Annotated in this window: 95 protein-coding genes, 1 tRNA gene and 2 pseudogenes (1 of these 98 running past the window's edge); 68 read left to right on the plus strand and 30 right to left on the minus strand. The window is 67.4% G+C overall.

Going from position 1 to position 115,343, the window contains the following annotated elements; translation table 11 throughout:
- Positions 1-144 precede the first annotated feature (144 nt).
- Complete coding sequence (gene trpS / locus DID96_RS05740; RefSeq protein ID WP_124598295.1) at positions 145-1,161, minus strand: tryptophan--tRNA ligase; 1,017 nt, start codon at positions 1,159-1,161, stop codon at positions 145-147.
- A 404-nt stretch (positions 1,162-1,565) separates the two neighbouring features.
- On the opposite strand from trpS, the gene DID96_RS05745 reads away from it, so the two are divergent.
- The 3 genes from DID96_RS05745 (at position 1,566) to DID96_RS05755 (ending at position 4,560) form a co-directional block, all read left to right on the plus strand.
- Entirely contained in the window at positions 1,566-2,324 is a 759-nt protein-coding gene (locus tag DID96_RS05745) for a dimethylarginine dimethylaminohydrolase family protein (RefSeq protein ID WP_124598296.1), read from the plus strand.
- A 99-nt stretch (positions 2,325-2,423) separates the two neighbouring features.
- Positions 2,424-2,888, plus strand: a complete 465-nt coding sequence (locus DID96_RS05750) for an Lrp/AsnC family transcriptional regulator (RefSeq protein ID WP_124598297.1) — start codon at positions 2,424-2,426, stop codon at positions 2,886-2,888.
- Between the two features lie 139 nt (positions 2,889-3,027).
- Positions 3,028-4,560, plus strand: coding sequence for an amino acid permease (locus tag DID96_RS05755; protein ID WP_124598298.1), 1,533 nt, complete (start codon positions 3,028-3,030; stop codon positions 4,558-4,560).
- 67 nt (positions 4,561-4,627) lie between these two features.
- Here DID96_RS05755 and DID96_RS05760 read toward each other — a convergent pair whose 3' ends face one another.
- Positions 4,628-5,542, minus strand: a complete 915-nt coding sequence (locus DID96_RS05760) for a LysR family transcriptional regulator (protein WP_124598299.1) — start codon at positions 5,540-5,542, stop codon at positions 4,628-4,630.
- 207 nt (positions 5,543-5,749) lie between these two features.
- On the opposite strand from DID96_RS05760, the gene DID96_RS05765 reads away from it, so the two are divergent.
- On the plus strand, positions 5,750-7,123 hold the full coding sequence (locus tag DID96_RS05765; protein WP_124598300.1) for an MFS transporter: 1,374 nt from the start codon (positions 5,750-5,752) through the stop codon (positions 7,121-7,123).
- Positions 7,124-7,167: 44 nt separating this feature from the next.
- The gene (locus DID96_RS05770) at positions 7,168-7,566 is read left to right on the plus strand and encodes a DUF4440 domain-containing protein (protein WP_124598301.1); all 399 of its coding nucleotides are present in this window, start codon (positions 7,168-7,170) and stop codon (positions 7,564-7,566) included.
- Positions 7,567-7,657: 91 nt separating this feature from the next.
- On the opposite strand, the gene DID96_RS05775 is transcribed toward DID96_RS05770, so the two are convergent.
- Positions 7,658-8,383, minus strand: a complete 726-nt coding sequence (locus DID96_RS05775; RefSeq protein ID WP_124598302.1) for a glutathione S-transferase — start codon at positions 8,381-8,383, stop codon at positions 7,658-7,660.
- 210 nt (positions 8,384-8,593) lie between these two features.
- Here DID96_RS05775 and DID96_RS05780 point away from each other — a divergent pair, with 210 nt between their 5' ends.
- From DID96_RS05780 to DID96_RS05865, 18 genes are all read left to right on the plus strand, one after another.
- Positions 8,594-12,049, plus strand: a complete 3,456-nt coding sequence (locus DID96_RS05780; RefSeq protein WP_124598303.1) for an adenylate/guanylate cyclase domain-containing protein — start codon at positions 8,594-8,596, stop codon at positions 12,047-12,049.
- A gap of 170 nt (positions 12,050-12,219) precedes the next feature.
- A complete protein-coding gene (leuC, locus tag DID96_RS05785; protein ID WP_124598304.1) occupies positions 12,220-13,629 on the plus strand; it encodes a 3-isopropylmalate dehydratase large subunit in 1,410 nt (469 codons plus the stop codon).
- Positions 13,630-13,639: 10 nt separating this feature from the next.
- Positions 13,640-14,290: a 3-isopropylmalate dehydratase small subunit gene (gene leuD / locus DID96_RS05790; RefSeq protein WP_124598305.1), complete on the plus strand. Its 651-nt coding sequence runs from the start codon at positions 13,640-13,642 to the stop codon at positions 14,288-14,290.
- Between the two features lie 93 nt (positions 14,291-14,383).
- On the plus strand, positions 14,384-15,451 hold the full coding sequence (gene leuB / locus DID96_RS05795) for a 3-isopropylmalate dehydrogenase (protein WP_124598306.1): 1,068 nt from the start codon (positions 14,384-14,386) through the stop codon (positions 15,449-15,451).
- Between the two features lie 116 nt (positions 15,452-15,567).
- Positions 15,568-15,687 carry a hypothetical protein gene (locus DID96_RS05800; protein WP_039319027.1) on the plus strand — a complete coding sequence of 40 codons (120 nt, stop codon included), beginning with the start codon at positions 15,568-15,570 and terminating at the stop codon, positions 15,685-15,687.
- A gap of 81 nt (positions 15,688-15,768) precedes the next feature.
- The gene (gene asd, locus DID96_RS05805; protein WP_124598307.1) at positions 15,769-16,890 is read left to right on the plus strand and encodes an aspartate-semialdehyde dehydrogenase; all 1,122 of its coding nucleotides are present in this window, start codon (positions 15,769-15,771) and stop codon (positions 16,888-16,890) included.
- Positions 16,891-17,518: 628 nt separating this feature from the next.
- A complete protein-coding gene (locus tag DID96_RS05810) occupies positions 17,519-19,675 on the plus strand; it encodes a FimV/HubP family polar landmark protein (protein ID WP_124598308.1) in 2,157 nt (718 codons plus the stop codon).
- The gene (gene truA, locus DID96_RS05815) at positions 19,675-20,487 is read left to right on the plus strand and encodes a tRNA pseudouridine(38-40) synthase TruA (RefSeq protein WP_124598309.1); all 813 of its coding nucleotides are present in this window, start codon (positions 19,675-19,677) and stop codon (positions 20,485-20,487) included. Before DID96_RS05810 ends, truA begins: the two co-directional genes overlap by 1 nt.
- Positions 20,484-21,188, plus strand: coding sequence for a phosphoribosylanthranilate isomerase (locus DID96_RS05820; protein WP_124598310.1), 705 nt, complete (start codon positions 20,484-20,486; stop codon positions 21,186-21,188). Before truA ends, DID96_RS05820 begins: the two co-directional genes overlap by 4 nt.
- Positions 21,189-21,243: 55 nt before the next feature.
- Positions 21,244-22,437 (plus strand): tryptophan synthase subunit beta, encoded by a 1,194-nt coding sequence (gene trpB, locus DID96_RS05825; RefSeq protein WP_124598311.1) that lies wholly within the window; start codon positions 21,244-21,246, stop codon positions 22,435-22,437.
- Positions 22,438-22,446: 9 nt separating this feature from the next.
- Positions 22,447-23,298 (plus strand): site-specific DNA-methyltransferase, encoded by an 852-nt coding sequence (locus DID96_RS05830; protein WP_124598312.1) that lies wholly within the window; start codon positions 22,447-22,449, stop codon positions 23,296-23,298.
- Positions 23,299-23,338: 40 nt separating this feature from the next.
- Entirely contained in the window at positions 23,339-24,154 is an 816-nt protein-coding gene (gene trpA, locus DID96_RS05835; RefSeq protein WP_124598313.1) for a tryptophan synthase subunit alpha, read from the plus strand.
- A 64-nt stretch (positions 24,155-24,218) separates the two neighbouring features.
- Positions 24,219-25,091: an acetyl-CoA carboxylase, carboxyltransferase subunit beta gene (accD, locus tag DID96_RS05840; protein ID WP_124598314.1), complete on the plus strand. Its 873-nt coding sequence runs from the start codon at positions 24,219-24,221 to the stop codon at positions 25,089-25,091.
- A 116-nt stretch (positions 25,092-25,207) separates the two neighbouring features.
- Positions 25,208-26,518 carry a bifunctional tetrahydrofolate synthase/dihydrofolate synthase gene (gene folC, locus DID96_RS05845; RefSeq protein ID WP_124598315.1) on the plus strand — a complete coding sequence of 437 codons (1,311 nt, stop codon included), beginning with the start codon at positions 25,208-25,210 and terminating at the stop codon, positions 26,516-26,518.
- A 29-nt stretch (positions 26,519-26,547) separates the two neighbouring features.
- A complete protein-coding gene (locus tag DID96_RS05850) occupies positions 26,548-27,426 on the plus strand; it encodes an SPOR domain-containing protein (protein WP_124598316.1) in 879 nt (292 codons plus the stop codon).
- 6 nt (positions 27,427-27,432) lie between these two features.
- The gene (locus DID96_RS05855; protein WP_124598317.1) at positions 27,433-27,927 is read left to right on the plus strand and encodes a CvpA family protein; all 495 of its coding nucleotides are present in this window, start codon (positions 27,433-27,435) and stop codon (positions 27,925-27,927) included.
- A gap of 52 nt (positions 27,928-27,979) precedes the next feature.
- On the plus strand, positions 27,980-29,512 hold the full coding sequence (purF, locus tag DID96_RS05860) for an amidophosphoribosyltransferase (RefSeq protein WP_124598318.1): 1,533 nt from the start codon (positions 27,980-27,982) through the stop codon (positions 29,510-29,512).
- Between the two features lie 235 nt (positions 29,513-29,747).
- Positions 29,748-30,938 (plus strand): O-succinylhomoserine sulfhydrylase, encoded by a 1,191-nt coding sequence (locus DID96_RS05865; protein ID WP_124598319.1) that lies wholly within the window; start codon positions 29,748-29,750, stop codon positions 30,936-30,938.
- Between the two features lie 67 nt (positions 30,939-31,005).
- Here the strand turns inward: DID96_RS05865 and DID96_RS05870 are convergent, their stop codons facing one another.
- From DID96_RS05870 to DID96_RS05880, 3 genes are read right to left on the minus strand one after another with little or no spacing between them, the layout of a single operon-like run.
- The gene (locus tag DID96_RS05870) at positions 31,006-31,959 is read right to left on the minus strand and encodes an NAD-dependent epimerase/dehydratase family protein (RefSeq protein WP_124598320.1); all 954 of its coding nucleotides are present in this window, start codon (positions 31,957-31,959) and stop codon (positions 31,006-31,008) included.
- The gene (gene gmd / locus DID96_RS05875) at positions 31,946-32,989 is read right to left on the minus strand and encodes a GDP-mannose 4,6-dehydratase (RefSeq protein ID WP_124598321.1); all 1,044 of its coding nucleotides are present in this window, start codon (positions 32,987-32,989) and stop codon (positions 31,946-31,948) included. Before gmd ends, DID96_RS05870 begins: the two co-directional genes overlap by 14 nt.
- A gap of 31 nt (positions 32,990-33,020) precedes the next feature.
- Positions 33,021-34,082 carry an acyltransferase gene (locus DID96_RS05880; RefSeq protein ID WP_124598322.1) on the minus strand — a complete coding sequence of 354 codons (1,062 nt, stop codon included), beginning with the start codon at positions 34,080-34,082 and terminating at the stop codon, positions 33,021-33,023.
- 494 nt (positions 34,083-34,576) lie between these two features.
- Here DID96_RS05880 and DID96_RS05890 point away from each other — a divergent pair, with 494 nt between their 5' ends.
- From DID96_RS05890 to DID96_RS05900, 3 genes are all read left to right on the plus strand, one after another.
- Entirely contained in the window at positions 34,577-36,763 is a 2,187-nt protein-coding gene (locus DID96_RS05890) for a hypothetical protein (RefSeq protein WP_185732188.1), read from the plus strand.
- 79 nt (positions 36,764-36,842) lie between these two features.
- The gene (locus DID96_RS05895; protein ID WP_124598325.1) at positions 36,843-38,309 is read left to right on the plus strand and encodes a flippase; all 1,467 of its coding nucleotides are present in this window, start codon (positions 36,843-36,845) and stop codon (positions 38,307-38,309) included.
- Positions 38,306-40,762: a glycosyltransferase family 4 protein gene (locus DID96_RS05900; RefSeq protein WP_185732180.1), complete on the plus strand. Its 2,457-nt coding sequence runs from the start codon at positions 38,306-38,308 to the stop codon at positions 40,760-40,762. Before DID96_RS05895 ends, DID96_RS05900 begins: the two co-directional genes overlap by 4 nt.
- 197 nt (positions 40,763-40,959) lie before the next feature.
- Here the strand turns inward: DID96_RS05900 and DID96_RS05905 are convergent, their stop codons facing one another.
- Positions 40,960-42,150 carry an acyltransferase gene (locus DID96_RS05905; protein ID WP_124598327.1) on the minus strand — a complete coding sequence of 397 codons (1,191 nt, stop codon included), beginning with the start codon at positions 42,148-42,150 and terminating at the stop codon, positions 40,960-40,962.
- 212 nt (positions 42,151-42,362) lie between these two features.
- Here DID96_RS05905 and DID96_RS38205 point away from each other — a divergent pair, with 212 nt between their 5' ends.
- Complete coding sequence (locus DID96_RS38205) at positions 42,363-42,506, plus strand: hypothetical protein (RefSeq protein WP_185732181.1); 144 nt, start codon at positions 42,363-42,365, stop codon at positions 42,504-42,506.
- A 235-nt stretch (positions 42,507-42,741) separates the two neighbouring features.
- Positions 42,742-43,629, plus strand: a complete 888-nt coding sequence (galU, locus tag DID96_RS05910; protein WP_124598328.1) for a UTP--glucose-1-phosphate uridylyltransferase GalU — start codon at positions 42,742-42,744, stop codon at positions 43,627-43,629.
- A 91-nt stretch (positions 43,630-43,720) separates the two neighbouring features.
- On the opposite strand, the gene DID96_RS05915 is transcribed toward galU, so the two are convergent.
- Positions 43,721-44,716, minus strand: coding sequence for a dienelactone hydrolase family protein (locus DID96_RS05915; protein ID WP_124598329.1), 996 nt, complete (start codon positions 44,714-44,716; stop codon positions 43,721-43,723).
- A gap of 120 nt (positions 44,717-44,836) precedes the next feature.
- Positions 44,837-45,955: an acyltransferase gene (locus tag DID96_RS05920; protein WP_124598330.1), complete on the minus strand. Its 1,119-nt coding sequence runs from the start codon at positions 45,953-45,955 to the stop codon at positions 44,837-44,839.
- A gap of 257 nt (positions 45,956-46,212) precedes the next feature.
- Between DID96_RS05920 and DID96_RS05930 the strand changes: the two genes are divergently transcribed.
- A complete protein-coding gene (locus DID96_RS05930) occupies positions 46,213-46,659 on the plus strand; it encodes an HU family DNA-binding protein (protein WP_124598332.1) in 447 nt (148 codons plus the stop codon).
- Between the two features lie 175 nt (positions 46,660-46,834).
- On the opposite strand, the gene DID96_RS05935 is transcribed toward DID96_RS05930, so the two are convergent.
- The 3 genes from DID96_RS05935 to DID96_RS05945 all read right to left on the minus strand — a co-directional run bounded on the left by DID96_RS05935 (position 46,835) and on the right by DID96_RS05945 (position 49,117).
- Positions 46,835-47,383 (minus strand): GNAT family N-acetyltransferase, encoded by a 549-nt coding sequence (locus DID96_RS05935; protein ID WP_124598333.1) that lies wholly within the window; start codon positions 47,381-47,383, stop codon positions 46,835-46,837.
- 88 nt (positions 47,384-47,471) lie between these two features.
- Positions 47,472-48,101, minus strand: a complete 630-nt coding sequence (locus tag DID96_RS05940; RefSeq protein ID WP_124598334.1) for a helix-turn-helix domain-containing protein — start codon at positions 48,099-48,101, stop codon at positions 47,472-47,474.
- Between the two features lie 113 nt (positions 48,102-48,214).
- A complete protein-coding gene (locus tag DID96_RS05945) occupies positions 48,215-49,117 on the minus strand; it encodes a sigma-70 family RNA polymerase sigma factor (RefSeq protein ID WP_124598335.1) in 903 nt (300 codons plus the stop codon).
- Positions 49,118-49,182: 65 nt separating this feature from the next.
- On the opposite strand from DID96_RS05945, the pseudogene DID96_RS05950 reads away from it, so the two are divergent.
- Positions 49,183-49,524, plus strand: a pseudogene (locus DID96_RS05950) (ATP-dependent Clp protease proteolytic subunit); the annotation flags it as partial.
- A 161-nt stretch (positions 49,525-49,685) separates the two neighbouring features.
- On the opposite strand, the gene DID96_RS05955 reads toward DID96_RS05950, so the two are convergent.
- Together DID96_RS05955 and DID96_RS05960 are read right to left on the minus strand one after the other, a co-directional pair.
- Positions 49,686-50,858, minus strand: a complete 1,173-nt coding sequence (locus DID96_RS05955) for a porin (protein ID WP_124598336.1) — start codon at positions 50,856-50,858, stop codon at positions 49,686-49,688.
- A 451-nt stretch (positions 50,859-51,309) separates the two neighbouring features.
- Positions 51,310-52,245 carry a YihY/virulence factor BrkB family protein gene (locus DID96_RS05960; RefSeq protein ID WP_124598337.1) on the minus strand — a complete coding sequence of 312 codons (936 nt, stop codon included), beginning with the start codon at positions 52,243-52,245 and terminating at the stop codon, positions 51,310-51,312.
- 139 nt (positions 52,246-52,384) lie between these two features.
- On the opposite strand from DID96_RS05960, the gene fdnG reads away from it, so the two are divergent.
- The 7 genes from fdnG (at position 52,385) to DID96_RS06000 (ending at position 61,550) form a co-directional block, all read left to right on the plus strand.
- On the plus strand, positions 52,385-55,456 hold the full coding sequence (gene fdnG / locus DID96_RS05970; protein ID WP_148094499.1) for a formate dehydrogenase-N subunit alpha: 3,072 nt from the start codon (positions 52,385-52,387) through the stop codon (positions 55,454-55,456).
- Positions 55,457-55,466: 10 nt separating this feature from the next.
- A complete protein-coding gene (gene fdxH, locus DID96_RS05975; protein WP_124598340.1) occupies positions 55,467-56,381 on the plus strand; it encodes a formate dehydrogenase subunit beta in 915 nt (304 codons plus the stop codon).
- Positions 56,378-57,004, plus strand: coding sequence for a formate dehydrogenase subunit gamma (locus DID96_RS05980; RefSeq protein ID WP_124598341.1), 627 nt, complete (start codon positions 56,378-56,380; stop codon positions 57,002-57,004). Before fdxH ends, DID96_RS05980 begins: the two co-directional genes overlap by 4 nt.
- A 105-nt stretch (positions 57,005-57,109) precedes the next feature.
- A complete protein-coding gene (gene fdhE, locus DID96_RS05985) occupies positions 57,110-58,042 on the plus strand; it encodes a formate dehydrogenase accessory protein FdhE (protein ID WP_185732182.1) in 933 nt (310 codons plus the stop codon).
- Between the two features lie 31 nt (positions 58,043-58,073).
- Positions 58,074-59,513, plus strand: coding sequence for an L-seryl-tRNA(Sec) selenium transferase (gene selA, locus DID96_RS05990; RefSeq protein WP_124598343.1), 1,440 nt, complete (start codon positions 58,074-58,076; stop codon positions 59,511-59,513).
- Positions 59,510-61,435: a selenocysteine-specific translation elongation factor gene (gene selB / locus DID96_RS05995; RefSeq protein ID WP_124598344.1), complete on the plus strand. Its 1,926-nt coding sequence runs from the start codon at positions 59,510-59,512 to the stop codon at positions 61,433-61,435. The genes selA and selB overlap by 4 nt, the downstream gene beginning before the upstream one ends.
- 19 nt (positions 61,436-61,454) lie before the next feature.
- Positions 61,455-61,550, plus strand: a tRNA-Sec gene (locus DID96_RS06000).
- Positions 61,551-61,594: 44 nt separating this feature from the next.
- Here DID96_RS06000 and DID96_RS06005 read toward each other — a convergent pair.
- The gene (locus tag DID96_RS06005) at positions 61,595-62,683 is read right to left on the minus strand and encodes an aldose epimerase family protein (RefSeq protein WP_124598345.1); all 1,089 of its coding nucleotides are present in this window, start codon (positions 62,681-62,683) and stop codon (positions 61,595-61,597) included.
- A 27-nt stretch (positions 62,684-62,710) separates the two neighbouring features.
- Entirely contained in the window at positions 62,711-63,904 is a 1,194-nt protein-coding gene (locus tag DID96_RS06010; protein WP_124598346.1) for a DNA-binding transcriptional regulator, read from the minus strand.
- Positions 63,905-64,169: 265 nt separating this feature from the next.
- Between DID96_RS06010 and xylA the strand changes: the two genes are divergently transcribed.
- From xylA to DID96_RS06060, 10 genes are all read left to right on the plus strand, one after another.
- A complete protein-coding gene (gene xylA / locus DID96_RS06015; protein WP_124598347.1) occupies positions 64,170-65,492 on the plus strand; it encodes a xylose isomerase in 1,323 nt (440 codons plus the stop codon).
- A gap of 4 nt (positions 65,493-65,496) precedes the next feature.
- Positions 65,497-66,975, plus strand: a complete 1,479-nt coding sequence (gene xylB / locus DID96_RS06020; protein ID WP_124598348.1) for a xylulokinase — start codon at positions 65,497-65,499, stop codon at positions 66,973-66,975.
- Positions 66,976-67,101: 126 nt separating this feature from the next.
- Positions 67,102-68,130, plus strand: a complete 1,029-nt coding sequence (xylF, locus tag DID96_RS06025) for a D-xylose ABC transporter substrate-binding protein (protein WP_124598349.1) — start codon at positions 67,102-67,104, stop codon at positions 68,128-68,130.
- 60 nt (positions 68,131-68,190) lie between these two features.
- Positions 68,191-69,750 carry a D-xylose ABC transporter ATP-binding protein gene (gene xylG / locus DID96_RS06030; RefSeq protein ID WP_124598350.1) on the plus strand — a complete coding sequence of 520 codons (1,560 nt, stop codon included), beginning with the start codon at positions 68,191-68,193 and terminating at the stop codon, positions 69,748-69,750.
- Positions 69,747-70,958 carry a sugar ABC transporter permease gene (locus tag DID96_RS06035; protein WP_124598351.1) on the plus strand — a complete coding sequence of 404 codons (1,212 nt, stop codon included), beginning with the start codon at positions 69,747-69,749 and terminating at the stop codon, positions 70,956-70,958. Before xylG ends, DID96_RS06035 begins: the two co-directional genes overlap by 4 nt.
- 209 nt (positions 70,959-71,167) lie before the next feature.
- A complete protein-coding gene (locus DID96_RS06040) occupies positions 71,168-72,130 on the plus strand; it encodes an ABC transporter substrate-binding protein (protein ID WP_124598352.1) in 963 nt (320 codons plus the stop codon).
- Positions 72,131-72,192: 62 nt separating this feature from the next.
- Positions 72,193-73,707, plus strand: a complete 1,515-nt coding sequence (locus DID96_RS06045) for a sugar ABC transporter ATP-binding protein (protein ID WP_124598353.1) — start codon at positions 72,193-72,195, stop codon at positions 73,705-73,707.
- Positions 73,704-74,744, plus strand: a complete 1,041-nt coding sequence (locus DID96_RS06050; protein WP_124598354.1) for an ABC transporter permease — start codon at positions 73,704-73,706, stop codon at positions 74,742-74,744. Before DID96_RS06045 ends, DID96_RS06050 begins: the two co-directional genes overlap by 4 nt.
- Positions 74,741-75,844 (plus strand): galactofuranose ABC transporter, permease protein YjfF, encoded by a 1,104-nt coding sequence (yjfF, locus tag DID96_RS06055; RefSeq protein WP_124598355.1) that lies wholly within the window; start codon positions 74,741-74,743, stop codon positions 75,842-75,844. Before DID96_RS06050 ends, yjfF begins: the two co-directional genes overlap by 4 nt.
- A gap of 18 nt (positions 75,845-75,862) precedes the next feature.
- Entirely contained in the window at positions 75,863-76,150 is a 288-nt protein-coding gene (locus DID96_RS06060) for a hypothetical protein (RefSeq protein ID WP_124598356.1), read from the plus strand.
- A gap of 72 nt (positions 76,151-76,222) precedes the next feature.
- On the opposite strand, the gene DID96_RS06065 is transcribed toward DID96_RS06060, so the two are convergent.
- Positions 76,223-78,328: a TonB-dependent siderophore receptor gene (locus tag DID96_RS06065; RefSeq protein WP_124598357.1), complete on the minus strand. Its 2,106-nt coding sequence runs from the start codon at positions 78,326-78,328 to the stop codon at positions 76,223-76,225.
- 235 nt (positions 78,329-78,563) lie between these two features.
- On the opposite strand from DID96_RS06065, the gene DID96_RS06070 reads away from it, so the two are divergent.
- Entirely contained in the window at positions 78,564-80,132 is a 1,569-nt protein-coding gene (locus DID96_RS06070) for a methyl-accepting chemotaxis protein (RefSeq protein ID WP_124598358.1), read from the plus strand.
- A gap of 452 nt (positions 80,133-80,584) precedes the next feature.
- A complete protein-coding gene (locus DID96_RS06080; RefSeq protein ID WP_124598360.1) occupies positions 80,585-81,607 on the plus strand; it encodes an SGNH/GDSL hydrolase family protein in 1,023 nt (340 codons plus the stop codon).
- Positions 81,608-81,631: 24 nt separating this feature from the next.
- Here the strand turns inward: DID96_RS06080 and DID96_RS06085 are convergent, their stop codons facing one another.
- A complete protein-coding gene (locus DID96_RS06085; RefSeq protein WP_124598361.1) occupies positions 81,632-83,020 on the minus strand; it encodes a nucleobase:cation symporter-2 family protein in 1,389 nt (462 codons plus the stop codon).
- Positions 83,021-83,299: 279 nt separating this feature from the next.
- On the opposite strand from DID96_RS06085, the gene DID96_RS06090 reads away from it, so the two are divergent.
- On the plus strand, positions 83,300-84,457 hold the full coding sequence (locus tag DID96_RS06090; RefSeq protein ID WP_124598362.1) for an iron-containing alcohol dehydrogenase: 1,158 nt from the start codon (positions 83,300-83,302) through the stop codon (positions 84,455-84,457).
- A 39-nt stretch (positions 84,458-84,496) separates the two neighbouring features.
- On the opposite strand, the gene DID96_RS06095 is transcribed toward DID96_RS06090, so the two are convergent.
- Both DID96_RS06095 and DID96_RS06100 read right to left on the minus strand, forming a co-directional pair.
- A complete protein-coding gene (locus DID96_RS06095) occupies positions 84,497-85,495 on the minus strand; it encodes a sulfonate ABC transporter substrate-binding protein (protein WP_124598363.1) in 999 nt (332 codons plus the stop codon).
- Positions 85,496-85,764: 269 nt separating this feature from the next.
- A complete protein-coding gene (locus DID96_RS06100; RefSeq protein WP_124598364.1) occupies positions 85,765-86,172 on the minus strand; it encodes a DUF427 domain-containing protein in 408 nt (135 codons plus the stop codon).
- Between the two features lie 275 nt (positions 86,173-86,447).
- Here DID96_RS06100 and DID96_RS06105 point away from each other — a divergent pair, with 275 nt between their 5' ends.
- From DID96_RS06105 to DID96_RS06165, 13 genes are all read left to right on the plus strand, one after another.
- A complete protein-coding gene (locus tag DID96_RS06105) occupies positions 86,448-88,109 on the plus strand; it encodes an ABC transporter substrate-binding protein (protein WP_260463811.1) in 1,662 nt (553 codons plus the stop codon).
- Positions 88,110-88,746: 637 nt separating this feature from the next.
- Positions 88,747-88,929, plus strand: coding sequence for a Flp family type IVb pilin (locus DID96_RS06110; protein WP_124598365.1), 183 nt, complete (start codon positions 88,747-88,749; stop codon positions 88,927-88,929).
- 89 nt (positions 88,930-89,018) lie between these two features.
- Positions 89,019-89,534 (plus strand): prepilin peptidase, encoded by a 516-nt coding sequence (locus tag DID96_RS06115; RefSeq protein WP_124598366.1) that lies wholly within the window; start codon positions 89,019-89,021, stop codon positions 89,532-89,534.
- Between the two features lie 18 nt (positions 89,535-89,552).
- Positions 89,553-90,566 carry a Flp pilus assembly protein CpaB gene (gene cpaB / locus DID96_RS06120; protein ID WP_124598367.1) on the plus strand — a complete coding sequence of 338 codons (1,014 nt, stop codon included), beginning with the start codon at positions 89,553-89,555 and terminating at the stop codon, positions 90,564-90,566.
- Between the two features lie 50 nt (positions 90,567-90,616).
- Positions 90,617-91,999 carry a type II and III secretion system protein family protein gene (locus DID96_RS06125; protein WP_124598368.1) on the plus strand — a complete coding sequence of 461 codons (1,383 nt, stop codon included), beginning with the start codon at positions 90,617-90,619 and terminating at the stop codon, positions 91,997-91,999.
- Between the two features lie 16 nt (positions 92,000-92,015).
- Positions 92,016-92,408, plus strand: a complete 393-nt coding sequence (locus tag DID96_RS06130) for a CpaD family pilus assembly lipoprotein (protein ID WP_124598369.1) — start codon at positions 92,016-92,018, stop codon at positions 92,406-92,408.
- A gap of 53 nt (positions 92,409-92,461) precedes the next feature.
- Positions 92,462-93,688 carry an AAA family ATPase gene (locus tag DID96_RS06135; RefSeq protein ID WP_124598370.1) on the plus strand — a complete coding sequence of 409 codons (1,227 nt, stop codon included), beginning with the start codon at positions 92,462-92,464 and terminating at the stop codon, positions 93,686-93,688.
- A complete protein-coding gene (locus tag DID96_RS06140; RefSeq protein WP_124598371.1) occupies positions 93,685-95,091 on the plus strand; it encodes a CpaF family protein in 1,407 nt (468 codons plus the stop codon). The genes DID96_RS06135 and DID96_RS06140 overlap by 4 nt, the downstream gene beginning before the upstream one ends.
- A complete protein-coding gene (locus tag DID96_RS06145; RefSeq protein ID WP_124598372.1) occupies positions 95,088-96,065 on the plus strand; it encodes a type II secretion system F family protein in 978 nt (325 codons plus the stop codon). The genes DID96_RS06140 and DID96_RS06145 overlap by 4 nt, the downstream gene beginning before the upstream one ends.
- On the plus strand, positions 96,062-97,006 hold the full coding sequence (locus DID96_RS06150) for a type II secretion system F family protein (protein WP_124598373.1): 945 nt from the start codon (positions 96,062-96,064) through the stop codon (positions 97,004-97,006). The genes DID96_RS06145 and DID96_RS06150 overlap by 4 nt, the downstream gene beginning before the upstream one ends.
- Positions 97,003-97,806: a tetratricopeptide repeat protein gene (locus tag DID96_RS06155; protein WP_124598374.1), complete on the plus strand. Its 804-nt coding sequence runs from the start codon at positions 97,003-97,005 to the stop codon at positions 97,804-97,806. Before DID96_RS06150 ends, DID96_RS06155 begins: the two co-directional genes overlap by 4 nt.
- Positions 97,803-98,231: a TadE/TadG family type IV pilus assembly protein gene (locus DID96_RS06160; protein WP_124598375.1), complete on the plus strand. Its 429-nt coding sequence runs from the start codon at positions 97,803-97,805 to the stop codon at positions 98,229-98,231. Before DID96_RS06155 ends, DID96_RS06160 begins: the two co-directional genes overlap by 4 nt.
- A gap of 8 nt (positions 98,232-98,239) precedes the next feature.
- Positions 98,240-99,337: a pilus assembly protein TadG-related protein gene (locus tag DID96_RS06165; protein ID WP_124598376.1), complete on the plus strand. Its 1,098-nt coding sequence runs from the start codon at positions 98,240-98,242 to the stop codon at positions 99,335-99,337.
- On the opposite strand, the gene DID96_RS06170 is transcribed toward DID96_RS06165, so the two are convergent.
- Together DID96_RS06170 and DID96_RS06175 are read right to left on the minus strand one after the other, a co-directional pair.
- Entirely contained in the window at positions 99,332-100,594 is a 1,263-nt protein-coding gene (locus DID96_RS06170; RefSeq protein WP_124598377.1) for a glycosyltransferase family 87 protein, read from the minus strand. The genes DID96_RS06165 and DID96_RS06170 overlap by 6 nt on opposite strands.
- 9 nt (positions 100,595-100,603) lie before the next feature.
- A complete protein-coding gene (locus DID96_RS06175; protein ID WP_124598378.1) occupies positions 100,604-101,704 on the minus strand; it encodes a glycosyltransferase family 2 protein in 1,101 nt (366 codons plus the stop codon).
- Between the two features lie 277 nt (positions 101,705-101,981).
- Between DID96_RS06175 and DID96_RS06180 the strand changes: the two genes are divergently transcribed.
- Positions 101,982-102,122 carry a hypothetical protein gene (locus tag DID96_RS06180; RefSeq protein ID WP_221624574.1) on the plus strand — a complete coding sequence of 47 codons (141 nt, stop codon included), beginning with the start codon at positions 101,982-101,984 and terminating at the stop codon, positions 102,120-102,122.
- Between the two features lie 7 nt (positions 102,123-102,129).
- Here DID96_RS06180 and DID96_RS06185 read toward each other — a convergent pair whose 3' ends face one another.
- Complete coding sequence (locus DID96_RS06185) at positions 102,130-103,008, minus strand: LysR family transcriptional regulator (RefSeq protein WP_124598379.1); 879 nt, start codon at positions 103,006-103,008, stop codon at positions 102,130-102,132.
- Between the two features lie 100 nt (positions 103,009-103,108).
- On the opposite strand from DID96_RS06185, the gene DID96_RS06190 reads away from it, so the two are divergent.
- Entirely contained in the window at positions 103,109-104,689 is a 1,581-nt protein-coding gene (locus DID96_RS06190) for an MFS transporter (protein WP_124598380.1), read from the plus strand.
- A gap of 143 nt (positions 104,690-104,832) precedes the next feature.
- On the opposite strand, the gene DID96_RS06195 is transcribed toward DID96_RS06190, so the two are convergent.
- On the minus strand, positions 104,833-106,008 hold the full coding sequence (locus tag DID96_RS06195; RefSeq protein WP_124598381.1) for a LysR family transcriptional regulator: 1,176 nt from the start codon (positions 106,006-106,008) through the stop codon (positions 104,833-104,835).
- Positions 106,009-106,075: 67 nt separating this feature from the next.
- A pseudogene (locus DID96_RS06200) lies at positions 106,076-106,186 on the minus strand (Asp/Glu/hydantoin racemase); the annotation flags it as partial.
- A 1,204-nt stretch (positions 106,187-107,390) separates the two neighbouring features.
- Here DID96_RS06200 and DID96_RS06205 point away from each other — a divergent pair.
- Positions 107,391-107,723: a hypothetical protein gene (locus DID96_RS06205; RefSeq protein ID WP_124598382.1), complete on the plus strand. Its 333-nt coding sequence runs from the start codon at positions 107,391-107,393 to the stop codon at positions 107,721-107,723.
- A 150-nt stretch (positions 107,724-107,873) separates the two neighbouring features.
- Here the strand turns inward: DID96_RS06205 and mmsB are convergent, their stop codons facing one another.
- From mmsB to DID96_RS06220, 3 genes are all read right to left on the minus strand, one after another.
- Positions 107,874-108,770 (minus strand): 3-hydroxyisobutyrate dehydrogenase, encoded by an 897-nt coding sequence (gene mmsB, locus DID96_RS06210; protein WP_124598383.1) that lies wholly within the window; start codon positions 108,768-108,770, stop codon positions 107,874-107,876.
- Between the two features lie 113 nt (positions 108,771-108,883).
- Positions 108,884-110,410 (minus strand): CoA-acylating methylmalonate-semialdehyde dehydrogenase, encoded by a 1,527-nt coding sequence (locus DID96_RS06215; RefSeq protein WP_124598384.1) that lies wholly within the window; start codon positions 110,408-110,410, stop codon positions 108,884-108,886.
- Positions 110,411-110,505: 95 nt separating this feature from the next.
- On the minus strand, positions 110,506-111,825 hold the full coding sequence (locus DID96_RS06220; RefSeq protein ID WP_124598385.1) for an MFS transporter: 1,320 nt from the start codon (positions 111,823-111,825) through the stop codon (positions 110,506-110,508).
- A gap of 162 nt (positions 111,826-111,987) precedes the next feature.
- Here DID96_RS06220 and DID96_RS06225 point away from each other — a divergent pair, with 162 nt between their 5' ends.
- A complete protein-coding gene (locus DID96_RS06225) occupies positions 111,988-112,947 on the plus strand; it encodes a LysR family transcriptional regulator (RefSeq protein WP_124598386.1) in 960 nt (319 codons plus the stop codon).
- A 62-nt stretch (positions 112,948-113,009) separates the two neighbouring features.
- Here DID96_RS06225 and DID96_RS06230 read toward each other — a convergent pair whose 3' ends face one another.
- Both DID96_RS06230 and DID96_RS06235 read right to left on the minus strand, forming a co-directional pair.
- Positions 113,010-113,276, minus strand: coding sequence for a hypothetical protein (locus DID96_RS06230; protein ID WP_124598387.1), 267 nt, complete (start codon positions 113,274-113,276; stop codon positions 113,010-113,012).
- Positions 113,251-114,015, minus strand: coding sequence for a DNA/RNA non-specific endonuclease (locus DID96_RS06235; RefSeq protein WP_124598514.1), 765 nt, complete (start codon positions 114,013-114,015; stop codon positions 113,251-113,253). The genes DID96_RS06230 and DID96_RS06235 overlap by 26 nt, the downstream gene beginning before the upstream one ends.
- 529 nt (positions 114,016-114,544) lie before the next feature.
- On the opposite strand from DID96_RS06235, the gene DID96_RS06240 reads away from it, so the two are divergent.
- Positions 114,545-115,343: the beginning of an EAL domain-containing protein gene (locus tag DID96_RS06240; protein ID WP_124598388.1), read on the plus strand. 1,826 nt of this gene lie beyond the right edge of the window; the window shows 799 of its 2,625 coding nt (coding positions 1-799); the start codon lies at positions 114,545-114,547; the stop codon falls past the right edge of the window.

A 115,343-nucleotide genomic window follows, 5' to 3' on the forward strand; every position in this document is an offset into this window, starting at 1 on the left:
CTTCCGCTCGTTGGGCCTTCCGTCGCTGGGTCCATCGCCGATCAACTGATCCGAACCGCCGTGTACGGACCCGTACGCACGGTGGTGCGGGAGGGGTCGGGCCGCGAGGCCTGCCCCTATCCCAATTTGCATCTGCAGCCGCTTTCAGCGTTCGAAGTAGGTGAGGCCCAGCGCGCTTTTCACGTCGGACAGGGTTGCTCCAGCCACTTCCCGCGCGCGCATCGTGCCGCGGCGCAGGATGGCCATTACCTCGGCCCGGTCTGCATCGAATTCGCGACGGCGCGCGCGGATGGGCTCGATCAGCGCCTGCAGCCGCTCGTTCAGTACCCGCTTGACTACGCTGTCGCCGAGCCCGCCGCGACGGTAATGGGCCTTGAGTTCAGCCACTTTCTGCACGTCGGGCTCGAACGCGTCCAGGAACGTGAACACGACATTGCCCTCGACCTGACCGGGGTCGCTCACCCGCAGGTGGTTGGGATCGGTGTACATGTCGTTGACCGCCTTCGTGATCTCGTCCGGGGTCGCGCCGAGCGTGATCGCGTTCCCCAGCGATTTGCTCATCTTGGCCTTGCCGTCGATGCCGGGCAGCCGCGTTACCGCCGACAGCACGGCTTCGCATTCGACCAGCACCTGCTGGTCGACCGTATTGTTGAAGCGGCGCACCAGTTCGTTGGTCTGCTCGATCATCGGCAACTGATCGTCGCCGACGGGCACGTGCGTCGCCTTGAACGCGGTGATGTCGGCTGCCTGGCTGACCGGGTAGGTGAGGAAGCCGGCGGGGATGTCGCGCTCGAATCCGCGCAGGCGGATTTCTTCCTTGATGGTCGGATTGCGCTCGAGGCGCGCGACCGTCACGAGATTGAGCAGGTACTGCGACAGCTCCGCGAGTTCGGGCACCTGCGACTGGATGACGATCGTCGACGTCGCCGGATCGATCCCGACGGCGAGATAGTCGAGCGCGACTTCGATCACGTTGTCGGTGACTTTCTGGTGGCGGCCCATGTTGTCGGTCAGGGCCTGCGTATCCGCGAGCAGCAGGAACTGCTGCGCTTCGTGCTGCATCCGCACCCGCGCGCGCAGCGAGCCGATGTAGTGGCCGAGGTGCAGCGGGCCGGTCGTGCGGTCGCCGGTCAGGATGGTGGGTCGATTCGTGTGGGTCATGGTCTGGAGTCCTGTAATGTCGACAGTTCGAGACACCACCAGCCATGAGCGCGTAGAAACGACAATGCCGCCTTGACTGGCGGCATCACGTTTTCGATGTGCGTGGAGAAACGGGCCGCCTGGGTCAGGCGCGCCACCAACGATGCTGGTTCAGCGAAATCCGTTTCGTATCCATCGGGCGAGTATAGCGCAACCCCGGATCCCGCCGCCGGCGGCCGCCCTGAGCGACGTCGCACGAGCTTCTGCCGAATCGGCTGTGGGCGACGCGCAATTCGACGCAATCGGCTGTGAGCGCAGCCGAATTCGACGCAGTTGGCCTATTTTGACTTCCGATAATGGTCTGGAACCCCGGGGCGGCGTTACGGCACTTCGCGCAAGCCGCCTCGATGACCATGGAGAATCCGATGAATTTCACGCAAGCGTTCGTTCGCCGTCCCGCGCCGTCATGCGGCGCCGGCCTGACCACCGCGCAGCTCGGCGCACCCGATTACGACAAGACCCTGACGCAGTTCCACGGCTACTGCGAAACGCTGCGCAAGCTCGGCCTGGCGCTCACCGAACTGCCGCCGCTCGACGCGTTCCCGGATTCGCACTTCGTCGAGGACGTCGCGGTCGTCACCCCGGAGTTCGCGGTGATCACGCGTCCCGGCGCGCCGGCGCGGCGCGGTGAAATCGCGCATATCGAAACGCCGCTCGCCGCGCATCGCGAACTGCTGCCGATGCGCGCGGGCCGTCTCGACGGCGGCGACGTGATGCTCGTCGGCAAGCGTTTCTACATCGGCCTGACGGGCCGCACCGACGCCGACGGCATCGCGGCGTTCGAATCGCTCGTGTCGCCGTACGGATACTCGGTCGTCGCGGTGCCGGTGGGCGACGGGCTGCACCTGAAGTCGGTCGTCAACTACGTCGGCGACGACACGCTGCTCGTGAACGAAGCGCTGGCCGGCCATCCGGCGTTCGCCGGGTTCCGCCGGATCGAGGTCGCGGCGGCCGATGAATATGCGTGCAATACGCTGCGCGTGAACGATGCGCTGATCACGCCGGCCGGCTATCCGCGCGTGCACGCGGTCATCGAGCCGCTCGGCCTGCCGCTCTATGTGATCGACTCGAGCGAGTTCCGCAAAATGGACGGCGGGCTCACTTGCCTGTCGCTGCGGTTCTAGCCGATTGGCGCAGGGTCCGGTTCGGTCGGATAATGTGGCGCGCGTGCGCAGCGGAAAGCGCTGCGCGCGCGGCCGATGACACGACTGGAGCGAACGCGGATGCCCGACAAGAAGATGCAGCTCGACAAGATCGATCTCCGGATCATCGACATCCTGAAGAACGACGGGCGGATCTCGTACCGGAAGCTGTCGGAGCTCGTGAACCTGACGCCGCGGCCGTGCCAGGCGCGCGTCGAACGGCTCGAAGCGCTCGGGATCATCGAAGGGTACCGCGCGGTGATCAACACGCCGCGCGACACCAAGCCGATCGTCGTGCTCGCGCAGATCGTGCTCGCCGATCACGGCCGTTCGCAGGTGCCGTTCGAGGAGGAAATGCGCGCGAATCCGGCGGTGCTCGACTGCTGGCTGGTGAGCGGCACGTTCGATTTCCTCGTGCGGCTCGCGTGCGAGGACCTCGACGAGTACCGCCGGATCGCGAACGTATGGCTCGAGAGCCCGCGCTTCCGGATCGAGAAGATCGTGACGACGGCTGAGTTGCAGGTGATCAAGCGCAGCGTCGCGTGACGCGCGGACGCGCGTCGATCGCGTCGATCGTTACACCGGCTGGCGCCTGAACGAGCACGTGCGCAACGCGGGAAACCGGGCCATTTGCTTTGCATACCGAATCAAATCGATTTGATCGAATTTTTCCAGGGTGAACACTATGGATGCTTTGCAAGCGACAGCGCGGCCGGTTGCCGCGTCGACGACGACGCTCAAGCGCCGACTGCAGGGCCGTCATGTCGCGATGATCGCGATCGGCGGCTCGATCGGCACCGGGCTGTTCGTCGCGTCCGGCGCGTCGGTCGCGCAGGCGGGGCCCGGCGGCGCGATCGCCGCGTATATTGCGATCGGGCTGATGGTTTACTTCGTCGTGACGGGGCTCGGTGAAATGGCCGCGCTGATGCCCGTATCGGGCTCGTTCGCGATCTACGGCGAGAAGTACGTCGACGAAGGCTTCGGCGTCGCGCTCGGCTGGACCTACTGGTACAGCTGGGCCGTGACGATCGCGATCGAGCTCGTGGCCGGACAGATCGTGATGCGCTACTGGTTTCCCGGCGTGCCCGGCATCTGGTGGGGCGCCGCGTTCCTGGTGCTGATCTTCCTGCTGAACACGCTGTCCGTGCGCGGCTTCGGCGAATCGGAGTACTGGTTTTCGCTGATCAAGGTCGTCACGGTGATCGCGTTCATCGCCGCCGGGCTGCTGATCGCGACTGGCGCGATCGGCAGCGGGCATGTGGCGGGCTGGCACAATTTCACGATCGGGGACGCGCCGTTCGTCGGCGGCGTGCACGCGATGATGAGCGTCGCGCTGATCGCCGGGTTTTCGTTCCTCGGCACCGAGCTGGTCGGGATCACGGCCGGCGAATCGGAGAACCCGCGCACGACGATCCCGCGCGCGGTGAAGCAGATCTTCTGGCGGATCCTGCTGTTCTACGTACTCGCGATCTTCGTGATCGGGCTGCTGATTCCGTACACCGATCCGAACCTGCTGAAGAGCGACGTGACGGATATCGGCGTGAGCCCGTTCACGCTCGTATTCCGCCATGCCGGGTTTCCGCTGGCCGCCGACGCGATGAATCTCGTGATCCTGACCGCCGTGCTGTCCGCCGGCAACTCCGGCACGTATGCGGCGACACGGATGCTGTACAACCTCGCGAACGAAGGCCGGGCGCCGGCGATGTTCGCGACGCTGTCGCCGGGCGGTGTGCCGCGCAATGCGCTGTACGCGACGATGGCGGTCGGCGGGCTGTGCTTCCTGACGTCGCTGACCAACAACCAGGGAATCTATCTGTGGCTGTTGAACACGGTGGGTATCACGGGTTTCATCGCGTGGCTCGGCATCGCGGTCAGCCACTACCGGTTCCGCAAGGGCTTCCTGAAGCAGGGCTATCGGCTCGAGCAACTGCCGTATCGCGCGAAGTGGTTTCCGCTCGGGCCGCTGTTCGCAGTCGCGATATGCATCGTGATCTCGCTCGGGCAGGACTATCAGGCGTTCGTCGCGCCGAAGATCGACTGGATGGAGGTGCTGTCGATCTACGTGTGGATTCCGCTGTTCGTCGCGATCTGGCTCGGCTACCGGCGTGTCCGCAAGAGCCGCCTCGTGCGCTACGACGAGATGGATATCGGTCCATGGCTGAACCGGTCCGTCGAAGCGGTCGATGCGGTGACGGGCGCGCACGGCCGGCCGCATTGACCTGACGCGGCTGCGCGCGGCGGCGCCGGGTGGCGCCGGGTGGCGCCGGCCGGTGCAGCGGCGGTAGTCAGCGCGGCTCCTTCAGATACGCCTTCATGAAGTCGACCCACGCGCGCACTTTCTGCGGCACGTGTGAGGTCGATACATACAACGCGTACACGCTCTGCCGCGGAAACCGGTAGCCGGGCAGCGCATCGACGAGCACGCCGCTCGCGAGGTCGTCGCGCACGAGCCATTCGGGCAGCAGCGCGACACCGCTGCCTTGCCGCGCGAGTTCGCGCAGCACCGATGCGTTGTCGACGACGACACGCGGTTTCGCAGCCGGGCGGTAAAGGTGCGTGTCGCCGGCGCGGTCGACGAGCGTCCATTCGGCGATCCGCTCGAGCCGGCTGTGGCCGAGCTGCGGCAGGCGCGCCAGCGCGTCGGGCGATGCCGCATGCGGCACGCGGGCGCGCGCGGGCAGATCCGGCGCCATCACGGGGCGCACCTCGTAGGTGCCGAGGCGCACGCCGCGATAGGGCAGGTGCGCGAACTGCTCGTCACGCCCGAGCCGGATCGCGACGTCGAACCGGTCGCGCACGAGGTCGGCCTGCGACGTATGCGTTTCGAGCCGCACCCGCAGCGCGGGGTGCTGCTCGATGAACGCGTGCAGCGCGGGCGCGACGACTCGCGACGCATATTCGACCGTCGACGTCACGCGCAGCACGCCTTGCATCCCGCCGTGCTCGCCGCGCACTTCGTCGATCGCGCCTTCGGCTTCGTCGAGCACGCGCAGGCAGCGCTGGTAGAAGCGCTCGCCCGCATCGGTCAGCTCGACGCGCCGTGTCGTCCGCGTGAGCAACGTGACGCCGAGCTCGGCTTCGAGCTGCTTGATGTTGAAGCTGACGGCCGCGCGCGCCTGGTTCAGCGCGGTCGCGGCGGCCGTGAACGAGCCCGCTTCGACCACGGCGCGGAATACGGCGAAACGATCGAGGCTCACCATGATTGTGTCGATCATCCTTCGGAAAAAACGGCGTACCGGACGAAGCGTACCGGGAATGCGCGCGGGCGTGGGGTTTGCGGCGATCGGCATCCGAGATACATGCTGCCCGGATTGTCAAAATTTTTCGACAGGACCATCCGTGTTGCCGGGCTTATCCGCGCGGGTGGCGAGCCTTACACTGCGGCGTTTCGTCCGATTGCCGCCGCCATGTCCGACCGTTCCAGAATCGCCGCCGTCTATCTGCTCGGCTTCTCGATCGATCTTGCGAACATGTTCATGCTCAATGCCGCGTATCCGGCGTTGCAGCGCGAACTGCACGCATCGGTCGCGCAGCTCGCATGGGTCGGCAACATGTACGTGCTCGGCCTGACGGTCGTGATCCCGCTCGGCACCTGGCTCGCGCGCCGGTGCGGCGAGCGCCGCGTGCTGGCGGCGTCGCTGCTGCTGTTCGCGCTCGGCAGCGCGGGCGTCGGCGCGTCGCGGTCGATCGGCGCGCTGCTCGCGTGGCGGCTTGCGCAGGGGCTCGGCGGCGGCCTGCTGATTCCGGTCGGGCAGACGCTCGCCTATCGCGCGTACCCACCGCAGGCGCGCGCGCACCTGACGTCGGTCGTGATGATGGTGGCGCTGCTCGTGCCCGCGCTGTCGCCCGCGATCGGCGGCGCGATCGTCGACCGCGCGTCATGGCGCGCGATCTTCTTCGGCATGCTGCCGCTCGCGGCGGCGACCTGCGCGCTTGCGCTCGCGTGGCTGCCGCGCGACGGCGCGCGCGATCGGCCGGCGCCGCTCGATTGGCCGGGCCTCGGCCTGAGCGCCACCGCGCTCGTCGCGCTGCTGCTCGGCCTGACCGTTGCCGGGCGGCCCGGCGCCGGCCCGGCCGCGCTCGCGATGCTGGCGATCGCGCTCGTGGCGGGTGGCGGCTACGTCGCGCGCGCTCGTCGGGTTGCGTCGCCGTTACTCGATCTGCGCCTGCTCGCGCAGCCACTGTTGCGGATCGGGGTCGTCGTCTACCTGTGCGTGCCGGGCGTGTTCACGGGCGTCAATCTGGTCGCCGCACTCTACCTGCAGAACGAACTGGGGTTGAGCGCCGCGCATGCCGGCGCACTGATGGTGCCGTGGGCGCTCGCGTCGTTCGTCGCGATTGCGACGACACGCCGGTGCTTTCCGCGCTGGGGCGCGAAGCCGCTGTTCGCGTGCGGGATCGTGCTGGAATGCGCGGGCATCATGCTGCTCGCGACGCCGTGGGCCGCGCTCGAGGCCGCGCGTATCGCGGCATTCGCGACGATGGGGCTCGGCGCCAGCCTGTGCACGAGCACGTCGCAGAGCGCGGCGTTCGTCGACATGCCGGCCGATCGCATGGGCGACGCGAGCGCGCTGTGGAACATCAACCGGCAACTGAGCTTCTGTCTCGGCGTGGCCGTGCTCGGCAGCGCGCTCAACGGACTGCTGGCGCTCGATGCGGGCCGCTCGGCGCTGATGCCGTACCGGCAATGTTTCGCGCTCGCGGTGCTGCTGACGTTGCTGCCGCTGTGGCTTGTCGCGCGGCTTCCGCCGCATCGGTCTGCGCATCGGCCCGCGCATTGATCAGTCGTCGCGCCTGCCATTTCCCAACGAACCTGAGGACTCCAATGAATTCATCGAATCCTTTTTTCGACGAAGTGGTCGACGCGCATGTCGACATCGCGCACTGGCTGTCGGGCCGCGCCGATCCGGAGCGGCTTGCGGCGCTGCTTGCGCGCTTCTCGCCGCGCTTCTCGATGATCGCGCTGCCGGGCACGGCGCTCGATTACGCGGGCGTCGATGCGCTGTTTTCTCGCGGGCACGGCGCGCGCCCGGGATTGCGGATCGAGATCGACGAACTGCGCGAGATCCGTGGTTCGCACGATGGTGCGGTGATCGGCTATCGCGAAACGCAGACGGACGGTGAAGGGCGGCGCACGGTGCGGCGCTCGACTGCGGTGTTCGAGCGCGATGCGGCCGGCCGGATCGTCTGGCGGCATCTGCACGAAACGCCGGTCGCGGGCTGAGCGGGCAGCGTCGGGCTGGACGATTGGCCGGCAAGCCCGCGCGCGACGGTGTGCGGAACCCACGCATCGCGCGCTGCCGGTCGCGCCGATGCTATTTATCCAGGTCAGCGTAGTGGCGGAAGATCCCCATGTCGTTGAACGAGATGCGGCGCCCGGACGCAAGATAGCGCGCGACCGGCGGATGCTGCGCGACCCTGTCGTGCAGGCCGACCAGCGCCGCATGCTTGCGCTCGACGCGGGCCATCGCTTTCGGGAACGCGTAGCGCAGGCCTTCGATCAACTGGAACATCGACAGATCCGCGTAGCTGAGTGCGTCGCCCGCGAGGTAGCCGCTCTCGTGCGGATTCTGTTCGAGCACCCGGCTGAAATAGCCGAGGAACTTCGGCAGGCGCTGCTCGCGGAAATCCTGCGCACGCGCGGCGGCCTCCGGCATCTGCTCCTCGTAATACAGGCCGCTCGAGATCGGGTGATGCGTGTCATGAATCTCGGTGACGAAATCGCTCACCGTCAGCTGCAGCTGATGGACCCATAGCCGCCCGGCCTCGTCCACGGGCGCGAGGCCGTGCCGCGCGCCGAGGAACAGCAGGATGTTCGCGGTCTGTCCGATGATCCGGTCGCCGGCCTTGAGGAACGGCGGCGCGAACGGCACGCATTCCGTCGACGTGCTGTCCATCAGGCGCATCATCGCCGGCACGCCCATGCCGCGCCCGGAGCGGCGCGCGACGTCCACGTATTCCGCTTCGGCGGCTTCGAGCGTGAGCCGCACGAATTCGCCGCGGCCCTGGATCTCGGGCCAGTAGTACAGCTCGTAGTGCATGCTTCCTCCGCTTCCGTGCAGAAATCGATGATGATGGCGTCGTCTGGCTGCGGGTAGCGCAGCGGTGCGGGCCCGTTTGCGATGATAGTCGTCGCGCGATCGATTTCAATGACGGTACGCGCTGCCGCAATGCCACCCACCCGGACCTTGCCGCAGGCGGGCGCCGCGCGTAATGTTTAAGCGCTGGCCCTCGGCAGGAGAAGAGGTGGTATGTATTGCGCAAACTGCGGATTCGACAATCTCGCCGGGGCCAGATTCTGTGAAGCGTGCGGGGCCATGCTGTCGCGCGCGTGTCCGCGCTGCGGTCACGAGGCGAGCCCGTCCGCCAGATTCTGCAATGCGTGCGGCGCGTCGCTGACCGATGCGCGTGCCGAACCTGCGCCGCGCGCGCGGCCCGTTGCCGAACCCGCTATCGCACCGATCCATTACACGCCGCAGCATCTCGCCGAGCGCATCCTCGCCGAGCATGCGGCGATGGAAGCGCGGGGCGAAACCGCCGGCGAGCGCAAGACCGTCACCGCTTTGTTCGCGGACATGGCCGGCTCCACCGCGCTGATCCACGATCTGGACCCGGAAGAGGCGCATCGCCTGATCGAGCCCGTGGTCGCGCTGATGATGGAGGCTGTCCACTACTACGAAGGCTACGTGGCGAAGTCGCTCGGCGACGGCATCCTCGCGCTGTTCGGCGCGCCGATCGCCCACGAGGACCACCCGCAGCGCGCGCTGTTCGCGGCGCTGCGGATGCAGGACGCGATGCGCCGCCACGGCGACCGGATTCGTCTGGAAAAAGGTATCCCGCTGCAGATCCGCGTTGGCGTGCACACCGGCGAAGTCGTCGTGCGCTCGATCCGCACGGACGACCTGCACACCGACTACGACCCGGTCGGGCACACGATCCACATCGCATCGCGGATGGAAGGGATCGCGACGCCCACGTCGATCCTCGTCAGCGAGGCGACGCACAAGCTGGCGGAGGGCTACTTCGAGTTCAAGTCGCTCGGGGCGACGCAGGTCAAGGGCATTCCCGAGCCGCTGTCGGTGTACGAGGTGCTGGGTCCCGGCGCACTGCGCACGCGGTTGCAACTGTCCGCGCATCGCGGCCTCGCGCGGTTCGTCGGCCGCGACGCCGAACTGGAGCACCTGCACGGCGCGCTGGAAGCCGCGGAGGCGGGCCACGGGCGGGTGGTCGCGGTGGTCGGCGAGGCCGGAGTCGGCAAGTCGCGGCTGTTCCATGAGTTCAAGGCGAGTTCGCAGCGCGGCTGTCTCGTGCTTGAAACCTTCTCGGTGTCGCACGGCAAGGCGTTCGCCTATCTGCCGCTGATCGAGCTGCTGAAGAACTATTTCCAGATCACCGCGCAGGACGACGAACGGCACTGCCGCGAGAAAGTGATGGGCAAGGCGCTGACGCTCGAGCGCGGTTTCGAGGAGCTCGTGCCGTACCTGCTGTATCTGCTCGGTGCGAGCGAGCCCGGCTCGGCGCTCGCGGAGATGGACCCCCGGGTCCGGCGGGACCGCACCTTCGACGCGATCATCCGGCTGCTGACGCGCGAGAGCCGCGACCAGCCGATCGAGCTGCTGTTCGAGGATCTGCAATGGCTCGATCGCGAGACCGACGCGTTCCTCGCGTACCTGATCGAACAGGTGCCGGACACGCGGATCCTGCTGCTCGTGAACTACCGGCCCGAATACCGGCCCGGCTGGCAATCCGCGGATCATTGCACACTGCTGCGGCTCGAACCGCTGGGCCCGGCCGAGGCGCAGGGGATGCTCGCCGCGCTGCTCGGCGACGACCCGGGGCTCGGCCCCATCAAGCAACTGATCCTCGAGAAGACGGAGGGCAACCCGTTCTTCATGGAGGAAGTGGTGCAAACGCTCGTCGAGGCGCAGTCGCTGCTTGGCGAACCGGGCCGCTACCGGATCGTGCGGACGCCGGCCGCGCTGCACATCCCGACGACCGTGGAAGGCGTGCTGGCCGCCCGTATCGACCGGCTCCCGTTGCCGGAGAAGGAGCTGCTGCAGACGCTTGCGGTGATCGGCAAGGAGTTTCCGTTCAGCCTGATCCGGTGCATCTGCGGCGACCATGTCGCGCGCACGGACGACGATCTGCGCCAGTTGCTGGCTCATCTGGAAGCCGCGGAATTCATCTATGCGCGGCCCGCGTTCCCGGAGGTGGATTACTCGTTCAAGCACGCGCTGACGCAGGAAGTTGCCGGCCATTCGCTGCTCACCGAGCGGCGCAGCGCGCTGCACGAGCGCACCGCGCAGGCGATCGAGGCGCTGTTTCCGACGCGGATCGCCGATTACTGCAGCGAGCTCGCGCATCACTACAGCCTGAGCGGCAACCTGCCGAAGGCCGTCGAGTATCTGCATCGCGCGGCTCAGCAGGCGCTTCGCCACGCGGCGCATCCGGATGCGATGCATCATCTCGGCGCCGCACTGGAGTTGCTGAAGCGCCTGCCGGACACGCCTGCGCGCGCGCAGCGCGAGCTGACGCTGCTGCTCGCGCTGGGCCCGGTGCTGATGGACGTGCGAGGCTACGGCGCCCCCGAGGTCGCGGCGACCTATTCGCGTGCGCTGGCGCTGTGCGAGCAGGCCGGCGAGATGTCGCAGCGCTTCGCGGCCCAGTTGGGATTGAGGATCCACTTCATGACGCGCGCGGAGTATGCGACCGCGCGCGAACTCGGCACGCAGATGCTGCGCACGGCGCGAAGCGCGAAGGATCCGGCCCTGCTGCTGGAGGCGCACGGCGCACTCGGCGCGTGTCTCTTTCTGCAGGGGGACTTCGATCGCGGCCGCACCCACCTGGAACAGGCGCTTGCGATCTACGACCCCGAACGGCATCAGGCCCACGTGTTCGCGCACGGCGTCGATCCCGGCATCCGGGCGCTGAACTTCCTCGCGCTGATCCTGTGGCTGCAGGGATACCCCGACCAGGCGCGCAGGCGGATCCTGGAAGCGCTGGCGCTCGCACAGAAGCTTGCCTATGGTCCGACGCTCGCGTTCTCGCTCGCTTACGCGGCCGAACTGGATCAGCTTCGGCATGAGGTCGAGCCGATGCGCGAGCATGCAGACGCGGTTTTCACCGTCGCGACCGAACTGGGGCTGCCGTACTGGCTCGTGTGGGCCACGATCTTCCGCGGCTGGATCCTGACCGAACGGGGTGGTTTGCAGGAAGGGATCGCGCAGATGCGCGAAGGCCTCGCGGCGGGGCGTGCGGCCGGCGGCGTGGATCAGCGCTCGTATTTCCTGGCGCTCGCTGCCGACCGCTGCCAGCGCGCAGGCGACACCGAGGCCGGTCTCGCGCTGCTCGACGAGGCGATGGCGATCGTCGCCGGCACCGGCGAGCGTTGTTTCGAAGCGGAGTTGCACCGGCTCATGGGGAACGCCGCGCTCGGTTCGCCGGAAGGTGGCGAATGCGCACCGGCCTGCAGGGACGAAGCCGAAGCGTGTTTTCTGAAGGCGATCGCCGTGGCGCGCGAGCAAGGCGCGCGCTCGCTGGAACTGCGTGCGGTGTCGAGCCTCGCGCGCCTGTGGCAGCGCGAGGGCAGGGTCGCCGAGGCCCGGCAAGCGCTGTCGGACGTATACGACGGGTTCGTCGAGGGCTTCGATACCGCCGATTTGCGGGATGCCAGGGCGTTGCTCGATGCGCTCGCGCCCAGTGTGTGAACGGGGCACGCGTCGCGATTGCCGGGTAATGCCGATACAGGTATTGGCACTACCAGCCAAACCACTGTTTTTAATGGGTTTTTTCGTGTTCCTGCCGCGCCGGAGCGCGATCTGCATGGCATAATCGACCGCACCCGCAAGGCTTGAAGTCACAACGACCCCGCATACCCATGGCCCAGACTCTCTACGACAAACTGTGGAATTCCCACGTCGTCCACACTGAGGACGACGGCACGACGCTGCTCTACATCGACCGTCAGCTGCTGCACGAAGTCACGAGCCCGCAGGCGTTCGAAGGGCTGAAGATCGCACAGCGCCCGGTGTGGCGCATCAGTGCGAACCTCGCCGTGTCGGACCACAATGTGCCGACGACGGACCGCAGCCACGGCATCGCCGATCCGGTCTCGAAGCTGCAGGTCGATACGCTCGACGCGAACTGCGACAGCTTCGGCATCACCCAGTTCAAGATGAACGACGTGCGCCAGGGCATCGTCCACATCATCGGCCCCGAGCAGGGCGCGACGCTGCCGGGCATGACGATCGTCTGCGGCGATTCGCACACGTCGACGCACGGCGCGTTCGGCGCGCTCGCGCACGGCATCGGCACGTCGGAAGTCGAGCACGTGCTCGCGACGCAAACGCTGCTGCAGAAAAAGAGCAAGAACATGCTCGTGAAGGTCGAGGGGCAACTGCCGCGCGGCTGCACCGCGAAGGACATCGTGCTCGCGATCATCGGCAAGATCGGCACCGCGGGCGGCACGGGCTACGCGATCGAATTCGGCGGCTCGACGATCCGCGCGCTGACGATGGAAGGCCGGATGACGGTTTGCAACATGGCGATCGAAGCGGGCGCGCGCGCCGGCATGGTCGCCGTCGACGACACGACGATCGACTACCTGAAGGGCCGTCCGTTCGTGCCGACCGGCGCGGAATGGGATCAGGCCGTCGAATACTGGCGCCAGTTCACGTCGGACGACGGCGCGCAGTTCGATAGCGTGGTCGAGCTGAATGCGGCCGACATCGTGCCGCAGGTCACGTGGGGCACGTCGCCGGAAATGGTCACGTCGATCGACGGCCGCGTGCCCGATCCCGAGCGCGAGAAGGATCCGGTCAAGCGCGATGCGATGGAGCGTGCGCTCGCCTACATGGCGCTCGAGCCGAACACGCCGATCGAGGCGATCAAGGTCGACAAGATCTTCATCGGCTCGTGCACGAACGCGCGCATCGAGGACATTCGCGCAGCCGCGTACGTCGTGAAGAAGCTCGGCCGCCGCGTCGCGTCGAACGTGCGCCTCGCGATGATCGTGCCGGGCTCGGGCCTCGTGAAGGCGCAGGCCGAGCACGAAGGGCTCGACAAGGTGTTCACGGATGCGGGCTTCGAATGGCGCGAGCCGGGCTGCTCGATGTGCCTCGCGATGAACGCCGACCGTCTCGAGCCGGGCGAGCGCTGCGCATCGACGTCGAACCGCAACTTCGAAGGCCGGCAGGGTCAGGGCGGCCGCACGCACCTCGTCAGCCCGGCGATGGCGGCGGCGGCGGCGATCGAAGGCCATTTCGTCGACATTCGCAAGCTGGGGTAACGGACGGATCATGGAAAAATTCATTGTGCATACCGGCGTCGTGGCGCCGCTCGATCGCGAGAACGTCGACACGGACGCGATCATCCCGAAGCAGTTCCTGAAGTCGATCAAGCGCACGGGCTTCGGCCCGAACGCGTTCGACGAATGGCGTTACCTCGATCACGGCGAGCCGGGCCAGGACAACTCGAAGCGTCCGCTGAACCCCGATTTCGTGCTGAACCAGCCGCGCTACCAGGGCGCGTCGCTGCTGCTCGCACGCAAGAACTTCGGCTGCGGCAGCTCGCGCGAGCACGCACCGTGGGCGCTGCAGCAGTACGGCTTTCGCGCGATCATCGCGCCGAGCTTCGCCGACATCTTCTACAACAACTGCTTCAAGAACGGCTTGTTGCCGATCGTGCTGACCGAGCAGCAGGTCGATCACCTGTTCAACGAGACGTACGCGTTCAACGGCTACCAGCTGACGGTCGATCTCGACGCGCAGGTCGTGCGCGCGCCGGACGGCCGCGAATATGCGTTCGAAGTTGCCGCGTTCCGCAAGTACTGCCTGCTGAACGGCTTCGACGACATCGGCCTCACGCTGCGTCACGCGGACAAGATTCGCCAGTTCGAAGCCGAGCGCCTCGCGAAGCAGCCGTGGCTCAACAACAAGCTGATCGGCTGACACCGCCCGCGATGCGGACGTGCGCGTGAGCGCGCGCGTCCGCCGTTCGGCGCCGTTCGGCATTCACACACATTACCCAGTCAGGAATAACGCATGAAGATTGCAGTGCTGCCCGGCGACGGCATCGGTCCGGAAATCGTCAAGGAAGCGGTGAAGGTGCTGAACGCACTCGACGAGAAGTTCGAACTCGAGGAAGCGCCGGTCGGCGGCGCGGGCTACGAGGCGAGCGGTCATCCGCTGCCGGACGCGACGCTGAAGCTCGCGAAGGAAGCGGACGCGATCCTGTTCGGCTCGGTCGGCGACTGGAAGTACGACTCGCTCGAGCGCGCGCTGCGTCCCGAGCAAGCGATCCTCGGGCTGCGCAAGCATCTCGAGCTGTTCGCGAATTTCCGCCCGGCAATCTGCTACCCGCAACTCGTGGATGCGTCGCCGCTGAAGCCGGAACTGGTCGCGGGCCTCGACATCCTGATCGTGCGCGAACTGAACGGCGACATCTACTTCGGCCAGCCGCGCGGCGTGCGCGCAGCGCCGGACGGCCCGTTCGAGGGCGCGCGCGAGGGCTTCGACACGATGCGCTATTCGGAGCCGGAAGTGCGCCGCATCGCGCACGTTGCGTTCCAGGCTGCGCGCAAGCGCGCGAAGAAGCTGCTGTCGGTCGACAAGTCGAACGTGCTCGAAACGTCGCAATTCTGGCGCGATATCATGATCGACGTGTCGAAGGAGTATGCGGACGTCGAGCTGTCGCACATGTACGTCGACAACGCGGCGATGCAGCTCGCGAAGGCGCCGAAGCAGTTCGACGTGATCGTCACCGGCAACATGTTCGGCGACATCCTGTCGGATGAGGCATCGATGCTGACGGGCTCGATCGGCATGTTGCCGTCCGCGTCGCTCGACAAGAACAACAAGGGCTTGTACGAGCCGTCGCACGGTTCCGCGCCGGATATCGCCGGCAAGGGCATTGCGAACCCGCTCGCGACGATCCTGTCGGCCGCGATGCTGCTGCGCTACTCGCTGAACCGCGCGGAGCAGGCCGATCGCATCGAGCGCGCAGTGAAAAAGGTGCTCGAAGCGGGTTATCGCACGGGCGACATCGCGACGCCGGGCTGCCAGCAGGTCGGCACGGTTGCGATGGGCGATGCGGTGGTCGCGGCGCTGTAAGCGGCGCGGCAATCGCGTAGAAACGTAGAAAGGGCGCGAACGGCGCCGGGAAAAATCGGACCGTTCGCGCGCGGTAGGCCGTTGTGCGGCCAACCGGCTTTGTGTAGACTCGACGGATGGCGCTGATTTCCCTGATCTCCCCGGTCTTGAAACTCCACGGCAACACTGCCCGTGCGGGTACGCGCGCCATCGTCATCACGAAAACCATTACCACGAAAACGATCATTAAACGCTGATCGTCCGTCGTGCCCGCCTGTTTCCCCGCCGGTCACGCTGGGGACGGAAATCGCGGGGAAGCTCCATTCAAAGGGTGAGTCATGAACGTAGGTCTCGTAGGTTGGCGCGGCATGGTCGGCAGCGTCCTGATGCAGCGCATGCAGGAAGAGGGCGATTTCGACCTGATCGAACCGGTGTTTTTCAGCACCAGCAACTCGGGTGGCAAGGCGCCGTCGTTCGCGAAAAACGAGACTACGCTCAAGGACGCGACCAACGTCGACGAGCTGAAGAAGTGCGACGTGATCATCACCTGCCAGGGTGGCGACTACACGAACGACGTGTTCCCGAAGCTGCGCGCGGCCGGCTGGAACGGCTACTGGATCGACGCGGCGTCGTCGCTGCGGATGAGCGATGACGCGGTCATCATCCTCGATCCGGTCAACCTCGACGTGATCAAGGACGCGCTCGTCAAGGGCACGAAGAACTTCATCGGCGGCAACTGCACGGTCAGCCTGATGCTGATGGCGCTCGGCGGCCTGTTCCGCGAGAACCTCGTCGACTGGATGACGGCGATGACCTACCAGGCCGCATCGGGCGCGGGCGCGCAGAACATGCGCGAGCTGCTGTCGCAGATGGGCGCGCTGAACGGCGCGGTGCAGGAACAGCTCGCCGATCCGGCATCGGCGATCCTCGACATCGACCGCCGCGTGCTGGCCACGATGAACAGCGATGCGATGCCGACGAGCCACTTCGGCGTGCCGCTCGCGGGCTCGCTGATTCCGTGGATCGACAAGGATCTCGGCAACGGGATGTCGAAGGAAGAGTGGAAGGGCGGCGCGGAAACCAACAAGATCCTCGGCAAGCCGGCAATGGGCGAGCCGGGTTCGATCCCGGTCGACGGCCTGTGCGTGCGGATCGGCGCGATGCGCTGCCACTCGCAGGCACTGACGATCAAGCTGAACAAGGACGTGCCGCTCGACGAGATCAACGGCATCCTCGCGTCGGCGAACGACTGGGTGAAGGTCGTGCCGAACGAGCGCGAAGCGTCGATGCGCGACCTGTCGCCGGCGAAGATCACAGGCACGCTGACGGTGCCGGTCGGCCGTCTGCGCAAGCTCGCGATGGGCGGCGAGTACCTGTCGGCGTTCACCGTCGGCGACCAGCTGCTGTGGGGCGCGGCCGAGCCGCTGCGCCGCATGCTGCGCATCCTGCTCGACAAGTGATGATGTAACGCGCGTTCGGCGCGTTCGATGCGATCGCAGACACGCCTGCACGCCCTTGACGGGGCGGCAGGCGTTTTTCATTCATTCGGGCCGCGGGATCGTCCGCTGTCGGCAGTGTGGTAGCGCGGGCGCGGCGGCATCGCGCAACGATCCCGCGCCCGAAATGCGAAGGCCCCGGACCGCTTGCGCAGCCGGGGCCTTCTTGCATCGATTCCTTTGGCACGAGGAGAGGATGCGACCCGAATTGTAAATGACGTCATTCGTTCCGCGTAGCGAATCAATGTCGGGATTTGTATCGATTGATGATGATTTGTTTATAACGTTCGGGCGGGGCATGCGGCGCCGGATGAGGCTGTCGGAGACGCGGCGCTTCGCTTCGCCGGTTGGCTGGCGCGCCGGCAGACCGTTCGCGATGCCGCCGATCGCGCGTCGTGCATCCCCGGCTGTGGGCGGCCAGGGGCGAATTCGGCCCGAAGCCGATCGCGTGAAGTAAACTACGCGGTTACGACGCGCAGACAACCCGGAAGCGTCGCGTTCAACGCGGCGCTTTTGCATTTCTGCGGCGACTTTTTCTGACGCTTCCCAACGAGAACCCGAGCCGCGCGCCCGCGCGGCGATAGAGCCAACGATGTTCCGAATTTCCTTGTTCCCGCGTCAATCCCGGCTGGCGCATGCGGTGCGCAGCGCACTGGCGGTTCTTGCGCTCGGCACCGCCGCGTCCGCGTGGGCGTTCGGCGCCAGCGACGCCGCCGCCACCGAGGCGGGATCCGCGGCGCCGCTCACCATCACGGTTCAGTCCGGCCAGTCCCTCAACGACCTCGCGATCGCGGTGACGCAGTCGCATGACCCTGGCGTGCTCGCGCGGGCAGGGCGCGCGCTGTTCGACGCGAATCCGCAGGCGTTCATGAAACGCGATCCGAGCCGCCTGAAACTCGGCGCGACACTGACGGTGCCGGCGCTCGATGCGACGGGCGCGGCGGTTGGCGCATCGGGTGCGGCCGCTTCGGCAACGGCGGCGTCCTCCGCAGCGCATGCGGCGTCGGCACCGGCGACGTCCTCGGCAGCACATGCCGCTTCGGCGCCGCATCCGGCGCCGAACGCGCAGGCGGTACCGTCGGCATCTGCCGCGCATGCGGCGCAGGCTGGCGAAGCGCATGCGTCGGCTGCGACGGGCGTGGCCGGTGCGTCGTCTGCTGCCGGCGTGTCCGGTTCGCATGGCGCGTCGGAAGCCGGCGCTCAGTCGGCGGCGTCGCCGGCCGGCGCGAGCGGGCCGCATGTGTGGAGCGGTGCGATCGAGGCCGCGCCTTCGTCCGCCAGCGAGGCGGCGACGCCGTCGACGCACGGTGGCGCGCCGGGCCTGGCCGCGCCCTCGAGCGCGGCGCCGGCCGCAGGCACGTCGCAGCCGCGGCCGTCCAGCCTGCAGCAATTGCTCGCGCTGAAGAACCGCGTGCTGATGGAGTTGCAGAAGCACGGAATCGGCAAGCCGGCCGCGACCGATCGCGCTGCCGCCGACGCGGGCCGTACGTTGGCACCGGCGCCGGTCACGCAGGCTCCGGCCGCGAACGCGACCGGTGCGTTCGACGCATCATCGGCAGCCAGTGCCGCCGCCGCAACCGGCGAGGCCGCGAGTGCGGCGCAGCCGGAGACGCCGTCCGCGCGTCCCGCCGCGCCTGTTGCAGCGCCGTCGACGACGGGTGCCGCCTCGCAGGTCGATTGGCGTGCGGTTTCCGCTGGCGGTGCAGCCGCAGTGGTGCTGATCGCAGGCTTCATGTGGCGCAAGCGCCGGAAGGCCCGGCGCGACGCCGTTGCGGCCACCACGGCTGCAACGGGCGCATCCGGCGCATCCGGCGCATCCGACGCGGACAACGTGACGCCGTACGCCGCGCCGGAATTGCCGATCCAGCCGGAAACGCCGGTGTCGCGCGACGCGGCGGCGGATGTGTATCTGGCGGCCGCGGCGGCCGCGGCCGCGGAGGCTGCGGAAACGCACGAAACGCACGAAACGCACGAAACGCCACTCGAAGCGCACGACACGCGAGAAGCGGAGGCCTCGGCGCCGGCTGTCGAGACGCAGCGAGACGATCGCGCGGCACATGAGGCGGTGCCGGGCTCGGCGGATGCCGCGGCTAGCCAGCCGGTCGACGCCCCGGTGACGCCGGCTGCACCGGCTGAGTCGTCGACGCCAGTTGCGCAACCTGCGCCGTCCGTGCCGTCTGCGGCCGACTCGCAGCAGGCGATGATGCAAAGCGCGATCACTGCGCTGAACAGCCTCGACATGCCGCTGCCGCCGCGCACGCCGGGCGTGTCCCCTGCGCCGACCCATGATGCGCCGGGATCGGACGAGCTTCCTGTTGGCGCAGCGTTCGCAACTAACGGTCAAGCCGCACCGCGCCCGCCAATTGATGCGCCGTATCCGACCCCGCAAAGCCAGGCCGACCACGAGGACGACCTCGAATGGGACGCGGATGTCGCGCCGTCCGGTCATGTCGGCGCGGCCCCGGCGGCGGCGCCGACGCTTGCGCCGCTCGGCGGCGCGCAATTCGGTGCGCTGAAGCTCGATTTCGATCTCGACCTGCCGGCCGCGTCGGGCGCGGTTCTCCCGGCGCTGACGCCGGAAGAGCTCGTGCGCATCGCGCGCAACAAGCTCGATCTCGCGCACGAGTACGTCGAACTGGGCGACCTGTCCGGCGCGCGGACGCTGCTGGAGGAAGTCGTCGACGCGAACGATGCCGCCACGCGCGACGATGCGCGCGCGCTGCTGGCGAAACTGGCGGACGAAGCGTAATGCGGATCGCGCTGGGCATCCAATACGACGGCGCGGCGTTCTGCGGCTGGCAGTCGCAGCCGCACGGCAAGACCGTGCAGGACGCGCTCGAGCGCGCGCTGGCCGAATTCGGCCAGACGCCGCTGCACACGACGGTGGCGGGGCGGACCGACACCGGCGTGCACGGGCTCGGGCAGGTCGTGCATTTCGATACCGACCTGGACCGCACGGATTTCTCGTGGGTCCGCGGCACCAATGCCTTCCTGCCGTCGACGGTCGCGGTGCAGTGGGCGAAGCCGATGCCGGACGCGTTCCATGCGCGCTTCTCGGCGTTCGAGCGAACCTATTACTACGCGCTGTACGTGCATCCGGTGCGCTCGCCGATGCTGGCCGGGCGATCGGGCTGGATCCACACGCCGCTCGACGACGACGCGATGCGCGAAGCCGCTGCGCTTCTGATCGGCGAGCACGACTTCTCGGCATTCCGTTCGTCGGAATGCCAGTCGAAGACGCCGGTCAAGCACCTGTACCAGATCGACATCCGGCGCGCGGGACACTTCATCCATTTCCGGTTCCGCGCGAACGCGTTCCTGCACCACATGGTGCGCAACCTGATGGGCTGCCTCGTCGCGGTCGGGCGCGGCCGCTATCCGGCGGAATGGCTCGCGGACGTGCTGGCCGGTCGCGACCGCAACCGCGCAGCTCCCACCTTCATGGCAGACGGGCTGTATCTTGCCCATGTCGGCTATCCTGCGGAATTCGCCGTCCCGCCCGCGCAGCTCGGCAGCGTGCCGTGGAGCGGCGTCTGGGCTGATCTGGATCCACAAACATGATCGACAACGCGCTTTCTCCCGATCCCGCCGCCACACCGGCCGGCCTGCCGCCGCGCACGCGCATCAAGCTGTGCGGCCTGTCGCGCGCCGAGGACGTGCTGCATGCGGCGGCGCTCGGCGCCGACGCGATCGGCCTCGTGTTCTATCCGAAGAGCCCGCGCGCGGTGACGATCGCGCAAGCGGCCGAGCTTGCACGTCTCGCGCCGCCGTTCGTGTCGGTCGTCGGCCTGTTCGTGAACGCGACCGAAGCCGAGATCGAGGCCGTCGTGCGCGACGTGCCGCTCACGCTGCTGCAATTCCACGGCGACGAGACCCCCGAGCATTGCGACGCACTGGGCCGCGCGGCACGGCTGCCGTGGCTGCGCGCGGTGCGCGTCGGCCCCTCGACGCAATCGGCCGATTTGGTAGAATCGGGTCTTCATTATTCGAAAGCGCGCGGCCTCCTGTTCGACACCCTCGTGCCGGACTACGGCGGCAGCGGCAAGGTCTTCGATTGGTCACTTATTCCCGCAGAGCTCGCGCATCGGGCCGTTTTGAGTGGTGGCTTGAACGCGCAAAACGTCGGTGATGCGATCCGTCAGCTGCGCCCGTTTGCGGTCGATGTCTCCAGCGGCATCGAAGTAGAGGGCGCCAAGGGCGTGAAGGATCACGCCCGGATGGCGGCGTTCGTGCGCGCGGTGCGCGAAGCGGACGCCAAGTGATGCAAGCCGGTGCGGCCCCGACAGCGGGGCGCGCCGACCGATCGAGAGTGACACCATGTACAACCTTCCTGATGATCGCGGCCACTTCGGCCCGTATGGCGGCACGTTCGTCGCCGAGACGCTGATTCACGCGCTGGACGAGCTGCGCGCAGCGTATGCGAAATACCAGAACGATCCCGACTTCGTCGCCGAATTCGAGCGCGAGCTGAAGCACTTCGTCGGCCGTCCGTCGCCGATCTATCACGCGCAACGCTGGAGCGACACGCTCGGCGGCGCGCAGATCTACCTGAAGCGCGAGGACCTGAACCACACCGGCGCGCACAAGATCAACAACGTGATCGGCCAGGCGCTGCTCGCGAAGCGGATGGGCAAGAAGCGCGTGATCGCCGAGACGGGCGCGGGCCAGCACGGTGTCGCGACCGCGACGATCTGCGCGCGCTTCGGCATGGAGTGCGTCGTCTACATGGGCTCGGAAGACGTGCGCCGCCAGGCGGCCAACGTGTACCGGATGAAGCTGCTCGGCGCGACGGTCGTGCCGGTCGAATCGGGCTCGCGCACGCTGAAGGACGCGCTGAACGAAGCGATGCGCGACTGGGTCACGAACATCGAGAACACGTTCTACATCATCGGCACGGTCGCGGGCCCGCACCCGTACCCGATGATGGTGCGCGACTTCCAGCGCGTGATCGGCGACGAATGCAAGGTGCAGATGCCGGAACTCGCGGGCCGGCAGCCGGACGCGGTGATCGCGTGTGTCGGCGGCGGCTCGAACGCGATGGGCATCTTCTATCCGTACATCGACGACACCTCGGTGCAGCTGATCGGCGTCGAAGCGGCGGGTGACGGGATCGACACGGGCCATCATGCGGCATCGCTGATCGCCGGCAGCCCGGGCGTGTTGCACGGCAACCGCACGTACCTGCTGCAGGACGACAACGGTCAGATCATCGAGACGCATTCGGTGTCGGCGGGCCTCGACTACCCGGGCGTCGGCCCCGAGCATGCATGGCTGAAGGACAGCGGCCGCGCGCAGTACGTCGGCATCACCGACGACGAAGCGCTGAAGGCGTTCCACGACTGCTGCCGGATCGAGGGGATCATCCCGGCGCTCGAATCGAGCCACGCGATTGCATACGGCGTGAAGCTCGCGCCGACGCTGCCGAAGGACAAGATCCTGCTCGTCAACCTGTCGGGCCGCGGCGACAAGGACATGCACACGGTCGCCGAGCGATCGGGCATCGAACTCTGACCCCGACCGATGCGTGACCTGATCGAAGAGCCGGCGGGCGGCGCTGCGAGCGAAGCGGAGGCGGTGCAAGCCGCCGTCGCGGCGCCGCGCGCGCTGCGTGCCGGCATCGAATTGCACAACCGCGATTTCATGACCGAAGCCGCATGCCTGCCGGACGCGTCGATCGACCTGATCGTCGCCGATCCGCCTTACGGGCTCGGCAAGGATTACGGCAACGACTCGGACAAGCGCTCGGGCGACGACCACCTCGCGTGGACGCGCGAATGGCTCGAGCTCGCGATTCCGAAGCTCAAGCCGAGCGGGTCGATGTATATCTTCTGCACATGGCAGTACGCGCCGGAGATCTTCAGTTTCCTGAAGACGAAGCTCACGATGGTCAACGAGATCATCTGGGACCGGCGCGTGCCGAGCATGGGCGGCACGACGCGCCGTTTCACGTCGGTGCACGACAACATCGGCTTTTTCGCGGTTTCCAGGGCGTATTACTTCGATCTCGATCCGGTCCGCATCCCGTACGACGCCGACACGAAGAAGGCCCGCTCGCGCAAGCTGTTCGAAGGCAGCAAGTGGCTGGAGATGGGCTACAACCCGAAGGACGTCTGGTCGGTCTCGCGCCTGCACCGGCAGCACGCGGAGCGCGTCGATCATCCGACCCAGAAGCCGCTGGAGATCATCGAGCGGATGGTGCTCGCGAGCTGCCCGCCGGGCGGCCGCGTGCTCGATCCGTTCATGGGCAGCGGCACGACCGCGGTAGCCTGCGCACGGCAGGGGCGCGACTTCGTCGGCTACGAGATCAACGAAAGTTATTGCGCGATCGCGCACGAGCGCATTGCCGCGCTCGCTGCGCAGGCGTGCGCGTGAGTCGCGCCGCCATCTCGCCAACGCATTCAGGAAAATTGCCATGTCCCGTATCCAGCAGACCTTCGCAGCGCTCGCCGAACAAGGCCGCAAGGGCCTGATCCCGTTCATCACCGCGGGTGATCCCGATCCCGCGAAAACCGTCGACTTCATGCACGCGCTTGCCGAAGGCGGCGCGGACGTGATCGAGCTCGGCGTGCCGTTCTCCGATCCGATGGCCGATGGCCCGGTGATCCAGCGCTCGTCGGAACGCGCGCTCGAACGCGGCGTGACGCTGAAAAGCGTGCTCGCCGACGTGAAGCGCTTCCGCGAGCGCGACCAGAAGACCCCCGTCGTGCTGATGGGCTACGCGAACCCGATCGAACGGATGGGCGTCGACGCGTTCGCGGCGCAAGCGCACGAGGCCGGTGTCGACGGCGTGCTCGTCGTCGACTATCCGCCGGAAGAGGCGGGCGTGTTCGCGGAAAAAATGCGCGCCGCGCAGATCGATCCGATCTTCCTGCTCGCGCCGACGTCGACCGAGGAGCGCATCGCGGACGTCGGCAAGATCGCGAGCGGCTACGTGTATTACGTGTCGCTGAAGGGCGTGACCGGCGCCGGAAATCTGGATGTTTCGAGCATTGCGGGTAAAATCCCGGCCATCAAGTCGCGTGTGCCGGTTCCGGTGGGCGTCGGCTTCGGGATCCGCGACGCCGAAACGGCGCGCGCGGTGGCCGAAGTGTCGGACGCCGTCGTGATCGGCAGCCGCCTGGTGCAGCTCCTCGAGAGCGCCGCGCCGGAAGGCGCCGTCGCCGCGCTGAAGGCGTTCATCGCCGAGCTGCGCGCCGCGCTGGATGGCGCGGGCAAGACGGCCGCATAAACAACAGATGAAAGCAGGCCCGGGTGCAGATTGCCCGGCCTGCCACGGAACAGGAAACCATACGATGAGCTGGCTCGACAAACTGCTGCCGCCGAAGATCAAGCAGACCGACCCGAAAAGCCGCAAGGGCATTCCGGAAGGCCTGTGGGTCAAGTGCCCGTCCTGCGAGGCCGTGCTGTATCGCAACGACGTGGACGCGAACCTTCACGTGTGCCCGAAGTGCGATCACCACATGCGCATCGGCGCGCGCGAGCGCCTCGACGGGCTGCTCGATGCGGAAGGCCGCTATGAAATCGGCCAGGAAATCGTGCCGGTCGACTCGCTGAAGTTCAAGGACAGCCGCAAGTATCCGGATCGTCTGAAGGAAGCGATGGACGAGACGGGCGAGACCGACGCGATGGTGGTGATGGGCGGCGCGATCCACACGCTGCCGGTCGTTGCCGCGTGCTTCGAGTTCTCGTTCATGGGCGGCTCGATGGGCTCGGTGGTCGGCGAGCGCTTCGCGCGTGGCGCGCAGAACGCGCTCGAGCAGCACGTGCCGTTCATCTGCTTCACCGCTTCGGGCGGCGCGCGGATGCAGGAAAGCCTGCTGTCGCTGATGCAGATGGCGAAGACCACCGCGATGCTGACCAAGCTGTCGGAAGCGAAGCTGCCGTTCATTTCGGTGCTGACCGACCCGACGATGGGCGGCGTATCGGCGAGCTTCGCGTTCCTCGGCGACGTCGTGATCGCCGAGCCGAAGGCGCTGATCGGCTTCGCCGGCCCGCGCGTGATCGAGCAGACGGTGCGCGAGAAGCTGCCGGAAGGCTTCCAGCGCGCCGAGTTCCTGGTGAAGACGGGTGCCGTCGACATGATCGTCGATCGCCGCAAGATGCGCGACGAGATCGCGCAACTGCTCGCGCTGCTGCAGCGCCAGCCGGCCGACGCGCTGGCCTGATCGGCGCCGGACTCGCAGGTACAGGACTTTGAACTGCGCGCGTCGCCTGGCTTACCCGCCAGGCGGCGCGCTTCGTCTTTTGGCGTAGTGGCGGTACCGATTCACGTATTGATACGATGAGCACTTTTCCCACTCTCGACGCGTGGCTTTCGCATCTCGAGCGCGCGCACCCGGTCGGCATCGACATGGGTCTCACCCGCATCGGCCAGGTCAAGGCGGCGCTGCAGCTCGAATTCGCGTGCCCCGTGATCACGGTCGGCGGCACCAACGGCAAGGGCTCGACCTGCGCGTTTCTCGAGACGATCCTCGTGCGCGCCGGCTACAAGGTCGGCTGCCACACGTCGCCGCACCTGCTCGCGTTCAACGAGCGGGCGCGGGTGAACGGCGAGATGGTCGGCGACGACGCGCTGCTGCCGCACTTCGAGGCCGTCGAGGCCGCGCGCAATGCGCTGCCCGAGCCCGTGTCGCTCACGTATTTCGAATTCACGACGCTCGCGATCCTGCACCTGTTCGCGTCGCGCGGGCTCGATGCGGTGATCCTCGAAGTCGGCCTCGGCGGCCGCCTCGACGCGGTCAACATCATCGATACCGATTGCGCGATCGTCACGAGCATCGACATCGACCACACCGACTACCTCGGCGACACGCGCGAGAAGATCGCGTTCGAGAAGGCGGGGATCTTCCGGCCCGGCAAGCCCGCGATCTGCGGCGATCCGGCCGCGCCGCAAACGCTGATCGACCACGCCGACGCGATCGGCGCGGATCTGTGGCTCGTCGGCCGCGATTTCCGCTGCGAGGCGCAGCCCGGCACGGAGCGCCAGCAGTGGAGCTACATCGGCCGCGACAAGCGCTATCCGGCGCTCGCGTATCCGGCGCTGCGCGGCGCGAACCAGCTGATCAATGCGTCGGCCGCGCTCGCCGCGCTCGAATCGCTGCGCGCGGTGCTGCCGGTGTCCGCGCAGGACATCCGCCTCGGGCTCGCGAACGTCGAGCTGCCGGGGCGCTTCCAGGTGCTGCCGGGCAAGCCCGCGATCGTGCTCGACGTCGCGCACAATCCGCATGCGTCGGCCGTGCTCGCGCAGAACCTCGGCAACATGGGCTTCTTCCCGTACACGTACGCGGTGTTCGGCGCGATGCACGACAAGGACATCGACGGCGTGCTGCACCACCTGAAGGGCGAGATCGACCACTGGTGCGTGACGGACCTGCCGCTGCCGCGCGCGGCGAGCGCCGAGCAGCTCGAAGCCGCGCTGCACAAGGCGGGCGTCGAGGATGGCCCCGATTCCAGCATCACCCGCTACACGTCGCCGGCCGATGCGTTTCGCGATGCACTAAAAAGAGCATCCGAGAATGATAGAATCGTGGTTTTCGGCAGTTTCCATACGGTAGCTGGCGTGATGGCCTATCGTAAATCGCAGCAACACTGACTGACGGGCAGTTTCGGACTCAGCCATTCATGGGAATTTTCTCGTTCGGCAAGAAAGACGACGACGCGCCCACCCGGCGCGGCGGTCGTACCGGGGCCTCCCGGAACGTACGCAACGAGCGTACAGAGCGTACCGAGCGCGTCGAACGGCGCTCGCGCCGCACCGAGCAGCGTCCGGAATCGGACGCACTGCTCCTCGATCCGACCCTTCCAGAAAAGCAACGCGCGCGCCGGCGCCTCGTTGGCGCGATCGCGCTCGTGGTGGCCGCCGTCATCGTGCTGCCGATGGTGCTCGACTCGCACCCGAAGCCGGTGACCGACGACATCTCGATCGACATTCCGAACCGGCCGTCGCACCAGGCGGCCGCGCCGCGTGACGAGGACGCGTCCGACGTGCAGGCGGGCGTCGCGCACGACGAGCCGCCCGCATCATCCGATACGGCCGTGGCCGCGGCGCCTGCGCCCGCACCGGCAGCGAAGGACGCCGGCAAGCCCGCGGCGAATCAGGCCGCAAATCAGGCTGCAAACCAGGCCGTGACCCCGGCCGCGAACCCCGACACCACGACGACCGCAAGCGTCGCGCCGAAAGTCGCGCCCAAGCCGGCCGCGCCGAAGCCCGCACCTGCGTCCGCGCCCGTCGCGAACACGGCCGGCGCGGATGGCAGCGACGCGACGCCGTCGTCGCCGGCCGGTGCGCGGTTCGCGGTGCAGCTCGGGTCGTTCAAGGATGACGCGACGGCTCGCGCGTGGGCAACGAAGTTGAAATCGGCGGGCGTGCCCGCATATGTCGAGCATCGCAAGCAGGCTGACGGCAGCACCGCGGCACAGTTGCGTGCGGGTCCATTCGCGGATCGCGCGGCGGCGTCCGCCGCGATCGCGAAAGTGCGCGAAGCCGGGTTGACCCAGTAACGCGCAATGCTGACTGCTTTCGACTACGCTGTATTGGCGGTGATCGTGTTGTCGGCGCTGCGCGGTGCGTGGCGCGGCTTCGTGTCGGAGATTTTCGGGCTGATCGGCTGGATCGCGGCGATCGTGATCGCGAGCCGCTACGTCGGCTTTGTCGTGCCGTACGTGCCGGCGACCTGGCCGGGCGGCGCGTTGACGCAGTGGGTGCTCGCGTTCGCGCTGCTCGTGATCGGCGTCGTGTTCGTTGCCGGCGTCGCGAACGCGCTGTTGTCGCGGATCGCGCAGGTGACGGGCCTCGGCGGCATCGACCGGTCGCTCGGCATGATGTTCGGGCTCGTGCGCGGCGCGGTGCTCGTGGTACTGCTGGTCGCGGCAGCCGGGCTGACCGAGCTGCCCAAACAGGAATTCTGGCGCAATGCGCTTTTGCGTCCCGCTGCCGAACAGGGCGTGCATGAGCTGAAATCGCTCCTGCCCGACGGCATGGCCCAGTACGTGCGCGTGTGAGCGTGCGGCTGGCGCAGGAAGGAACCGTTTTTGTCATCTTGAAGGACATGCCATGTGCGGCATCGTAGGCGTTATCTCCCAATCCCCGGTCAACCAGCTGATCTATGACAGCCTGCTGCTGCTGCAGCATCGCGGTCAGGACGCGGCGGGCATCGCGACGGCGGACGGCAGCAATTTCCACATGTACAAGGCGAACGGCATGGTGCGCGACGTATTCCGCACGCGCAACATGCGCAGCCTGCCGGGCACGGCCGGTATCGGCCAGGTGCGTTACCCGACGGCCGGTTCGGCGTCGAGCGAGGCAGAAGCGCAGCCGTTCTACGTGAACGCGCCGTTCGGGATCATCCTCGCGCACAACGGCAACCTGACGAACTGGAAGCAGTTGAAGGACGAGATGTTCCGGATCGACCGCCGGCACATCAACACCAATTCCGACAGCGAGGTGCTGCTCAACGTGTTCGCACACGAGCTGCAGCTGTCGACGACGGGCCTCGAGCTCGACCCGGCCGCGCTGTTCAAGGCGGTCGCCGGCGTGCATCGCCGCGTCGAGGGTTCGTACGCGATCGTGTCGCTGATCGCCGGCCATGGCCTGCTCGCATTCCGCGATCCGTTCGGCATCCGTCCGCTCTGCATCGGCAAGCTCGAGACCGAGCACGGCACCGAGTGGATGGTCGCGTCGGAATCGGTCGCGGTCGAGGGCATCGGCTTCGAATTCGTCCGCGACGTGAAGCCGGGCGAAGCGATCTTCATCGATAACGCCGGCAATTTCCACAGCCAGCAATGTGCTGAGGCGCCGAGCCTCAACCCGTGCATGTTCGAGTACGTGTACCTCGCACGTCCGGACTCGTGCCTCGACGGCGTGCCCGTCTACAACGTGCGGCTGCGCATGGGCGACTATCTCGCAGAGAAGATCCGGCGCGAGCTGCCGAACGTGCCGATCGACGTCGTGATGCCGATTCCCGATTCGTCGCGGCCGGCCGCGATGCAGGTCGCCGCGAAGCTCGGCGTCGAGTATCGCGAGGGTTTCTTCAAGAACCGCTACGTTGGCCGCACGTTCATCATGCCGGGCCAGGCCGTGCGCAAGAAGTCGGTGCGCCAGAAGCTGAACGCGATGAGCATCGAGTTCAAGGACAAGCACGTGCTGATCGTCGACGATTCGATCGTGCGCGGCACGACGTCGCATGAAATCGTGCAGATGGCGCGCGATGCGGGCGCGAAGTCGGTGATCTTCGCGTCGGCGGCGCCGCCCGTGAAGTTCCCGAACGTGTATGGCATCGACATGCCGACGCGCGGCGAACTCGTCGCGCATGGCCGCAGCGACGAGGAAGTCGCGAAGATCATCGGCGCCGACTACCTGATCTATCAGGACGTCGACGACCTGCGCCGCGCGGTGCGCGACATCAACCCGAAGCTCGAGGGCTTCGAGGCGTCGTGCTTCGACGGTAACTACATCACCGGCCACGTGACGCCCGAGTATCTCGATTCGATCGAGCGCGCACGTCTCGCCCCGGCGTCGCAGGCCGATCGCGACACGAGCGGCGACACGGCCCGTTCGCAGATGAACCTGCAATTGTCGGTCGAGTGACGCCGACACACGCCGTCGTAGAGGCGTGATAGGATGTGGCCTTGCGTCGATTTGATATCAGCTTGCGGACGCGGGGCTTCATCCCAAAACAGCTAAAGCGAAGGCCGGCGGCAGCCGGCCCGAGTCGACCGCTGTCGTACCGCACCGAAGCCCGCTGATGCCGACGCATAGCGGGCTTTTTTGTTTGGTCTGGTCCGTGCGGCGCAGCACGGACATCGAAAACGGAAAACGGAACATGGACGACTCCCTCAACTTCGATACGCTTGCCGTGCGCGCAGGCACGCTGCGCAGCGACTTCAACGAGCATTCGGAAGCGCTGTTCCTCACGTCGAGCTTCTGCTTCAAGAGCGCGGCCGAAGCGGCCGAGCGCTTCGCGAACTCGGAAGACTATTTCACGTATTCGCGCTTCACGAACCCGACCGTGACGATGTTCCAGGAGCGTCTCGCGGCGCTCGAGGGCGGCGAGGCGTGCATTGCGACCGCATCGGGGATGGCGGCGATCATGTCGGTCGTGATGGCCGCGCTGCAGGCCGGCGACCACCTCGTCAGCTCGCGCAGCCTGTTCGGCTCGACGCTCGGCATGTTCTCGCAGATCTTCAGCAAGTTCGGCATCGAAACGACCTTCGTCGATCCGACCGACCTGAACGCATGGCAGGAAGCGGTGCGTCCGAACACGAAGATGTTCTTCCTCGAGACGCCGTCGAACCCGCTGACGGAGCTCGCCGACATCGAGGCGATCGGCAGGATTGCGAAGGGTGCGAATGCGCTGTTCGTCGTCGACAACTGTTTCTGCAGCCCGGTGCTGCAGCAGCCGCTGAAGCTCGGCGCGGACGTCGTGATGCACTCGGCGACGAAGTTCCTCGACGGTCAGGGCCGCGTGCTCGGCGGCGCGCTGGTCGGCTCGAAGGAATTCATCATGGGCAAGGTGTTCCCGTTCGTGCGCAGCGCGGGGCCGACGCTGTCCGCGTTCAACGCGTGGGTGCTGCTGAAGGGGATGGAGACACTGTCGCTGCGCGTCGAGCGCCAGTCGGCGAACGCGCTGGAAATCGCGCAGTGGCTCGATTCGCATCCGGCCGTCGCGCGCGTGTTCTACCCGGGGCTCGAATCGCATCCGCAGCATGAACTCGCGAAACGGCAGCAGAAGGCGGGCGGCGCGATCGTGTCGTTCGAGCTGAAGGGCGACACGCCGGAGCAGCAGCGCGCGAATGCATGGCGCGTGATCGACAGCACGAAGCTGATCTCGATCACCGGCAACCTCGGCGACACGCGCACGACGATCACCCATCCAGCGACCACCACGCACGCGCGCATCACGCCGGAAGCGCGCGCGGCGGCGGGGATCACCGAAGGGCTGATCCGTCTCGCGGTCGGTCTCGAGAACGCGACCGACCTGCGCAACGATCTCGCGCGCGGCCTCGACGGCTGAGCGCGGGTAGATCGTAGAGATCGTCGGCGGATCGCGGCGTGGCGCTCGCCACGCCGCGTAGAACCGTTCAGGCGTGCACGACCGGCGTGACGCGCATCGCGTCCACCATCCAGCGCAGCGTCTCGTCGAGCGGCGTGACGGGCAGCTCGCCCACCACACGCCGCAGCTTGTCGCGCGAGCCGCTCAGGCTCTTTACTTCGTTGTGCCGCACGAAGCGCGGGTCGACCTTCACGTCGATCACGTAGCCTGCGATGCGCGACAGCATCGCCAGCACTTCCTTCAGCGAATACGCGCGTTCCGCGCAGACGTTGAACGTCTCGCCGGCAGGGGCGGCTTCGATCAGCCGCAGATAGGCGGCCGTCACGTCGCGCACGTCGGAGAAATCGCGGCTCACGTCGAGATTGCCGAGCGAGATGCGCGATTCGTTGCGCGCGTAGTGCGCGGCGAGCTTCGGCAGCAGGTACGCTTCGCTCTGGCCGACGCCCGTGTAGTTGAACGGGCGTGCGATCACGATCGGCAGCCGGTCGGACCAGAGCCTCGCCGCATATTCCATCGCGAGCTTGCTGACCGCGTAATCGTTCGCGGGCGCCGGCACGACGCTTTCGTCGAGCACGCCGGGCGTCGAATTGCCATAGACGTTCGCGCTGCTCGCGAGCAGCACCGCGGACGGGCGGCGGTCGAGGCCCGCGAGCGCGGCGAGCAGGTTGCGCGTGCCGGCGATGTTGACCTGGTAGGTCAGCGCGGGGTCGTCCTGCGTGACGTGCGCGCGGGCCGCGAGATGCACGACCGCGTCGGGCCGCGCGTCGGCGGCAGCCGCGCGCAGCGCCTGCGCATCGAGCAGGTCGACCGGCAGCAGCGTGCAGCGCGCGAGGGCCGGATCGTCGGGCCGCGGCGCGCCGGGCGCGACCGTGCCCCATACCTCATAGCCGGCCGCTTCGAGGCGTTGCGCCATGTAGCGGCCGGTGAAGCCGGTCAGGCCCGTGACGAATGCACGGCGTGACAGGCGTTCAGTACGTGTCATGGTGACGGTTCCGCGTCAGGTCGGCTTCGACCATCATCTGGCAAAGCTGCTCGAGTGTCGTCTGCGGCGCCCAGCCGAGCTTGGATTTGGCCTTGTCCGCGCAGCCGATCAGCAGGTCGACTTCCGCCGGCCGGTAGAACTTCGGATTCACCTCGACGAGCACGTCGCCCGTCGACGCGTCGAGGCCGCGCTCCTGTTCGCCCTTGCCGGTCCACTCGATCTGGTAGCCGGCGGCCGCGAACGCCATCCGCACGAAATCGCGCACGGTCTCGGTGCGGTTGGTCGCGAGCACGTAGGTGTCGGGCTCGTCGACCTGCAGCATCCGCCACATCCCTTCGACGTATTCGAGCGCGAAGCCCCAGTCGCGTTTCGCGTCCAGGTTGCCGAGCTCGAGGCGGTTTGCCTTGCCGAGCTTGATCTTCGCGACGGTGTCGGTGATCTTGCGCGTGACGAATTCACGGCCGCGCAGCGGCGACTCGTGGTTGAACAGGATCCCGCTGCTGCCGAACAGGCCGTACGACTCGCGGTAGTTCACCGTCGTCCAGTGCGCGAACAGCTTCGCGACGCCGTACGGGCTGCGCGGATAGAAGGCCGTCGATTCCGTTTGAGGAATCGCCTGCACCTTGCCGAACATTTCGGACGTCGAAGCCTGGTAGAAGCGCGTCTTCGGGGTGACGACGCGGATCGCCTCGAGCAGGTTCAGCGTGCCGAGGCCCGTTACTTCGGCGGTGGTCGACGGCTGGTCGAACGACACGCCGACGAAGCTCTGCGCGGCCAGGTTGTACACCTCGTCCGGCTGCGTGCGTTCGAGCAGGCGCAGGCTCGAGCCGGCGTCGGTCAGGTCGTGTTCGACGAGCGTGAGGTTCGGGTGCGTGTCGACGCCGAGCTCGGCGATGCGCCAGAAATTGACCGAGCTGGTGCGGCGATAGGTGCCCGTGACCTGGTAGCCCTTGTCGAGCAGCAGCTTGGTCAGGTAGGCGCCGTCTTGCCCCGTCACCCCGGTAATGATGGCCTTGCGAGTTTGGCTCATGGCGATGTCCTAGTCGAAACGATGAAGAAAATCAGGCAGTGGTGCGGACGGCCGCAGGCAGCACGCCGCGCGCGGGGCCGCGCGTCAGGCGCCGCTCGAAGCCGTACCAGGTCGCGGTTGCATACGCGAGCGTGATCGCGAGTGCGAGCGCTGCGGTCATGTAGCGGTTCAGGTGCAGCGGCCAGAGCGCATACAGCACGCTCAGGTGGATCAGGTACACCGTGTAGCTGATGGTGCCCACGTAGACGAGCACGGGGTTCGTCAGCACACGCTGCACGAGGCCGCGGCCGCGCAGCGCGATCACGACGATCGACGTGCACAGCAGCAGCGAGACGCTGTAGAGCGCCGCGTTCGACAGCGGCGTGTTCGCCGCGCGGAAGCGCGGGAACGACAGGTGCAGCCAGCCGAGGATCGCGAGCGCCACGAGCGCGCCCGCAACGGCGAGCGGATAGAACGGATCGAGCGCGCGCCGGTCGCGGCGCAGCACGATCGCGAGCAGCGCGCCTGCGGCGAGCAGGTCCATGCGGAACGGCGTCAGGTAGTAGATCGGCCAGAACGAGTCGAACCACGGTGTCGCGATCGCGCGCAGGATCGGCGCGATCACGATCAGCGCGGCCGCGATCCACAGCAGCGCACGCTCCGAACACCACAGCACGACGAACGGCCAGAAGATGTAGAACTGCTCTTCGACCGCGAGCGACCACAGCACGTTGAGGCTGTCGTGGCCGACGCTGCCGAGCGACAGCCCGATATTGGTCGAGAAGAACGCGAACCACGGCCAGTGCGGCAGCCAGCTCGCGCCGAACAGCACCGTCGACACCGCGAGCAGCAGCACGTACGGCGGCAGGATGCGGCGCACGCGGCGCGCGTAGAAGTGGCTGAAGTACGACTGCCCGCGCGCCTTGCGGTCGAGCAGGATGCCGGTGATCAAAAGGCCGCTCAGCACGAAGAACAGGTCGACGCCCATCCACAGCGGCGCCTTCAGCGCGTGCTGCAGGAATACGGCGCCCACGGCGATCGCGCGCAGCCCGTCGAGCTGCACGATGCGGCCGTGTTGCGGCACGGGAGTGTCGGCGGTGCGCGGGACCGTCATCGCGCCGCTCCTTCGCAACGGGCCGCGTGTCGCGCGGCGCATCGCGCATTCGATGCGTGAACGTAATGCATGCCTTTAAATGAAATATCGAATCGAAATCGATTCTAGGGAAAAGAAATCGGCAAAAAAACGCACGCTATTTTCCTGACGAAAAACATTCGATATCCATTCATTTCACCGCAGCGGAATTTTTTTACGGCGGCGGTGCGCGGCCGGCCTGCGAAATGCGGCATTTTCTACAGATCCGACCCCGCCGTGCGGTCGTTATTGCCGCCTTTCGGTGCCTTCCAGGATGGGTTCCGGTTCGATATTCCACTCAGAAACATCCCCAAATATTTCCAAATTTCTTGTGATTATTTTTGCTTGTAACCTGCATCGCGTCGTTTGAAACCCATTTAGCGATACGGCATTCGCGGCCTGCGGCCGCCCTGCCTGATCGCTGAAGCATCGAGTGGAGAAGCGCATTGCAACGTCTGATACTGGCCGCCATCGCGATGGGTGCGGCATGGCTGACGTGGGCCGCGCCGGCCGAAACGGTGCTGCCCGCGACGACATCCTGGATCGGCAATACGTACGGCTATGGTGACGGCAGCTGGACGCAGATCGATATTCGCGCGATCGCGGTGACGCCCGACGGCAAGGTATATACGAATGCGCCGTGGGACGAGAGCGGCGCGGAGGCGAGCGTCTACCAGGACGGCAAGATGCTCGGCTTCGCCGGCGGCACGCACGGCTGGGGCAACCTGGGCGGCAATGCGGTCGCGGTGAACGGCAAGTATGCGTACGTCGCGATCGGCGTCGGCAACGAGCGCGGCCACCTCGTGTCGCCCGGCATCTGGCCGGAGAAGGGCAAGCAATGGTTCGGCATCTCGCGGCGCACGCTCGGCGACATGAAGCAGCCCGCGCCGTTTCGCGCGGCGCCGCAGGTAGCGCCTGGCGGGCGCGCCGATGCCGGCCGCGCGCGGATGGCCGCGAGCTTCATGATGGTCAACGAGGTGCCGGCCGCCGCGCGGCCGGAAGTGGGCGCGGTGAAGGCGGAAGTGGGCGGCCTCGCGGCCGACGACAAGACGCTGTTCGCGACCAACCCGACGCATGACGAAGTCGACGTCTACGACGCCGAGACGATGCAGAAGAAGGGCACGTGGAGCGCACACGAGCCGGGCCGCATCGCGCTCGCCGGCGACGGCACGCTGTGGCTCCTGACCGATACGCTCAACGGGCCCGCGCATCTCGTGCACGTGCGCGCGGACGGCCGCAAGCTCGATGATGGGCCCGCGCTGCCGGAGAACACCGATGCGGTCGACGTCGCGGTCGACGCGAAGGGGCGCGTGCTCGTCGCCGACAACGGGCCGCGTCAGCAGATCCTGATCTTCTCGAAGGGCGGCAAGGGCTACACGTTGTCCAGCACGCTCGGCGAGCGAGGTGGCATCTTCGCCGGTCCGGTGGCCGGCCGGCCGGGCCCGCAGCGCTTCAATGGACTGACGGGCGTGGGCGTCGATCGCAGCGGCAATATCTACGTCGCGACGAACGGCATCGGGCCGCGTCACGACACGATCGGCGCGGGCCTCGGCGCCGTGCTCGAGAGCTACACGCCGGACGGCAAGCTGCGCTGGCAGGTGCAGGGGCTGCTGTTCGTCGACGGCGCGTGGATCGACCCCGCGCGGCCGAACAGCGTGTACACGGGCAACAAGCGTTTCGAGCTCGACCTGTTGAAGCCGGCAGGCCAGGAATGGAAGTACGCAGGATTCCTGTCGAACCGCTTCAAGTATCCGGACGATCCGGTGTTCCACACCGATCAGTGGCCGGGCATGCCGATCGCGCGCCGCCTTGACGGCCGCACGTTCCTGTACCTGACCGACATGTACGCGGATCACCTGAAGATCTACCGCTTCGATCCGAAGCGCGACGGCGAGGTCGCGATCCCGTCGGGCCTGCTCGCGGGCCGCGCGCGGCCCGTCGACAACGTGCCGAACAAGCCGCCGGGCGGCGACTGGATCTGGCGCGACGCGAACGGCAACGGCCACCTCGACGCCGACGAGTTCGAGACGAACACGACGGCCAAGGCGAAGGCGGGCGGCTGGGGCTGGTGGGTCGACACGAAGGGCGACATCTGGCGCACGAGCGACGTGCGCGGCATCCACCGGTTCCAGTACGGCGGCGTCGACAAGGCCGGCAACCCGATCTACGCGTACGACAAGGTCACGACCTATCCGATGCCGCAGCCGTTCACGCAGCTGCGCCGCGCGATCTACGAGCCGCAGACCGACACGTTGTACGTGACGGGCTATACGGCCGACGCACCGCCGCAGCCGGGCATCAACAAGGAAGTCGGCCGCGTGCTGGTCCGCTACGACAAGTGGTCGACGGGCTCGCCGGTGGTGCGCTACACGGTCGCGCTGCCGTGGCAGCTCGACGCGAAGCCGATCCTGGACCTGATCGGGATCACGGTCGAGGGCCGCTACATCTTCACGGTGGAGCCGGTCGGCAAGATCCACGTGTACGACAAGGAAACCGGCAAGGAGCTCGGCGTGATGAACCCGGGGCCGGAAGTCGGCAGGGCGTCGGGCTGGGTCGACGTGCCGTTCGGCATCAGCGCGACGAAGCGTGACAACGGCGAGTACCTCGTGTTCGTCGAGGAAGACGCACGCGGCAAGGTGCTGATGTATCGCTGGAAGCCGTGACGGGCGGCAAGCGCAGCGGCGCAGCCATCGTCATCACGCAGCTCATCACGCAGCTCATCAGGCAGCACAGGGCGGGAGCATGGACAAAGGTATTCTGAAGAACGTTTCGATCAATTTCATCGGGCTGATCCTGCCGACCTTCGTGTCGCTGGTGACGGTGCCCGCGTACATCCACGCGCTGGGCGTCGAGCGCTACGGCGTCGTCAGCCTCGTGTGGACGCTGATCGGCTATTTCGGGATCCTCGATCTCGGGATGAGCATGGCCGCGCAGAACCACATCTCGAAAGCGCTCGCGAGCGGCGACGCGGACGAAAGCGCGCGCGTGTTCTGGAGCGCGTTCTGGCTGAACCTCGGCACCGGCATCGTGGGCGGGCTGCTGATCTACTTCGGCGCATTCGTCTACACCGCGTATTTCACGAAGGTGTCGGCCGACATGCAGCACGAGGTGTATCTCGCGCTGCCGTGGCTCGCGCTCGCGATTCCGCTCGCGAACGTGTCGTGGGTATTCGCCGGCGCGATCAACGGCGCAGAGCGGTTCGGCGTGTTCAACACGAACCAGACGATCGGCACGTTCCTGTTCCAGCTGCTGCCGCTCGGCGCCGCGTGGTGGATCGCGCCGAACCTGCAGACGGTGCTCGCCGCGGCGGTCGTCGCGCGCCTGATCGCGGCGGTGATGCTCGGCCAGGCGAGCATCAAGGTGCTCGGCATCCGGCGCATCGATCCGCCGCAGTGGGGCACCGCGAAGGGCTTGTTCAACTTCGGCGGCTGGATGCTGATTGCGAGCACGACGAGCATGATCGCCGACACGCTCGACCGCGTGATGCTCGGCGCGGGCATGGGCGCGAAGTTCGTCACCTACTACACGGTGCCGCAGAACCTCGTCACGCGATTGAACATGCTGCCGAACGCGCTCGTGCGCACGCTGTTCCCGCGCCTGTCGGCGGTCGGCCGCGACCATGCCGATACGCTCGCGCGCCAGTCGCTCGAATTCCTGAACGGCGTGTTCACGCCGGTCGGCATCGTCGCGATCTTCGCGCTCGCGCCGTTCCTGACGCTGTGGGTCGGCCCCGATCTCGCCGCGCATTCGGCGCCGGTCGGCCGCGTGCTCGTGATCAGCGTGTGGCTCGTCGGGCAGGCGAGCGTCACGCGGATCCTGATCCAGTCGCAGGTCAACCCGGCCCGCGCGGCATTCGCCGGGCTCGTCGAGATGCCGTTCTTCGTCGGCGGCCTGTGGTTCGGCATTCATCACTTCGGGCTGATCGGCGCGGCTGTCGTCGTCGCCGCGCGCGCGCTCGTCGACTACGGCGTGCTGCTGTACCTGTCGGCGATCCGGATGCGCGCGATCGTGCTCGACATGGCCGCGCATCTCGCGTTCCTTCTGGCGAGCCTGTTTCTCGCGCAAGCGTGGCCGGGGCTCGTCGAGTCGATCGGCATGTGCGCGATCGTGCTGGTGCTGAATGTTGCGTGGTCGCTCACGATGACGCCGGGGCTGCGCGCGCTCGTGCGCGACCTGTTTGTCCGTCTCAATGCGAGGAGAACAGCATGAATCGCGATCTGGCGGAACACGCCGTATTGAATGTGGCCGCGGCCGATGCCGCCGTGGCCGAAGCCGGCGACGCCGTGCGGCGCCGCTCCTTGTCGGTCGAACGGGCGTCCGCGCGCCATCCGGCCCGGCCGCTGCGCGTGGCGATCGTCCACGACTGGCTCGTCACGTACGCGGGCGCCGAGCGGGTGCTCGAGCAGCTCGTCGCGTGCTTTCCGGACGCGGACCTGTTCAGCCTCGTCGATTTTCTCGATGACCGCGCATTCGTGCGCGGCAAGCCGGTCACGACGACGTTCATCCAGAAGATGCCGTTCGCGCGCACCAAGTACCGTAGCTATCTGCCGCTGATGCCGCTCGCGATCGAGCAGCTCGACGTGTCCGACTACGACCTCGTGATCTCGAGCAGCCACGCGGTTGCGAAAGGCGTGCTGACCGGGCCCGACCAGGTGCACATCAGCTACGTGCATTCGCCGATCCGCTATGCGTGGGATCTGCAGCACCAGTATCTGGAGCAGTCGAATCTCACGCACGGGCCGAAATCGCTGCTCGCGCGGATGATCCTGCATTACATCCGCAACTGGGATACGCGCACGGCGAACGCGGTCGACGGCTTCGTCGCGAATTCCGCGTTCATCGCGCGGCGGATCAAGAAGGTCTACCAGCGCGACGCCGCGGTGATCTTCCCGCCGGTCGACGTCGACGCGTTCTCGCTGAACACGGTCAAGGAGGATTTCTACCTGACCGCATCGCGGATGGTGCCGTACAAGAAGATCGACCTGATCGTCGAGGCGTTCTCGAAGACGCCCAAGCGAAAGCTGGTCGTGATCGGCGACGGCCCGGAAATGCAGAAGGTGCGCGCGAAGGCCGGCCCGAACGTCGAGGTGATGGGCTACCAGCCGTTCGCGGTGCTGCACGACCGGATGCGTCGCGCGAAGGCGTTCGTGTTCGCGGCCGAGGAGGATTTCGGCATCTCGGTCGTCGAGGCACAGGCGTGCGGCACGCCCGTGATCGCGTACGGGAAGGGCGGCGCGCTCGAGACGGTGCTCGATCCGCAGTCGGCCGCGCAGCCGACCGGGCTGTTCTTCGACGAGCAGACCGCGCATGCGATCGTGTCGGCCGTCGACGAATTCGAGCGCGCACCGCAGCGCTTCACGCCGGATGCGTGCCGTGCGAACGCGGAGCGGTTTTCCGCGGACACGTTCCGGCGGCGCTTTCTCGACTATGTCGAGGCGGCGTTGCCCGGCGCGAGCGCGCCGCGCGGCGCCGGCGGCGTGCCGATGGCGGCCCCGCGCGGCCCCGCGACGCTCGTGCTCGACCAGAGCGGCGTGCTCGGTGGCGCCGAGCTGTCGCTGCTCGAGATCATGAAGCACATGCGCGCGAACGCCGACGTGCTGCTGTTCGACGACGGGCCGTTTCGCGTGGCGCTCGACGAGATCGGCGCACGCGTCGACGTCGTCGAGCAGGGCGCGCTCGCGGGCGTGCGCAAGCAGGGCGGCGTATCGGCCGGCGCGCTGAAGCAGCTGTTCCGGCTCGTGCGCGACGTCGCGCGCCGCGCGCGCCGCGCCGACGTGATCTACGCGAACACCCAGCGCGCGATGGTGGTGGCCGCGCTGGCCGGGCGGCTCGCGCGCAAGCCGGTGGTCTGGCATCTGCGCGACATCGTCAGCGACGCGCACTTCGGCCGCAAGCAGCTGCTCGCGATCAAGCATTGCGTGCGGTTCGGCGTGACGCGGGTGATCGCGAACTCCGATGCGTCCGCGCAGGCCTTCCGTGCGCTGACCGGGTTCACGCCGCAGCACGTCGACGTCGTGTTCAACGGTATCTCGGCCGAGCCGTTCGACGCGCTGGCCGGCGTCAGCCAGGCCGTGCTGCGTGCGCGCTTCGGCCTGCCCGAGCACGCGTGGCTGGTCGGCTCGTTCAGCCGGCTCGCGCGCTGGAAGGGCCAGCACGTGCTGCTGGAGGCGGCGGCGAGCCACCCCGACATGCACGTCGTGCTGGTCGGCGCGCCGCTGTTCGGCGAGGACGACTATGCGGCGCAGCTGCACGAATTCGTCGCGCGGCACGGGATGGATGCTCGCGTGCATTTCCTCGGGTTCCAGCGCGACGTGGCCGCCTGCATGAAGGCTGTCGACGTCGTCGCGCACACGTCGATCACGCCCGAGCCGTTCGGGCGCGTGATCGTCGAAGGGATGCTCGCGCGGCGGCCGGTCGTCGCGGCGCGCGCGGGCGGCGTGATCGAGATCATCGAGCACGACGACAACGGGCTGCTGTGCGAACCGGGCGACGCGCATGCGCTGGGCGATGCGCTGACGGCGCTGCAGACGGATCGCGCGCTGCGCGAGCGGCTGGTCGCGAGCGGCCACGTGACGGCGCTGCGCCGGTTCGGCACGAAGACCTACGTGGAGCAGGTCGAGAAGATCCTCGCGGATACCGCGCGCGCGGCGAAGAAGCGGTAGTGCGTCGCATGCGCGGGGCGGAAGTCTGGCCCCGGCTGCTGGCGGCATGGTGAAACGGCCCCCGCGCGGCGATGCGCTGCGCGGGGGCTTTGTTCGTGCTCGGGGAGGCTGGCGGGCCGTGTTGAAGGTGTTAAAAACCCCCGCGCGGCGATGTGCCGCGCGGGGGCTTGTTCCCGGCCTGAACGGCCAGACTGCGGTCAGATCGCCCGTTCAGGCGTCGGCGTGACGACCCGCGTGCCGCGCGACGGCTTGAAGCTTGCCGACCACAGCATCGCCGGCCGTTCGACCAGCCGGTAGAACAGGTAAGCGACCGGAATCGCGAGCACGACGAACGCGAGCGACGGCCAGATCGACAACTGCAGCTCGGAGTGGAACAGCACCGAGCACAGGCAGACGAACAGCGGCAGGTGGATCAGGTACAGCGAGTAGCTGAAGTCGCCGAACCAGCCGAGCACGCGCAACGGCGCCGTCTGGCGCGGCGGGCGGGCGAGCGCGCGGTACAGGAAGCACGCGAAGCCGGCCGCCCACAGCTGGAACGCGCCGTACTGGCCGAAATGGAACGCGGCGCAGCCGGCGCCGAGCAGCACGGCGGCCGCCGCATACCACGCGCGCGACGGCGCGGCGGCCGCCTGCGCCGTTTGTGCTGTTTGCGCCTGCTGCGCACGCACGTCCGCGATCCACGCGCCGATCGTCCACGACAGCCAGTACGACGTGAAGAACTGCAGGTCGTGCCGCTCGAGCAGCCACGCGGACGCGGCGTTGACGAGCGCGACGATCGCCAGCACGGCCGGCATGCCGATGCGCCGGCGCACGGCGAACAGCAGCGGATAGATCGCGTAGAACTGCACTTCGAGCGACAGCGTCCACAGCGCGCCGTTCGAGCCGTACGTATAGCCGGCGACGCCCTGCAGCGAGAACAGGTTCACGACGAACGGCACCAGGCCGATATCGCGGATCTTGTGGCTGACGGGCTCGATCTGCAGGCTGATCGAGTCGAGCGCGAGCGTGAACAGCAGCGCGGCGAGCAGCACCGGATAGATGCGCGCAAAGCGGCGCGCCCAGAAGTTCGGCGCGTTGAGCCGGTACGCGGGATCGGCGGCGAGCTTGAGCGCCGCGTTGCGGTGGATGCAGTAGCCGCTGATCACGAAGAAGATCGGCACGCCGGCCGAACCCCATCCGAACGGAAAGGTCAGGTAGCCGACGATCGCGCTCGGGTCGAGCGCATGCCCGTAGGCGCGGTGAAAGCTCTGCATCCCGACCCAGACGACCTGCCGGCAGTGGAAATAGGCAACGAGCAGCGCTGCGAAGCCGCGCATCGCGTCGATCACGTGCTCCTTGTGATCGGGGGCGGGCGGCGCATTCAATGTCGATCCGCTGAAAGCTTGCATGCGATTCGGTTCCTTGCGACGAATGGACGGATGATGCAATCGTAATCCGCAAGAATTCCGTTCAACGAATAAAAAAATCCCGCCGTGAAATAAAGGCATTTCACGTGATGGTTTTATGCCGGCCAGATATCGGTTTCACGATGGGGCCAATTATTTGTCGATTTTTTTCTGATAGTTTGAAGCTCCAGTTGATTGATGCAAGGAGCGGCAAGATGGACATGCACTGGATCGCAAGCGCAGCGGTATTGCTGGTAATGGCCGTACTGTCGGCGTACCGCGACGCGTTGAAGAACGAGCCGATTCGACCGGGCTTCGAGCGGGGCGGCGTGCCCTATATCGAGGAATTCGAATCGTAAGATTTTGTATCCGGAAAATCGGTAAATTGTCGCTGGTCGGTGAATCGTACCGGCAATATCGACCGGTTTGGCGGCGATTATCCGTGAATTCGGATTGATAGGACGACGGGGCCATATCGCAAGGCGGTGACGAATATATTTCCGACTCGTCACCGGATTACGCGGCGCCGTCCGGAAAATTATCGTGTCGCGTCGTGGAATGGCGCGGCGCAATCAACGCAATCAGGAAGCGATCATGTTGAAAGTTACCAAGGCCGTGTTCCCCGTTGCCGGTCTCGGCACACGGTTCCTCCCGGCGACGAAGGCGAGCCCGAAAGAGATGCTGCCTGTCGTCGACAAGCCGCTGATCCAGTACGCGGTCGAGGAAGCGATCGACGCCGGCATCACCGAGATGATCTTCGTGACCGGCCGCAGCAAGCGCGCGATCGAAGATCACTTCGACAAGTCGTACGAGATCGAGGCGGAACTCGAGGCGCGCGGCAAGGAAAAGCTGCTCGAGCTCGTGCGCGGCATCAAGCCGAGCCACGTCAACTGTTTCTACGTGCGTCAGCCGGAAGCGCTCGGCCTCGGCCACGCGGTGCTGTGCGCGGAAAAGCTCGTGCACGGCGAGCCGTTCGCGGTGATTCTCGCCGACGACCTGCTGCATGGCGAACAGCCGGTGCTCAAGCAGCTCGTCGACGTGTTCAACCACTATCACAGCTCGGTGATCGGCGTCGAAACGATCGCACGCGAGGACAGCCGTTCGTACGGCGTCATTGAAGGCCGCGAGTGGGAAGAGGACATCATCAAGCTGTCGGGCATCATCGAGAAGCCCGCGCCCGAGGATGCGCCGTCGAATCTCGGCGTGGTCGGCCGCTACGTGTTCATGCCGACGCTGTTCGATCACCTGCGCAAGATCAGGCCCGGTGCGGGCGGCGAACTGCAGCTGACCGATGCGGTCCAGTCGCTGCTCGCGCACGAGCAGGTGCTCGCGTACCGCTACTTCGGCACGCGTTTCGATTGCGGCAGCAAGATCGGTTACCTGAAGGCGACCGTCGAGCTCGCGCTACAGCATCCGGAAGTCAGCCGCGAGTTCGAGGCATACCTGCGCACCTGTCTGCCCGCGCTGGCTGCCGTCGCATAAGCTTTCTTCGCATCACGTTTCAGGTGGTGGTTGTTCCGTTGGCCCCGGTTCGCTTCGCGCGCCGGGGCATTTTTGTTGGCGGGCGCGACCGTCAGCGGGCCGGCTTGAGCGTGTCCGCGACGAACGCCGCGACTGCCTTCCGCGCTTCGGCCGCAGCCTTCTGGTCGTAGCCGAGGGTCGCGCCGCGTTCGACGCATGCGTCGGCATACGAGAACGGCCGCTTCGTGTCGGCGTTGATGAGCTGCCCAGGCGCGTTCTCGACGATCCGGCAGTTGCGCAGCGTCTGCGCTGCCGGCAGCGTCACGGGCGGATCGAACGCGCGTCCGTCGAACAGGTGCGCGGCGCCCGGATATTCGGTCATGCGAATGTCCTTGCCCGCGGCCTTCAGTCGCCCGACATACGCGCGGCACGGCGCAATCGGCGCGTAGTTGTCGCCGGTGCCGTAGAACACGCGTATCGGCTGCGGGACGACCTCCTCGTCGTCGCGGTAGGTGAACGGGCAGCCGGGGTAGAACGCGACATAGGCGGCGAAGCGGGCCGACGACGCGGCGTGCATCTGCTGGAACCGCGCGAGGCTCGCGTACAGCGCACTGTTGCCGCCCCGGGAGAAGCCCATCAGCATCACGCGGCCCGCGTCGATCCGCGGATGCCGCGCCAGCACCGCGAGTGCGCGATACGCATCTTCGATTTGCGCGAGGCGCCCGAGCTGCGACTGGTCGTCGTTGACGCTGACGAGGCCGCGGGGCGTGAAGCTGTCGATCACGAAGGTGGCGACGCCCATCGCGAGGAGATCGCGCTCCCAGTCGGTCACGTAGCCGCCGATGCCGCCGGACCCATGCAGCAGGATCACGAGCGGCAAGCGCTCGTTGCCGGCGCGCGGCAGGCGCAGTTCGCCGGCGATGGTCACGCGCGGGCCGTCTTCGTGGCCGGTGAGGAACGCTTCGTCGGTCATCGTCAGCGACTCGAACGGGATCACGTCCATCCTTGCCTGCGCGTGGCCGGCATGCGGCAGCGCGGCGACGAGCGTGCAGAGCAGGGCCGGCGCGACGCGGCGCAAACACGCGCAAAGGCTTTCAGGCGTAAGCATGTCGACGTCCTTGTTGACCGCGTAACGGCGAGCGTCCCGCTGCTGAAAGCGTAGTGCATCGCCGGCCGAGCGCAAGGCGGCTGCGATTGGCTGCGATCGGCCGCCAACCGCCGGCCGTCGTCAGCGCGCCGACGAACGCTGCGGTGCCGAAAAATGCCGTGCGAGCCGTGCGGCGGCCGGCTTCTTGTAGTCGAGCAGCCGCTTTTCCAGATAACGCCAGGATAGATGCGCGAGCAGCACCGCGAGTCCGAACTGCAGCGTCTCGGGGATCGCGACCTGCATGAACTGCGGCAGCCGCGCGCGTGCGAAGAGCGCCGGCATCACGCCGAAATGCGCGGGGATCAGGTTGTGGAACAGGTAGAAGCCGTAGCTGACCGTGCCGAGGTACACGAGCGGCGCCCAATCGAGCAGCGCGACAGCGGGATGATCGGGCTCGGTGACGATCCACAGCAGCAGCGAGCCGAGCGAAGCGGACAGGCCGAGATCGGCGAGCCCTTCGACCGCTTCCGGCAGCGCGACGCACGCGGGCAGCACGAGGAAGAACACGACGCCCGCCGCGCCGAGCCAGCCCGGCGGGATCCGGCGAGACACGCGCGGGCCGTGGTCGGCGAGCGTCATCGCGCCGATGCCGCCGAGCGCGATCAGCGCGAAATTCCACGGCGAGAACGCATAGATCAGCACCGGCGACGCATCGGCGAGATAGAGCGCGAGATGTGCGGCTGCGCACACCGCGACTGCTGCGATGCCGAGTGCGACGTGCCGCGACGCGGGCATCGCGAGCAGCGTGAGCGGCGCGATCAAGTAGAACTGCTGCTCGACGGCGAGGCTCCAGAAGTGCGACGTGGAGCCCGGCCAGCCGTCCCTGACGACGCCGATCCAGAGGTTCGACAGGAAGATTGCATGCCACGCGAGGCCGAGGTTCACGCCGCGCTGGTAGAACAGCGCGTGCGCGATCGCGAGCGCCGCGAGCAGCAGGTAATAGACGGGGAAGATCCGCAGCGCGCGCTTCACGACGAACAGGCAGAACGCATGGCGGCGCGTCAGCGTCCCGTGTTCGATCGCCTGCCGGTTGCGGTGCAGCTCGCCGACGATCAGGAAACCGCTGATGAAGAAAAACGTCCACACGCCGAGCTTGCCCACGTCGATCGCGAGGACGTGGCCCTTGTGGGACAGGAAGACGAGGATGACCGCGATGGCTCGCAGGCCGTCGAGTCCTTTGACGTATCTGGCTTCGCGCATGAGGGCGTCCGGGCATTGAGCGGGCCCAGTATAGGCGCGCAAATATCGAACGTAATTCCGGATTCGACGCATACGTGAAGGCGTTTTTTGCAGTCCGGCGCGCATCGAAGTCTGCGGTGCGCAACAAAACCTGCGGAAAACCCCGGGAAAACGCACAAAAGTACTGCACGAAGCGTCACGGCGCTTGTAGAATCCGGCGTTGAAGCGCGCGCATTGTGCGTTTCATGTATCCAACGACCACACCTGGTAGGAGAAACATGGCGACTTCCGCAAAAAAGGTGGCCACGAAGGCTGCCGCACCGGCCAAGAAAGTGGCTGCAAAAAAAGCAGCGCCCGCGAAGAAAGTAGTGGCCAAGAAGGCCGTCGTCGCTAAGGCAGCCGCCGCTCCGACGCCGCTGAAGGACAAGTTCACGAAGGCTTCGCTCGCAGTGCACATCGCTGAGCGCGCAGCTGTCGAAGTGAAGGCGGTCAAGGCAGTGCTGGCTGCACTCGAGAACGTCGTGCTGGGCTCGGTCCACAAGAAGGGCGCAGGCGAGTTCACGCTGCCGGGTCTGCTGAAGATCACGGCACAAGCCGTGCCGGCGAAGAAGAAGCGCTTCGGCAAGGATCCGTTCACGGGCGAAGAGCGTTGGTTCCCGGCGAAGCCGGCCAGCGTGCGCGTGAAGGCACGTGCGCTGAAGAAGCTGAAGGACGCAGCTGCGTAAGTGCGGCGCGACAGGCGCCGGCCGTGTGCCGGCGGCTGTGGCGGTGTCCGACGATCCCCGTGCGCGCAAGCGCATGGGGATTATTTCTTTGTGGCTTTCGTGGTGGCTTTCGTTGTGGCGCGAGACGGCTATAGTCTGTCATCCGAAATGCTGCGATGGAGCGGGTGCAACGGGCTCAGCCGTCCTGCGGATCCACTGGCGTCTCGAGATTGAGCTGATAGAACGCCGCATCCAGCCACCGGCCGAACTTGAAACCGACCTGCGTGAGCGTGCCGGCATGCGTGAATCCCAGCCGCGTGTGCAGCGCAACGCTGCCGGCATTGGTCGCGTCGATGCAGCCGACCAGCACGTGCACCTGCGCATCGTGCGCGCGGCGGATCAGCTCGCGCAGCAGGCGCTCGCCGAGTCCGCGGCCGCGCTGTGCGTGATGCACGTACACGCTGTGTTCCACCGTGTACTTGTACGCAGGGAACGCGCGGAACGTGCCCCAGCTCGCGAAGCCCAGCAGGCGGCCGGACGCGTCGACCGCGCCGACGACCGGAAAGCCGCCCGCGCGCTTCGTCGCGAACCACGTGGCCATCGCCTCCGGAGGGCGGGGCACGTAGTCGTACAGCGCCGTCGAATTGACGATGGCGTCGTTCAGGATCTCGAGGATGGCCGCCGCATGCTCGGCCTCGCTGCAATCGATCAGGCGCACGTCGTCGTGCGGTTCGGAGGGGTTCATTCAAGCTCCTGTTGGCGGGAGGTAATGTCGCATGAGCGGCGGATTCGGCGCGGCAAGCCTTGGCGTGCGCGCCGTTCGTGATGATTCGTCAGGCGCTCTTCGCGCCGCCCGCAGCGTGTCCGTCGCAAAGCGCGACGACGTAGCGCGCCGGACGTGACGCCGGGTTGCTGAAGATCAGCGGTTGATCGAGCCGCATCGCCAGGCAGTCGCCTTCGCGAAGTTCGTGGAGCTGATCGCCGAGCGTGACGTCGACGCGCCCGTCGATCACCCAGACCTGCTGATGCATTGCGCCCTCGCGTCCGCCCGTCTCGTATGCGACGCGCGCACCGGGCGGGAAATTCACCTCGACGAGCTGGATCGGCGATGGCCAGCCGGGCGGCGACAGATTGCGGCGCACGTAGCCGGACTCCGGGTCGCGCCAGTGCGATTGCTGCGCGCGCCGCACGAGCGGCAGGGCGGAGACGCCTTCGCGCTCGCCGTCGAACAGGCTCGCGAGCGTGACGCCGAGACCGGCGGCGAGCTTGTCGAGCACGACCGCCGTCGGGCTCGCGGCGCCGCGCTCGATCAGCGAGATCATCGACCGGCTGACGCCGCAGCGCGCGGCCAGCGCATCGAGCGTGTGGCCGCGCATCGCCCGCAATTCGCGTACGCGACGGGCAATGCGCTCGTTGACGTCGGTGTCGGCATCGGTACCCGTGGACACTGTGGGCTCCAGCATAATGAATTGTGCGTCTAGTATAGTAGAAATTGGCAGCGCCAGAAACTTCGCGAGATGTGAGCCTGGCCGCGCTCGTCGCGCGGATCGCTCGCCGAGCTGCGCGTCGTGTTGCCCTATGCGAATTGATGCCGAGCGCCTGACAGGGCGTTCCGGAAAATGCGTGCGAGCATCCGTTCAATCGCGGCGCACCCGATCATCCGGTTCCCGGTAGCCAGCGCAGCCGCCTGCGTGACGATATGCAGCGTCAACTGACCGCGCGCATCGAACCACGGCACCCAGAGCGCGACGATGTCGCCATCGGCGACCAGCGCGATGCCCGCTTCGGATCCCATCGGCACCGTTTCGGCCCACGCGCTCGCGAGGATGGGCTCCGGCGCATCGCCGATCACGCGTGCACCGTTCAGCACGTCGAGCAAGGCCGCATGGTCCTGCGCGCCGATTGCCGCGCGCAACTGCTCGACGACGCGCCGCTGCCGCGCCGGATCGGCCGACTTCGGCGGGGCACCGGCGCGCGCGAGACGCGCTTTCGCGCGATGGACGATCTGTCGGCAATGGACCGCCGGCTTGCCGATTGCCGCGCCGATCGTCGCGTAGTCGCAGTCGAACGCTTCGCGTAGCAGAAATGCCGCGCGTTCATCCGGCGAAAGCCGATCGAGCAGCAGCATCAGTCCATAGGACAGTTGTGCGCCGTCCATCACGCGGGCTTCCGGGGACGGCACCAGCGCATCGATCCACGGGGCCGGCAGCGTGCCGCTCTGCCGCGCCAGGCGTTCCGTTCGCAGTGCCCGCAACCGGTCGATCGACAGCCGGGTGACGACCGTCGTCAGCCATGCGGCCGGCTGCCGGAGGCCGGCGGTATCGGACGCGCACCATTTCAACCATGCCTCCTGTACGACATCCTCGGCTTCCGCGTGACAGCCGAGCATGCGATACGCGAGAGACAGCAGACGCCCGCGCTGGACCTCGAAAATGTCGAGGGAAACGGGAGAGTGCCGATCGGTCCGGGGTTCAGCCATGCTGGGTGCTCCATTCAAGGTGGGCCGGCGCAGCGAGTCTGCCAGAACGCCGGGGTTCACGCGCCATCAAGCCGGACGTGTCGACGCTATGCACGGGCTTCGCGGCCAGCATGGGGACGTTCCTGCTGGCTGCAGGCCGAAAGGGCAAGCGCTACGCGTTGCCGAACGCGCGAATCATGATCCACCAACCTTCGGGCGGCAGCCAGGGCACTGCGGCGGATATCGAGATTCAGGCGCGGGAAGTGTTGTATCAGCGTGAAAGGCTCAACGCGATACTGGCGGATTGCACCGGGCAGAGCGCGGCGCAAATCGAGAGCGATACCGACCGCGACAACTTCATGTCGGCGAATGAGGCGAAGCGCTACGGCCTGGTTGACGATGTGCTGACGGAGCGCGTGACGGCCTGACGTGCGGTGCTATCGATAGCCGAGGCGCCGACGCATGAAGCGGTGCCCGGCGTTCGCCTGCGATGAACAAAAAAAAGCCAGCCACGGCCGAAACCGATGACTGGCTTTCCAGTTCGGCGCGATGGCGTCGCGAGACGCCATGCACGCCGGGTACGTCGTTTTTAGAACTTGTGACGCAGGCCGAGTGCGACCAATTCCTGCGAGCTCTTGCCGCCGTAGCCGTACGAGCCGATCGATGCTTGTGCGGATTGCGTCGTCGCGCCGTCGACACGCTGCGTGCCGCTGGCGTGCTGGTAGCCGCCGATCAGGTAGACGTCCGTGCGCTTCGACAGCGAGTAGTCGGCGCCCAGCGAGACCTGGTGGTACTTCGCGTCCGTGTCGCCGCTCGCCTTCGTGTAGGCGTAGCCGACACCCAGCAGCAGCGCCGGCGATGCCTGGTAGTTCACGAATGCGCGGCCGGTGTTGAACTTCTCGGTCGAACCGAATGCCGACAGGCTGTCCGACTTGTACTGCGAGTTGCTGTAGCCGAGGCCGAACGTCACCGGGCCGATTGCGTACTGGCCAGCGACTTGCGCGATGTTGATCGCCTTCGCCGTTGCGTAAGCACCGACGATCGGGTTGTTCGAGGCGTCGAGGCCGGTAGCCGTCGGGCTCGTCCAGCCACCCGTGCCGTCCGCAGCGATCGTGCGCGTATTGCCGTTCTGCACGCGCAGGAAGCCGGCAGCGATGCCGATCGGACCGTTGTTGTAGGCAGCCGCGGCACTCCACGTCTGGCCCTGGCCCGGATGGCCTGCCACGCCGCCCAGCGCGTACATGCCTTCGAACTGCAGGCCAGCGAAGACCGGCGACACATACTTGACAGCGTTCTGGACGCGGATGCTGTTGTCGTTGTTGTCGACGTCACCCGGCGTTGCCATGATGCTGCCGAAGTAGTTGTCACCCGTCACGGCCTGAACCATGTCGACGGTCGGGTCGTATTGGCGACCCAGCGTGAGCGTACCGTACTGAGCGTGGTCGAGACCGACGTAGGACTGACGGCCGAACATGCGGCCACCCTGGTTCAGCTTGCCCGTACCGACGTCAAAGCCGTTTTCCAACTGGAAAATCGCCTTCAGGCCACCGCCCAGATCTTCCGTACCCTTCAAGCCCCAGCGCGGGCCTTGCAGGTTGCCCGACAGCATCTGCCACGAGTTGATCGCCTTGCCGCTATTGCCGTGGACAAATGCGATCGACGTATCGATCACGCCGTACAGCGTCACGCTCGATTGAGCGTGAGCAGCGCCGGCAGCGCCGAGCAGGGCGAGCGAGAGGGTAGACAGTGCGAATTTCTTCATCGTTGAGTTTCTCCACGCAGTGATTCGTGATTCGTTATCGTTGTTGCGGATTGGAGAATAGCGCAGTGCCATACACGCAAGAAAGATCAAAAAATAAAGTGTCTCGAAAACATCACAGCGTCGAAAAAGCCATACAGATCAAGCACATCAACGAATGTTTCTATTTTTGAAATAGTTGACAATTGCTGCATTGCGATTGTTGTGGGGTCTGATGTCTTGCGCGCGACGCACGCGGATTCCGCGCTGCGGGACCAGGAATCCGGTGGTGGCAAACGTTTGCGGTCGCGCGGACGGGCGCGACGGGTGTAAACGCAAGGTCACGCGCGCCGCGAATTTACGGTAGAGCGACCGGAACGACACGGTTGCGGAAACATTCTGGCTCGCGTAGGTGGGTCGGTCAGCGGATCGGTCAGCGGGTCGGCAGGCGGCGAGGCACCGCCGCCCCGATGCGTCACGTTCCGTCCGACCGGTCGCCGGCGGCCGCATCGGCACGTGCATCGCCACGCGCATCTGCCGCATGCGAATGCGCGGCGCCGCGCGCCGCCGCGAATTCCGCGCCGAGCAGCAGCACGGCGGCCGAGAAGTACAGCCACATCAGCAGGACCGCGAACGATCCGGCCGCGCCGAATGCGCTCGCGGTGCCTGCGTGCGCGAGGTACAGCGCGAACAGCTTCTTGCCGGCGGAGAACAGGATCGCGGACACGCTGCCGCCGATCGCGGCGTCGCGCCATGCGACGCGCGCATCCGGCAGGAACTTCATCAGCGCGGCGAACGCACCCGCAAGAACCGCGATGCCGACGACGAACTGCAGCACGTTGGTGATCGCGATATACGGCGAGTTGCCCCACAGCCACGTGCCGACGAACGTGATCGCGGTGTCGAGCACGAGCGACACGATCAGCAGGAACGCGACGCCGAGCACGAGCCCGAACGAGATCAGGCGCACCCGCACGAGGCCAAGAACGCTCGACCAGCGGCTCCCGGTGGCCGGCCAGATCACGCTGAGTGCGGTGTTGAGCGACGAGAACGTCGCCGACGCGCCGATCGCGAGCGCAGCGAACGAGATCAGCGCTGCGATGCCGCCGCGGTCGCCGCTGCGGTGCGCGTTCTGCACGATGGTCTGCACGCTCGCCGCGGCATCGTTGCCGATCAGCTGGTGCGCCTGCTCGAACACCTGGCCGCGCGCGGCATCGTCGCCGTAGAACCAGCCGGCCACCGCGATCACCATCACGAGCATCGGCGCGAGCGAGAACGCGGAAAAGAACGCGATGCTCGCGGCCATCGCCGAGCAGCGGTCGGACGAAAAACGCTTGAACGCGGTCAGCGCCCAATGGGCCTGCCGTCTGGCGAGACGTGTTGCTTCCTGAACGGGAATCGGTGGTTTCATGGCGTGTCGGGGCGCGATGCGGGATGCCGGCAATCGCTGGAAATCGGACAATTCAGTATTGATATGAAGAATTAATCATAGTTGCACGAACTGTCTATAATTCCTTTCAATTCCCCCCCACGATAAAGCCGAGACCGCCATGCTACAAATGTCCCGGCGCCAGTTCCTGAAAGTGACGGCCACGTCGCTCGCCGGATCGAGTCTGGCCCTGCTGGGCTTCTCGCCATCCGAAGCGCTCGCCGAGGTCCGTCAATACAAGCTGGCGCGCACCGTCGAAACGCGCAACACCTGTCCATATTGCTCCGTCGGCTGCGGCATCCTGATGTACAGCCTCGGCGACGGCGCGAAGAACGCGCAGCGCAGCATCATCCATATCGAAGGCGATCCCGACCACCCCGTCAACCGCGGCACGCTGTGCCCGAAGGGGGCGAGCCTGATCGACTTCATCCACAGCCCGAGCCGCCTCACGCATCCGGAATATCGTGCGCCGGGTTCGGACAAGTGGGAGCGCATCGCGTGGAACGACGCGCTCGACCGGATCGCGAAGCTGATGAAGGCCGACCGCGATGCGAATTTCGTCGAGACGGCCGACGACGGGGCGAAGGTCAACCGCTGGCTGAGCACCGGCATGCTGGCCGCGTCGGCGGGCAGCAACGAGGTCGGCTACCTGACGCACAAGACTGTCCGCAGCATGGGGATGCTCGCGTTCGACAACCAGGCGCGTGTCTGACATGGCCCGACGGTGGCAGGTCTTGCCCCGACGTTTGGCCGTGGAGCGATGACGAACCACTGGGTCGACATCAAGAACGCGGACGTGATTCTCGTGATGGGCGGCAATGCAGCCGAGGCCCATCCGTGCGGTTTCAAGTGGGTGACGGAAGCGAAGGCGCACCGCAAGGCGCGCCTCGTCGTCGTCGACCCGCGCTTCACGCGCACCGCGTCGGTCGCGGACTACTACGCGCCGATCCGCACCGGCACCGACATCGCGTTCCTGGGTGGCGTGATCAACTATCTGCTGACGAACGACAAGATCCAGCACGAGTACGTGAAGAACTACACGGACTTCACGTTCATCGTGCGCGAGGATTACGCGTTCGACGACGGCATCTATTCCGGCTACGACGCGGACAAGCACGCGTATCCGGACAAGTCGAGCTGGGACTACGAACGCGGCGACGACGGCTTCGTGAAGGTCGACCCGACGCTCGCACATCCGCGCTGCGTGTACAACCTGCTGAAGACGCACTACGCGCGCTATACGCCCGAGATGGTCGAGCAGGTGTGCGGCACGCCGAAGGACAAGTTCCTGAAAGTCTGCGACATGCTCGCGTCGACGGCCGTGCCGGGCCGCGCCGGCACGATCCTGTACGCGCTCGGCTGGACCCACCACTCGATCGGCGCGCAGATGATCCGCACCGGCGCGATGGTGCAGCTGCTGCTCGGCAACATCGGCATCGCCGGCGGCGGGATGAACGCGCTGCGCGGCCACTCGAACATCCAGGGGCTCACCGACCTCGGGCTGATGTCCAACCTGCTGCCCGGCTACATGACGCTGCCGATGCAGTCCGAGCAGGATTTCGACGCGTACATCACGAAGCGCACGCAGCTGCCGCTGCGGCCGAACCAGCTCAGCTACTGGAAGAACTACCGCGCGTTCCACGTCAGCTTCATGAAATCGTGGTGGGGCGACGCGGCCAACGCCGGGAACAACTGGGGCTACGACTACCTGCCGAAGCTCGACAAGCATTACGACCTGCTGCAGGCGATCGAGCTGATGCACCAGGGCAAGATGAACGGCTACATCTGCCAGGGCTTCAACCCGCTCGCGGCCACGCCGTCGAAGGCGAAGACGTCCGAAGCGCTCGCGAAGCTGAAGTGGCTCGTGATCATGGATCCGCTCGCGACCGAGACCTCCGAGTTCTGGAAGAACCACGGCGAGTTCAACGATGTCGATGCGTCGCAGATCCAGACTGAGGTGTTCCGGCTGCCGACCACGTGCTTCGCGGAGGAGCGCGGCTCGCTCGTCAACTCCGGCCGCGTGCTGCAGTGGCACTGGCAGGGCGCGGAGCCGCCGGGCGAAGCGAGGAGCGACCTCGAGATCATGTCGGGGCTGTTCTTGCGGATGCGCGATGCGTACAGGAAGGACGGCGGCAAGTATCCCGATCCGATCGTCAACCTGACCTGGCCTTACGCGAACCCGGAAAGCCCGACACCCGAAGAGCTCGCGATGGAGTACAACGGCCGCGCGCTCGCCGATCTGCCCGATCCGAAGGATCCGGCGAAACCGCTCGTGAAGAAGGGCGAGCAGCTCGCCGGCTTCGCGCAACTGAAGGACGACGGCTCGACCGCGAGCGGCTGCTGGATCTTCTGCGGCGCATGGACGCAGGCCGGCAACCAGATGGGGCGGCGCGACAACGCGGATCCGACCGGCATCGGCCAGACGCTCGGCTGGGCGTGGGCGTGGCCCGCGAACCGGCGGATCCTGTACAACCGAGCTTCGTGCGATCCGTCCGGCAAGCCGTTCGACCCGACCCGCAAGCTGGTCGCGTGGAGCGGCAGCGCGTGGACCGGCGCCGACGTGCCGGACTTCAAGCTGGACGAGCCGCCCGAGAACGGCATGGGCCCGTTCATCATGAACCCGGAAGGCGTCGCGCGCTTCTTCGCGCGCGCCGGGATGAACGAAGGTCCGTTCCCGGAGCACTACGAACCGTTCGAGACGCCGCTTGCCGCGAACCCGCTGCACCCGAACAACCCGCGCGCACTGAACAACCCGGCCGCGCGCGTGTTCCCGGGCGACCGGGCCGCGTTCGGCAAGGCCGCGCAGTTCCCGCATGTCGCGACGACCTATCGTCTGACGGAGCACTTCCACTACTGGACCAAGCATGCGCGCCTGAACTCGATCATCCAGCCGCAGCAATTCGTCGAGATCGGCGAGGAACTCGCGAAGGAGATCGGCGTCGCGCACGGCGACCGCGTGAAGGTGTCGTCGAACCGCGGGCATATCGTCGCGGTGGCGCTCGTCACGAAGCGGATCAAGCCGCTGAAGGTCGACGGCAAGACGGTGCAGACGGTCGGCATTCCGTTGCATTGGGGCTTCAAGGGCTTGACGAAGCCCGGCTATCTCGCGAACACCCTGACTCCGTCCGTGGGCGACGGCAACTCGTACACGCCGGAATTCAAGTCGTTCCTGGTGAAGGTCGAAAAGGCGTAAGGGGGCAGAGATGGCATTGCAATCGCTGGATATCAGGCGCGTCTCGGCCACCACCACGCCACCGCCCACCGCGCGCACGCCGGTGACGGGCAGCGTCGCGAAGCTGATCGACGTGTCGAAGTGCATCGGCTGCAAGGCGTGCCAGACCGCGTGCATGGAGTGGAACGACCTGCGCGACGAGATCGGCACGAACGTCGGCGTGTACGACAACCCGTCCGATCTGTCCGAGCATTCGTGGACGGTGATGCGGTTCTCCGAATACGAGAACCCGGACGGCAACCTCGAATGGCTGATCCGCAAGGACGGCTGCATGCATTGCGAGGATCCGGGTTGCCTGAAGGCGTGTCCGGCTCCGGGCGCGATCGTGCAGTACAACAACGGGATCGTCGATTTCCACGAGGAAAACTGCATCGGCTGCGGCTACTGCGTGACCGGCTGCCCGTTCAACATCCCGCGGATCTCGAAGACGGATCATCGCGCATACAAGTGCACGCTCTGCTCCGACCGCGTCGCGGTCGGCCAGGAGCCGGCCTGCGTGAAGACCTGCCCGACGGGCGCGATCGTGTTCGGCACCAAGGAGGACATGAAGCAGCACGCGGCCGAGCGGATCGAGGACCTGAAGGAGCGCGGCTTCGAGCATGCGGGGCTGTACGATCCGCAGGGCGTCGGCGGCACGCACGTGATGTACGTGCTGCACCACGCGGACAAGCCGTCGCTGTATCACGGCCTGCCGGACAACCCGTCGATCAGCCCGATGGTGAAGCTGTGGAAGGGCATCGCGAAGCCGCTGGCGGTCGCGGGCATCGCGCTGACGGCGCTCGCGGGCTTCTTCCACTACATGCGGGTCGGCCCGAACGAAGTGAGCGACGACGACGAAGCCGCCGCCCGCGACGAAGCGCGACGCATCAAGGAGGACGCGAAATGAAGCACGACGACCCCAACCTGATCGTCCGCTACACGGCGAACGAGCGTACGAACCACTGGATCACCGCGATCTCGTTCGTGCTGCTCGCGCTGTCCGGGCTCGCGATGTTCCACCCGTCGATGTTCTGGCTGACCGCGCTGTTCGGCGGCGGCCAGTGGACGCGGATCCTGCATCCGTTCGTCGGCCTCGTGATGTTCGTGTCGTTCGCGGTGATGGCGGTGCGCTACTGGCACCACAACCTGCTCGACGCGGACGATCGCCAGTGGCTGCGCCAGATCGACGACGTGCTCGCGAACCGCGAGGACAAGCTGCCGCCGGTCGGACGCTATAACGCCGGACAGAAACTGCTATTCTTCGCGATGGTGGCATGCCTCGCACTGTTGCTGCTGTCGGGCATCGTCATCTGGCGACGGTATTTCTCGTTCTACTTCCCGATCGGGGTGATCCGGTTCGCGGCAGTCGTCCACGCCGTCGCGGCGTTCGTGCTGATTGTCGGCATCGTCACGCATATCTATGCGGCGCTGTGGATCAAGGGCTCGATCCGGGCGATGGTGCGCGGCACGGTGACCCTCGGCTGGGCGCGCAAGCACCACCCGAAATGGTTCCGTGAGAGCGTGAAGTAGCGCACCAGAACGGGGCGGCACGCCGGTTGTGGCGCTGCCCCGTCAGTCGTCGGAATCGCCGAAAGCGCCGATAAGTCGGCGCTTGTTTTTTTGGAAGACACACTCGTGACACAACGCATTCTCGAACCGAATGACATCGCGGCGCTCGATCATTCGGCGATCCCGCGCTTCCGCCTGCCGGAGCGCGCAACGGTTTTCTCGGCGCGCGCCGCGCGCCTGCGCCAGCTCGCCGACCTGAACCCGATCGGCGGCTACCTGCGGCTGATGGCGGTCGTCGCCGACGCGCAGCACACGCTGCTGCAGGAGTGCAACGCGCAGATGCCGTCGAAGGACGCGATCGCGCGCGCGCAGCAGCATTCGATGCCGCTCGTGCCGGCGCTGTCCGGTGAACGCGACCCGCAATGGCGCGACGTGCTGCACGACCTGCTCGACCGCGTCGAGCGCGCGGGGCTCGTGAACCCGTCGCTCGCGAAGCTGCTCGACCGGATGCGCCTGATGGCGCCCGCCGAACTCGACGCGCAGGCCGACGCGATCCTCGCGCTGCGCTTCGCGGAGATCGACCCGGCCATCGCGCCATTCCTGATGGCGGCGCTACAGGTCGCGTGGACCGACCTCGCGAGCCGCACGTTGCCGGCCGACGTGCCGTTCCTCGACCAGCCGGGGCTGTGCCCGGTGTGCGGCACGCACCCGGTCGCAAGCGTCGTGCGTGTCGGCGGCGCGTTCCAGGGCTACCGCTTCCTGCAGTGCGGGCTGTGCACGACCGAGTGGCACATGGTGCGCACCAAGTGCTCGAACTGCGATTCGACGAAGGGCATCGCGTACCATGGCATCGAGGGCGGCAGCGAAGCAGTGAAAGCCGAATCGTGCGACGAATGCAAGACGTACCGCAAGATCGGCTATCAGGAAAAGGACTACGATTTCGAGCCGCTCGCGGACGATCTCGCGAGCCTCACGCTCGACCTGCTGATGAACGAGGCCGGCTATCGGCGCAGTTCGCCGAATCCGCTGCTGTGGCCGGATGTATCGCGGGAAGGATGACGGTTTTGCGCGGGACAGGAGACCACCACCGGTGACCGAACCAGGTCTGAACGAATTGAACGCGGCACTGGCGCGCGTGCCGTCGGTCGAGCGCGTGCTGTCGTCGGCGCCGCTGCAGCCGGTGCTCGACGAGTACGGCCGCACGCGCGTGCTGAACGCCGTGCGCGCGGAACTGGCGCGCTGGCGGACGGTCGCTCAGCGTGATCCTGCGGCAGCCGAGCCGCTCGACGAAGCGGGCATCGCCGCGGCCGTCGCCCGGACGCTCGCCGCACAGAGCGCCAGCGCGATGCGCGCCGTCTTCAACCTGACGGGCACCGTGCTGCACACCAACCTCGGGCGCGCGCTGCTGCCCGACGATGCCGTGCGCGCGGTGGTCACGGCGCTCACGCAGCCGGTGAATCTCGAATTCGACCTCGCGACAGGCCGCCGCGGCGACCGCGACGATCTCGTCGACGATCTGCTCTGCGAACTGACGGGCGCGGAAGCCGCGACCGTCGTCAACAACAACGCGGCCGCGGTGCTGCTGACGCTGTCGGCGCTCGCGTCGCGACGCGAGGTGATTGTGTCGCGCGGCGAACTGGTCGAGATCGGCGGCGCGTTCCGGATTCCCGACATCATGAGCCGGGCCGGTGCGCGCCTGCGCGAAGTCGGCACGACCAACCGCACCCATCTGGAAGACTACGCGGACGCGATCGGCCCGCGCACCGCGCTGCTGATGAAGGTGCACTGCAGCAACTACGCGATCAGCGGCTTCACGAAGGAGGTGACGCTGCCGGAACTCGCGCCGCTCGCGCGTGAACGCGGGCTGCCGGTCGCCGTCGATCTCGGCAGCGGCGTGCTTGCCGATCTCGCGCAATGGGGGCTGCCGCATGAGACGACCGTGCGCGAAACGGTCGCAGGCGGCGCAAACGTTGTCACGTTCAGCGGCGACAAGCTGCTCGGCGGGCCGCAGGCCGGCCTGATCGTCGGCGACCGCGCGCTGATCGCGACCATCAAGAAGCATCCGCTGAAGCGCGCGCTGCGCGTCGGCAAGCTGACGCTCGCCGCGCTCGAACCTGTGCTGCGCCTGCACCAGGCGCCGGAATTCCTGCGCGAACGGTTGACGACGCTGCGTCTGCTGACGCGAGCGCAACGCGAGATCGCCGAAACGGCCGCGCGTGTGGGCCCGGCGCTGCAGGCCGCGATCGGCAGTGGCTACACGGTGAGCGTCGAGCCGATGTTCAGCCAGATCGGCAGCGGTGCATTGCCGGTCGACCAGCTGCCGAGCGCCGGGCTCGTCGTGCGCACGCCGGACGGCAAGCGCGGCGGCCGCGCGCTCGCGCAGCTCGAGAAGCGGCTGCGCGCGTGGCCGCGGCCGGTGCTCGGGCGCGTCGCCGACGGCGCGCTGCGGCTCGACCTGCGCTGCCTCGAGGCAGCCGACGAAGCGGCGTTCGTCGCGCAATGCGCAAGCATCGCGGAGCCGGCTGCATGATCGTTGGCACCGCGGGACACATCGATCACGGCAAGACGACGCTGGTGCGCGCACTGACGGGCGTCGATACCGATCGTCTGAAGGAAGAGAAGGCGCGCGGCATCTCGATCGAGCTCGGTTACGCGTATGCGCCGCTCGACAACGGCGACGTGCTCGGCCTGATCGACGTGCCGGGGCACGAGAAGCTGATTCATACGATGGCGGCCGGCGCATGCGGGATCGACTTCGCGCTGCTCGTGATCGCGGCCGACGACGGCGTGATGCCGCAGACGCGCGAGCATCTCGCGATCCTGCAACTGCTCGGCGTCATGCACGGTGCGGTCGCATTGACGAAATGCGATCGCGTCGACGCCGCGCGCCGTGCGCAGGTGCGTGACGAGATCGCCGCGTGGCTGCGCGATTCGACGCTGGCCGGCGCGCCGATCTTCGATACTTGCGCGACCCTCGCGGACGATGCGGGCGTCGCGGCGCTCAAGCGCCATTTGTTCGACGTCGCGATCGCATCGCGCGCGCGCCGCGACGACGGGCTGTTCCGGCTTGCGGTCGATCGCGTGTTCACGCTGGCGGGGCAGGGGACGGTGGTGACCGGCACCGCGTTTGCGGGCCAGGTGAAGACCGGCGACACGCTCGCGATCGTGCGCACCGGCGACGCGGCGCGCGTGCGCAGCATCCATGCGCAGAATCGCGCCGTCGACGTCGGTCATGCGGGCGAGCGCTGCGCGCTGAATCTCGCCGGCGTCGACAAGGCCGACATCGCGCGCGGCGATACGATTGCCGATACGAGGCTCGCCGTGACGTCGCCGCGGCTCGACGTCGAGCTGACGCTGCTCGTGGATGCCGGCCTGACGCTCACGCATTGGGCGCCGCTGCACGTCCATCTCGGCACGCTGCATCGGGTCGCGCACGTCGCGCTGCTCGACGGCGATTCGCTTGCGGCGGGGCAGCGGATGCGCGTGCAACTGGTGTTCGACGAACCGGTATTCGCGCTGCCGGGCGACCGCTACATCGTGCGCAATCCGCAGGCGACGCGCACGGTTGGCGGCGGGCGCGTGCTCGATCCGTTCGGGCCCGCGCGCAAGCGCCGCACGCCGGCGCGCCGCGCATGGCTCGACGCGCTCGCGGCGTGGCTCGACGAACGGCGGCTCGATGCGCTGCTCGCCGAGGCGCCGCTCGGCATCCTGCGCGCGACGCTCACGCACCTGACCGGTTTCGCGCCGGATGCGCTGACGCTGCCGGACGATGCGCTGGCGATCGGCCAGCACGGTTCCGCGTCGAACGACGGCTGGGTGATCGCGCGGACGCACTGGCGGGCGCTGCAGGAAAAGGCGATCGAGACGCTGTGCGCGTATCACGAGCGGATGCCGGACGAGCAAGGGCTCGATGCCGCGCGCTTGCGGCGGATGGCCGCGCCGCTCGTCGGCGACGTGCTGTGGCGCGCGCTCGTCGACGCGCTGATCGAAGGCGGCGACATTGCGCGCAGCGGCCCATGGTTGCATCTGCCGTCGCATGTGGTGCGTCTCGATGCGCGCGAGGAAGCGCTCGCGCAAACGCTGCTGCCGCTCGTCAGGGCCGGGCGTTTCGATCCGCCGTGGGTGCGGGATCTTGCCGGCACGACCGGCGCGGCCGAAGATGCCGTGCGCGCGCTGTTGCGCAAGCTCGCGCGGCGCGGCGACGTGCATCAGGTCGTGCGCGACCTGTTCTATCACGCGGACGTGATGCGGGAGCTCGCGTTGCTCGTCGCGCAACTTGCACACGCGCGGGCGGGCGGCGTCGATGCGGCGGCGTTCCGCGATGCGACGGGGCTCGGCCGCAAGCGCGCGATCCAGATTCTCGAGTACTTCGATCGCGTTGGGTATACTCGCTTCCACCGCGATCTCCATTATCTGCGCCGCGATAGCGGTTGGCTTGATGGCATGGAGTAGGCACGCGGTTTTTCTCCGGGGAAGGCATTCGCATCCGGTGGTGCGGCCGGACTTCAAATCCGGTTGGGGGTGTCAGACACTCCCGGGTAGGTTCGACTCCTGCTGCCTTCCGCCACGCGAGGTTTCCCGGTCGTTCCGGGAGGCGGCGGCACGTGCACGCTATGCATGAACGGCCACCCGATACCGGGTGGTCTGTCGATAGACGGAGCCAGGATAAACGATGACGTTGTCGCGCAGGCCGGCCATGTTGACCTGATCCGGAAAGCCGCCCGCTTCGACGCACAGCGCGGCGTGTCGCGCGCAAAGCGTGCCGCCACTCACGCGCACGCCGTCAAGATAGTTTCCCGTATAGAGTTGCAGGCCCCACTGATCGGTCGACACGATCAACTCGCGGCCGCTTTCCGGATCGTATACCCGTGCGACGGGCCGGACCTCGCGCGTGCCGTCGCCAAGCACGAAGCAGTGATCGAAGCCGCGCGCGAGCGCCAGTTGCGCATGCGGCCAGTCGAGGCGCGCGCCGATCGGCGCGCTTTGTCGGAAATCGAATGCAGTGCCCGTCACGTCGGCCGTGCCGGTCGGGATCAGCACGTCGTTCACTTCGAGAAACGCGTTGGCGTCGATCTGCAGCAGGTGGCCGCGCACATCGCTACCCGGGCGCCCGCTCAGGTTGAAGTAGCTGTGATTCGTCAGGTTGAGCGGCGTCGGTGCATCGGTCCACCCCGCATAGTCGATCGTCAGCGTGCCGTCGTCGTCGAGCGTGTAGCGAACCTGCACGCACACGTTGCCGGGGAATCCCGCGTCGCCTTCCGGCGAATCGAGCCGTAGTGTCAGCCCACCGCAGTCGTCGATCACGTCCCAGCGCGCACGGTGAAAGCCGTTCGCACCGCCGTGCAGCAGGTTGCCGTTCTCGTTACGGTCGAGCAGGTAGTCGACGCCGTCGAGCTCGAAGCGCGCACCGGCGATCCGGTTCGCCCATCGGCCGATCGTCGCGCCGAGGTAGACACCGGATTCGAGGTACTCAGCCGGCGTGTCGTGCGCGAGCACGATATCGGCAAAGCGCCCCGTGCGGTCGGGCGCGAGCCACGACACGATGGTCGCGCCGAGGTCGCTGACGCCGATACGCATCCCGTGCGTGTTGCGCAGCGTATAGCGCCGCACGGGCTCGCCGTCGGGCAACGCGCCCCACGGCTCGGAATGCACGCGCGCAACGCCGGGCGTCAGGTGTGAAGAGTCGGTATCGATGTGCATGGGTGGATTTCAAATTGGCAGCGGGCTTCAGTACGCGGTGGCCGCGCGTTCCTGGTATTCGCGTGGCGTGCATCCCAGCTCGCGCCTGAACACTGCGTACATGTACTGAAGCGACGTAAACCCGCAACGGATCGCGACTTCGGCGCTCGACGCCTGCCTGCTTGCGAGCAGCGCCTGCGCCGCTTCGAGCTTATGGCGCAGGATTTCCTGATGCACGGTGCGCTGCAGTTCGCGCCGAAAGTGCTCTTCGAGCAGCGAGCGCGACACGCCGACATAGTCGGCGACCTGTTCGGTCTTGATCCCCTGGCACGCGTACTGGCGGATGAAATGCCGTGCGCGCATCACGTGCTGGCTCGCAAGCGGCTGGTGGCGCGTCGACTCGAGCACGTTGATGCCGACCGGCGGCACGAGGATGAGCTGACCGGGGAAACGCGCGCCGCGCAGCATCCGGTGCAGCAAGTGAGCCGCTGTGCGGCCCATTTCCTCCGTGCCCTGGATCACCGACGACAACGGAATGCGCGTCAACGTGCGCGTAAGTGGATCGTTGTCGATGCCGATGATCGCGACCTGTTCCGGTACTGCGATGCCGGCGATCAGGCAGGCCTGCAGCAGGTGCCGCGCGCGCGCATCGGTGACCGCGATCACGCCGACGGGCTTCGGCAGCGCATGCAGCCAGCCGATCAACTGTTCGATGGCGTGATTCCAGCCCGACGCGCTCGTCGACAGCCCGCGGTAGATCGGCGCATCGAGCCCGTCCGCGCGCGCGAGCCGGTCGAACGCGAGTTCGCGTTGCTGCGCCCAGCGGTTCTCCTGCGCGACAGGCAGGCTGTACATCGCGAAATGCGCGAGCCCCGCGCCGATCAGGTGCGTGTACGCGAGCGACACGAGCTTCGGGTTGTCCGTCGCAATATATGGGATGCCGTCCGGATACTGCGCGGGATCCTCGTACGACGAGCCGACCGCGACGATCGGCAGCGGCGAGCTGGTGAGCGCGTCGGCGACGGCGGGATCGTCGAAGTCCGCGATGATGCCGTCGCCGTCGAAGCGCTCGATGCCGGTGAGCCGGCAGCGGAAGTCGTCTTCGAGGAACAGGTCCCACACGACGCGCGTCGAGTGCAGGTACTGGCCGATGCCGCTGATGATCTCGCGGTCGTAGACCTTGTTCGCGTTGAACAGCAGCGCGATGCGATGCGGTGTCTGGGCGGAAGTGGCGCGGGTCATCTCGATCTCGGGGCAAGCGCCTCGCGGCGCTGTGCCGTTGTCTCCGGGGCGCGCTCGGGGCGGCGGCGCGCGGTGGTCTGGTGTACGGCGATTGTAGGACGGAACGCGCGCCGCACGCAGCGGCTGGCAAGAAACATTAAGCGTGCTGCGCAATTTCGCAATTGCCGGCCGGCAGGCGCGCGGGCACGATCCAGTCAACCGAATTCGGCCGCGTGCGTCGTCGCGACGCGCGTTGCGCTGCAACAAGACCCCGCACGGAGACGCCATGTCCTGTTTCGAACACATTCCCGCGATTCGCTACGAAGGCCCGCAATCGGACAATCCGCTGGCATACCACCATTACGACCCGGCGAAGCGCGTGCTGGGCAAGACGCTCGCCGAGCATCTGCGGATCGCGGTCTGCTACTGGCACACGTTCGTGTGGCCCGGGCACGACATCTTCGGGCAGGGCGCGTTCAGGCGGCCATGGCAGCAGCCGGGCGACGCGCTGGAGCGGGCGCGGATGAAGGCCGACGCGGCGTTCGAGTTCTTCACGAAGCTCGGCACGCCTTTCTATACGTTCCATGACACCGACGTCGCGCCGGAAGGCGACAGCCTGCGCGAGTACGCGGCCAATTTCGCGCGGATGGTCGACTATCTCGGCGAGCGTCAGCAGGCGAGTGGCGTGCGGCTGCTGTGGGGCACGGCGAACCTGTTCTCGCACCCGCGCTTTGCGGCCGGCGCCGCGACGAACCCGAACCCCGACGTGTTCGCGTGGGCCGCGACCCAGGTGTGCCATGCGCTCGACGCGACGCACCGGCTCGGCGGCGAAAACTATGTGCTGTGGGGCGGGCGAGAAGGGTACGAGACGCTGCTCAATACCGACCTGAAGCGCGAGCGCGAGCAGTTCGCCCGCTTTCTGTCGATGGTCGTCGAGCACAAGCACCGGATCGGCTTCACGGGCGCGCTGCTCATCGAGCCGAAGCCGCAGGAGCCGACCAAGCACCAGTACGACTACGACGTCGCGACTGTGCACGGCTTCCTCATGCAGTACGGATTGCAGAACGAGATTCGCGTGAACATCGAGGCGAACCACGCCACGCTCGCCGGCCATTCGTTCCATCACGAGATCGCGAACGCGTTCGCGCTCGGCGTGTTCGGTAGCGTCGACGCGAACCGGGGCGATCCGCAGAACGGTTGGGACACCGACCAGTTCCCGAACAGCGTCGAGGAGCTGACGCTCGCGTTCTACGAAATCCTGCGCCACGGCGGCTTCACGACCGGCGGGATGAACTTCGACGCGAAGGTGCGCCGCCAGAGCGTCGATCCGGAAGACCTGTTCTACGGCCACGTCGGCGCGATCGACGTGCTTGCGCTCGCGCTCGAACGTGCGGCGGTGCTGGTCGAGAACGACCGGCTCGACGCACTGCGCCGGCAGCGCTACGCGCAGTGGGACGACGCGTTCGGCCGCAAGATCCTGTCGGGCGGCTACACGCTGGAGTCGCTCGCGGCCGATGCGCTCGCGCGCGGCGTGGCCCCGCAGCATGCGAGCGGCGCCCAGGAGCGGCTCGAGAACATCGTGAACCAGGCGATCTACGGGCTGCGCTGACGCCATGTACATCGGACTCGATCTCGGCACGTCGGGCGTGAAGGCGGTGCTGCTCGACCGCGACGGCGCGGTGCGCGCGAGCGCGAACCGCCCGCTCGTGGTGAGCCGGCCGCGGCCGCGCTGGTCCGAGCAGGCCCCGCTCGACTGGTGGGACGCCGCTTGCGGCGTGCTTGCCGCACTCGTCTCGGATGCGCGCACGGCGGGCATCGATCCGCACGACATCGACGCACTTGGACTGACCGGGCAGATGCACGGCGCGACGCTGCTCGATGCGCATGGCGACGTGCTGCGCCCCGCGATCCTGTGGAACGACGGTCGGGCGGACGCGGAGTGCGCGGAACTCGAACGGCTCGCGCCTGCACTGCGCGCCGTGGCGGGCAACGTCGCGATGCCTGGCTTCACTGCGCCGAAGCTGCTGTGGGTACGTCGTCACGAACCTGACGTGTTCGCACGCATCGCCCATGTACTGCTGCCGAAGGACTATCTGCGCTACCGACTGACCGGAGCATTCGCGACCGATCCGTCTGATGCCGCCGGCACGCTGTGGCTTGACGTCGCGAAGCGTGACTACGACGACACGCTGCTTGCAGCATGCGGACTGTCGCATACGCAGATGCCGGCCGTATTCGAAGGCAATCGCGTCACCGGCACCCTGCTGCCGGCTGTGGCGCGCGCGCTCGGGCTGCGCGAGATCCCGGTGGTGGCCGGCGGCGGCGACAACGCGGCCGGCGCGGTGGGCGTCGGCATCGTGCGGCCTGGCGACGCGCTGCTGTCGCTCGGGACGTCGGGCGTCTATTTCGCGGTGTCGGACGGGTTTCGCGCGAATCCCGAATCGGCCGTGCACAGCTTCTGTCACGCGCTGCCGGACACGTGGCACCTGATGTCCGTGATGCTGAACGCGGCCGGCTGCCTCGACTTCACCGCGCAGCTGGCCGGTTACGACGGCGTCGCGGCGCTGCTCGACGATGCGCAGACGAACGCACGCGCAAGCCGTCCGTGGTTCCTGCCTTACCTGAGCGGCGAGCGCACGCCGCATAACGACGTGAATGCGAAGGGCGTGTTTTACGGGCTTATGCCGGACACGCGGCGCGCGGATCTCGCGAACGCGACGCTCGAAGGCGTGGGCTTCGCGCTGCTCGACGGAATCGACGCGCTGCATGCGGCGGGGCTCGCGCCCGACAGCATCACGGTGATCGGCGGCGGCTCGCGCAGCGCGTACTGGACGCAGATGCTCGCCGACCTGAGCGGCCGCGTGCTGACGCTGCGCGCGGGCGGCGAAGTGGGGCCGGCGCTGGGCGCCGCGCGCCTTGCGCATCTCGCGCTCGAACCGGATGCACCGCTCGGCGACGTGTGCCCGCAGCCGCCGATCGTCGCTGTGCGCGAGCCTGATCTCGCGCGGCACGCGTGGTATCGCGATGTGCGGCGGCCGACGTTTCGCGCGCTTTACCGCGCGCTCGAACCGGTGTTTGCAACAAGCGCATGACGTGCGGATCGCCGGCGCGATTCGCACCGCTTGGTGCCGTGCTTTGTGCAATGACTCGATGCGGGCGGCGCATTCCCGCGGCCGCCCGGCGTGGGTGAGGTTGTCCAATAAAAAGGAGTTGGAGACATGAGATCCGTGACGCGTCGTACCGTATTGAGCTCGCTTGCCGGCGCCGCTGTGCTGGCGGTCCTCGCATTGGGCACGCCGCTCGCGCATGCGAGCAAGGACAAGCCCGAGATCGGCTTCTGCATCGACGACCTGCGCGTCGAGCGCTGGTCGCGCGATCGCGACTATTTCGTCACGGCCGCGACGAAGCTCGGCGCGAAGGTGTCGGTGCAGTCGGCTGACGCGAGCGAGGAGCGACAGATTTCCCAGATCGAGAACCTGATCTCGCGCGGCGTCGACGTGATCGTGATCGTGCCGTTCAATTCGAAGACGCTCGGCAACGTCGTCGCCGAAGCGAAGAAGGCCGGCATTAAGGTCGTGTCGTACGATCGGCTGATTCTCGACGCGGACGTCGACGCGTATATCTCGTTCGACAACGAGAAGGTCGGCGAGCTGCAGGCGCAGGGCGTGTTCGATGCGAAGCCGAAGGGCAACTACTTCCTGCTCGGCGGTGCACCGACCGACAACAACGCGAAGATGCTGCGCGAAGGGCAGCTGAAGGTGCTGAAGCCTGCGATCGACCGCGGCGACATCAAGCTCGTCGGCCAGCAGTGGGTGCCCGAATGGAGCGCGTCGACCGCACTGCGGATCGTCGAGGATGCGCTGACCGCGAACAACAACCGGATCGACGCGATCGTCGCGTCAAACGACGGCACGGCCGGCGGCGCGATCCAGGCGCTCGCCGCGCAGCATCTGGCCGGCAAGGTGCCGGTTTCCGGGCAGGACGCGGACCTCGCGGCGGTCAAGCGCGTGATCGCCGGCACGCAGACGATGACCGTCTACAAGCCGCTCAAGCTGATCGCTAGCGAAGCGGCCAGGCTTGCGGTGGATCTCGCGAAGGGCACGAAACCCGCGTTCAACGCGCAATACGACAATGGCAAGAAGAAGGTCGACACGGTGCTGCTGCAGCCTACGCTGCTGACCAAGCGCAACGTCGACGTCGTCGTGAAGGACGGCTTCTATACCCAGGCGCAGCTGGCGAGCCAGTGACGGCGCGACGCGCGGGCGGCCCACCAGCGCGCCCGCGCGCATCCTGCGAGGCATGAACGAATGACCGAACCCTTGCTGACGATGCGCGGCATCGTCAAGGAATTCGACGGCGTGAAAGCGCTCGACGGCATCGACCTGACCGTGCGACCCGGCGAATGCGTCGGACTGTGCGGCGAGAACGGCGCCGGCAAATCGACGCTGATGAAGGTACTGTCGGGCGTCTATCCGCACGGCACGTGGGACGGCGAAGTTCGCTGGAAAGGTGCGCCGCTCATGGCATCCGGCGTGCGCGACACGGAGCGGGCGGGCATCGTGATCATCCACCAGGAGTTGATGCTCGTGCCCGAACTGTCGGTTGCCGAGAACATCTTCCTCGGCAACGAGATCACGCTGCCGGGCGGGCGCATGCACTACGCGGCGATGGTCCGGCGCGCCGAGGAGCTGCTGCGCGAATTGCGGATCGGCACGATCAACGTCGCGCAGCCGGTGATGAACTACGGCGGCGGCCACCAGCAACTGATCGAGATCGCGAAGGCGCTGAACAAGCACGCGAAGCTGCTGATTCTCGACGAACCGTCGTCGTCGCTGAGCGCCGCGGAGACGCGGATCCTGCTCGACATCGTGCGTGACCTGAAGCGGCGCGGCGTCGCGTGCGTGTACATCTCGCACAAGCTCGACGAGGTCGCGGCCGTCTGCGATACGGTCACCGTGATCCGCGACGGCCGTCATGTCGCGACCGAGCCGATGCGCGCGCTGACGACCGACCGGATCATCGCGATGATGGTCGGCCGCGAGATCCGCGACCTGTATCCGCGGGAGGCGCACGAGATCGGCGACGTCGTGCTGGAAGCGCGCCACGTGACCTGTCGCGACGTGACGAACGCGCGCCGCAAGCGCGTCGACGACGTGTCGTTCAGCGTGCGGCGCGGCGAGATTCTCGGCGTTGCCGGGCTCGTCGGCGCGGGACGCACCGAGCTGATGCAGGCGATCTTCGGCGCGTATCCGGGCGCATGCACGGCGACCGTGCTGATGAACGGACGGACGCTCACGATCCGCTCGCCGGCCGACGCGATCCGTGCCGGGATCGCGATGGTGCCCGAGGATCGCAAGCGCCACGGCATCGTGCCGCAGCTCGGCGTGGGCCACAACATCACGCTGACGGTGCTGCGGCGCTTCGCGGCGCGTGGGCGGATCGACGCGGCCGCCGAGCTCGATGCGATCCGCAACGAGATGCAGCGGCTGTCGGTGCGCGCCGCGCATCCGTTCTTGCCGATCGCGAGCCTGTCCGGCGGCAACCAGCAGAAGGCGGTGCTCGCCAAGATGCTGCTGGCCGAGCCGCAGGTGCTGATTCTCGACGAACCGACGCGCGGCGTTGACGTGGGCGCGAAGGCGGAGATCTACCGGCTGATCTTCGCGCTTGCCAAGCGTGGCGTCGCGCTGATCGTCGTGTCGTCGGAACTGCCCGAGGTGCTCGGGCTTGCCGATCGAGTGCTGGTGATCGGCGAAGGCGAGCTGCGCGGCGATTTCGTCAACCAGGGCCTCACGCAGGAACAGATTCTCGGCGCCGCGCTGAAGCCCGCGCGACTGCCGACCGAACCCACAGCAGCGAGTGCGAAATGAATTCCGAACTTTCTTCCTCGACCTCGGCGACGCCGGATGCAGAAGCGCGTCGTCCAACCGGCCGCGCAGCGGGGCTGCCGTTCCGCCAGGTTTTCGTGCGCTACAAGGTGCTCGCGCTCCTGCTCGCGGTTGTCGCGATCTGGACGTTCTTCTCGGTGCTGACCGACGGCGCATTCGTCACGCCGCGCAACGTATCGAACCTGCTGCGGCAGATGTCGATCACGGGCATGCTCGCGTGCGGGATGGTGTTCGTCATCATCGCGGGCGAGATCGACCTGTCGGTCGGCTCGCTGCTCGGGCTGCTCGGCGGCGTCGCCGCGATCCTCGACGTCAACCGCCACTGGCCGGTCGCGGCGACGGTGCCGGCCGTGCTCGCGCTCGGCGTGCTGATCGGGCTCTTCAACGGCTGGTGGTCGACCTATCGGCGCGTGCCGTCGTTCATCGTCGGGCTGGGCGGGATGCTCGCGTTTCGCGGAATCCTGCTCGGCGTGACGGGCGGTTCGACGATCGCACCCGTGTCGGACGGCTTCGTGTTCATCGGGCAGGGCTATCTGCCGCGCGTGGCGGGGGACGGCCTCGCGATTCTGCTGTTCGCGCTCGTGACGCTGCTGGTGGTGCGGCAGCGCGGCACGCGGCGACGCTACCGGCTCGCGGTCGCGCCGCTTTGGCAGGACGTCGTGAAGATCGTGGGCGCGGGCGCGGTGCTGTTTGCGTTCGTCGCGACGCTCGACCGCTACGGCGGCATTCCGGTGCCGGTGCTGCTGCTGCTCGCGCTGCTCGGCATATTCTCGTGGATCGCGACGCAGACCGTGTTCGGCCGGCGCATCTATGCGGTCGGCTCGAATCTCGAGGCGACGCGGCTGTCGGGTGTCGATACCGATCGCGTGAAGCTCGCGATCTTCGCGCTGATGGGGCTGATGTGCGCGTTTGCCGGCCTCGTCAACACCGCGCGGCTCGCGGCCGGCTCGCCGTCGGCCGGCGCGATGGGCGAGCTCGACGCGATCGCCGCGTGCTTCATCGGCGGCACGTCGATGCGCGGCGGGTCGGGCACCGTCTATGGCGCGCTGATCGGCGCGCTCGTGATGGCAAGCCTCGACAACGGCATGTCGATGCTGGACGTCGACGCGTACTGGCAGATGATCGTCAAGGGCGCGGTGCTGGTGCTGGCGGTGTGGATCGACGTGGTGTCGCGGTCGAGCCGGCGGTGACACGTGTTTAGGTGTTTATACGTATGCCAGTTCCGATATCGGCTCAATCCAATATTTCATTGGACGGTTATCGGGCTTGTTCCTAGACTGATCCGGGGCGTGCAGACCGGGCCGGCCTGATGCGCCGGCCGGCGCAGCCCCCGCACCGCGCGTGCCATGCAGAAACAGAACAGCGCCGCGGCAGACAACGACATCATCGGAGACGGACCATGACATTCATCAGGAAGCTGGCGGCCGGCGCGATCGTCGCCGCGGCGACGGTGCTGGCAAGCGGCGCGCACGCGCAGCAGAAGCCGATCACGCTCGGGTTCTCGCAGGTCGGCGCGGAAAGCGCGTGGCGCACCGCGAACACCGTGTCGGTGAAGGGCGCGGCGAAGGACGCCGGCATCAACCTGAAATTCTCGGACGCGCAGCAGAAGCAGGAGAACCAGATTCGCGCGATCCGCTCGTTCATTGCGCAGAAGGTCGACGTGATCGCGTTCTCGCCGGTCGTCGAGTCGGGCTGGGAGCCCGTACTGACCGAAGCGAAGGCCGCGCACATCCCGGTGATCCTGACCGATCGCGCGGTCGACGTGAAGGATCCGTCGCTGTACGTGACGATGATCGGTTCGGACTTCCTCGAGGAAGGGCGGCGCGCGGGCCACTGGATGGAAGAGCACTACAGGAACGACGCGGGCCCGATCAACATCGTCGAGCTGCAGGGCACGGTCGGCTCGGCGCCAGCCAACGACCGCCGCGCGGGCCTGCTCGAAGTGATCAAAAGCAATCCGAAATTCAAGGTGATCGCGTCGCAGAGCGGCGACTTCACGCTTGCCGGCGGCAAGCAGGTGATGGAAGCGTTCGCGAAGACCTACGGCAAGCAGATCAACGTCGTCTACGCGCACAACGATGACATGGCGCTCGGCGCGATCCAGGCGATGGAAGAAGCCGGCATCAAGCCCGGCAAGGACGTGAGCGTCGTGTCGTTCGACGCGACGAAGGGCGGCTTCCAGGCGATGGTCGCCGGCAAGATCAACGTCGACGTCGAATGCAGCCCGCTGCTCGGCCCGCAACTGATGAGCGCGGTGAAGGACGTCGTTGCCGGCAAGCCGCTGCCCAAGCGCATCGTGACGAACGAGACCGTGTTCCCGATGAACGTCGCGGCGCAGGTGCTGCCGACCCGCAAATACTGATGGTCCTGCACGGGTGGTCGCGTCGCGGCCGCCCGGTCGGCAACCGCTTCGAGGGAGGGGGCATGACGAATCCGCCGGTGGTCGAGATGATCGGCATCGACAAGGCATTTCCGGGCGTCAGCGCGCTGCAGCGCGTGAGCTTCCGGTTGTTTCCGGGCGAGATCCACGCGCTGATGGGCCAGAACGGCGCGGGCAAATCGACGCTGATCAACGTGCTCACCGGTGTGCATGCACACGACGCGGGCGAGATTCGCGTCGGCGGCCGGCCCGTGCGCTTCGCCGCGCCGCGCGAGGCCGAGGCGGCCGGTATCCAGACGCTCTACCAGGAAGTGAACCTGTGCGCGAACCTGTCGGTTGCCGAGAACATCTTCGCGGGCCGGCAGCCGATGCGGCGCGGCGCGATCGACTGGAATGCGATCCATGCGCGCTCGCGCGCGGCGCTGGCCGAACTCGACCTGTCGCTCGATGTCACGCGCTCCCTCGACGCGTATCCGATCGCCGTGCAGCAGATGGTCGCGATCGCGCGCGCCGTGTCCGTCGACGCACGCGTGCTGATCCTCGACGAGCCGACGTCGAGCCTCGACGACGGCGAAGTCGCGCGGCTGTTCGACGTGCTGCGCCGGCTGAAGGCGTCCGGCATCGCGATCCTGTTCGTCACGCACTTTCTCGAACAGACGTATGCGGTGTCCGACCGGATCACCGTGATGCGCAACGGCGAGCGCGAAGGAGAGTATCTGGCGCGCGACCTGCCGGTCGACGCGCTGGTCGCGAAGATGACCGGCCGCGAACGGATGTCCGGCGCGCTGCAGGCTGGCGCGGCGGCCGTCGAGCGCACCGCCGGCGATGCCGAGCCGTTCCTGTCGATGCAGCGGGTCGGCCGGCGCGGGATGATGAGCGCGATCGATCTCGACGTGCGGCCCGGCGAGATCGTCGGGCTGGCCGGGCTGCTCGGCTCGGGGCGCACCGAAACCGCGCGGCTCGCGTTCGCCGCGGAGCGCGCGGACACCGGTGCGATCGAGATCGACGGCGCGCGCACGCGGCTGGCGTCGCCGCACGATGCGGTCCGGCACGGCATCGCGTATTGCCCGGAAGACCGCAAGAAGGAGGGCATCGTCGCTGCGCTGTCGATCCACGAGAACATCGTGCTCGCACTGCAGGCGCGGCGCGGCTGGTGGCGGCTGATCGGGCGCGCGCGCCAGCGCGAACTCGCCGACACGTACATCGCGCGGCTCGGCATCAAGGCACGCGACGCGGAGCAGCCGATCGGCCTGCTGTCGGGCGGCAACCAGCAGAAGGTGTTGCTTGCACGCTGGCTCGCGACGGACCCGAAGCTGCTGATTCTCGACGAGCCGACGCGCGGCATCGACGTTGCCGCGAAGTTCGACATCATGGAGCGCGTGCTCGCGTTGTGCGCGACCGGGCTCGCGATCCTGTTCATCTCGTCCGAGATCGACGAGGTCGTGCGCGTAAGCCACCGGATTGCGGTGTTGCGCGACCGGCGCAAGGTGGCCGAACTCGCCGGCGCCGACGCGTCCGAGGAACAGGTTTACCGGCTGATCGCGGGAGGCCAGTCATGACGCTGCTGCGTACGCTGTTCCGTCATCCGCTTGCGTGGCCGGTGCTGACGCTCGCGCTGCTGTTCATGCTCGACGTCGCGCATCGCCCGGGCTTCCTGTCGATCACGCTGCTTGACGGCCACTTGTTTGGCGCGCCGATCGACATTCTGAACCGCGCGGCGCCGCTCGTGATCGTGTCGCTCGGGATGACGCTCGTGATCGCGACGCGCGGCATCGACATCTCGGTCGGTGCGATCGTCGCGATCGCAGGCGCTGCCGCGGCGATCGTACTCGATGCGGACCCGTCGCGGGTCGGCACGGCGCTGGCCGCCGCGCTGGGCGTCGGGCTGCTCGCGGGCGCGTGGAACGGGCTGCTCGTCGCGTTCGTCGGGATGCAGCCGATCATCGCGACGCTGATCCTGATGGTGGCCGGCCGCGGCGTCGCGCAATTGCTGACGGGCGGCCAGATCATCCCGATCGGCGCGCCCGGCTACCTCACGCTCGGCGGCGGCTATCTCGCAACCGTGCCGTGCGCGGTGTGGATCGCGCTTGCGACGCTCGCCGCGACCGCGCTGCTGGTGAACCGCACGGCGCTCGGGCTGTTCATCCGCGCGATCGGCGTGAATCCGGTCGCGACGCGGCTCGTCGGGCTGCGCTCGGGCGCTGTCGTGTTCGGCGTGTATCTGTGTTGCGGCGTGATGTCGGCGATCGCCGGCATCCTCGCGAGCTCGAACGTGCGAAGCGCCGACGGCAACAACGCGGGGCTGCTGCTCGAACTCGACGCGATTCTCGCGGTGACGCTCGGCGGCACGTCGCTGCTCGGCGGCCGCTTCAGCCTCGCCGGCTCGGTGCTCGGCGCGCTGATCATCCAGACGCTCACGTACACGACCTATTCGATCGGCGTGCCGCCGGAGGCGACGCTCGTCGTCAAGGCAGTCGTCGTGATCGTCGTGACGCTGATCCAGTCGGACGCGGCGCGTGCGCTTGTCGTCCGGCATGCGTCGCGGCTGCTGCCTTCCGCGCGTTCGCGCGCTACTTCCGGAGCGACGCCGCGATGACCCGATTCCTTGGCAGGCTCGCCGACCCGCGCACGCTGCCGATCGTCGTGACGATCGTGCTGTTCGTCGCGCTGTTCGGCTTCGGATCCGTGATGTACACGGGCTTCTTCTCGATGCAGGTGCTGACCGGGCTCTTCGTCGACAACGCATTCCTGCTGATCGTCGCGATCGGGATGACGTTCGTGATCGTGTCGGGCGGCATCGACCTGTCGGTCGGCTCTGTCGTTGCGCTGACAACGATCTTCTGCGCGGTCGGCGCCGAGCGGCTGCACTGGCCTGTGTGGGCGATCGTGCCGCTGGTGCTGGCGTTCGGTGCGCTGTACGGTGCGGCGATGGGTGCGCTGATCCATTATTTCCGGCTGCAGCCGTTCATCGTCACGCTGGCCGGGATGTTTCTCGCGCGTGGCGCGTGCTTCCTGATCACGACGCAGTCGATCACGATCAACGAGCCGACGTTTCATGCGATTGCGGGCATCAGCGTGCAGGTCGGCGGCGGCACGTTGAGCGCGGGTGCGCTGATCGCGCTCGCGACGCTGGCCGTCGCGATCTACGTCGCGCATTTCACGCGTTTCGGCCGCAACGTATACGCCATCGGCGGCAACGAGCGCTCGGCACTGCTGATGGGGCTGCCGGTCGCACGCACGAAGATCGGCGTCTACGCGCTGAGCGGCTTCTGCTCGGCGCTCGGCGGCGTGGTGTTCACGCTGTACGTGCTGTCGGGTTACGGGCTGCAGGCGCAGGGCATGGAGCTCGACGCGATCGCCGCGACCGTGATCGGCGGCACACTGCTGACGGGCGGCGTGGGCTATGTGGTCGGCTCGGTGTTCGGCGTCGGCATCCTCGGCACGATCCAGGTGCTGATCACGTTCGACGGCACGTTGAGCTCGTGGTGGACGCGAATCGTGATCGGTGCGTTGCTGTGTGTGTTCTGCGTGCTGCAGCGGATCATCGAACGGCATGCGGCGCGTCGACGGACGGGCGGCACGGGGCTCGGCGCCCCTCAGTCGAAGCGCGACGCCGCGCAGGCGCGGCCTGCGCCACCCGAAGCGGACGCCGCGCTGGTTGCGACGATGCGGCGGCTACAGGGCGACCGACCATGATTTCGCAGGGAGAACGGCATGAAGCGCAATGACCTGATCACGGGCGACGTCGACGCGCTGGCCGTCGACCACAGCCGCCAGCCGATGCTCGACCTGAGCGACGCGCGCGACTGCCGGATCGTTGCCGATGCGCTGCGCGTGCTGCTGCGCGAGCGCTCGGAAGCGCTGGCGTTCGCGATGCGCGTGGCCGACGAGCACGGCCGCTCGCGCCCGGATGCCGGCGAATTCGGCCTGACCGACATCATTCGCATTGCCCGGGTCGTCGAGCGGGCTGAGCGTCAGCGGCGGCAAATCGCGGTTGAATGAAGCGTCCGGCCGGACCGGCGCGGCTTGCGCTCGGTGCCTGACATACAACGCACGTCAGGCGACCGATTCGACCTAGAACGAGTAGGCCAGCGACGCGAACAGGCTGCGCGGCGCGCCCGGCGTGACCCACAGGCTGTTGTACGAGCTGACGTAGGTGGTGCGATTGAACAGGTTGTTCAGCACGACCGACGCACGCAGGTGCTTGTTGACCTGAAGGTAGCCGTTGAGCTGCACGGTCGCATAGGCCGGCAGCTCGAAACCGTCCTGCGTGTTGGCCGTGTTGCCGGCCCGGCGCCCGACATAGATCACGCCGGCACCGGCGCCGGCCTTGTCCGCGAACGGCAGCGCGGTTTCGTACATGAGCAGTGCGCTGCCGCTCAGCCGTGGAATGTCGACGAGGCGTGCGCCGGGCGTCAGCACGGCATCGCGCGTGACCTCGGCGTCGACGTACGCGAAGTTGGCGATGCCGCGCAAGCCGTGACCCAGGTCGCCGTTCCATTCGAATTCGACGCCGCGGCTGCGGACTTCGCCGGCCGCACGCGAGAAGCCTGCATTCGCCGGATCGGCAGTGAGTACGTTGCGCTTGGTGACGTAGAACGCCGAGACGGTCGTGAGCCAGCGCGCGCCTGCCCATTTCGCGCCTGCTTCGTAGCCGTGACCCTTCTCGGGATCGAAGGCGCGGCCGTCGGCGTCGGCGCCGTTGTTCGGCCGGAACGAGTACGCCGTGTTCGCATACAGCGACAGCGCGGGGCTGATTTCGTACACGACGCCGATGCGCGGACTCAACGCGGTCTGCAACTGGCTGCTCGTCACGCCTTTCAGGCGGTTCTCGACCGACTGGTGGAAGCGATCCCAGCGCAGCCCCGCGAGGATTTTCCAGTGCGGCCCGAACGCCAGCGTGTCCTGCGCGTAGAGGCCTTGCCCGTCGTCGCGTTCGAGCAGGTCGGTCGCGGTGCGCGGCGTCGGCGCAGGCTGGCCGTAAACCGGATCGAAGATGTCGATCGCATATGGGGCAGCGGCTGTCGGCGTGGAGCGTGTGACGAACTGGTCGTAGTTGAAGCGATACGCATCGACGCCCATCACAAGCGTATGGCCGATGCCGCCGGTGCGGAACTTGCCGGTCGTTTCGATGCGGCCTTGCAGATCGTTCGAGTGAAACGCGACTTGCCGATAGCGGCGCCACAGTGTGCGGCCGTCCGGCTGCAAGGCGAATGCTTCGGACGAGCGTCCCGACAGGTCGGTGTCGCGCTGCGCGAAGCCGGCGTTGACCGACCAGTTCGCATCGACGCGATGCTCGAGCGTGAACTGGTGGCCCGTGTTGCGCACGTCGTAGTCGCCGTCGCGCGGCTCGCCGAGGAAACGCGACGCCGGAATCGCGCCGAGCTGCCCGTTGACGGCCACCACGCCGCGATCGAGCGGTGCGCGCTGACGCGCGCTCTCGAACTCGTAGTGGAGCGTCGTGTCCGCACCGATGTCCCAGGTGAACGACGGCGCGAACAGGTAGCGTCTGCTCGACACCGTATCGCGGAAGCTGCCGTTGTTCTCGTTCATCGCGACGAAGCGGTACGCGAGCGATTTCGTGACGGGCCCGGTCGAATCGAGCGTCTGGCGCAACGCGCCGTAGCTGCCGGCCGACACGCCGATGGTGTTCGAGCGCGCGAACTGCGGCTGCTTCGTCGTATAGCTGATGAGCCCGCCCGGATCGCCGCGGCCATACAGCGCGGACGCGGGCCCCTTGAGCACTTCCATGCGCTCGAGGTTGGCGGTGTCGCGCGGGACGCTGATCCCGCGGTTCCATGAGAAGCCGTTGACGAGGTAGTCGGTGCCGGACGTGTTGCCGTCGCCGGCGAATCCGCGCACCGCGTAGTTGTCCCACAGGCCGCCGAAGTTGTTCTGCCGCGCGACGCCCGCGACCCAGTCGTACAGGTCTTCGCCGCGCGTCGCGGCGACGGTCCGGGCCAGTTTCGCGTCGACGCTGCTGACTGCGAACGGGATCTCCATTACGTCTGTCTCGGTGCGTGTCGCGCTCGTCGATTCGGGCGCGCGAAACGGCGCGGTCGCGCGCTGCCCCGAGACCTCGATGGCGGGCAGCGACATCTCCTGCGCATCGGCGGCGCTCAGGCCGGCCGTGCCGACGACGATGGCCATCGGTGCGGCCGCCCAGTTCTTCCTGCTCATACCCCGTCCTTTGATGTGGTCTGCGTACGGGCATGGCGGATGGCCTCGCGCAGACGTCTGTGTTCCAAACAGTACATTCGCGCGGAAATTTAATGCAAATGAGAGGCATTTGCAATAGAAAGTTGGTGCTGCCGCGTGCGATGCGAATCGAGGGTAATTACTGATGCGATGCCGTTCAAGTTGGGATCACCCCAGCCGATATATGTACCAAACAGTTAACGCCGAGAGCCCCCGCATGAAGTTGTCCACGAAACTGCTGATGCTTGTCGCTGCCGCGCTGGTCGGCGTCGTATTGCTTGCCGCCATGTCGCTGCACACGCTGCGCGACGCGCTGATCGACAGCCGCCGCGAAGAGATCGTTATTCTTCTGACGAAGGCCGAACATCTGGTCAATTCGTACCGTGGGTTGCAGGCGAGTGGTGCGCTCACTCGGGAACAGGCCCAGCAACAGGCAAAAGCCGCGTTGTCGGCGCTCAACGCGGATGCGAGAAGCTACTACTGGGTCACGACTTCCGACGGCGTCAACCTCGTGCATCCGAACGCGAAGTTCATCGGCAGCCGTGCCAAGGGAAACCGCACGACCGACGGCCTGACCGATAGCGAGGCTTACCGCGCCGGGATGGCGCAGGCGCATTTCGCGCTCGTCGATGTACTGATCAAGCGCAGTCCCGATGCGGATGTAGAGCCGAAACTCCAGGGCGTGGTTGCCATTCCGGACTGGGACTGGTGGATCGGCACGGGATTCTTTTACGACGACATCAATGCGGCTTTTACCCGGCTCGCGCTGATACTGGGCGCCATTACGCTAGCCATATCCGCAGCGCTTGCGTCGATCGCCTGGGGCGTCCTGCGCAGCGTCATGCGCACGCTGGGCGGCGAGCCTGCACACGCGACGGGCATTGCAGCCCGCATTTCCGCCGGCGAACTGGATGTCGAGTTCGACGCGGCAAAGGCCGCGCCGGGCAGCTTGCTCGTGGCGCTCAGCGAAATGAAGGCACGACTGACCGAGACAATCGCCGAGATCCAGGCTACGACCCATTCGATTGCCGTCGGCACTGGCGAGATCGCGCAAGGCAATCTGGACCTGTCGCAGCGTACGGAGGAGCAGGCGGCGTCGCTGCAGGAGACGGCTGCCAGCATGGAACAGATCACCTCGACGGTCAAACAGAATGCCGAGAATGCTCGCCATGCGAATGCACTCGTGACCAGTGCCAAAGAGGCGACCGAACTCGGCGGTGCCGCCGTGCAGGAGGTCGTGGAAACGATGCGGCAGATTTCGGACGAGTCGGTACGAATCGCCGACATCACCGACGTGATCGAAAGCATTGCATTCCAGACGAACATTCTCGCGCTCAACGCCGCCGTCGAGGCGGCGCGAGCCGGCGATCAAGGGCGCGGGTTTGCCGTCGTTGCCGCGGAGGTCCGCTCGCTTGCCCAGCGCAGCGCCGCGGCAGCGAAGGACATCAAGGGGTTGATCGAGGTGTCGGTCGAGAGGGTCGGCAGCGGCAGTCGGCTCGTCGAGGCAGCGGGGGCGCGCATGACGGAGATCGTCCGGTCGATCGACCGGGTTGCCGGCATCATGGGGGAGATCTCGGAGGCTTCCGCCGAGCAAAGCACCGGTATCGAACAGGTCGGCAAGGCAGTGGCGCAAATGGACGAAGTCGTCCAGCAGAACGCCGCGCTCGTCGAGCAGGCTGCCGCGGCGGCTTCGTCGCTGGATGAACAGGCGGCGCGGTTGAGGGCTGCGGTGTCGGTCTTCCGGCTGGGCACCTGTTCTGCCGACCTTGGCGCGAACCGGAGCTGAACCTGTGCGACGAGGTCACGTCGGCGCTCGATACCTTGCAGGCATCGACGACTCCGTCGTGTTGTATGCCGTACGCGGGCCTGGAACCGGACCAGGTCCGCGAGCTGAAGCAACGCCGGGACGTGATGCCGGCGCAACGGACGTAACGCACATTACGTACATAACGCACGTGTCGCATTTGCCGTGCCTGATCGCGTGCGCGCGCGACTGCGCGCCTTCTTTGTACCCCGATAAGATCGACTAACCTTGTAGACGCAGGCTGCAGCTACACCGTCTCCATCGACACGTCTTCGCGGCCCTGACGCCACCTTGAAGCCTGCTGAACGAATGGAATCAGGGCGATCGCGCGTCCTCGATCCAGCACGTCGCGCGCATCGCGAGATCGATGTGCCAACTGGCGACGACCCTGCCACGCGAGCGCGATGACCTGGCCGCGCGGCGGAGGAGGAGCCATGCGAGGAATCCATCACACGTGGCGCGGCGCAATCCTTGCCGTCGCGCTTTTGCTGCTTGCCGCGTGCGGCGGGGATGGCGGGGGATCGGGTGGTGGCGCCGGTTCCGCGATGCCGCCAGGCGGCATTCACCTGCAAGTCGTGTCGTTCGGCGACAGTTTGTCGGATGTCGGGACCTATGCGCCGATCGCGAGCGTGGTGGGCGGCGGGCGTTTCACGACCAATCCCGGGCAAGTGTGGACTCAGAACGTCGCGCAGTATTACGGCGATACGCTGACTGCGGCGTTTACGATCGACGCCACGCACAAGTTGAGTGCGCAGGGCGGACTCGGCTATGCAGAGGGTGGTGCCACGGTCGCAACGCCGGCGAACCTGTACGACTTTCTCACTGACGTGATCGGCAACATCGAAATGCCCGTCAACCAGCAGGTGTCGAGCTATCTGTCGGCTCACGGAAGCTTCAACGCGAATCAGCTGGTGCTGGTCTGGGCCGGTTCGAACGACGTGCTGCGCGCGGGCGCGCTGCCGGCTGCGGCACCCACCGTGCAGACCGCGGCAGCCGCACTCGCTCAAGTGGTCGCACAGATCGTGCAGAACGGTGCCACGCATGTCGTGTTGGTCAACGTGCCGAACGTCGGACTGTCACCCAAAGGCATTGCGTCGCCCGATGGCGGAGCGAACCTGACCCAGTTGTCGCAGCTGTTCAACAACGACCTGAACGCTGCATTGCAGGCGAATGGCGTTCAGGGCAAGGTTCTCCAGATCGATTCCTATACCTGGGTGAACCAGATCGTCGCGAACTTCCAGGCCAACGGTTTCGTCGTGTCGAACACCGCCGTCGCCTGCGATCCCGCAAAGACGCCGCATGCGACGTCATTGCTGTGCTCGCCGCCGACCTACGTGACGGCCAATGCCGACCAGACGTACATGTTTGCCGACGATCTTCATCCGACGACGCACGTGCATGCATTGTTTGCCCAGTTCGTCGAGCAGCAGATCGCGAAGAGCGGTCTTGGTCATTGAGCGTCGGGGGGCGCCGTCAGCGCGTCATTTGTGTTCCGGCAGGAACCAGTTCATCAGCAGCGCGCAGATGCCGCCCGTGGCGACACCCGATTCCAGCACGTTCTTGAGCGCGTGCGGCAGGCTGTTCAGGATGTCCGGCACCTGCGACACGCCGAGGCCGAGGGCCAGCGACACGGCGATGATCAGCAGCGCGCGGCGGTCCAGCCGGGTGCCGGCGAGGATGTTGATGCCGGACGCGGCCACCGCGCCGAACATCACCATTGCGGCGCCGCCCAGCACGGGCTCGGGCACGGCCTGCAGCACGCCGGCGACCACCGGGAACAGGCCGAGCAGCACGAGCATGCCCGCGATCCAGAGCCCGACGTGACGGCTGGCGATGCCGGTCAGCTGGATCACGCCGTTGTTCTGCGCGAACACCGAGCTCGGGAACGTATTGAACACGCCGGCCAGCAGCGAGTTCGCGCCGTTCACGAGCACGCCGCCCTTGATCCGCTGCATCCATACCGGCCCCTCGACGGGCTCCTTCGAGATCTTGCTGGTGGCCGTGACATCGCCGATCGCTTCGAGCGACGTGACGAGGTAGATGATCAGCATCGGCACGAACAGCGACCACGAGAAGCCGATGCCGAAGTGCAGCGGCGTCGGGATCTGGAACAGCGCAGCCTGGTGCATGCCGGTGAAGTCGAGACGGCCGAGGAACGCGGCCGCGAGATAGCCGATCACGAGCGCGATGACGAGCGCGGTGCTGCGCACCCACACGATCGGCACGCGGTTCAGCAGGATGATCGTGCCGAGCACGAGGCCCGACAGCGTCAGGTTCCCGGCGCTCGCGAAGCTGCCCTTGGCCATCGCACCGTAGCCGCCGCCCATGCTGATGAGGCCGACCTTGATCAGCGTGAGGCCGATCAGCAGCACGACGACGCCGGTGACGAGCGGCGTGATCAGGCGTTTCACGAACGGCAGGATGCGCGACACGCCCATCTCGACGAACGAGCCGGCGATCACGACGCCGAAGATCGCGGCCATTACGGTCTCGACTGGCGTCCCCTGCTTGACCATCAGGCTGCCGCCGGCGATCAGCGGGCCGACGAAGTTGAAGCTCGTGCCCTGGACGATCAGCAGGCCGGCGCCGAGCGGGCCGAAGCGCTTGCACTGGACGAAGGTGGCGATGCCGGAGATCACCAGCGACATCGACACGATCAGCGTGGTATCGCGGCTGGACACGCCGAGCGCCTGGCAGATCAGCAGGCCGGGCGTGACGATCGGCACGATGATCGCCAGCAGGTGCTGCAGCGCGGCGACGAACGCGACCATCGGCGCGGGCCGGTCGTCGGGGCCGTAGACGAGGTCGTGCGCGAGTTCGGCGTCGTCGGCGCCATGGGCGGCGGGTTGGGCGGGGGAGGCGGATTGCATGGCGAGCGGCCGGACAAGATGGAAAGTGCGGCATTTTAACGGAACGCCCCGCCGACGCCCGCCGACGCCTGGCAATGCCGCCGAACCGGCGTCCGCGCACGTGCCGTGCGGGCACGCCGCCGACGCGCAAGCACTTGACGCCCGCCGCGAAACGCCGCATGTTCGGCGGGTCGAACGAGCAACGATCATGCCGCTGCTCGATTGCCGCGATTGCCGGGACGCGAGCAGCCACATGACGCTGCCGGACGCCGGCGCGGCGACCCACCCTGGAGACGCCCGATGAACCCGTTTCAATTCCGCACCGTGCCGACGCTGATCGTGGAGTCTGGCGCGGCACGCAGGCTCGGCGCGCTGCTGCGCGAACGCTTTCCGGCGCTCGCGCGGCTGTGTGTCGTTACCGATGCGCTCCTGCATCGCAGCGGCATGCTCGCGCCGGCGCTCGAGAGTCTCGCCGCGCATGGCTGGCAGGTGACCGTGGTCGACGACGTGGTGGCGGATCCACCCGAACACGTGGTGCTTGAAGCGACCGCGCGGGCGGTCGACGCTGCCGCCGAGATCGTGCTCGGCCTCGGCGGCGGGTCGTCGATGGACGTCGCGAAGCTGATCGCTGCGCTCGTGCCGGGGCAGCAGCCGCTCACGGAGATGTACGGCGTCGACAAGGTCACGAGCGCGCGCCTGCCGCTCGTGCAGATGCCGACGACGGCCGGCACCGGTTCCGAAGTGACGGCCGTGTCGATCGTGACGGTCGGCGACGCGCGCAAGATGGGCGTCGTGTCGCCCCATCTGCTTGCGGACGTCGCGATCCTCGACGCCGAGCTGACGCTCGGGCTGCCGCGCGCGGCGACGGCGGCGACCGGCATCGACGCGATGGTGCATGCGATCGAGGCATACACGTCCGCGCGCCTGAAGAATCCCGTGTCGGACATGCTCGCGGAAAAGGCGCTGACGCTGCTGTCGCGCAATCTGCTGAAGGCCTGCGAGAACGGCGGGGACCGGCACGCGCGCGAGGCGATGCTGGTGGGCGCGATGTTCGCGGGGCAGGCGTTCGCGAACGCACCGGTCGCGGCCGTGCATGCGCTCGCGTATCCGGTCGGCGGAATCTTCCACGTACCGCACGGCCTGTCGAACGCGCTCGTGCTGCCGCACGTGCTGCGTTTCAACGCGCCGGCCGCGGCGCCGCTGTATGCGGAGCTCGCGACGATCGTCGTGCCTGACGCGACCGGCAGCGACGAAGCGAAAACCCGCGCGCTGATCGACGAGATCGACCGGCTGGTCGTCGCGACCGGCATTCCGCGCACGCTGCGCGAGGTCGGGATCGGCGAGGGCGACCTGCCGAGGATGGCAGCCGACGCAATGCTGCAGACGCGCCTGCTCGTGAACAACCCGCGCGACGTGACGGAAGCGGACGCGCTGGAGATCTACCGGCAGGCGTGGTGACGCGGCCGGCTCGCGACACGCGCGTGATACATGCGCCGACTACCGCGCGTCGGCCACCGTCACCTTCCCCGGTATCAGCTTCAGCGTGCTGAACGTATCGGCGATGTTCTGCTGATACGCGAGCGTCGCATCCGTGACCGGCTGCACGCCATAGCCGGTGCGCTTGAGCGCGATCTCGAGTGTCGTGGTGTCGAGGCCGACGGCCGGCGACAACAGCGCCGCCACTTCCGGAACGTGATCGCGCCCCCAGCGGTCGACCGCGTCCACTTCGTCGAGCAGCGCGCGCAGCACCTGCGGCTGCGCGGTCGCATATTTGCGCGCGGCGAGGTAGTACTGCGTGTTGCGCACGAGGCCATCGCCGTCCGCGATCACGCGCGCGTCGAGCTGCCGCTGCGCGGCCGCCAGATACGGATCCCAGATCACCCACGCGTCGACGTTGCGCTGCACGAACGCGGCGCGCGCGTCCGCGGGCGTCAGGTAGATCGGCTGGATGTCGGTGTACGCGAGGCCCGCGTGCTGGAGCGCCTTCACGAGCAGGTAGTGAACGTTCGATCCCTTGTTGAGCGCGACTTTCTTGCCGCGCAGTTGCGCGACCGAGCGGATCGGCGAATCGGGCAGCACGACGATCGCTTCGCCGTGCGGCGCGGGCGGCTCGTTGCCGATGTAGACGAAGTCGACGCCCGCGGCCTGCGCGAAGATCGGCGGCGTCTCGCCGACCGTGCCGACGTCGATCGCGCCGGCGTTCAGCCCTTCGAGCAGTTGCGGGCCGGCGGGAAACTCGAGCCATTGCACCGACACGCCCTGGCTCGCAAGCCGTTTCTCGAGCGTGCCGCGCGCCTTGAGTACAACGAAGTTGCCGTATTTCTGGAAGCCGATCCGCAGCCGCGTGCCGCTGCCTTCCGCTTGGGCGGCGCGGGCAGCGCGGCCCGCGAGCGGGCCGAGCGCGAGCGCAGCGACTCCGGCGGCCGCGCCGTGCAGCAGCTTGCGGCGGCGCGGGTCCGCCAGTGGGGTTTCAAGGTCGGGATTCCATGTGTGCATCGAAGCGTCCTGCGGGTGGAAAGCGTGGAAAGCGGGCGAGCCTGCCGTGCTCGACGGCGGGAGTGGTGCGCGGGCCGGGTGCGGACGATCGGTACAGCACGCCGGCGCGCGCCAGATCCACGACGATAGTGCGGCGCGCGCGGCATTCCAACCAACGATTGCGTATATGCAAATCGGTCGCGGGACGAACGGGCTGCCGCATGCACGCTGCAGCCCGGCAGGCGACGCGCGCGAAGCCGCGGAGCGCGCGCCGGATCAGCGATAAGCGGTCAATGCACGTTGGCGGGCCGTTCCTCGATCGAATCGACCCGGTCCGGATAGAACGCGAGGTGTGCGCGAATCGAATCGACGGACGGATACGGATGGTCGTAGGTCCAGGCCGCGTTGACCGCGCGCGGGCCGCCGGACGGAATCGAGTAATACGCGCAGTCACCCTTGTACGGGCAGTACGTCGCGTGGTCCGTGCGTTCGAGCAGCGTCATGTCGACGTCTTCACGCGGGATATAGAGGACGGCCGGATAGCCGGCTTCGCGCAGCGACAGCGCGTGGCGCGTGTCGGCGACGATCTTGCCGGCGACGGTGACCACGACGCGCGACGTCTGGCGCTCGACCGTGATCGGGTGATCGGGACCCGGAATCTTCATGGGCCGTGTATTCGGGTCAGGGCTGCTGGGCATGGGTTCGCTCCTGGAGTCGGCGGTTCGCGGGCCGCCGCGTCGGACGGCGGCGCAGGCCGGGGCGCCGGTGTCGGCGGCCTGCAACTGATACCTTGCGCCGATTCCGGCGGTTTTGCCACCGGCAGCGCGAGCCTGCCTGTCGAGCACCCAGCACCGAGCACCGAGCGCCGCCACATCCCGATAAGCAATCGCGAATTAATTGGTAAGCGATCAGCGCCGCGCGCGCGAAGATGATGCGACGTCATTCGCGTTCCTCATCTTTCGCCGTTGCCAACATGAAGATTTCCGCCGTTTCATCCGCCAAGCATCGTGTACCGAAGAACACCTTCACCGCTGTGCTGATCCGTTGCGCGGCCGCGTCGCTGCTGTTCGCGGGCGCGGCGTCGCACGCGTTCGCCGTGCCCGCCGGCAAGACGCTCGTGTTCTGCACCGAAGGCAGTCCGGCCGGTTTCGATCCGGGGCAGCACACGACGAGCACCGACTTCGACGCGAGCACGAACACGATCTACAACGAACTGGTGGAGTTCAAGCCCGGCACGCTCGATCTCGAGCCGGGGCTCGCGACGAGCTGGGACGTGTCGCCCGACCAGCTCGTCTACACGTTCCACCTGCGGCGCGGCGTGAAATTCCAGACGACCGCGTGGTTCAAGCCCACGCGGCCGTTCCGGGCCGACGACGTCGTATTCACGTTCCGGCGGATGCTCGTTCGGGACGATCCGTTCCGCAAGGCGTATCCGACGAGTTTCCCGTACTTCAGCGACCTCGGCTTCGACCGCAATCTCGAGCGGATCGAGAAGGTCGACGACGACACCGTGCGCTTCGTGCTGAAGACGCCCGACGTCGTGTTCGTGCGCAATCTGGCGATGGCGTTCGCGTCGATCCTGTCGGCGGAATACGCGGCACAGCTCGCCGCGCACCATCGCGAGGCCGACATCAACCTGCTGCCAGTCGGCACGGGGCCGTTCCAGCTGCGCGCGTACCAGAAGGACGCGGTGATCCGCTACGACGGGAACCCCGACTACTGGAAGCCCGACGATGTGAAGCTCGCGCATCTGGTGTTCGCGATCACGCCGGATCCGGCGACGCGCCTGCAGAAGCTGTCGTCCGGCGAATGCCAGATGTCAGTGTTTCCGCGGCCGGCGGATCTCGATACGGTGCGGCGCGACCCGAAGCTGACGCTGTTCTCGGGGATGGGTTTCAACGTCGGCTTCGTTGCGTACAACACGCAGCATGCGCCGCTCGACCGCGTCGACGTGCGGCGTGCGCTCGACATCGCGATCGACAAGGCCGCGATCGTCAAGACGATCTTCAACGGCGACGCGAAGATCGCGACGAACCCGATGCCGCCCGCGCAATGGTCGTATAACCCGCGGCTGAAGGATGCGCCGCGCGATCTCGCGGCCGCGAAGGCGCTGCTCGCGCGCGCAGGCTTTCCGAACGGATTCGACCTGACGTTGTGGGCGATGCCCGTGCAGCGCCCGTACAACCCGAACGCGCAGCTGATGGCGCAGCTGATCCAGCAGGACTGGGCGAAGATCGGCGTTCGCGCGAAGATCGTCAGCTACGAATGGGGCGAGTACAACCGGCGCTCGAAGCTCGACGGGCAGCACGACGCGATCCTGTATGGCTGGTCGGGCGACAACGGCGACCCGGACAACTGGCTCGGCGCGCTGCTCGGCTGCGACGCCGTGCATGGCGGCAACCTGTCGAAGTGGTGCAACGCGAATTTCGAGCGGCTCGTCGATCAGGCGCGCGGGAACAGCGACGTCGCGAAGCGCACCGAGCTGTACGAGCAGGCGCAAGTCGTGTTCAAGGACCAGGTGCCGTTTACGCCGATCGCGACGTCGATCGTGTCGCTGCCGGTGTCGAAGCGCGTGCGCGGGCTCACGTTCTCGCCGCTCGGCGGGCACCGGTTCGACGGAGTGTGGCTCGACTGAAGTCGAGCGATGACGCGTGGCGCGCGAAACGCTCGAACGGCGACTCGGAAATCCGCGATGAATTGCGTTGCAAATGTGTGCGCCAACTGATCAATTCATTAGGATCGAATGCCCACTCGAGCGCAATGTCATTTTTTCCGGGAAGGCGAAACGGGAAAGGAATAATTTTCCGTTTCGTTCGGCGAAACGCAATTGAATCACGCGCGGTTCCCGAGAGCGGGATCGCCCGATGCGCGAGCGTGCCGAGAATTTACATTCTTTCGCTGCCGACAGACAGGCGCAATTGCACGCCGGTATTCGATTGACGCGAATTCGAGCTCAATCGCATCCACCATGCCAATTCATTCCGTCGCTAAATAATTTGAATTCGCGCCTGAAATTTCCTATACCTAATCGAAGAAAAGACGCCGGCAATCGTGCCTGCCGGCGTCGACTGAGAGGGCGCCGGCGGATCGTGGAATCGCGGTTGATCCGTTCGGTGCGCAGTAGCAAGCGAAGTGATCCCGGGGGATGCGAGCAGCCGCGTTGATGGCCGCCCGCATGTGTCGCGCAGTGGCGAACGACAATGACCGCCGCCGGAGCAATGCCACGTCTTTGCGTCCAATGGTCGATCCGACCGCGTCAGACGGAGGTTGTGATGCTGCAATACGCCAAGTCCTTACTGCGCGACGAACGGGGTGTCAGCGCGCTTGAATATTCGGTCCTCGCGGGTATCGTCGTCGTCGCGCTAGGCGTGGTCGGCTCGGTACTCAGCAGCAATACCGGCGGGTTGCCGGCGATCTTCTCGTCGCTGCTCGCCAAGGCCAGCGCGATGATCTGATCCCGTCGCCCCGCGCGCTGCCGGCGATCCGCGGAATCGCAGCGGTTGAACGGTTCCGCATCGGGCGCGTCGGGGGACGGCATCTCCCGATGCGCTATCTCGTGCAATTGGCCGCCACGATCGTGCTGGTGTCGCTCGCGGTGCAGGATCTGCGTGCCCGGCGTCTGTCCAATCGTCCGGTACTGGCGTTCGCGCTGCTGTATTTCGTCGCGGCGACGCTCGCGCGCGACGGGCCGGCGTCGGTCACCGCGCACGTCGCGACGGGCGCTGCGATGCTGCTGATGTTCGGCTTGTTCCGTCACGTCGGCTGGCTGGGCGGCGGAGACGTCAAGCTCGCGGCGGCCGTGTTCCTGTGGGCCGGCCCGGCGCTCGCTTTTCCGGTGCTGACGATCGTCGGCGTCGCAGGGCTCGCGACGGGCATCGCGATGGTCGCGGTGCACGCCCGGCAGCGGCGCATCGCGCCCGCACGCGCTGTCGCGACGCACGGCGTGCCTGGTGTGCCCAGCGTGCCGAGCGTGCCGAGCGTGCCATATGGCGTCGCGCTCGCGCTGGGCGGCGTATTTGCCGTGTGGGCGCCGTTTCTGCTCGCGGCACCGATCATGTAGCGGAGGACGCACATCGCCATGCCCAAACCGCTGAGAATGGCCGCGCTCATCATCGCCGCTGGTATCGGCGCGTTCATTCTGCGCGAACTGTATGTCAGCGCATCGACGGCGAAGGCACCCGCGGCAGCGGCGGAGGATCGCGTCCGGGTCGCGGCCGCCGATCTGCCGGAAGGGCTGCTGCTGCGCGACAACGATCTCGCGTGGAAGCGGATCGCGCACGCCCAGATTCCGCCCGGTGCGTTCGTCGAGTCGCAGCCGGGCGCGGACGTGAAGGGCGCGTTGCTGCGCAACCGCGTCGCCGCGGGCACGCCGATCCGCGCGGAGAACGTGATCCCGGCCGGCGCGCCGGATTTTCTCGCGGCCGCGCTCCAGCCCGGCATGCGCGCGATCTCGGTGCCGGTCGACGAGGTGTCCGGCAATGCCGGCCTGATCCAGCCAGGCGATTTCGTCGACGTGCTGCTGACCCAGCAGGTGGGCGGCTCGGCCGCCATGCCTGGCGCGTTCGAGGCGGAAACGGTGGTCAGGCGTGCGCGCGTGCTCGCGGTCGGCTCGGATTTTCAGCGCGCGAAGGCGGGGGCCAGCGCGACCGACGCGACGGTCCGCGCGCGCACGGTCACGCTCGAGGTCGCGCCGCGCACCGCGCAGGTCGTGCTGGTCGCGACACGTCTCGGCGCGCTGTCGCTCGCGCTGCGCAGCTTCGCGACGCGCGATCGCATGCAGCCGGCGGGCGACGATACGGACTCCGATACACCGCCCGTGTGGGCGGGCGACGTGTCGCGCGCATTCCACGATGCGACGCGCGGCGCGGCCGCCGCGCGCGACGGCGGCGCGCGCGTGCCGGCGCAGGGCAATACGGTGGTGATCTATCGCGGCTCGACGATCGACGACGGTACACGAGGCGGGGGCGGCTTCGGCATCGGCATCGGCACGGCGGGTGTGCCGCCGCTGCCGCCGGGCTTGCCGGGGCTGCCGGGCGGAAGCGTGACCGCGGACGCCGCGGCACAACTGCCGAAAGCGGCATCGCCGCAGTGACGGTTCGGGCTCGGCCACGGGGGGCCGGCCTTCGACGGGAAAATAAACGCATGGTCCGCATGGTTTGCTGGTTCGCACTGGGATGCTTCGCGTGCGTCGTGATGCCGGGCATCGCGTGCGCGCAAGGCACGCGCACGCAGGATGGGGGCGCGCCGCTGTCGATCGCGACCGGCAAGGGCGAAATGCTGACGTTGCCGGAGCCCGCGATCGCGATGTTCGTCGCCGATCCGGCCGTCGCGGACATCCAGGTGCCGTCGCCGCGCACCGTGTTCGTATTCGGCAAGAAGGCCGGCACGACGACGCTGATCGCGCTCGGCGCGAACCACCGGCCGATCCTGCGCAAGACCGTGATCGTGCAGGTGGACACGCAGTCGCTGCAGGGCGTGCTCGACAGCCGGTTTCCGCAACTGAAGCTGACGGTGTCGGGCGCGCCGGGCTCGCTGATGGTGTCGGGGCGCGTGCCGAGCGCGGCCGACGCGGATGCGGTGATGCAATCGCTCACGCCTTACCTGCACGACAAGGAAAAGCTCGTCAACCGGCTCACGCTGTCGCGCCCGATCCAGGTGAACCTGCGCGTCAGGGTGACCGAGGTGAGCCGCAACGTCACGCAGCAGCTCGGCATCAACTGGAGTTCGCTCGGCTCGGCCGGCAATTTCTTCGGCGGGCTGTTCAACGGACGCACGCTGTTCGATACGACCACCAACCTGTTCAACCTGTCGTCGACCGGCGCGTTCTCGGTGCTCGGCGGTTTTCGCGCGGGGCGCTGGTCGATCGACGTCGTGCTCGACGCGCTCGACCAGGAAGGGCTGATCACGATGCTCGCGGAACCGAACCTGGTCGCGATGTCCGGCGAGACGGCCAGCTTTCTCGCGGGAGGCGAGATTCCGATTCCGGTCGCGCAGAGCGGCAATACCACAGGTGCGATCACGATCGAATACAAACCGTTCGGCGTGTCGCTCGACTTCACGCCGACCGTGCTCGCCGACAACCGGATCAGTCTCAAGGTGCGGCCGGAAGTCAGCGAAGTCGATGCGAGCAACAGCGTGACGACAGGCGGCATCCGGGTGCCGGCGCTCACCGTGCGGCGCGTCGAGACGACAGTCGAGTTGTCGAGCGGCCAGAGCTTCGCGATCGGCGGGCTGTTGCAGAGCCAGTCGAGCGACGTCGTGTCGCAGCTTCCGGGGCTTGGCCGGCTGCCCGTGATCGGGCGGCTGTTCTCGTCGAAGAACTTCCAGGACAACAAGACCGAGGTCGTCGTGATCGTCACGCCGTATATCGTCCAGCCGACCGGGCCTGGCCAGCTCGAACAGGCGATCGACAACGTCGCGCGGCCGAGCAGCGATCTCGAGTTCGCGGTGCAGCGCAACCTCGGGCTCGACCTGATGTCGGGCGACACGCCGCGCCTCGTCGGCGCCGCGGGCTTCGTCTACTGATTCCGGAGGACCGCTGATGCGTGTTCGAACGACCGTCTCCGCGCTGATGCCGCTGGTGCCGCTGATGCTTGCAGGCTGCCTGTCCGCGCCACCGCCGCTGAGCCTGCCCGATGCGTCGGTGGTCGGCTTCGACGGCGTGCGCGCGGTGCCGCCCGACTGCGCGAAGCTGATGCAGCCGTCGCACCTCGTCGATGCAGGCTTCGCGCGCGCCGGCGTGCCGTTCGGCTGCGCGACCTACACGAACCTTGCCGCGATGCTCGCGCGCCCCGAGGATCTCGTCGCACCGGTGCCGTATGCGGGCGCCGACGCCGAAGTCGCGGCCGGCGCCGTGCGGCGCTACATCGAGGACCGCGTGAAGCTGTCGGAGCCGGCCAGGACGCTGACGACGACGGGGGCGCCCGCGCACTGACCGAGCCGACCTTCATCGCCGATTTTCACCATCGCCTTTCACCATTGATAAGCATGCCGCCCATGAATGTCCTCGACCGCCAGAACGCCAAGCGCGCCGCCGCTGCCGCCGGATGGGCGGAGCTCGTCGCTGTCGTGTCCGATCCCGGCAGCAAGGACGTGATCGAGCGTGCCGCGCAAGAATTGTCGGTCGCGCGCGCGCACCTGCAGATCGGCACCTGCGACGATGCGATCCGGCTGCTGCGGCAGAACGAGCGCTCGCCACGCCAGCTCGTCGTCGACGTGACCGATTCGATGCTTCCCGTGTCGGACCTGATGCGGCTCGCCGAAGTGTGCGATCCGTCGGTGCGCGTCGTCGCGATCGGCACGCAGAACGACGTCGGGCTGTTCCGCAACCTGCTCGGCATCGGCGTGCAGGACTACATCGTGAAGCCGCTGACGGTCGAGCTGATGCGGCGCGCGCTGACCGCGACAGAATCGGTCGCGCAGGTGCGGACCGGCAAGACGGTGAGTTTCGTCGGCGCGCGCGGCGGCGTCGGCGCGACGACGATCGCGGTGAACCTCGCACGCTGCCTCGCGGGCGAGAAGCGCCGGCGCGTCGCGTACGTCGACCTGAACCTGCACGGCGGCGGCGCGAATTCGATGCTTGGCGTCGGCAGCAACAACGGCCTGATCGAATTGCTGAACATGGACCAGCGCCCCGACGACGTGCTGTTCGAGCGCATGTTCGTGACCCGCGGCGACCGCCTGCACGTGCTGTCGGCTGAACTCGCGTTCGGCACCGACGTGTATCTGCGCGACGCGTCGATCGCGCATCTCGTCGACATGCTGAAGGACCGCTTCCACTATCTGCTGTTCGACATCAGCTGCCGGTCCGGCCCGCTGTTCGAGGGCGCGCTCGAAGCGTCCGATCTCGTCTATGTCGTCGCCGATCGTTCGGTGCACGCCGCGTATGAATCGGCGCGGCTCGCGCGCTACACGCGCGAACTGCCCGGCGACCGGATCCTGTCGCTGGTGCTGAACAATCCGTGCGCGCCGGTTGCGGGGCGTGTCGAGCCGGCCGATTTCGCGGAAGCGTTCGGCCACGAGAGACTGCGCGAACTGCCGCACGAGCCGCAGGCGCTCGCGGTCGCGGAGAACCTCGGCGAGCCGATCGCCGACGCGAAGCGCTACGGATTCCTGCACGAGATCCGGCAGCTCGCGAGCGGCATCACCGGCGATGCGGCCGCCGTCGCCGAGCCGTGGTATGCGCGGCTTGCCAGGTGGAGGAGGGGATCGTGAAGTTCGGCACCCGCAATCGGCCGCCCACGAACCCGGCATTGCCCGCGGATCCGGCATCGGCCGTGCATCCGGCGGCACCGCGCGGGCCGGCACCGCCGCCCGCGCCGGCCCGCGTGGCCGGCAGCGCCGACAGCCACGAGGCGCTGATCCGCTCCGGCAAGTTCGACGCGATCCGTTCGGCCGTGTTCGCGTCGATGAACATGTCGGCCGCGCTGATGAAGACGCGCGACGAGGTGCGGGCCGGCATCGAGGAGCTGGCCGCGCACACGGTCGAGCGTGAGCGCCTGAAGATCACGGCGGGCGAGCAGTTGCTGATCGTCGACGCGATCCTGAACGACATGTTCGGTGTCGGGCCGATCGAGCCGCTGCTCGCCGACGAGACGGTCACCGACATTCTGGTCAACGGGCCCGACCAGGTCTACGTCGAGCGCGCCGGCCGACTCGAACTCACCGCGCTGAAGTTCCGCGACGACGCGCACGTGACGAGCGTCGCGCAGCGGATTGCGGCCGCGGTCGGGCGGCGCGTCGACGAGAGCAGCCCGATGGTCGACGCGCGTCTCGCCGACGGCAGCCGTGTGAACGTGGTGCTGCCGCCGATCGCGATGCGCGGCCCGTCGATCTCGATCCGCAAGTTCGCGAAGCGCGACATCACGCTCGCGCGGATGGCGCAGCAGGGCAACATCTCGCCGGCGATGCTGCAGGCGCTGAAAGTCGCGTGCACGTGCCGGCTGAACGTCGTGATCTCGGGCGGCACGGGATCGGGCAAGACGACGCTGCTCAACGCGCTGTCGCAGCATATCGAGGAGCACGAACGGATCGTAACGATCGAGGATGCCGCGGAGCTGCAACTGCTGCAGCCGCACGTGGTCAGCCTCGAAACGCGGCCGGAGAACACCGAGGGGCTCGGCGGCATCTCGCAGCGCGATCTGGTGCGCAACGCGCTGCGGATGCGGCCCGACCGCATCATCCTCGGCGAGATTCGCGGCCCGGAGGCCTTCGACGTGCTGCAGGCGATGAACACCGGCCACGACGGCTCGATGACGACGATTCACGCGAACTCGCCGCGCGATGCGATCAGCCGGCTCGAGAGCATGGTCATGATGGCGAACGCGAACCTGCAGCTGATGTCGATCCGCCGCCAGATCGCGAGCGCGGTCCATCTGTTCGTGCAAATCGAGCGGATGCGCGACGGCGTGCGCCGCGTGACGCGGATCACCGAAATCGTCGGCATGGAAGGCGAGGTCGTGATCACGCAGGATCTGTTCACGTTCCGGCAGGACGGCGACACGACGCGCGACGCGGTGAAGGGCGTGTTCGAGGCGTCGGCGCTGCGCCCGGCATTCGCCGCGCGGGCCGCGTATTACGGCGTCGAGGACGCGCTCGCCGAGGTGTTCCGGTCATGATGGCCGCCGATCTGTTCGCCGCGTGCGCGTTCGTCGTGATCCTCGGGCTCGGGATCGGCATCTCGTCGCTGGTCGATCGCGCGCGCAACGGGCCCGCGCAGCGCATCCGCGCGCGCATGCGCCGCCTGTCGCCAACGAGTGGCGTCGGCGACGCGGGCGCCGCCGACGTGTCCGGCCTCGTGCTGTTCCGGCTCGAACGCCAGCATGGCCGCGTGCGTGCGTGGCTGCAGCGCTATGTGACGCGCGTGCGCACGGTCAGCGGCGACGGCGGCGTGCGCGTCGTCGCCGGCTGCACGATCGCCGCTGCGCTCGCGGCCGTGGTCGTCGTCAGGCTGTTCGAGCCGCCGGGATTCCTGTGCCCGCTCATCTACGCGGGCTTGCCGCTGATCGCGATGCGCTCGAGCTATCTCGCGCTGATCCGGCGCTTTCGCACGCGCTTTCTCGAAGCGTTCCCCGATGCAATCGACCTGATCGTGCGGGCCGTGCGCGCGGGCATTCCGGTCACGCAATCGATCAGTACGGTGGGCGACGGCGCGGCCGAACCCGTGCGCTCGACGTTCCGGACGATGGGCGACAGCCTGCGCGTCGGCGCGGATCTGAAGGATGTGCTGACGCAGGCCGCCGACCGGCTGATGATCGCGGATTTCTCGTTCTTCACGGTCTACCTGCTGCTGCAGCGCGAGACGGGCGGCAGCCTCGGCGAGTCGCTCGACGAGTTGTCGAGCATCATCCGGTCCCGCCGCGACATCCGGCTGAAGACCCGCGCGCTGACGGCCGAAGGCCGGATCACGACGAACATCATCTCGGTGATCCCGTTCCTGATCGTCGGCGTGCTGTTCATGGTGAACCGCCCGTACGTGATGGTGCTGTTCACGACGCACGCGGGGCACATGATGCTGATGCTGGCGGCTGTGCTGCTCGCGATCGGGCTGCTGGTGATCCGCAGGATCTCGAGACTGGAAACCGCACGATGACGATGTCGACCCTGGCCGCGCGCGGCCTCGAACTGCTGATGTTGCTGGGCTGCGTCGCACTGGTGCTGGCCGCGCCCGGCGGCGGCACGCGCAGGCGGATCGCCGCGCGCGTGCGGCAGGCGGCCGGCCTGCGCACGGCGTCGCCGGCTGCGGGGATGCTGCAGCCGGGCGACGTCAGGCAGAACCTGTCGCTGCGTCTCGCGCAGCTCGGCGAGCGGCTGCCCGTGCTCGATCCGATGCAGCGCGTGAAGCTCGCGCGCCAGTTGACGCGCGCGGGCTTTCGCGAACGGCGCGCGGTGTCGTCGATGATCGGCATCAAGCTGTCGTGCGGCGTGCTGTTCGCGGGCGCCGCGATCGTCTTCAGCCCGTTCATTCCACGCTTCGGCGAATATGCGTCGATCCGCGCGGTGACGCTGGTCGCCGCGTTCGTGATCGGCGTGATTGCACCCGAGTACGTGCTCGGCGCGATGATCCGGCGCAGGCGGCGCACGATTGCCGCGTGCTTTCCGGATGCGCTCGACCTGCTCGTGATCTGCACGATGGCCGGCAACAGCCTCGCGACGGGCGTCCGGCGCGTGTCGCACGAGCTCGAGAACATCTGTCCGCCGCTCGCCGACGAGCTGGGCGTCTGCGCGGACGAGCTGACGCTCAGCGGCGACGTGGCCACGACGCTCGCGCATTTCGCGGCGCGCGTCGATTTCGTGTCGGCCCGCTCGCTCGCGACGACGCTCGCCCAATCGCAGCGCTACGGCACGCCGATCACGCAGGCGCTGCGGACGCTGTCGCGCACCGAGCGCACCGAGCAGATCATCGCGCTCGAGGAGCGGGCCGCGAAGCTCGCGCCGAAGATCACACTGCCGATGATGCTGTTCATCCTGCCGACGGTTTGCCTGATCGCGGCGGGCCCGGCGGTGATCCATCTCCTCGAGGTGTTCCGTTGAAACAGTCTGCCCCCCGTGCGCTCGGCCTCGCGCTAAGCCTGTCGATTCTTGCCGGCGGCTGCGCGCCGGGCGTCCGCTCGTCTCCCGCGCTGTCGCAACGCGGCAACGATCCGCAGGCCGAGCTGCGCATCGCGGACAGCGCGCTGTCGGGCGGCAACGTCGATCTCGCGGGCTCGCTGTACGAGAAGGTGCTGGCCGCGCATCCGGATTCGCTCGCCGCGCGCATCGGGCTCGGCGACGTCAACTATCGGACCGGCAATCTGGAGCGTGCGCGCATCCTCTATGAAGAAGCGGGCCGGCAGGCGCCGGCCGAACTCGCGCCGCGGCTCGGCATCGCGCGGGTCGCGCTGCGGCAGCGCCGGCTCGACGAGGCCGCGCAGCGGTATCGCGAGCTGCTGGCGGCGCAGCCCGATCATCCGGTCGCCGCCGAAGGGCTCGGCACCGTGCTCGACCTGCAGGGGCGCCACGCGGACGCGCAGGCCGTGTACCGCGCCGCGCTGCGCGCGCATCCGGACGTGCAGGGGCTGCGCGTCGATCTCGGCCTGTCGCTCGTGCTGGGCAATCGCGCGCGCGAGGGCATCAACGTGCTGCTCGACGTCGCGGGCCTGCCCGATGCGCCGTGGCAGGCGCGCCAGAACCTCGCGTTCGCGTACGGCGTGCTCGGCAACACCGATTCCGCGAAACGGCTGCTGTCGGCCGATCTGCCCGCATCGGCCGTCGCCGACAACCTGCGCTTCTACCAGGCCGTGCGTGCGCGGCTCGCCGCGGGCGGCACACCCGGCACGGAGACCGCAAAATGACACGCATGCCGAGGGGCGCCCGCGACACGCGCGGCGTCGTGTCCCTCGAGTTCGTGCTGATGCTGCCGTTCCTGCTGATGGTGCTGCTCGGCATCATCGACAGCAGCCTGATCCTGTGCGACAAGGCCGTGATCACGAACGCGAGCCGCGAGGCCGCGCGCGCGGGCGTCGTCGTGCGCGTGCCGATGATGACCACGACGGATGTCCGGAACGTCGCGCTCAACTACACGCAAAACGGTCTGATCACGGGGGGCACGGCGACCACGCCGACCGTCGCCGTCACGCAGGCGAACGGCACGACGTCGGGCAGCGCGTTGACGGTGAGCGTGACCTATACGTATACGGGGCTCATGCTGGGCTCCGCATTCAGCGCATTGACGGGGCCCGTGACGATCAGCGCGACGACGGTGATGAACTACGAGTGAGGACGGTTATGCGAATCGTCGTGATCCTGCGCCGGCCTGCACGGGCACGCACACGGGCACGCACGCGGGCGTGCGGGCGCGCACGCCGGAGCGGGCGCCGCGACCGCGCGCGTGGCGTCGTCGCGTTGTTCTTCCTGCTGTTCCTGATCCCGCTGCTGTCGTTCGGCGCGCTGGCGATCGACGTCGCATGGGTGAGCGTGGTCCGCAACGAACTGCAGAACGCGGCTGATTCGGCCGCGCTCGCCGGCGCGGATGTGCTGTTGTCGCCCGGCGGCGCGGCGCTGAACTGGTCGCAGGCGGCGACGGTCGCGAACGGCGCGGTCAAGCAGAATTCGGCGGCGGGCACGCCGTTGTCGACCGGCACCGTCGGCACCGGCTACTGGAACCTGACGCGCAGCCCCGCGTCGATGCAGGCGACGACGATCACACCGGGCGTCTACGACGCGCCCGCCGTCCAGGTGACCGTGTCGCGCTCGGCGAACCTGAACGGCGGCATGATCCCGCTGCTGCTCGGCGGGCTGCTGGGGATTCCCGGCGCCAACGGCAGCGCGACCGCCGTGGCCGTGCTGGCCGCGCCGGGCGGCGTCGCGTCAGGCGGCCTGTTTCCGCTCGCGATCGATCAGTGCATCTACAACCTGTACTGGAATGCGGCGACCAACCAGCCGCTCATCAATCCGCTGACGAGCCTGCCGTATGAATTCATCATCACGAACGGCCAGACCTACGGCGCGACGTGCGTGGGCGGGCAGTGGACGTCGTTCCTGTCGAACGCGAGCGACACGACGACGATGGGCGGGCTGATGGTGTCCGGCAACCCGACGCCGCTCAAGATCGGCGACAGCATCTGGCTCGCCACGGGCGTGAAGGCAACGCTCTACACGTCCGTGCCGGTCGGCTCGGTGGTCGTTCTGCCGGTCGTCACGCAGACGGCGACCAGCACCTACGTGCCGGTCGTCGCGTTCGCGGCGTTCTACATCGATGCGTCGACCGGCGGGAGCGTCAAGACCATCCAGGGCCACTTCGTCGCCGGCGTCAAGCTGAACGGCGTCGCGTCGGGCGTCGGGCCGTATTACGGCGTGTACGCGCCGCCGCGCCTCGCGCTATGAGTCCAGGCCGGCGATGCGCGCGCCGGCACCGGCCCGCACGCGTCGCAACAGCGCGAGCAGTGCGGCGAGCGTGACCACGGAGCCGATCTGCGGCATCGCCATCCACGGGTTCAGGTATTCGTAGATCGGCAACGCCCACATGCATGCGACGAGCGTCTGCTCACCGCGCAGCCAGCCGTCGCGCCAGCCGATTGCCGTCACGCATGCGAGCGCGATGCCGAGCCACGCGAGTTCGTAGTGCCACAGGTACGGGTTCGCCGCGAGCGTCGCAACGGCCAGCGCCGCGCCGCGCAGCCGCGTGTCGTGCGTGCGCGCCCACACGACGCACGCGGCCGAGATCGCGATCAGCGCAATCGCGGCCTGCGCGCCATAGGCCTGCGCGAGCGGCAGCCCGGCGAGGCGGAGCGCCGCGAATGGCGTCGGCGACGCGAGCCAGAACACGACGCCGTGTTCGAGCGTGAGCGCGCGCACGAGGCCCGTGTTCGCGACGAACAGGTGCAGTGTTTCGGTGCCGCACGCGAGCACGCCGAGCGCCGCGAACGCGGTCGCGAACAGCGCGGCCCAGGCGAACGTGCGCCACGCGCGCGCGGCGATCAGCACGAACGGAAACAGCAGCGCCAATTGCGGCTTGACCGCCAGCAGGCCGATGCAGAGGCCCGCCCACGCCGGCCGGCGTTCGGCCCAGTACACGGCCAATGCCGCGCACGACGCGGTGTACATCGCGTTTTGCCCGAACATCGATGTGACGAACAGGCCGGGGCATGCGAGCAGCGCGAGCCAGCCGAAGCGCTTCACGTCGGGCAGCGCGGCGATGCCCGACACGCGGGCGACCGCGAATCCAAGCGCGACCGTGCCGGCGGCGATGAACAGCGGATAGCTGACCGCGAACGGCAGCAGCGCGAGCGGCGCGACCATCAGCAGATAGGTGGGCGGGTACAGCCAGGCGAGAAACGATTCGTGGCTGGTGGCGTGCGGGAACAACGTCGCCGACGCACGCGAGAAGCGCGCGAAATCATAGATCTGCGCCGGCGGCGTGCCATGCAGCGTCAGCCAGGACGCCGACCAGAACACCGAGTAGTCGGCGCCGAGGCGCCATTTGACAGGGGCGGACGCGTGCAGCGTGAGCCATGCCCAGATCACCATGAACAGCACGTAGATCACCAGCGCGAGCGCGCTGTACAGCACGACGCGCTGCGGGGTGAGCCACGCGCGGACAGGGGCGGCGACGACGCGCGTCGATTGGCTGGGGAGATCCATCGGGCCGCGCTACTTGACCGACACTTTCCGGGGCGCGTGGCCGGACGCGGCCGGCAGCGCCTGACGGCGGCGCGCGGCGAGCGTGCGCCTGACCGGGAACTGCAGCAGCTTCGACGCCTGAGGCGGCGCGCCGTGGCGGGCCGGCTGCGCGTTCGCGTGACGCTCGGCACGGTAGCGGCGCCGCACGAGATAGATCGGGCGCTGCTTCGATTCGTGATAGATGCGGCCGAGGTATTCGCCGATCACGCCGATCCCGATCAGCTGGATGCCGCCGATGAACAGCACGACCGAAATCAGCGACGCATAGCCGTGCACGGGGTTGCCGAACAGCAGCGTGCGCACGACGATGAACGCGCCGTAGACGAGGGCGAGCATCGCGAACGCGAGGCCGACGTAAGTCCAGACCCGCAGCGGCACGGTGCTGAAGCTCGTGATGCCTTCGAGCGCGAAGTTCCAGCGCCGCCAGCCGGAGAACTTCGAGCGGCCGCCGCTGCGCGGCGCGCGCGTGTATTCGAGGATCGTGGTGCGAAAGCCGACCCACGCGAACAGGCCCTTCATGAAGCGCCGCCGCTCCGGCAGCGCGCGCAGCGCGTCGACGACCTGGCGGTCCATCAGCCGGAAATCGCCGACGTTCTCCGGCATCTCGACTTCGGACAGCGCGTTGTGCACGCGATAGTAGAGCGCGGCGGCCGCGCGCTGCATGAACGGATCGCACATCCGGTTGGTGCGCTTCGCGGCGACGACCTCGGCGCCCGCGTGCCAGTGTTCGATCATCGCGGGAATCAGCGCGGGCGGGTCCTGCAGGTCGGCATCGATCAGGATCACCGCGGCGCCCGCCGCCTCGTCGATGCCGGCAGTCAGCGCGGCTTCCTTGCCGAACCGGCGCGTGAGATCGACGACCCGGATGCGCGGGTCGCCGGCCGCGACGGCGATCAGCTTGTCGAGCGTGCGGTCGCGGCTGCCGTCGTTGATGCAGACGATCTCGAAACGCACCGATTCGACCGACTCGAGAATCGGGATGGTTTCCGCAAAGAACACATCGATCGCGTCGTATTCGTCGTGAAACGGCACGACGAGCGATACCAGCGGTTTTCTGGCGTGCGTGGACATGCGTCCCCCCGAAAGAGCCGGTCTGCGCGGCATCCCGTCGATCCTGATCCTGTTGTTGTCGGCGGCGGCCGGGAGCATTTCCAGGCTGCCGCGACTCTGGTGCTGCTTGCCTGCCGCAGGCCGGGCGGCGGATGTGTCGGCCATTGTACGCAGGAATCGATCACGCCTGACAGGGGTGCGCGGGTTTGTCCGCACAGGTTTTCGCGGGTGAAAGCCGGTTTCGCCGGTGGTAAGCGCCACGCGCTAGCATGGGGTTTTCGCGGCGACGGAGACGGCAATGCAAGTTCAGGACCTGACGGGTGCAGCGCTCGACTACTGGGTGGCGATGGTGGAAGGGCTCGGCGCGCCGCGCGTCGATGACGCGGGGTGCCGGGCGGTCCGCGTGGCGGGCGGCGCGGCCGGTTTGGCGTGGCCGTGAGCAGCGCTTATTCCGGCCGCGACACGATCCGCAGGAATGCGCGCACCGCCGGCGCCTTTTCGAAGCGCCGGTGCGCGAGCGCGAGTTCTGACGTGATCGGCTTGCCCGCGAGCGGCCGGTAGACGACGCCCGGCAGCGCGACGCAGCGCGCGAGCGCGTCCGGAATCACGGCCACCCAGCCGTTTACCGATACGCACGCGAGCACCGCGAGCAAGCCGCCCGGCCGTGCGGCGACAACCGGCGCGAAGCGCCCGCGGCGCGCGACCTCCAGCGTGCCGAGCTCCTGCTCGGGCACCGCGAAGCGTGCGTCGGCGAGATCGGCGGCCCTGATCGTCTGCAGCGCGGCGAGCGGCGAATCGGCCGGCACCGCCGCGATGAACACGTCGCGCTGCAGCGTGACGGTGCGGATCGCGCCGGGCAGCGGCATCGGCGGCCGCACGTAGGCGATGTCGAGCCGGCCTGCGTCGATCTGCTTCGCGACGTCGTCCATCGGCACCTCGCGCAGGTTCAGCTCGATGCGCGGATGCGCGGCGCGAAACGCGCCGACCGTGCGCTGCAGCGTGCCCGAATAGACGGCCGACGACACGTAGCCGACCTCGATCCGGCCCAGTTCGCCGCGCTCGGCGAGCGTCGCCAGTTCACGGCCGCGCTGCAGATGCTCGAACGCGGCGCTCGCCTCGGCCAGGTAGGCCTCGCCCGCGGCGCTCAGCGCGACCGAGCGCCGCGACCGGTGAAAGAGACGCACGCCGAGCAGCCGTTCCGCTTCCTGGATCTGCCGCGTCAGCGCGGGCGGCGCCATGTCGAGCGCTTCAGCCGCGCGCGCGAAGTGCAGATGCTGCGCGACGCTCAGGAACGCGCGCACGTGACGGAATTCGAGCTGACCCATGATTGCGGAAATCGTCAATAAAACAGCGTGGGAATATCAATGACGGGCAATACCGGGCAAGCCTAGCATACGGCTCGTCGTTCCTGTCCCGGAGTCATCGATGTCACAGCCTTCCCCGGCGCCGAGCGCGGGCGAATCCGCCGCCGCCATCACCGCGCCGCGCGGCCGCGCGCGGCTGCCCGCCGCCGCGACGCTCGCCGTCGCATCCGCCACCTGTTCGCTGATCGTGCTCGACACGAACGTCGTCGCCGTATCGCTGCCGAGCATCGCGCGCAGCTTTCACGCGAGCTTTGCCGACATCGAGTGGGTCGTGAGCGCGTACATGACCGCGTTCGCCGCGTGCCTGCTGCCCGCCGGCGGGCTTGCCGACCGGTTCGGGCGCAAGCGGATGCTCGCGGCCGGCCTCGCGATCTTCTGCGTCGCGTCGCTCGGCTGCGGGCTCGCGCCGTCGGCCGGGTGGCTGATCGCCGCGCGTGCGGTGAAGGGCGGCGGCGCCGCGCTGCTGCTGACGGCCGCGCTCGCGGTGATCGCGAACCGCTTCCCGGACGGGCGCGAGCGTGCGCGCGCATGGGCAATCTGGGGGATGTGCATGGGCGTTGCGACCGCGATCGCGCCGCTCGTCGGCGGCGCGATCACGCAGTGGATCGGCTGGCGCTGGGTATTCCTGCTGAACCTGCCGGTGTGCGCGCTGCTCGCGGCCGGTGCGCGTGTCGCGATCGACGAATCGCGCGATCCGCATGCGAAGCGCGTCGACGCCGTCGGCAGCCTGCTGTTCGGCGCGGCGCTCGCGTGCGCGATCGCCGCGCTGATCGACGCGCCGTCGCACGGCTGGCTGGCGCCGGGCACGCTCGGCCGCTTCGCGCTCGGCGCCGCGCTGTTCGCGGGTTTCATCGCGGCGGAGCGCTGGCAGGCGCGGCCGATGATCGACCTCGCGCTGTTCCGTGCGCCGCGTTTCGTCGGCGCGGTGCTCGCGATGTTCGGCTACGCGGCGTGCGCGCAGGTGATGATGACGTTCCTGCCGCTGTACCTGCAGAACGCGTTCGGGATGTCGGCGATCGACGCGGGGCTCGGCATGCTGCCGTTCGCGGTCGCGATGATCGTCGGGCCGTCGCTCGGTGCGGCGCTGGCGGCGCGCATGTCGTCCGGCGGCGTGCTCGCGGGCGGGCTCGCGCTGATCGGCGCCGGCAACCTGCTGACCGCGGCGCTGACCGCGAGCGGCGACTACCGGCTCGTCGCGCTCGGGATGTGGGTGACGGGGTGCGGCGCCGGCATCATGAACGGCGATACGCAGAAGGCGATCATGGCGTGCGTGCCGCCGCACCGCACCGGGATGGCGTCGGGGATCAGCACGACGACGCGCTTTACCGCGATCGTGACGGCGGTCGGCGTGCTCGGTGCGGTGCTTGCCGCGCGCACGCACACGCAGCTCGACCGGCTGCTCGCGGCGGCGCCTGGCGTGCGCGGGTTCGCCGATGCGCCGTTCATGTCGAGCCTGCTGGCCGGCGACCTTGCGCGTGCGCTCGGGCAGGTGCCGCCGGCGGCGGCGGTGACGCTCGCGAATGCCGCGCCGGCCGCGTTCGCGAGCGGGTTCGCCGATGCGCTGAACCTGAGCGGCGTGCTGGCGCTGGTGGGGGCGGTTGTGATTGGACGGTTGCTAGCGCAACCATTTAGAGGCTCATGAGCGGCTTCGGCAGCCGAATGTGCCAATGTCGGCGCCGCTGTAGGTGCCGCTGTAGGTGCCGCTGATATGGTGTCGGCAGGTGCATTGAGTGTCGCGGAATACCGGCTGGCGGTGAGCCGGCCCACGCACGATAGGCCCGCCGTTCAATGCGGCTTTACCGTGCCACGCGGCAGCCGCGCGGCGCGCACGATGCCGGACGTGCGCGGCTTGCCGCAGCGCGGCCCGCGTCGCCGGCCGTCCGGGCGCACGGGTTCCGCCGGCTTCGCGGACGGTGCGCTGCCGGGTGTGACGGGTGTGACGGGTGCGACGGTCGCTCGCGCTGCATCGGCGTCGAGCCAGCTGCGCGTCGCCTCGGCGATCAGCGCGCGCAGCCAGCGCACGCCGTCGACGCATGCGCCCGCTTCGTTCCATGTCATCCGGTACACGATATCGGGCGGGTCAGCGGGCAGCGCGACGATCGCGAGCGGGAGCAGCTTCGCGTAGTGCCGCGCGAGCCGGACCGTGGTCGTGAGGATCAGGTCAGGGCGGACGAGCGCATGCGCGGCCAGTTCGAAATGCGGCAGCGTAACGACGATCCTGCGCTGCAAGCCGACCTGCCCGAGCTGCCGGTCGATCGCACCCGACGCTTCGAGCCACGACGGTGTCGGACACAGCTGCGGCGCCTGCGCGTATTCGGCGGCCGTGATCCGGCCGCGCTTCGCGACCGGATGCGCGACGTGCATCAGGCAGACGACGCGGTCGTCGAACAGGTCGTCCTGCCGGAACCGCGACGCGCGCGCGGGGCGATTGTCGATCACGATGTCGAGGTCGCCATCGGCGAGTGCGCGCTCGGTGTCGAAACCGTCGCCGAGCGGGTGGAAGACCAGCTGCGCGTGCGGCGCGCGTGCGCGGAACAGCGCGACGAGCTTCGGCACGAACAGCACGTTCAGGTAGTCGGGGCAGCCGATCCGGTAGGTGCGCACCGACGTGCGCGCGTCGAACCTCGGCTGCTGGATGCGGATGAAGTCGATCACGCGCAGCGCGTTGCGCAGCGGGTCGATCAGCCGCGCGCCGAACTCGGTCGGCACCATGCCGTAGCGGCTGCGCACAAGCAGCGGATCGGCGAGCAGCGCGCGCAGGCGCTTCAGCGCCGCGCTCGTCGCCGGCTGAGACATGTTGAGCCGTACCGCCGCGCGCGACACGGTCCGCTCGGTCAGCAGCACGAGCAGGATCCGCATCAGCCGCGCGTCGAGCGTGTCGATCGCGTCCACGGCGTCGTGCGCGTCGGGGGCGGGGCCGGGGCCGGGGCCGGGGCCGGCCGGGCCTAGCGGGCCCCGCATCGCGAAGCGATTCCCGGCATTGCGCTGCCGGCGCGCGGCCGGTAGCGGCCTGTCGGCGCGTTGGGGTTCATCGCACGAACGCGCCCGGCCAGCCGACGATCCGCTTGTCGCGCGGCGGCGCATACGTGCGCACCTTCGACGTCGTCAGCTTCAGGCGCACGAGCGATTCGGCGAGCGCGAGGCCCGTACGGTGGTTGGTTTCGAGTTGCACGCCGATGTCTCCTTCCATGTAGAGGCGCGGGCATGCCGCTTGTGTGTGCAGCTTCGGCCCGTTGCCGTGGACGTTATGTGTCGGATTCGTTCGCGAGTATGTGCGGCGGGCCGGGTGATGGGAAATTAAATATTCGGGTGACGGGTATTCAGGAATCGAATGGATCGTCGGTGGTCAGGCGGTTGCAAGCACGCTGTTTTTGCGCGGTCGGCAGAGACGCGCCGGGGTTCCGGCCCTTCGGCACGCAGGTGGCGTGGCACGGGAATTGCGGCATAACGGTTCCCATCACCATCCAGGGAGGACCGTGTCATGCAACGTGATCCGTTTCGTAACATGTGGCGCGCACTCGTCGCCGGCGTCGTGATTGCCGTCGTCGCAGCGGGTGCGGGATGCCAGAAGCAAAGCGGAGGCGGCGGCGCGGCGAGCTCGGAACAAGGCGGATCGGGCGCGATGTCGGCCGCACCGTCGACTGCGCCGAGCGGAATGCCGCCGAGCAGCGGCGCTGCGGCTGGCGGTGCGCAAGGCGGTGGCGCGAGTGCGCCTGGGGCCGCATCAGCACCAAGCGGGGCGAGCGGCGGCTAACGGATAGCGGCTATGGCGGGCGGCTGACAGAGGCGCCGCCCGCTGTCGTTGCAATCGCGCCTTGCAGCGAATCCGCGCCGGTAACCGGACGATTCGTCGGACGGCAAGCGCGGCGTGGGAATTCGTATGCGTGAAAAATTTGCATCGGTCGTTGTAACGATTACAAGGGTGGCCGATGCTGCCGCCCGCTGCGGCGATCAGTGTGCCCGCCGCGACGGGGAACGGCACGACGCTGTGCCAGTGGCGCTCGTGCACGCTATGCGCCGGGGCAGCCGGCGTGGCGCGATCTGGAAGCCGTGTCCGCGCGCATCCGGCGGGGCGCGCATTGATGCGTCGAAGAAGTAAAGGCGGGGAGCGGGCGAAAATGCTACCTGCGTCACACTGTCGCATTGACCGTCGATTACCGGATCTTCGCCCGCAAACCGCCGTGCTGTCGTACGCGATCAGGCTCGTCCCGGTCTTTGAACCCCCATCGTTTAACCATTCGAAACAGTTTGTTCTCTGAAAAGGGCATGATCTTCGGCGAATTGGCGGGCATACTGGCGGCCATGTTGTCGAATGCCGTCACAGTGACGGCGCACTACCCCCGATGCCGAACCCAGTCTCTCTCAAGTCCCTGCGATGGCTGCCTGTCGTGGCCTTCGCATCGCTGCTTGCCGCCTGCTCGACCGCGTCCGACGTCACCGCGACGTCGAACCCGAACGTGTTCACCGTATCGACGCGCACGGTCGGCGTGTCGACCACCTGGGCGGACGCGCACACGAAAGCGGTCAACGAAGCAACCGACTTCTGCTCGCAGCGCGGGTTGCGCGCGAGCCTGAAACAGGAGTCGTTGAGCAGTGGCCGCGGCGTGAACGCCCGCTCGGAACTCGCGTTCGAGTGCCATCCGACCTTCGAGGCCGCGGCCGACCCGCGCGGTTGAGGATGGTTGCTGCCGTGCGATGGCGCGGGCGGCGAGTGAGGTCGGCCCGGGCTCGCACGATGATTGTGTAGTACTGCACGTCATTGGCAATCCCGGAACGGCAGGCGACGCGTGACCCGACTCCGCCTGCCGTTTCCCTTCAGCCTGCCATCACGCGGCCGGCGGCTGCGCCTCGTACAGCTTCACGCACGCGGAGAAGTCGAGTCCGCCCAATCCCTGCTGGCTCATCGACTGATAGAGCTGCTGCGCGAGCGCGCCCATCCACACCGGCTGGCGCGCGTGCCGCGCGGCTTCGGTCGCGAGCCCGAGATCCTTCAGCATCAGGTTCGCGGCGAAGCCGCCCGCATAGCCGCGCGCGGCGGGCGCCGCGGGCAGCACGCCCGGATACGGGTTGCAGCTGTCCGAGCTCCAGCAGCGGCCGGTCGACGTGTTGATGATGCCGGCCAGCACCGCAGGCTCGATGCCGAGCGCCGCGCCGAGCGCCATCGCCTCGGACACGCCCATCATCGAGATGCCGAGCAGCAGGTTGTTGCAGATCTTCGCGATCTGGCCGGTGCCGGTTCCGCCGCAATGCACGACGTTCTTCCCCATGTCGAGCAGCACCGGACGAATCCGTTCGAACAGCGCGGCGTCCGCGCCGACCATGAATGTGAGCGTGCCGGCCTGCGCGCCCGCGGTGCCGCCCGACACCGGCGCATCGGCGAGCGGATGATCGTGCTGCGCGGCCGCGTCGGCGATTGTGCGCACCGTGCCGGGATCGATCGTGCTGCAGTCGATCAGCGTCGCGCCGGCGCGTGCACCGGCGAGCACGCCGTCGTCGCCGAGATAGACGCGCTGCACGTGCGGCGCGGCCGGCAGCATCGTGATCACGACCGCCGCGCGGGCTGCCGCGTCGCGCGGCGAGCTGGCGGCCGTCGCGCCGGCGCGCACGGCCGCGTCGACGGCGTTCGCGTCGAGGTCGAATACCGTCAGCGCATGGCCGGCCTTGAGCAGGTTGGCGGCCATCGGGCCGCCCATGTTGCCGAGCCCGATGAATGCAATTTCCATGTTTTCCTCCTTGTGTCGACCGGACTTGGCGCTTTAGCGCCTAGTCCAATCCCATGCTTCGCGGTCGACCCGACCTGGCGCTTTGGCGCTTGGTCCGGTCTCACGCATAGCCGTCAGCGCAATGCGATCGTCGTATTCACGCCGCCCGCGGTCGTATCGTCGTCGAACCAGCGCGCGGTGACCGTCTTCGTCTGCGTGTAGAACTGCACGACCTGCTTGCCGTACGGGCCGAGATCGCCGAGCTTCGAGCCGCGCGAGCCCGTGAAGCTGAAGTACGGCACCGGCACCGGAATCGGGATGTTGATGCCGACCTGGCCGATGTCGATCTCGCTCTGGAACTTGCGCGCGGCCGCGCCGCTCTGCGTGAACAGGCCGACGCCGTTGCCCATCGGGTTGCGGTTGACGAGCGCGATCGCGTCGTCGAGCGAATCGGCTTCGAGCACGACCACCACCGGCCCGAAAATCTCTTCGGTATAGATCGACATGTCGGTCTTCACGTCGGAGAAGATTGTCGGGCCGACGAAGTTTCCCTGCTCGTAGCCGGGCACCTTCACGTCCCGGCCGTCGAGCAGCAGCGTCGCGCCTTCCTTCACGCCCGCGTCGATCAGCCCCGTGACGCGCGCATGCGCGGCCTTCGACACGACCGGGCCGACGTCGGTGCCGGCCTCGTGCCCCGCGTTGACCTTCAATTGCTTCGCCTTCTCGACGAGATCGGGCAGCCAGTCGCGCGCGGCGCCGACCAGCACGACGACCGACGTCGCCATGCAGCGCTGGCCGGCCGCGCCGAAGCCCGCGCCGACGAGCGCGTTGATCGTCTGCTCGCGGTGCGCGTCGGGCAGCACGACCGCGTGGTTCTTCGCGCCCATCATCGACTGCACGCGCTTGCCGTGCTCGCTGCCGAGGTTGTACACGTGCGTGCCGACGCGCGTCGAGCCGACGAACGAGATCGCCTTCACGTCCGGATGCGTGCACAGCCGGTCGACCGCGACCTTGCCGCCGTGCACGACGTTCAGCACGCCCGGCGGCACGCCGGCCTCGATCGCGAGCTCGACGAGCTGCATCGTCGACAGCGGATCCTGTTCCGACGGCTTCAGCACGAACGTGTTGCCGCACACGATCGCCATTGGGAACATCCACAGCGGGATCATGCCGGGGAAGTTGAACGGAGTGATGCCCGCGCACACGCCGATCGGCTGGCGTAGCGTGTACGTATCGACGCCGCCCGCGACGTTCTCCGCGAACTCGCCGAGCTGCAGCGTGCCGATCGAGCACGCATGCTCGACCACTTCGAGGCCGCGGAAGATGTCGCCCTGCGCGTCGGGCAGTGTCTTGCCCTGTTCGGCGGTCAGCGTCTTCGCGATGCGCTCGAGGTTGCTGCGCACGAGATCCTGGAACTTCAGCATGATGCGCATCCGCGCGCCGATCGACGTGGTCTTCCAGGTCTGGAATGCGCGGTGCGCCGATTCGATCGCGGCATCGACCTCGTCGACGGTCGCATACGGCACGCGGCCGATCACTTCCTGCGTCGCGGGGTTCACGACGTCGCCCCATTCGGCGGTCTGCGACTCGACGAACTGGCCGTCGATCAGCAGCTTGGCGGTGGGCAACGCGAGAGTAGTCTGGGGTATGGCGGCGTTCATCAACGATCTCCGAAACGAAAACTGCGGGGTAGAGAGAACCCGCCGCGCGGCGCGCACGCGCGCCGGCCGGCAGGCGAAACCTGGGAAGGAAAGGGTCAGTCGCGCGCGCTGCGCATCAGCCCCGTGCAGATCAGCGCGAACACGCCGAGCCCGACGAGATACGCGATTACGTAATGCGGTTGCCCGCCGCCCGTCTTCAGCAGCGACGTCGCGATCATCGGCGCGAAGCCGCCGCCGAGCACGCCGGCGAGCTGCACCGACAGCGAGATGCCGCTGTAGCGGATCTCCGCGGGGAACTGCTTTGCGAACAGCAGCGACTCCGGCGCATACAGGATCGGGAACACGACGCCGAGGCCGAGCACGATCGCCCACCATGCGAGCGTCGTCTGCAGCGTGCCGAGCATCATGAAGAACGGCGCGGCGAACGCGCACATCAGCACGAGGCCGATCGCGAACATCCGGCGCTGGCCGATGCGGTCGCTCAGGTGTCCGCACAGCGGCATCGTCACGAGCGACAGCGCGGCGCCCGCCGTGATCGCCTCCAGCATCGCGGCCTTCGGCAGATGAAGCTGCTGCGTCGCATACGCGAGCGCGAACGTGACGACCATGTAGAACCACGTGTTCTCGGCGGCGCGCGCGCCGACGATCGTCAGCACCTCGCGCGGATGCCGGCGGATCGCCTCGAGCACCGGCGACTTCACGGCCTTGCCCTGATGCTTCATCTTCTCGAAGTCCGGCGATTCGGGCACCTTCGCGCGGATGAACGCGCCGAGGCCGACGAGCGCGATGCTCGCGAGGAATGGAATGCGCCAGCCCCACGACAGCATGTCCGCGTCCGGCAGCGTGGCCACCGCCGTCATCGCGAGCGACGACAGGATCAGGCCGAGGCCGACGCCCGTCTGCGGCAGGCTGCCGAACAGCCCCTTGCGGCCTGCCGGTGCATGCTCGACGGCCATCAGCACCGCGCCGCCCCATTCGCCGCCGACCGCCATCCCCTGCAGGAAGCGCATCGCGATCAGCAGTGCGGCCGCCCAGTAGCCGATGCTGTCATATGACGGGATCAGCCCGATGACCATGCTGGGCACGCCCATCAGCAGCAGCGTGACCATCAGCATCGACTTGCGGCCGATCCGGTCGCCGAAGTGGCCGAACACGATGCCGCCCATCGGCCGGCCGATGAAGCCGACCGCGAACGTGCCGAACGCGGCGAGCGTGCCGGCGACGGGATCGAGCGACGGGAAGAAGATGCGGTTGAAGACGAGCGCGGCGGCGGTGCCGTACAGGAAGAAGTCGTACCACTCGATCGTCGTGCCCATCATGCTGGCCCAGCCGGCCAGCAGGTGGTCCTTCGCGGTGCGCGCGGGCGCAGGCGCGGCAAGCTGCGCGTGCTCGTCAAGGGTGGATCGGGTCTGCATGGTGTCTCCATCGTCATTGCCCGCGGCTCGTGGTCCGCAGGTCACGGTCGAGTATAGTTATGCGCAGATTCTTGTTGTACGGACAAAGAAACCGGTCAGATATGCAAATATGCATATCGACGACCGGCCCGGAGACCCCCGCCACACAAGGCTTTCCTGCCAATGCGACACCTTCCCGAGCCGGTTTCCGGCAACCTGAACTGGGACGACCTGCGGTTCTTTCTCGAAGTGGCGCGCACGCAGCGTGCGAGCGGCGCCGCGAAACGCCTCGGCGTCGACTACACGACCGTCGCCCGGCGCATCCGCGCGCTCGAGGCGGCGATAGGCACGCTGCTGTTCGACAAGTCGCGCTCCGGTGGCTTCACGCTGACCGCGGAAGGGCAGCGGCTCGTTGCATACGCGGACGCGATGGAGACGACCGTGCAGTCGGCCTGCGACCAGGTCGCGAACACGGGGCACGCGCTGTCGGGCCACGTGCGGGTCGGGTCGACGGAAGGGTTCGGGTGCTTCTTTCTCGCGCCGCAGCTTGCGCAGTTCCGCGCCGCGCATCCGCACGTGACGGTCGATCTGCTGCCGGTGCCGCATTTCGTGAGCCTGACGAAGCGCGAGGCGGATCTCGCGATCACGCTCGAGCGGCCCGACCGCGGGCCTTACGTATGCACGAAGCTGTGCGATTACCAGTTGCGGCTTTATGCGACGCGCGAGTATCTCGAGCGTCATGCGCCGATTGCGGGCACGGACGATCTCGCGGGGCACGCGTTCATCAGCTACGTCGACGATCTCGCGTTCAGCAGCGAGCTGCTGTATCTGGAACGCGCCGTGCCAGGCGCGACGGCCGGACTGCGCACCACGAGCGTGATCGCGCAGTATTTCGCGGCGCTGCAGGGTGGGGGGCTCGCGATCCTGCCGTGCTTCATGGCCGCGCGGCAGCCGGCGCTCGTGCCGGTGTTGCCGGACGATGTGGTCGTCACGCGGTGTTTCTGGCTGACGTGTCGCGAGGATTTGCGCAAGCTGCGGCGCGTGACCGCGCTGTGGGATTACCTGCGCGCGGCGGCCGATGCGAACCGGGGGCTGTTGATGGGGGAATCAGGGGCGCTGCGGTTCGTCGGGGCGGGCGATTAGCGTCGGTTCGCAAAGGGTAAAGAGAGTGCGCCTTGCCGTCGTGTCGACCGGCAGGGCGCCGCTTACCCCGCGAACGGGTTCTTGATCTTGCCGGTTGGCGCAGGCGGCGCTTCGGCGACATGCTCGGGCAGCGCGGGATCGCGTTGCAGCGCGTCGACGATGCTCGCGATGGCCTGCTGCAACGCGAGCGCAGCGGCGAGGCCGGCCTTGTCACGCGTCACCTCCAGCGTGCCCGACAGCACGATACGCTCCGGGTCGTTGGTCACGGTAAACGCGTCGCCGTGGATATTCAGGATGGAAGCGTCATCCTCGAACGCCTTGAACGCCATTCAAACCTCCGATACGTGTGTCTTTCAGCGATTCCGGGATGCCGGGGAATCGCAAACCGCTTTGTGCCTCGAGCTCGTGCACCGTCGCTATCTCATAGCGGTTCGCCGCCGTGTTGTTGACGACGATCGCGAACGCAAGGCGCTGCGTAGGGACATAGACTACCTTGAAAATCTGCGTCGGGACGATCACGCCTGTTGCGCCGATCGTTTTCAGTTCCGTGCCCTTGAACATCGGGCCGGTGACCACGTAAGTGTCTGCGGCGTTCATCGCGATCCGGCGCACGGCCTCTTCGATGTGCGCCCACAGCCGGCGGTTGTTCGTCGGGTTCTGCGGCACCATGTTCGCGAGCGTGAACGATTCGGCCATCGCCTCGTCGTTCCAGCGGTCGCCCGCCGGGCTCATGTGCCCGCGATCATAGCCGCTCTTGCGGTAATCCGCGAGCCGCGCGCCTTCGCCGTCCGGCAGGCGCCGTTCTTCGAAGAAACGGTTGGTGCGGACTTCGTCCTTGGCGGCCTCGAGGTGAGGGCGGGTCAGGTGTTCCGCGGACCACAGCGGGCCGTGCGTGATGCCGGAGTGCAGTACCGCGAAATCCGAATAGCACAGCAGGCGGGTCTTGGGCGCCATCCTGGCGTTGACCAGGACCGGCGGTTCGCCTTGCGGGCTGAATTGCGAACAGGAGTCGGAAGCGAAGGCATGTGACGCGACTGCGATCAGCAAGCCGGCGAGATATTTCCGCATGAAACTGACGTTGAGTGGAGGGGCCGGAAGTATACGGCCTAACGGGCGCGCAGGGAGCAGCGCGGCCGCAAGTATCGCGGCCCCACGCGATTGCGTCGCTCGGAACCTTGCTCGGGCACTGAGCGGCGCCGAAGGCAAGGCAATGATTAATTGCGCGTGCAGCGAAGCGTCGATTCCGGCGAAGCCGAATTAACATTCTTGCAATTTCAATTCGCCAGACCCGGAAAGCGCACAAATCCACAAATGCCGACTATTTGTTTGTGACAGAAATATTTGTATTTATGCATTTGCATGGTAAGTGAAAGATTAATGCATTTCGAAGACATCATTGCGTGCAGCTTCGTCTTGAATTATCCATTTTGAGCAGCTTTAATATTTCTTCAGGAACGGATCGATTTACCGCTGCAGCCGTGCCAAGTTTGGTCGTCTGACCGCCTCACGGGCAAATCCATCATCCGGGGCCGCGCATTCCGGCGCCGTGGTCGTTACGCCGTTAACGGCAGAAGCACGATTGTGGGCAGGAAATGCAATGGCGACGCAGAACCCCCGGAATGCTTCATCGGCACGCATGGACGGCGTGACGCCTGTCGAGTCCGCAACGCTCGACGCGCTGTATGCGAGCGTGCCGGCCATGATGCATTCGATCGACGCGAGTGGCCGTCTGATCCAGGTCAGCGATATGTGGCTCGCCACGCTCGGGTTCGAAAGGCGTGAGGTCATCGGTCGGCTCTCTTCGGACTTCCTGACGGAGTCGTCCAGAACCTACGCCCGTGAAGTCATCCTGCCGGCGTTCTTCCGAACCGGGCGATGCGATGACGTCGAATACCAGATGATCCGCCGCGATGGCACGGTGATCGACGTGCTGCTTTCCGGAAGGCTGTTGCGAGACGCATCGGGAAATGCGTTTCGATCCATTGCGGTCATACGGGATATCACGGATAAAAAGAAGCTCGATTGTGCGTTATCGGAAAGCGAGCAGCGTTATCGTGCGCTGTTCCAGCACGTTCAGGCCGGATTTGCATTGCTCGAACTCGATGCAATGAAGGGGGGCGCGCCTGCGTTGATTTTCGTGGCCGCCAATCCGGAGTTTTCGATTCTGTGCGGACTGCCACAATCACGGATTGTCGGCGAGCGGGCAGGTGACGTTTTCGCCAGCATGATTCAAGAGTCTTCCCGATGCGACGCGGTGTTGCACGAAGTCGCCCAGACCGGGGCCAGAAAGGCGCTGTCGAATTTGAGCGGACTGGAGGGGCGCTGGTTCGACATGGTCTGTTACCGCCCCGGGGTGCGGCAATGCGCAATCCTCGTTCAGGAGACGACGCAACGAA

The organism is Burkholderia sp. Bp8963, from assembly GCF_003854275.1.
GTDB lineage: Bacteria > Pseudomonadota > Gammaproteobacteria > Burkholderiales > Burkholderiaceae > Burkholderia.

Bases quoted from the DNA above. Each gene is read 5' to 3' on its own strand.
- trpS (WP_124598295.1), bottom strand. From the start codon at position 1,161: ATGACCCACACGAATCGACCCACCATCCTGACCGGCGACCGCACGACC.
- DID96_RS05745 (WP_124598296.1), top strand. From the start codon at position 1,566: ATGAATTTCACGCAAGCGTTCGTTCGCCGTCCCGCGCCGTCATGCGGC.
- DID96_RS05750 (WP_124598297.1), top strand. From the start codon at position 2,424: ATGCCCGACAAGAAGATGCAGCTCGACAAGATCGATCTCCGGATCATC.
- DID96_RS05755 (WP_124598298.1), top strand. From the start codon at position 3,028: ATGGATGCTTTGCAAGCGACAGCGCGGCCGGTTGCCGCGTCGACGACG.
- DID96_RS05760 (WP_124598299.1), bottom strand. From the start codon at position 5,542: ATGGTGAGCCTCGATCGTTTCGCCGTATTCCGCGCCGTGGTCGAAGCG.
- DID96_RS05765 (WP_124598300.1), top strand. From the start codon at position 5,750: ATGTCCGACCGTTCCAGAATCGCCGCCGTCTATCTGCTCGGCTTCTCG.
- DID96_RS05770 (WP_124598301.1), top strand. From the start codon at position 7,168: ATGAATTCATCGAATCCTTTTTTCGACGAAGTGGTCGACGCGCATGTC.
- DID96_RS05775 (WP_124598302.1), bottom strand. From the start codon at position 8,383: ATGCACTACGAGCTGTACTACTGGCCCGAGATCCAGGGCCGCGGCGAA.
- DID96_RS05780 (WP_124598303.1), top strand. From the start codon at position 8,594: ATGTATTGCGCAAACTGCGGATTCGACAATCTCGCCGGGGCCAGATTC.
- leuC (WP_124598304.1), top strand. From the start codon at position 12,220: ATGGCCCAGACTCTCTACGACAAACTGTGGAATTCCCACGTCGTCCAC.
- leuD (WP_124598305.1), top strand. From the start codon at position 13,640: ATGGAAAAATTCATTGTGCATACCGGCGTCGTGGCGCCGCTCGATCGC.
- leuB (WP_124598306.1), top strand. From the start codon at position 14,384: ATGAAGATTGCAGTGCTGCCCGGCGACGGCATCGGTCCGGAAATCGTC.
- DID96_RS05800 (WP_039319027.1), top strand. From the start codon at position 15,568: ATGGCGCTGATTTCCCTGATCTCCCCGGTCTTGAAACTCCACGGCAAC.
- asd (WP_124598307.1), top strand. From the start codon at position 15,769: ATGAACGTAGGTCTCGTAGGTTGGCGCGGCATGGTCGGCAGCGTCCTG.
- DID96_RS05810 (WP_124598308.1), top strand. From the start codon at position 17,519: ATGTTCCGAATTTCCTTGTTCCCGCGTCAATCCCGGCTGGCGCATGCG.
- truA (WP_124598309.1), top strand. From the start codon at position 19,675: ATGCGGATCGCGCTGGGCATCCAATACGACGGCGCGGCGTTCTGCGGC.
- DID96_RS05820 (WP_124598310.1), top strand. From the start codon at position 20,484: ATGATCGACAACGCGCTTTCTCCCGATCCCGCCGCCACACCGGCCGGC.
- trpB (WP_124598311.1), top strand. From the start codon at position 21,244: ATGTACAACCTTCCTGATGATCGCGGCCACTTCGGCCCGTATGGCGGC.
- DID96_RS05830 (WP_124598312.1), top strand. From the start codon at position 22,447: ATGCGTGACCTGATCGAAGAGCCGGCGGGCGGCGCTGCGAGCGAAGCG.
- trpA (WP_124598313.1), top strand. From the start codon at position 23,339: ATGTCCCGTATCCAGCAGACCTTCGCAGCGCTCGCCGAACAAGGCCGC.
- accD (WP_124598314.1), top strand. From the start codon at position 24,219: ATGAGCTGGCTCGACAAACTGCTGCCGCCGAAGATCAAGCAGACCGAC.
- folC (WP_124598315.1), top strand. From the start codon at position 25,208: ATGAGCACTTTTCCCACTCTCGACGCGTGGCTTTCGCATCTCGAGCGC.
- DID96_RS05850 (WP_124598316.1), top strand. From the start codon at position 26,548: ATGGGAATTTTCTCGTTCGGCAAGAAAGACGACGACGCGCCCACCCGG.
- DID96_RS05855 (WP_124598317.1), top strand. From the start codon at position 27,433: ATGCTGACTGCTTTCGACTACGCTGTATTGGCGGTGATCGTGTTGTCG.
- purF (WP_124598318.1), top strand. From the start codon at position 27,980: ATGTGCGGCATCGTAGGCGTTATCTCCCAATCCCCGGTCAACCAGCTG.
- DID96_RS05865 (WP_124598319.1), top strand. From the start codon at position 29,748: ATGGACGACTCCCTCAACTTCGATACGCTTGCCGTGCGCGCAGGCACG.
- DID96_RS05870 (WP_124598320.1), bottom strand. From the start codon at position 31,959: ATGACACGTACTGAACGCCTGTCACGCCGTGCATTCGTCACGGGCCTG.
- gmd (WP_124598321.1), bottom strand. From the start codon at position 32,989: ATGAGCCAAACTCGCAAGGCCATCATTACCGGGGTGACGGGGCAAGAC.
- DID96_RS05880 (WP_124598322.1), bottom strand. From the start codon at position 34,082: ATGACGGTCCCGCGCACCGCCGACACTCCCGTGCCGCAACACGGCCGC.
- DID96_RS05890 (WP_185732188.1), top strand. From the start codon at position 34,577: ATGGGTGCGGCATGGCTGACGTGGGCCGCGCCGGCCGAAACGGTGCTG.
- DID96_RS05895 (WP_124598325.1), top strand. From the start codon at position 36,843: ATGGACAAAGGTATTCTGAAGAACGTTTCGATCAATTTCATCGGGCTG.
- DID96_RS05900 (WP_185732180.1), top strand. From the start codon at position 38,306: ATGAATCGCGATCTGGCGGAACACGCCGTATTGAATGTGGCCGCGGCC.
- DID96_RS05905 (WP_124598327.1), bottom strand. From the start codon at position 42,150: ATGCAAGCTTTCAGCGGATCGACATTGAATGCGCCGCCCGCCCCCGAT.
- DID96_RS38205 (WP_185732181.1), top strand. From the start codon at position 42,363: ATGGACATGCACTGGATCGCAAGCGCAGCGGTATTGCTGGTAATGGCC.
- galU (WP_124598328.1), top strand. From the start codon at position 42,742: ATGTTGAAAGTTACCAAGGCCGTGTTCCCCGTTGCCGGTCTCGGCACA.
- DID96_RS05915 (WP_124598329.1), bottom strand. From the start codon at position 44,716: ATGCTTACGCCTGAAAGCCTTTGCGCGTGTTTGCGCCGCGTCGCGCCG.
- DID96_RS05920 (WP_124598330.1), bottom strand. From the start codon at position 45,955: ATGCGCGAAGCCAGATACGTCAAAGGACTCGACGGCCTGCGAGCCATC.
- DID96_RS05930 (WP_124598332.1), top strand. From the start codon at position 46,213: ATGGCGACTTCCGCAAAAAAGGTGGCCACGAAGGCTGCCGCACCGGCC.
- DID96_RS05935 (WP_124598333.1), bottom strand. From the start codon at position 47,383: ATGAACCCCTCCGAACCGCACGACGACGTGCGCCTGATCGATTGCAGC.
- DID96_RS05940 (WP_124598334.1), bottom strand. From the start codon at position 48,101: ATGCTGGAGCCCACAGTGTCCACGGGTACCGATGCCGACACCGACGTC.
- DID96_RS05945 (WP_124598335.1), bottom strand. From the start codon at position 49,117: ATGGCTGAACCCCGGACCGATCGGCACTCTCCCGTTTCCCTCGACATT.
- DID96_RS05955 (WP_124598336.1), bottom strand. From the start codon at position 50,858: ATGAAGAAATTCGCACTGTCTACCCTCTCGCTCGCCCTGCTCGGCGCT.
- DID96_RS05960 (WP_124598337.1), bottom strand. From the start codon at position 52,245: ATGAAACCACCGATTCCCGTTCAGGAAGCAACACGTCTCGCCAGACGG.
- fdxH (WP_124598340.1), top strand. From the start codon at position 55,467: ATGGCATTGCAATCGCTGGATATCAGGCGCGTCTCGGCCACCACCACG.
- DID96_RS05980 (WP_124598341.1), top strand. From the start codon at position 56,378: ATGAAGCACGACGACCCCAACCTGATCGTCCGCTACACGGCGAACGAG.
- selB (WP_124598344.1), top strand. From the start codon at position 59,510: ATGATCGTTGGCACCGCGGGACACATCGATCACGGCAAGACGACGCTG.
- DID96_RS06005 (WP_124598345.1), bottom strand. From the start codon at position 62,683: ATGCACATCGATACCGACTCTTCACACCTGACGCCCGGCGTTGCGCGC.
- DID96_RS06010 (WP_124598346.1), bottom strand. From the start codon at position 63,904: ATGACCCGCGCCACTTCCGCCCAGACACCGCATCGCATCGCGCTGCTG.
- xylA (WP_124598347.1), top strand. From the start codon at position 64,170: ATGTCCTGTTTCGAACACATTCCCGCGATTCGCTACGAAGGCCCGCAA.
- xylB (WP_124598348.1), top strand. From the start codon at position 65,497: ATGTACATCGGACTCGATCTCGGCACGTCGGGCGTGAAGGCGGTGCTG.
- xylF (WP_124598349.1), top strand. From the start codon at position 67,102: ATGAGATCCGTGACGCGTCGTACCGTATTGAGCTCGCTTGCCGGCGCC.
- xylG (WP_124598350.1), top strand. From the start codon at position 68,191: ATGACCGAACCCTTGCTGACGATGCGCGGCATCGTCAAGGAATTCGAC.
- DID96_RS06035 (WP_124598351.1), top strand. From the start codon at position 69,747: ATGAATTCCGAACTTTCTTCCTCGACCTCGGCGACGCCGGATGCAGAA.
- DID96_RS06040 (WP_124598352.1), top strand. From the start codon at position 71,168: ATGACATTCATCAGGAAGCTGGCGGCCGGCGCGATCGTCGCCGCGGCG.
- DID96_RS06045 (WP_124598353.1), top strand. From the start codon at position 72,193: ATGACGAATCCGCCGGTGGTCGAGATGATCGGCATCGACAAGGCATTT.
- DID96_RS06050 (WP_124598354.1), top strand. From the start codon at position 73,704: ATGACGCTGCTGCGTACGCTGTTCCGTCATCCGCTTGCGTGGCCGGTG.
- yjfF (WP_124598355.1), top strand. From the start codon at position 74,741: ATGACCCGATTCCTTGGCAGGCTCGCCGACCCGCGCACGCTGCCGATC.
- DID96_RS06060 (WP_124598356.1), top strand. From the start codon at position 75,863: ATGAAGCGCAATGACCTGATCACGGGCGACGTCGACGCGCTGGCCGTC.
- DID96_RS06065 (WP_124598357.1), bottom strand. From the start codon at position 78,328: ATGAGCAGGAAGAACTGGGCGGCCGCACCGATGGCCATCGTCGTCGGC.
- DID96_RS06070 (WP_124598358.1), top strand. From the start codon at position 78,564: ATGAAGTTGTCCACGAAACTGCTGATGCTTGTCGCTGCCGCGCTGGTC.
- DID96_RS06080 (WP_124598360.1), top strand. From the start codon at position 80,585: ATGCGAGGAATCCATCACACGTGGCGCGGCGCAATCCTTGCCGTCGCG.
- DID96_RS06085 (WP_124598361.1), bottom strand. From the start codon at position 83,020: ATGCAATCCGCCTCCCCCGCCCAACCCGCCGCCCATGGCGCCGACGAC.
- DID96_RS06090 (WP_124598362.1), top strand. From the start codon at position 83,300: ATGAACCCGTTTCAATTCCGCACCGTGCCGACGCTGATCGTGGAGTCT.
- DID96_RS06095 (WP_124598363.1), bottom strand. From the start codon at position 85,495: ATGCACACATGGAATCCCGACCTTGAAACCCCACTGGCGGACCCGCGC.
- DID96_RS06100 (WP_124598364.1), bottom strand. From the start codon at position 86,172: ATGCCCAGCAGCCCTGACCCGAATACACGGCCCATGAAGATTCCGGGT.
- DID96_RS06105 (WP_260463811.1), top strand. From the start codon at position 86,448: ATGAAGATTTCCGCCGTTTCATCCGCCAAGCATCGTGTACCGAAGAAC.
- DID96_RS06110 (WP_124598365.1), top strand. From the start codon at position 88,747: ATGCTGCAATACGCCAAGTCCTTACTGCGCGACGAACGGGGTGTCAGC.
- DID96_RS06115 (WP_124598366.1), top strand. From the start codon at position 89,019: ATGCGCTATCTCGTGCAATTGGCCGCCACGATCGTGCTGGTGTCGCTC.
- cpaB (WP_124598367.1), top strand. From the start codon at position 89,553: ATGCCCAAACCGCTGAGAATGGCCGCGCTCATCATCGCCGCTGGTATC.
- DID96_RS06125 (WP_124598368.1), top strand. From the start codon at position 90,617: ATGGTCCGCATGGTTTGCTGGTTCGCACTGGGATGCTTCGCGTGCGTC.
- DID96_RS06130 (WP_124598369.1), top strand. From the start codon at position 92,016: ATGCGTGTTCGAACGACCGTCTCCGCGCTGATGCCGCTGGTGCCGCTG.
- DID96_RS06135 (WP_124598370.1), top strand. From the start codon at position 92,462: ATGCCGCCCATGAATGTCCTCGACCGCCAGAACGCCAAGCGCGCCGCC.
- DID96_RS06145 (WP_124598372.1), top strand. From the start codon at position 95,088: ATGATGGCCGCCGATCTGTTCGCCGCGTGCGCGTTCGTCGTGATCCTC.
- DID96_RS06150 (WP_124598373.1), top strand. From the start codon at position 96,062: ATGACGATGTCGACCCTGGCCGCGCGCGGCCTCGAACTGCTGATGTTG.
- DID96_RS06160 (WP_124598375.1), top strand. From the start codon at position 97,803: ATGACACGCATGCCGAGGGGCGCCCGCGACACGCGCGGCGTCGTGTCC.
- DID96_RS06165 (WP_124598376.1), top strand. From the start codon at position 98,240: ATGCGAATCGTCGTGATCCTGCGCCGGCCTGCACGGGCACGCACACGG.
- DID96_RS06170 (WP_124598377.1), bottom strand. From the start codon at position 100,594: ATGGATCTCCCCAGCCAATCGACGCGCGTCGTCGCCGCCCCTGTCCGC.
- DID96_RS06175 (WP_124598378.1), bottom strand. From the start codon at position 101,704: ATGTCCACGCACGCCAGAAAACCGCTGGTATCGCTCGTCGTGCCGTTT.
- DID96_RS06180 (WP_221624574.1), top strand. From the start codon at position 101,982: ATGCAAGTTCAGGACCTGACGGGTGCAGCGCTCGACTACTGGGTGGCG.
- DID96_RS06185 (WP_124598379.1), bottom strand. From the start codon at position 103,008: ATGGGTCAGCTCGAATTCCGTCACGTGCGCGCGTTCCTGAGCGTCGCG.
- DID96_RS06190 (WP_124598380.1), top strand. From the start codon at position 103,109: ATGTCACAGCCTTCCCCGGCGCCGAGCGCGGGCGAATCCGCCGCCGCC.
- DID96_RS06195 (WP_124598381.1), bottom strand. From the start codon at position 106,008: ATGCGGGGCCCGCTAGGCCCGGCCGGCCCCGGCCCCGGCCCCGGCCCC.
- DID96_RS06205 (WP_124598382.1), top strand. From the start codon at position 107,391: ATGCCGAACCCAGTCTCTCTCAAGTCCCTGCGATGGCTGCCTGTCGTG.
- mmsB (WP_124598383.1), bottom strand. From the start codon at position 108,770: ATGGAAATTGCATTCATCGGGCTCGGCAACATGGGCGGCCCGATGGCC.
- DID96_RS06215 (WP_124598384.1), bottom strand. From the start codon at position 110,410: ATGAACGCCGCCATACCCCAGACTACTCTCGCGTTGCCCACCGCCAAG.
- DID96_RS06220 (WP_124598385.1), bottom strand. From the start codon at position 111,825: ATGCAGACCCGATCCACCCTTGACGAGCACGCGCAGCTTGCCGCGCCT.
- DID96_RS06225 (WP_124598386.1), top strand. From the start codon at position 111,988: ATGCGACACCTTCCCGAGCCGGTTTCCGGCAACCTGAACTGGGACGAC.
- DID96_RS06230 (WP_124598387.1), bottom strand. From the start codon at position 113,276: ATGGCGTTCAAGGCGTTCGAGGATGACGCTTCCATCCTGAATATCCAC.
- DID96_RS06235 (WP_124598514.1), bottom strand. From the start codon at position 114,015: ATGCGGAAATATCTCGCCGGCTTGCTGATCGCAGTCGCGTCACATGCC.